General features: G+C 75.1%; 95 protein-coding genes and 1 pseudogene (2 of these 96 cut by a window edge). 42 read left to right on the forward strand and 54 right to left on the reverse strand.

Features of this window, described 5'->3' with window-relative positions; translation table 11 throughout:
- From BJP59_RS12390 to BJP59_RS12425, 8 genes are all read right to left on the reverse strand, one after another.
- Positions 1 to 1528 carry the 5' portion of a glycosyltransferase gene (locus BJP59_RS12390; RefSeq protein ID WP_021480444.1) on the reverse strand. It extends 491 nt beyond the left edge of the window, so 1528 of the gene's 2019 nt are visible here — the first part of the coding sequence; it begins with the start codon at positions 1526 to 1528; its stop codon lies beyond the left edge, outside the window.
- Entirely contained in the window at positions 1525 to 2712 is a 1188-nt protein-coding gene (glf, locus tag BJP59_RS12395; RefSeq protein WP_021480443.1) for a UDP-galactopyranose mutase, read from the reverse strand. The genes BJP59_RS12390 and glf overlap by 4 nt, the downstream gene beginning before the upstream one ends.
- A 119-nt stretch (positions 2713 to 2831) precedes the next feature.
- Entirely contained in the window at positions 2832 to 4856 is a 2025-nt protein-coding gene (locus BJP59_RS12400) for a DUF6541 family protein (RefSeq protein WP_194521070.1), read from the reverse strand.
- The gene (locus BJP59_RS12405; protein WP_021482790.1) at positions 4849 to 5694 is read right to left on the reverse strand and encodes a glycosyltransferase; all 846 of its coding nucleotides are present in this window, start codon (positions 5692 to 5694) and stop codon (positions 4849 to 4851) included. Before BJP59_RS12405 ends, BJP59_RS12400 begins: the two co-directional genes overlap by 8 nt.
- Positions 5691 to 6650, reverse strand: coding sequence for a glycosyltransferase family 2 protein (locus BJP59_RS12410; protein ID WP_074807704.1), 960 nt, complete (start codon positions 6648 to 6650; stop codon positions 5691 to 5693). Before BJP59_RS12410 ends, BJP59_RS12405 begins: the two co-directional genes overlap by 4 nt.
- A 142-nt stretch (positions 6651 to 6792) precedes the next feature.
- Positions 6793 to 8103: a nucleotide sugar dehydrogenase gene (locus tag BJP59_RS12415; RefSeq protein ID WP_194521071.1), complete on the reverse strand. Its 1311-nt coding sequence runs from the start codon at positions 8101 to 8103 to the stop codon at positions 6793 to 6795.
- A 115-nt stretch (positions 8104 to 8218) separates the two neighbouring features.
- Positions 8219 to 10309 carry an acyltransferase family protein gene (locus BJP59_RS12420; protein ID WP_194521072.1) on the reverse strand — a complete coding sequence of 697 codons (2091 nt, stop codon included), beginning with the start codon at positions 10307 to 10309 and terminating at the stop codon, positions 8219 to 8221.
- Between the two features lie 61 nt (positions 10310 to 10370).
- Complete coding sequence (locus BJP59_RS12425; RefSeq protein ID WP_194521073.1) at positions 10371 to 12488, reverse strand: cell wall-binding repeat-containing protein; 2118 nt, start codon at positions 12486 to 12488, stop codon at positions 10371 to 10373.
- Between the two features lie 161 nt (positions 12489 to 12649).
- Between BJP59_RS12425 and wecB the strand changes: the two genes are divergently transcribed.
- Together wecB and BJP59_RS12435 are read left to right on the forward strand one after the other, a co-directional pair.
- Positions 12650 to 13723 (forward strand): non-hydrolyzing UDP-N-acetylglucosamine 2-epimerase, encoded by a 1074-nt coding sequence (gene wecB, locus BJP59_RS12430; protein WP_194521074.1) that lies wholly within the window; start codon positions 12650 to 12652, stop codon positions 13721 to 13723.
- Between the two features lie 83 nt (positions 13724 to 13806).
- Positions 13807 to 15003: a glycosyltransferase gene (locus BJP59_RS12435; protein ID WP_021482662.1), complete on the forward strand. Its 1197-nt coding sequence runs from the start codon at positions 13807 to 13809 to the stop codon at positions 15001 to 15003.
- A 27-nt stretch (positions 15004 to 15030) separates the two neighbouring features.
- Here the strand turns inward: BJP59_RS12435 and BJP59_RS12440 are convergent, their stop codons facing one another.
- The 11 genes from BJP59_RS12440 to BJP59_RS12485 form a co-directional block, all read right to left on the reverse strand.
- Positions 15031 to 16191: a glycosyltransferase gene (locus tag BJP59_RS12440; protein WP_194521075.1), complete on the reverse strand. Its 1161-nt coding sequence runs from the start codon at positions 16189 to 16191 to the stop codon at positions 15031 to 15033.
- A gap of 15 nt (positions 16192 to 16206) precedes the next feature.
- Entirely contained in the window at positions 16207 to 17400 is a 1194-nt protein-coding gene (locus BJP59_RS12445; protein WP_228485031.1) for an ABC transporter ATP-binding protein, read from the reverse strand.
- On the reverse strand, positions 17340 to 17990 hold the full coding sequence (locus BJP59_RS19815) for a hypothetical protein (protein ID WP_228485032.1): 651 nt from the start codon (positions 17988 to 17990) through the stop codon (positions 17340 to 17342). Before BJP59_RS19815 ends, BJP59_RS12445 begins: the two co-directional genes overlap by 61 nt.
- Positions 17987 to 19174 (reverse strand): glycosyltransferase, encoded by a 1188-nt coding sequence (locus BJP59_RS12450; protein WP_194521076.1) that lies wholly within the window; start codon positions 19172 to 19174, stop codon positions 17987 to 17989. Before BJP59_RS12450 ends, BJP59_RS19815 begins: the two co-directional genes overlap by 4 nt.
- A 99-nt stretch (positions 19175 to 19273) precedes the next feature.
- Complete coding sequence (locus BJP59_RS12455) at positions 19274 to 20323, reverse strand: glycosyltransferase family 2 protein (RefSeq protein ID WP_194521077.1); 1050 nt, start codon at positions 20321 to 20323, stop codon at positions 19274 to 19276.
- Between the two features lie 96 nt (positions 20324 to 20419).
- The gene (locus BJP59_RS12460) at positions 20420 to 21646 is read right to left on the reverse strand and encodes a hypothetical protein (protein ID WP_194521078.1); all 1227 of its coding nucleotides are present in this window, start codon (positions 21644 to 21646) and stop codon (positions 20420 to 20422) included.
- Between the two features lie 69 nt (positions 21647 to 21715).
- Positions 21716 to 22978, reverse strand: coding sequence for a hypothetical protein (locus tag BJP59_RS12465; RefSeq protein WP_194521079.1), 1263 nt, complete (start codon positions 22976 to 22978; stop codon positions 21716 to 21718).
- Positions 22979 to 23032: 54 nt separating this feature from the next.
- Positions 23033 to 24247: a glycosyltransferase gene (locus BJP59_RS12470; protein WP_228485034.1), complete on the reverse strand. Its 1215-nt coding sequence runs from the start codon at positions 24245 to 24247 to the stop codon at positions 23033 to 23035.
- A 98-nt stretch (positions 24248 to 24345) separates the two neighbouring features.
- Complete coding sequence (locus BJP59_RS12475) at positions 24346 to 25332, reverse strand: Gfo/Idh/MocA family protein (protein ID WP_194521081.1); 987 nt, start codon at positions 25330 to 25332, stop codon at positions 24346 to 24348.
- Positions 25332 to 26432, reverse strand: a complete 1101-nt coding sequence (locus BJP59_RS12480) for a DegT/DnrJ/EryC1/StrS family aminotransferase (protein ID WP_194521082.1) — start codon at positions 26430 to 26432, stop codon at positions 25332 to 25334. The genes BJP59_RS12475 and BJP59_RS12480 overlap by 1 nt, the downstream gene beginning before the upstream one ends.
- Positions 26429 to 27025, reverse strand: a complete 597-nt coding sequence (locus BJP59_RS12485; protein WP_021479751.1) for an acyltransferase — start codon at positions 27023 to 27025, stop codon at positions 26429 to 26431. The genes BJP59_RS12480 and BJP59_RS12485 overlap by 4 nt, the downstream gene beginning before the upstream one ends.
- Positions 27026 to 27161: 136 nt before the next feature.
- Here BJP59_RS12485 and BJP59_RS12490 point away from each other — a divergent pair, with 136 nt between their 5' ends.
- From BJP59_RS12490 to BJP59_RS12505, 4 genes are all read left to right on the forward strand, one after another.
- On the forward strand, positions 27162 to 27884 hold the full coding sequence (locus BJP59_RS12490; protein ID WP_031315077.1) for a glycosyltransferase family 2 protein: 723 nt from the start codon (positions 27162 to 27164) through the stop codon (positions 27882 to 27884).
- A 13-nt stretch (positions 27885 to 27897) separates the two neighbouring features.
- On the forward strand, positions 27898 to 28302 hold the full coding sequence (locus BJP59_RS12495) for a DUF2304 domain-containing protein (RefSeq protein ID WP_021479749.1): 405 nt from the start codon (positions 27898 to 27900) through the stop codon (positions 28300 to 28302).
- Between the two features lie 115 nt (positions 28303 to 28417).
- Positions 28418 to 29704, forward strand: coding sequence for an LCP family protein (locus tag BJP59_RS12500; RefSeq protein WP_228485035.1), 1287 nt, complete (start codon positions 28418 to 28420; stop codon positions 29702 to 29704).
- A gap of 4 nt (positions 29705 to 29708) precedes the next feature.
- Positions 29709 to 31133, forward strand: coding sequence for an LCP family protein (locus BJP59_RS12505; RefSeq protein WP_194521083.1), 1425 nt, complete (start codon positions 29709 to 29711; stop codon positions 31131 to 31133).
- Between the two features lie 7 nt (positions 31134 to 31140).
- On the opposite strand, the gene BJP59_RS12510 is transcribed toward BJP59_RS12505, so the two are convergent.
- The 4 genes from BJP59_RS12510 to BJP59_RS12525 all read right to left on the reverse strand — a co-directional run bounded on the left by BJP59_RS12510 (position 31141) and on the right by BJP59_RS12525 (position 37441).
- On the reverse strand, positions 31141 to 33351 hold the full coding sequence (locus tag BJP59_RS12510; protein WP_228485036.1) for an acyltransferase family protein: 2211 nt from the start codon (positions 33349 to 33351) through the stop codon (positions 31141 to 31143).
- 52 nt (positions 33352 to 33403) lie between these two features.
- Complete coding sequence (locus BJP59_RS12515; protein WP_228485037.1) at positions 33404 to 35536, reverse strand: acyltransferase family protein; 2133 nt, start codon at positions 35534 to 35536, stop codon at positions 33404 to 33406.
- Between the two features lie 127 nt (positions 35537 to 35663).
- Positions 35664 to 36203, reverse strand: a complete 540-nt coding sequence (gene purE, locus BJP59_RS12520; protein WP_074807746.1) for a 5-(carboxyamino)imidazole ribonucleotide mutase — start codon at positions 36201 to 36203, stop codon at positions 35664 to 35666.
- The gene (locus BJP59_RS12525) at positions 36200 to 37441 is read right to left on the reverse strand and encodes a 5-(carboxyamino)imidazole ribonucleotide synthase (RefSeq protein ID WP_194521085.1); all 1242 of its coding nucleotides are present in this window, start codon (positions 37439 to 37441) and stop codon (positions 36200 to 36202) included. The genes purE and BJP59_RS12525 overlap by 4 nt, the downstream gene beginning before the upstream one ends.
- A gap of 113 nt (positions 37442 to 37554) precedes the next feature.
- Here BJP59_RS12525 and BJP59_RS12530 point away from each other — a divergent pair, with 113 nt between their 5' ends.
- Positions 37555 to 38103: a GtrA family protein gene (locus BJP59_RS12530; protein WP_194521086.1), complete on the forward strand. Its 549-nt coding sequence runs from the start codon at positions 37555 to 37557 to the stop codon at positions 38101 to 38103.
- A gap of 21 nt (positions 38104 to 38124) precedes the next feature.
- Here BJP59_RS12530 and BJP59_RS12535 read toward each other — a convergent pair whose 3' ends face one another.
- Together BJP59_RS12535 and BJP59_RS12540 are read right to left on the reverse strand one after the other, a co-directional pair.
- Positions 38125 to 39456 (reverse strand): ATP-binding protein, encoded by a 1332-nt coding sequence (locus BJP59_RS12535; RefSeq protein ID WP_086150836.1) that lies wholly within the window; start codon positions 39454 to 39456, stop codon positions 38125 to 38127.
- 43 nt (positions 39457 to 39499) lie between these two features.
- Positions 39500 to 40183: a response regulator transcription factor gene (locus BJP59_RS12540; RefSeq protein ID WP_031316534.1), complete on the reverse strand. Its 684-nt coding sequence runs from the start codon at positions 40181 to 40183 to the stop codon at positions 39500 to 39502.
- A 104-nt stretch (positions 40184 to 40287) separates the two neighbouring features.
- Between BJP59_RS12540 and BJP59_RS12545 the strand changes: the two genes are divergently transcribed.
- The 5 genes from BJP59_RS12545 to BJP59_RS12565 all read left to right on the forward strand — a co-directional run bounded on the left by BJP59_RS12545 (position 40288) and on the right by BJP59_RS12565 (position 50888).
- A complete protein-coding gene (locus tag BJP59_RS12545) occupies positions 40288 to 41844 on the forward strand; it encodes a sensor histidine kinase (protein ID WP_194521087.1) in 1557 nt (518 codons plus the stop codon).
- A 42-nt stretch (positions 41845 to 41886) separates the two neighbouring features.
- A complete protein-coding gene (locus BJP59_RS12550; protein ID WP_051876517.1) occupies positions 41887 to 42621 on the forward strand; it encodes a response regulator in 735 nt (244 codons plus the stop codon).
- 218 nt (positions 42622 to 42839) lie between these two features.
- Complete coding sequence (locus BJP59_RS12555) at positions 42840 to 43661, forward strand: ABC transporter ATP-binding protein (RefSeq protein ID WP_021482458.1); 822 nt, start codon at positions 42840 to 42842, stop codon at positions 43659 to 43661.
- Positions 43661 to 46219, forward strand: a complete 2559-nt coding sequence (locus tag BJP59_RS12560; RefSeq protein ID WP_194521088.1) for an ABC transporter permease — start codon at positions 43661 to 43663, stop codon at positions 46217 to 46219. The genes BJP59_RS12555 and BJP59_RS12560 overlap by 1 nt, the downstream gene beginning before the upstream one ends.
- Before the next feature lie 112 nt (positions 46220 to 46331).
- On the forward strand, positions 46332 to 50888 hold the full coding sequence (locus BJP59_RS12565; protein ID WP_194521089.1) for an FtsK/SpoIIIE domain-containing protein: 4557 nt from the start codon (positions 46332 to 46334) through the stop codon (positions 50886 to 50888).
- Between the two features lie 124 nt (positions 50889 to 51012).
- Here BJP59_RS12565 and BJP59_RS12570 read toward each other — a convergent pair whose 3' ends face one another.
- Positions 51013 to 51474 carry a hypothetical protein gene (locus BJP59_RS12570; RefSeq protein ID WP_228485038.1) on the reverse strand — a complete coding sequence of 154 codons (462 nt, stop codon included), beginning with the start codon at positions 51472 to 51474 and terminating at the stop codon, positions 51013 to 51015.
- Positions 51475 to 51714: 240 nt separating this feature from the next.
- Between BJP59_RS12570 and BJP59_RS12575 the strand changes: the two genes are divergently transcribed.
- Positions 51715 to 51963, forward strand: a complete 249-nt coding sequence (locus tag BJP59_RS12575; protein WP_021481972.1) for a WhiB family transcriptional regulator — start codon at positions 51715 to 51717, stop codon at positions 51961 to 51963.
- Between the two features lie 87 nt (positions 51964 to 52050).
- On the opposite strand, the gene BJP59_RS12580 is transcribed toward BJP59_RS12575, so the two are convergent.
- Positions 52051 to 53532, reverse strand: a complete 1482-nt coding sequence (locus BJP59_RS12580) for a sensor histidine kinase (protein WP_021481971.1) — start codon at positions 53530 to 53532, stop codon at positions 52051 to 52053.
- Positions 53533 to 53666: 134 nt separating this feature from the next.
- Here BJP59_RS12580 and BJP59_RS12585 point away from each other — a divergent pair, with 134 nt between their 5' ends.
- The 7 genes from BJP59_RS12585 (at position 53667) to BJP59_RS12615 (ending at position 62016) form a co-directional block, all read left to right on the forward strand.
- Positions 53667 to 54167 carry a DUF2505 domain-containing protein gene (locus BJP59_RS12585; protein WP_021481970.1) on the forward strand — a complete coding sequence of 167 codons (501 nt, stop codon included), beginning with the start codon at positions 53667 to 53669 and terminating at the stop codon, positions 54165 to 54167.
- 291 nt (positions 54168 to 54458) lie between these two features.
- Positions 54459 to 55793: an ABC transporter substrate-binding protein gene (locus BJP59_RS12590; RefSeq protein ID WP_034651856.1), complete on the forward strand. Its 1335-nt coding sequence runs from the start codon at positions 54459 to 54461 to the stop codon at positions 55791 to 55793.
- A 116-nt stretch (positions 55794 to 55909) separates the two neighbouring features.
- The gene (locus BJP59_RS12595) at positions 55910 to 57034 is read left to right on the forward strand and encodes a carbohydrate ABC transporter permease (protein ID WP_051027891.1); all 1125 of its coding nucleotides are present in this window, start codon (positions 55910 to 55912) and stop codon (positions 57032 to 57034) included.
- Positions 57031 to 57951, forward strand: coding sequence for a carbohydrate ABC transporter permease (locus BJP59_RS12600; protein WP_194521090.1), 921 nt, complete (start codon positions 57031 to 57033; stop codon positions 57949 to 57951). The genes BJP59_RS12595 and BJP59_RS12600 overlap by 4 nt, the downstream gene beginning before the upstream one ends.
- A 200-nt stretch (positions 57952 to 58151) precedes the next feature.
- Positions 58152 to 59636 (forward strand): glycoside hydrolase family 1 protein, encoded by a 1485-nt coding sequence (locus BJP59_RS12605; protein WP_194521091.1) that lies wholly within the window; start codon positions 58152 to 58154, stop codon positions 59634 to 59636.
- A gap of 67 nt (positions 59637 to 59703) precedes the next feature.
- Positions 59704 to 60720: a LacI family DNA-binding transcriptional regulator gene (locus BJP59_RS12610; RefSeq protein ID WP_061267473.1), complete on the forward strand. Its 1017-nt coding sequence runs from the start codon at positions 59704 to 59706 to the stop codon at positions 60718 to 60720.
- An 81-nt stretch (positions 60721 to 60801) separates the two neighbouring features.
- Positions 60802 to 62016 (forward strand): DNA glycosylase AlkZ-like family protein, encoded by a 1215-nt coding sequence (locus BJP59_RS12615; RefSeq protein ID WP_228485039.1) that lies wholly within the window; start codon positions 60802 to 60804, stop codon positions 62014 to 62016.
- Positions 62017 to 62089: 73 nt separating this feature from the next.
- On the opposite strand, the gene BJP59_RS12620 is transcribed toward BJP59_RS12615, so the two are convergent.
- Positions 62090 to 65680 carry a bifunctional proline dehydrogenase/L-glutamate gamma-semialdehyde dehydrogenase gene (locus tag BJP59_RS12620; RefSeq protein WP_194521092.1) on the reverse strand — a complete coding sequence of 1197 codons (3591 nt, stop codon included), beginning with the start codon at positions 65678 to 65680 and terminating at the stop codon, positions 62090 to 62092.
- Between BJP59_RS12620 and BJP59_RS12625 the strand changes: the two genes are divergently transcribed.
- The 3 genes from BJP59_RS12625 to BJP59_RS12635 all read left to right on the forward strand — a co-directional run bounded on the left by BJP59_RS12625 (position 65679) and on the right by BJP59_RS12635 (position 68761).
- Positions 65679 to 66437 carry a helix-turn-helix transcriptional regulator gene (locus tag BJP59_RS12625; protein ID WP_163188322.1) on the forward strand — a complete coding sequence of 253 codons (759 nt, stop codon included), beginning with the start codon at positions 65679 to 65681 and terminating at the stop codon, positions 66435 to 66437. The two genes, BJP59_RS12620 and BJP59_RS12625, sit on opposite strands and share 2 nt — an antisense overlap.
- A gap of 90 nt (positions 66438 to 66527) precedes the next feature.
- Positions 66528 to 67328, forward strand: a complete 801-nt coding sequence (locus BJP59_RS12630; protein WP_144722735.1) for an aldo/keto reductase — start codon at positions 66528 to 66530, stop codon at positions 67326 to 67328.
- An 86-nt stretch (positions 67329 to 67414) separates the two neighbouring features.
- Positions 67415 to 68761: a Glu/Leu/Phe/Val family dehydrogenase gene (locus BJP59_RS12635; RefSeq protein ID WP_228485040.1), complete on the forward strand. Its 1347-nt coding sequence runs from the start codon at positions 67415 to 67417 to the stop codon at positions 68759 to 68761.
- Positions 68762 to 68845: 84 nt separating this feature from the next.
- Here BJP59_RS12635 and BJP59_RS12640 read toward each other — a convergent pair whose 3' ends face one another.
- The 3 genes from BJP59_RS12640 to BJP59_RS12650 all read right to left on the reverse strand — a co-directional run bounded on the left by BJP59_RS12640 (position 68846) and on the right by BJP59_RS12650 (position 71881).
- Positions 68846 to 69679, reverse strand: coding sequence for a tryptophan-rich sensory protein (locus BJP59_RS12640; protein WP_194521093.1), 834 nt, complete (start codon positions 69677 to 69679; stop codon positions 68846 to 68848).
- A gap of 196 nt (positions 69680 to 69875) precedes the next feature.
- Positions 69876 to 70610 carry a hydrogen peroxide-dependent heme synthase gene (hemQ, locus tag BJP59_RS12645; protein WP_061267467.1) on the reverse strand — a complete coding sequence of 245 codons (735 nt, stop codon included), beginning with the start codon at positions 70608 to 70610 and terminating at the stop codon, positions 69876 to 69878.
- A gap of 41 nt (positions 70611 to 70651) precedes the next feature.
- Complete coding sequence (locus tag BJP59_RS12650) at positions 70652 to 71881, reverse strand: ferrochelatase (protein ID WP_194521094.1); 1230 nt, start codon at positions 71879 to 71881, stop codon at positions 70652 to 70654.
- A 201-nt stretch (positions 71882 to 72082) separates the two neighbouring features.
- Between BJP59_RS12650 and BJP59_RS12655 the strand changes: the two genes are divergently transcribed.
- On the forward strand, positions 72083 to 73123 hold the full coding sequence (locus BJP59_RS12655; RefSeq protein WP_194521095.1) for a DUF2804 domain-containing protein: 1041 nt from the start codon (positions 72083 to 72085) through the stop codon (positions 73121 to 73123).
- Positions 73124 to 73285: 162 nt separating this feature from the next.
- The gene (locus BJP59_RS12660; protein ID WP_228485041.1) at positions 73286 to 74593 is read left to right on the forward strand and encodes an alkaline phosphatase; all 1308 of its coding nucleotides are present in this window, start codon (positions 73286 to 73288) and stop codon (positions 74591 to 74593) included.
- 175 nt (positions 74594 to 74768) lie between these two features.
- Here BJP59_RS12660 and BJP59_RS12665 read toward each other — a convergent pair whose 3' ends face one another.
- The 5 genes from BJP59_RS12665 to BJP59_RS12685 form a co-directional block, all read right to left on the reverse strand.
- Positions 74769 to 75842: a carbohydrate ABC transporter permease gene (locus BJP59_RS12665; RefSeq protein ID WP_086150852.1), complete on the reverse strand. Its 1074-nt coding sequence runs from the start codon at positions 75840 to 75842 to the stop codon at positions 74769 to 74771.
- Positions 75839 to 76804 carry a carbohydrate ABC transporter permease gene (locus BJP59_RS12670; RefSeq protein ID WP_082774394.1) on the reverse strand — a complete coding sequence of 322 codons (966 nt, stop codon included), beginning with the start codon at positions 76802 to 76804 and terminating at the stop codon, positions 75839 to 75841. The genes BJP59_RS12665 and BJP59_RS12670 overlap by 4 nt, the downstream gene beginning before the upstream one ends.
- A gap of 163 nt (positions 76805 to 76967) precedes the next feature.
- Positions 76968 to 78368 (reverse strand): ABC transporter substrate-binding protein, encoded by a 1401-nt coding sequence (locus tag BJP59_RS12675; protein ID WP_021483402.1) that lies wholly within the window; start codon positions 78366 to 78368, stop codon positions 76968 to 76970.
- 110 nt (positions 78369 to 78478) lie between these two features.
- The gene (locus BJP59_RS12680; RefSeq protein WP_194521096.1) at positions 78479 to 80245 is read right to left on the reverse strand and encodes a glycoside hydrolase family 13 protein; all 1767 of its coding nucleotides are present in this window, start codon (positions 80243 to 80245) and stop codon (positions 78479 to 78481) included.
- A 337-nt stretch (positions 80246 to 80582) separates the two neighbouring features.
- Positions 80583 to 81614 carry a LacI family DNA-binding transcriptional regulator gene (locus tag BJP59_RS12685; protein WP_194521097.1) on the reverse strand — a complete coding sequence of 344 codons (1032 nt, stop codon included), beginning with the start codon at positions 81612 to 81614 and terminating at the stop codon, positions 80583 to 80585.
- Between the two features lie 132 nt (positions 81615 to 81746).
- On the opposite strand from BJP59_RS12685, the gene BJP59_RS12690 reads away from it, so the two are divergent.
- The 5 genes from BJP59_RS12690 to BJP59_RS12710 all read left to right on the forward strand — a co-directional run bounded on the left by BJP59_RS12690 (position 81747) and on the right by BJP59_RS12710 (position 88378).
- Complete coding sequence (locus BJP59_RS12690; RefSeq protein ID WP_228485042.1) at positions 81747 to 83522, forward strand: beta-N-acetylhexosaminidase; 1776 nt, start codon at positions 81747 to 81749, stop codon at positions 83520 to 83522.
- Positions 83519 to 85171: an N-acyl-D-amino-acid deacylase family protein gene (locus BJP59_RS12695; RefSeq protein ID WP_194521098.1), complete on the forward strand. Its 1653-nt coding sequence runs from the start codon at positions 83519 to 83521 to the stop codon at positions 85169 to 85171. Before BJP59_RS12690 ends, BJP59_RS12695 begins: the two co-directional genes overlap by 4 nt.
- Before the next feature lie 49 nt (positions 85172 to 85220).
- Positions 85221 to 86597, forward strand: coding sequence for an alanine racemase (locus tag BJP59_RS12700; protein WP_194521099.1), 1377 nt, complete (start codon positions 85221 to 85223; stop codon positions 86595 to 86597).
- 72 nt (positions 86598 to 86669) lie between these two features.
- Positions 86670 to 87077 (forward strand): RidA family protein, encoded by a 408-nt coding sequence (locus BJP59_RS12705; protein WP_021483739.1) that lies wholly within the window; start codon positions 86670 to 86672, stop codon positions 87075 to 87077.
- Between the two features lie 92 nt (positions 87078 to 87169).
- Complete coding sequence (locus BJP59_RS12710) at positions 87170 to 88378, forward strand: AAA family ATPase (RefSeq protein ID WP_194521100.1); 1209 nt, start codon at positions 87170 to 87172, stop codon at positions 88376 to 88378.
- Between the two features lie 42 nt (positions 88379 to 88420).
- Here BJP59_RS12710 and BJP59_RS12715 read toward each other — a convergent pair whose 3' ends face one another.
- The 3 genes from BJP59_RS12715 to BJP59_RS12725 form a co-directional block, all read right to left on the reverse strand.
- Positions 88421 to 89623 (reverse strand): glycerate kinase, encoded by a 1203-nt coding sequence (locus tag BJP59_RS12715; protein WP_194521101.1) that lies wholly within the window; start codon positions 89621 to 89623, stop codon positions 88421 to 88423.
- A 137-nt stretch (positions 89624 to 89760) separates the two neighbouring features.
- Positions 89761 to 90288 (reverse strand): MarR family winged helix-turn-helix transcriptional regulator, encoded by a 528-nt coding sequence (locus BJP59_RS12720; RefSeq protein WP_194521102.1) that lies wholly within the window; start codon positions 90286 to 90288, stop codon positions 89761 to 89763.
- Positions 90289 to 90347: 59 nt separating this feature from the next.
- On the reverse strand, positions 90348 to 91109 hold the full coding sequence (locus tag BJP59_RS12725; protein ID WP_043655243.1) for an isoprenyl transferase: 762 nt from the start codon (positions 91107 to 91109) through the stop codon (positions 90348 to 90350).
- 372 nt (positions 91110 to 91481) lie between these two features.
- Here BJP59_RS12725 and trhA point away from each other — a divergent pair, with 372 nt between their 5' ends.
- The gene (gene trhA / locus BJP59_RS12730; protein ID WP_228485433.1) at positions 91482 to 92150 is read left to right on the forward strand and encodes a PAQR family membrane homeostasis protein TrhA; all 669 of its coding nucleotides are present in this window, start codon (positions 91482 to 91484) and stop codon (positions 92148 to 92150) included.
- 43 nt (positions 92151 to 92193) lie between these two features.
- On the opposite strand, the gene BJP59_RS12735 is transcribed toward trhA, so the two are convergent.
- From BJP59_RS12735 to mca, 3 genes and pseudogenes are all read right to left on the reverse strand, one after another.
- Positions 92194 to 93000, reverse strand: a complete 807-nt coding sequence (locus BJP59_RS12735; RefSeq protein ID WP_228485043.1) for a carbon-nitrogen hydrolase family protein — start codon at positions 92998 to 93000, stop codon at positions 92194 to 92196.
- Between the two features lie 2 nt (positions 93001 to 93002).
- A complete protein-coding gene (locus BJP59_RS12740) occupies positions 93003 to 93506 on the reverse strand; it encodes a hypothetical protein (protein WP_194523152.1) in 504 nt (167 codons plus the stop codon).
- A pseudogene (gene mca, locus BJP59_RS12745) lies at positions 93503 to 94383 on the reverse strand (mycothiol conjugate amidase Mca). Before mca ends, BJP59_RS12740 begins: the two are co-directional and overlap by 4 nt.
- 266 nt (positions 94384 to 94649) lie before the next feature.
- Between mca and BJP59_RS12750 the strand changes: the two are divergent.
- Positions 94650 to 95084: a DUF4307 domain-containing protein gene (locus tag BJP59_RS12750; protein ID WP_194521104.1), complete on the forward strand. Its 435-nt coding sequence runs from the start codon at positions 94650 to 94652 to the stop codon at positions 95082 to 95084.
- Positions 95085 to 95412: 328 nt separating this feature from the next.
- Entirely contained in the window at positions 95413 to 95895 is a 483-nt protein-coding gene (greA, locus tag BJP59_RS12755; protein WP_021483866.1) for a transcription elongation factor GreA, read from the forward strand.
- 94 nt (positions 95896 to 95989) lie between these two features.
- Here greA and ilvA read toward each other — a convergent pair whose 3' ends face one another.
- The 3 genes from ilvA to BJP59_RS12770 all read right to left on the reverse strand — a co-directional run bounded on the left by ilvA (position 95990) and on the right by BJP59_RS12770 (position 99883).
- Complete coding sequence (gene ilvA / locus BJP59_RS12760; protein WP_085387484.1) at positions 95990 to 97255, reverse strand: threonine ammonia-lyase; 1266 nt, start codon at positions 97253 to 97255, stop codon at positions 95990 to 95992.
- Positions 97252 to 98562, reverse strand: a complete 1311-nt coding sequence (locus BJP59_RS12765; protein ID WP_194521105.1) for an AI-2E family transporter — start codon at positions 98560 to 98562, stop codon at positions 97252 to 97254. Before BJP59_RS12765 ends, ilvA begins: the two co-directional genes overlap by 4 nt.
- 79 nt (positions 98563 to 98641) lie before the next feature.
- Positions 98642 to 99883 carry a cystathionine gamma-synthase gene (locus tag BJP59_RS12770; RefSeq protein ID WP_034653371.1) on the reverse strand — a complete coding sequence of 414 codons (1242 nt, stop codon included), beginning with the start codon at positions 99881 to 99883 and terminating at the stop codon, positions 98642 to 98644.
- 218 nt (positions 99884 to 100101) lie between these two features.
- Here BJP59_RS12770 and BJP59_RS12775 point away from each other — a divergent pair, with 218 nt between their 5' ends.
- The 5 genes from BJP59_RS12775 to BJP59_RS12795 all read left to right on the forward strand — a co-directional run bounded on the left by BJP59_RS12775 (position 100102) and on the right by BJP59_RS12795 (position 105068).
- On the forward strand, positions 100102 to 100896 hold the full coding sequence (locus BJP59_RS12775; protein ID WP_194521106.1) for an SDR family NAD(P)-dependent oxidoreductase: 795 nt from the start codon (positions 100102 to 100104) through the stop codon (positions 100894 to 100896).
- A gap of 145 nt (positions 100897 to 101041) precedes the next feature.
- Positions 101042 to 101716 (forward strand): peptide-methionine (S)-S-oxide reductase MsrA, encoded by a 675-nt coding sequence (msrA, locus tag BJP59_RS12780; protein WP_194521107.1) that lies wholly within the window; start codon positions 101042 to 101044, stop codon positions 101714 to 101716.
- A 366-nt stretch (positions 101717 to 102082) separates the two neighbouring features.
- Positions 102083 to 103129, forward strand: a complete 1047-nt coding sequence (locus tag BJP59_RS12785) for a hypothetical protein (RefSeq protein WP_228485044.1) — start codon at positions 102083 to 102085, stop codon at positions 103127 to 103129.
- Between the two features lie 162 nt (positions 103130 to 103291).
- On the forward strand, positions 103292 to 104131 hold the full coding sequence (locus tag BJP59_RS12790) for an aldo/keto reductase (protein WP_194521108.1): 840 nt from the start codon (positions 103292 to 103294) through the stop codon (positions 104129 to 104131).
- A gap of 109 nt (positions 104132 to 104240) precedes the next feature.
- Positions 104241 to 105068, forward strand: a complete 828-nt coding sequence (locus BJP59_RS12795; RefSeq protein WP_034653394.1) for a CPBP family intramembrane glutamic endopeptidase — start codon at positions 104241 to 104243, stop codon at positions 105066 to 105068.
- Between the two features lie 21 nt (positions 105069 to 105089).
- Here BJP59_RS12795 and BJP59_RS12800 read toward each other — a convergent pair whose 3' ends face one another.
- The 5 genes from BJP59_RS12800 to BJP59_RS12820 form a co-directional block, all read right to left on the reverse strand.
- Positions 105090 to 105917: a phosphatase PAP2 family protein gene (locus tag BJP59_RS12800; RefSeq protein WP_228485045.1), complete on the reverse strand. Its 828-nt coding sequence runs from the start codon at positions 105915 to 105917 to the stop codon at positions 105090 to 105092.
- 134 nt (positions 105918 to 106051) lie between these two features.
- Positions 106052 to 106711 carry an SRPBCC family protein gene (locus tag BJP59_RS12805; RefSeq protein WP_194521109.1) on the reverse strand — a complete coding sequence of 220 codons (660 nt, stop codon included), beginning with the start codon at positions 106709 to 106711 and terminating at the stop codon, positions 106052 to 106054.
- A complete protein-coding gene (locus BJP59_RS12810; protein WP_194521110.1) occupies positions 106708 to 107100 on the reverse strand; it encodes an ArsR/SmtB family transcription factor in 393 nt (130 codons plus the stop codon). Before BJP59_RS12810 ends, BJP59_RS12805 begins: the two co-directional genes overlap by 4 nt.
- A 38-nt stretch (positions 107101 to 107138) precedes the next feature.
- Complete coding sequence (locus BJP59_RS12815) at positions 107139 to 107714, reverse strand: GNAT family N-acetyltransferase (protein WP_194521111.1); 576 nt, start codon at positions 107712 to 107714, stop codon at positions 107139 to 107141.
- Positions 107711 to 108619 carry a substrate-binding domain-containing protein gene (locus BJP59_RS12820; RefSeq protein ID WP_194521112.1) on the reverse strand — a complete coding sequence of 303 codons (909 nt, stop codon included), beginning with the start codon at positions 108617 to 108619 and terminating at the stop codon, positions 107711 to 107713. Before BJP59_RS12820 ends, BJP59_RS12815 begins: the two co-directional genes overlap by 4 nt.
- Before the next feature lie 133 nt (positions 108620 to 108752).
- Between BJP59_RS12820 and BJP59_RS12825 the strand changes: the two genes are divergently transcribed.
- Positions 108753 to 109133 carry a DUF5997 family protein gene (locus BJP59_RS12825; RefSeq protein WP_034650386.1) on the forward strand — a complete coding sequence of 127 codons (381 nt, stop codon included), beginning with the start codon at positions 108753 to 108755 and terminating at the stop codon, positions 109131 to 109133.
- A gap of 43 nt (positions 109134 to 109176) precedes the next feature.
- Here BJP59_RS12825 and BJP59_RS12830 read toward each other — a convergent pair whose 3' ends face one another.
- Together BJP59_RS12830 and BJP59_RS12835 are read right to left on the reverse strand one after the other, a co-directional pair.
- Positions 109177 to 109599: a SelT/SelW/SelH family protein gene (locus tag BJP59_RS12830; protein ID WP_194521113.1), complete on the reverse strand. Its 423-nt coding sequence runs from the start codon at positions 109597 to 109599 to the stop codon at positions 109177 to 109179.
- A gap of 62 nt (positions 109600 to 109661) precedes the next feature.
- Positions 109662 to 111056 (reverse strand): DUF2252 domain-containing protein, encoded by a 1395-nt coding sequence (locus BJP59_RS12835; protein ID WP_228485046.1) that lies wholly within the window; start codon positions 111054 to 111056, stop codon positions 109662 to 109664.
- Positions 111057 to 111144: 88 nt separating this feature from the next.
- On the opposite strand from BJP59_RS12835, the gene BJP59_RS12840 reads away from it, so the two are divergent.
- Complete coding sequence (locus BJP59_RS12840; RefSeq protein ID WP_228485047.1) at positions 111145 to 112326, forward strand: class I SAM-dependent methyltransferase; 1182 nt, start codon at positions 111145 to 111147, stop codon at positions 112324 to 112326.
- Between the two features lie 58 nt (positions 112327 to 112384).
- Here the strand turns inward: BJP59_RS12840 and BJP59_RS12845 are convergent, their stop codons facing one another.
- Positions 112385 to 112795, reverse strand: coding sequence for an FKBP-type peptidyl-prolyl cis-trans isomerase (locus BJP59_RS12845; RefSeq protein WP_009864026.1), 411 nt, complete (start codon positions 112793 to 112795; stop codon positions 112385 to 112387).
- A 136-nt stretch (positions 112796 to 112931) separates the two neighbouring features.
- Here BJP59_RS12845 and BJP59_RS12850 point away from each other — a divergent pair, with 136 nt between their 5' ends.
- Both BJP59_RS12850 and BJP59_RS12855 read left to right on the forward strand, forming a co-directional pair.
- A complete protein-coding gene (locus BJP59_RS12850; protein WP_194521115.1) occupies positions 112932 to 113810 on the forward strand; it encodes an alpha/beta fold hydrolase in 879 nt (292 codons plus the stop codon).
- Entirely contained in the window at positions 113803 to 114402 is a 600-nt protein-coding gene (locus BJP59_RS12855) for a TetR/AcrR family transcriptional regulator (RefSeq protein WP_194521116.1), read from the forward strand. The genes BJP59_RS12850 and BJP59_RS12855 overlap by 8 nt, the downstream gene beginning before the upstream one ends.
- Before the next feature lie 20 nt (positions 114403 to 114422).
- Here the strand turns inward: BJP59_RS12855 and BJP59_RS12860 are convergent, their stop codons facing one another.
- Positions 114423 to 115343, reverse strand: the 3' portion of a protein-coding gene (locus tag BJP59_RS12860) for a cystathionine beta-synthase (protein WP_021483369.1). 489 nt of this gene lie beyond the right edge of the window; 921 of the gene's 1410 nt are visible here — the last part of the coding sequence; the start codon falls outside the window, past its right edge — the gene reads right to left on this strand; its stop codon occupies positions 114423 to 114425.

Here is a 115343-nt window from a genome sequence, read left to right on the forward strand (position 1 = left end):
CGATGATCCCGTGCAGCGCGTCCGGCCCCTCGAGGACGTCGCGCATCGCCATGAGCCGGCCCTGCTCGGAGTAGTACTGCATCGAGATGAGGTGCTTGACGTCCATGTACGTGGACTCGCGCAGCACCCGGCCGCCTCGCTCGTAGAGCGAGTACAGCAGCGTCGTGATGAGACGGTTGCGCTCGTGGAAGTACGCCTGCCACCCGACGAGGTCGTCCTTGTCAGCCCAGGAGACGTGCCACACGGCGGCACCGGGGAGCGAGACCGTCGGGAAGCCGTGGGCGCGTGCGCGCAGACCGTACTCCGCGTCGTCCCACTTGATGAAGACGGGCAGCGAGAGCCCGACCTCCCGGATGACGGCCGTCGGGATGAGGCACATCCACCAGCCGTTGTAGTCGACGTCGACGCGGCGGTGCAGCCACGGGGTCGCGCGCAGGCCACCTCCGCGGAAGTCGTGCCCGTTCTCCATGTCCGCGTGCGGGAGCCCCGGCTGGATGCGCCACGGCTCCACGATCTCGCCGAACGTGTGCAGGGTGGACCGGTTGTACATGTCGAACATGTGCCCGCCGACGAGCGTCGGTACGCGGGTGTAGTCGGCGAACGTCACGAGCCGCACGACGCTCTCGGGCTCGAGGACGATGTCGTCGTCCAGGAGGATGACGTAGTCGCTCTTGCCCGCCTGGACCGTCTCGTACATGCTGCGCGAGAAGCCGCCCGAACCGCCGATGTTGCCCTGCTCGACGATCCGGAGCTGCCCGCCGAGCTCGGCCGCGACGGCGTCGAAGCCCTCCTCGTCGCGGACCCGCTTGGTGCCCTGGTCGACGACGATCAGCTCGTCGAGGATCTCGCGGACCTCGGGGCTCTCGGCCACCGTGCGGATGGTCTCGAGGCAGTAGTCCGCGCGGTTGAACGTCGTGATCCCGACGCTGGTCCGCCCGTGCCGACGACCTGCCTCGGGGACCGACCAGGCGGCCTCGACGAGCACCAGCGGGTCGGTGCCGCCGATGAGGTCGAACCAGTACCAGCCGCCGTCGCCGAACTGCGCGAGCGAGAGGTCGACCACCGTGCTGGCGTCGCCCGAGACGGTGTGCGACTCGACGCGCTGCTGCACGCCGCGCGCGTTCGAGCGGTAGACGGTGACGGTGCCGGTCCCGCGTGTCCGGACGGTCAGGCGGACCGAGTCCACCACGGTCCAGCGACGCCAGTAGCTCGCGGGGAACGCGTTGAAGTACGTCGCGAAGGAGATGCGGCGGCCCGGGCGAACGGACATGGAGAAGCGTCCGCCGATGTCCTGGGAGCGGACGGACTCGGACCCTCGGGAGCCCAGGTCGGAACGGCTCTTCGACCCCCACATCGACTCGAGGTCGGTCTTCACGGGCTGCGCGCGGAGCTCACCCGCCTCGACGTAGAGCGGGAGGGAGTCGGAGTCCGCGTCGAGAGGGAGGATGATCCGCTGCACGACCCGGAAGCCGTCGCCGGCCGCCTGGTCGTCGGTCACGACCGCCGTCTCGGTCTTGGCGCTGCTCATGCGTCCACTCCCCCGCTCTCGATGCCCGCTCCCTTGCCGAAGTGCGGGGCGAGCTTGTTGTCCACCATCGACAGCGCGGCGCCGATGGCCATGTGCATGTCGAGGTACTTGTAGGTACCGAGCCGACCGCCGAAGAGGACGTCCTTCTCCCCCGCGGCCAGGTCACGGTACGCCAGCAGCCGCGCCCGGTCGGCGGCGGTGTTCACGGGGTAGTACGGCTCGTCGGCCTTCTCCGCGAAGCGGGAGAACTCCCGCATGATCACGGTCTTGTCCGTCGGGTAGTCCCGCTCGGGGTGGAAGTGCCGGAACTCGTGGATGCGCGTGTACGGGACGTCGGCGTCCGCGTAGTTCATCACGGGGGTGCCCTGGAAGTCGCCGACCGGGAGCACCTCCTCCTCGAAGTCGAGCGTGCGCCACGAGAGGTCGCCCTCGGCGTAGTCGAAGTAGCGGTCGACGGGACCCGTGTAGACCACCGGCACGTTGCCGACCACGTTGCCCTTGCTCACGGGCTGCGACTCGTCGAAGAAGTCGACGCCGAGCCGGACCTCGATGTTCTTGTGGTCGGCCATGCGCTCGATCCACGCCGTGTAGCCGTCGACCGGGAGCCCCTCGTGCGTGTCGTTGAAGTAGCGGTTGTCGTACGTGTAGCGCACCGGGAGCCGCGAGATGATCGACGCCGGGAGGTCGCGCGGGTCCGTCTGCCACTGCTTCGCGGTGTACTCGCGGATGAACGCCTCGTAGAGGGGGCGGCCGATGAGGGAGACCCCCTGCTCGTCGAGGTTCTCGGGCTTCTTGTCCCCGAGCTCGGCCGAGAGCTCCTTGACCAGCGCGCGGGCGGCGTCCGGACCGTGCGCCGAGCGGAAGAACTGGTTGATCGTGCCGAGGTTGATCGGCATCGGGAAGACCTCGCCCTTGTGCGTGGTGTACACGCGGTGGACGTAGCTCGTGAACGCCGTGAAGCGGTTCACGTACTCCCAGACCCGCTCGTTGGAGGTGTGGAAGAGGTGGGCCCCGTAACGGTGCACCTCGATGCCGGTCGTCTTCTCGGCCTCGCTGTAGGCGTTGCCACCGATGTGGGTGCGCCGGTCGATCACGAGGACCTTCCGGCCGTACTCCTCGGCGATGCGCTCAGCGACGGTCAGGCCGAAGAAGCCCGATCCCACGACGACAAGATCCGCGTCCACTCAATCTCCTAGCCTCGACGAACAGCCGCCCAAGCCTACAAGGTCGACGGTCGCCGCTCCGACGGGCCGCGGGGGCGGGTCACATCGCCACAAGACCTTCACCAGAGCGGAGCGGTGCCTCAGCAGGCGGTCACCTCGTAGAGCTTCGCGTCGCCTTCCTGGGCGACGAGGCGTGCCACACCGGCCTCCTCGAGCCCTTCGAGCCCGGCGAACCTGCCCTGACCGCCGTCCGACAGGTGTCGCCCCATGTCGAGCACGTAGCCGATGTCGAGAGCGTCGACGGCGTCGCAGACCGCCGGGTCGACGAGGGCCTCGTTGAGGGCCGACGCGACGAGCGCCCGGTCCTCGTCCATGACCATCCCCATGTGCGGGTAGATCGCCTCGCGGTCCGCGAGCGCCCACACGAGGGCGCTGCCGTCCCAGGGGTCGCCCGCCACCGCGGTCCCCTCCGGGACGATCTCGTCGAGCCGGCCGAGGAGCCGGAGCTCGCGCGCGTCGATCAGCCCCGTCGAGCTCGCGGACTCGGGGTCGACCCGGTACGCGTGGCCCAGGTAGGCGAAGGACTCCCGGAACGTCGCCGTGCGGGGCAGGACGACGGAGACCAGCAGGCCGGCCACCACGGCGACGGCGGCCCCCGCCCAGGGCGAGACCCGCCTCGGGTCGCCGGCGCGCACGCGCGCGACGGCGAGGAGCCCGAGCCGGACCAGCGCCGCGACACCGACGACGGCGAGGGGGACGCCCACGACGGGCAGGAGCGCCGCGAGCCGCTGAGGGTCGGCGTACCAGTACCCGGTGAGCGTGCCCCGCAGGGGGACGTCGACGGCGCGGACCAGCACGTAGAGCCCTGCGAGGATCGCGTACGCGAAGGGCAGCCAGCGCCAGCGCGCGACGACCAGCGACGCGAGGGCACCGATCACGACCAGGACGGCGACGACGAGGTTGGGCGTCCCGGGCCCGATGGACTCCGGCTCGGGGAAGTTCGGCGTGATCGAGGGGTGCATCGCGGTCAGCCGCAGCACCTCTCCCACCGCCTGCTCCCGGCCCGCGGTGACGGCCCACACGACCTTGCCCCGGAAGGCGCTGACGAGCGGGAGGCGCCCCAGCAACCAGTACCCGGCGACGACGACCGCGACCGTGAGCGGCCACGGGAGCAGCGCGACCGGCCAGGACCGGCCGCGGTGCCGCAGTCGCACGGTCACCTGCACGAGCGCGTGGACGACGAGCGGGACGACGACGAACCCGAGCGCGAAGACGCCGTTGGGCTGTGCGAGCACGAGGGCGACGAGGCCCACCAGGACACCGGCGGTCGCCGGCAGCCTGCCCCGGCCGTGCGTGCGGACCAGGGCGACCACGCTCAGGGCGAGCACCGCGGGGAGCAGGGCGTACGAGAGGACGTTCGGGTAGAGGAGGCCGAACGACACGAGCCGGTTCGGGAACTGCGTCATGGCGAACGACAGGGGGACGACGACCCCCAGCAGCACCGGCCGCGGCCCGAACAGCACCCGGCCGAGCGCGAGCATGCCGAGCGGCCAGGCGACGCACGTCGCGGCGAGGGTCACCCAGTTCGCCGCGACCGGGATGCTCGACCCGGTCAGCTGGACGACGAGACTGACGAACCCGTGCCACAGCCCGGGGTAGAAGACGGTCGTCGCCTCGGGCTGCGTGAGCGTCATGTGGAACGACGACGCGTCGGCGTTCTCGAGGATCATGCGCACGGAGTTGAGGTGGTACGGGGTGTCGAAGGTCTGCGCGATCCGGTCCGGGCCGCCGATCCCGGCGGCGGTACGGCGCAGCTGGAGCGCGACGGCGACGACCGCCGTGACGGCGACCGCGACGACGACGGCGTTGCGCACCCTGCCCGGGCGCAAGGAACCCGTGCTGCGCCGGCCGGAGAGTCGCCACACGCCGTACGCCGGCGCCGAGAGGACGAGGGATGCGGCCAGGACCCACAGCACGTTCCACCGCGCGCCGAGCTCGCCCACCAGCACGGCCGTCGTACCGACCACGGCGCCGGCCAGGACGGGCGCGGCCCCCCACGCCACGAGGCCGCGCAGCCCCAGGGCGTAGGCCGGGACGATGCCGGGGACGACGAGCACGAGGACCGCCACCAGCGCGACGTCCCACGTCCCGAGCCAGTCACCCACGCCGACGACCTCCTCGGTCCGCGAGGAAGGTGCGGTAGAGCAGGGTGCGGACCTTCTCCGGGACGAGGCGGTACCCGCCGCGCACCGCGACGTTGCGCACCGCTTGCGGCGCGGTCGTGAACCCGAGGCGGCGCATCCTGCGCTGGAGCTCGAGCTCGGAGCGCAGGAGCCGTAGGCCGCCCCGTCGCGCGTAGGCACCCGCACCGACCCGGTACAGCAGCAACGGCTCGGCGACGTTGCGACCGCGCGCACCGCCCGCGAGCATGCGTGCGAAGAGCCAGTAGTCCTCGAGCAGCGGGAGGTCCTGGTAGCCGCCAGCGGCCTCGACCGCCGACCGCCGGAACACGACCGTGGGGTGGTTGAACGGAGAGTGGAACCGCGCGCCCGCGGCGATGTCGCGGCTCGACAGCGGTGGGACGCGCACGAGCCCGGGCTCGTCCTCGGCGACGAACTCCTGGATCGCGGAGCCGACGATGTCGTACCCCTGCGCGAGGAGGGGGACCTGGCGCGCGAACCGCTCGGGCCGGCACACGTCGTCCGCGTCCGTCCGTGCGACGACCTCGTGGGCGCAGCGCGCGAGCCCCGCCTCGAGGGCGAGCGCGAGGCCGACGTTCCGCTCGAGCCGCACGACCGTCACCGTGGGGTCGCTGCCCTCGATCTCGGCGACCACCTCGGCGAGCGCCGGGCCGACGGGACCGTCCTGGACGAGCACGACCTCGTCGGGGGCGAGGTCCTGCTCGACCGTCGCGGAGCGGAACGCGCGACGCAGATGGGCGGCGTCGTCCCCGTGGTAGACCGGCAGGAGGAGCGAGAACGGCGGGAGCGTCCCGGTGGTCATGCGGGCTGCTCCGACCGGCCGCGGCGCGCGTCCAGCGCCCCGACCTCGGCGGTGACGGGCCCCATGGCGGCGAGCGCGGTCGCGTTGCTGCGCGGGCGACGGAAGACGCCGTCCCGCGCACCGCGGAGCCCGGCGGCGCGCAGCACCGGGCGGTTCTGCGACCGGCGGAACGTCCGCGCCCAGCGCCGGAGCGAGGCGCCGAGGTAGAGGACGCGCTCCTCGGGCGACAGCGAGGGCGAGCGCAGGAGCATCCACAGCTTGTTGCGCACCTCGTAGTAGAAGCGCTCGCCCGGGTCCGCGTCCGTCGCGCCGAACGTCCGCGTCCGGTGCTCCACGACCGACGCCGGCACGTGCAGCCCCGTCCCGCGCCGCAGGAGGCGGGCCGAGTACTCGAAGTCGTCGTTCCAGATGAAGTAGTCCGCCACGGGGAGGCCGTGGTGCCGCACCGCGCGCGCGTCGACGAGCATCGAGACGAACGAGGAGGACCGCACCGGCAGCGCGCCGGCCTCCCGGGCGCGCGCGATCTGCTCCGCGGACGCGCCGGGCCGTCGGCGGGGCGTGTTCATCGGGTGGTCCCGGCCGTCGTGCCACACGACGCGGCTGCCCAGGAGGGCGACCGGGCCCGGGTAGGCGTCGCGGGCGGCGAGCAGCTCGGCGAGCGCGGTCGGCGTCGGGATCGTGTCGTCGTCCATGAGCCAGACGAGGTCCGCGCCGAGCGCCTCGACCGCGTGCGCGATGCCGACGGCAAAGCCCCCGGCTCCCCCGGTGTTCCGCGGGAGCTCCAGCACCTCGGCCCCCACGGGGTGCTCGGCGGCGACGACGGCGGAGTCGTCGTGGGACGCGTTGTCGACGACGACGACGTCGTCGAGGGGGCGGCTCTGCGCGGCGAGGGCGTCGAGCGCCTCCACGAGCAGGTCACGCCGGTCGTAGGCGACGACGACCGCGGCGATTCGCATGGGGGGACCTCACGGATGAACCGGACAGAGACGCGCAGAGGCGCACGTGCAGGATAGTGCACCTGTCGGGCGCGACCGCGCGGGTCGCCGGCCCCGGAGGGCGGGCGACCCGCGCACGACGTGGCGCGTCCGACCGGCCGTGTCAGAGCCGCTCTGGCGCGTCGCCGCGGCCGAGGACGAGGCGCGGGACGCCGGCCCAGCGCTCGGCGGTGGTCACACCCCGACCGTCGACGACGAGGCGGACCCCCGGGACGTCGTCGCTGCCGGTCTCGCGGTACTCGGCGTGGTCGGTCTGGACGACCACGACGTCGGCCTCGTCCCCGAGCCGGAAGGGCCTGAGCCCCAGCGCCGCCAGCTCGTCGTCGGAGTAGAGCGGGTCGTGCACGCGCACGGACGCACCGGCCTTCTCGAGCGCGGCGACGGTGGCGAAGACGCCCGAGAAAGCGGTCTCCTTCACACCACCGCGGTACGCGGCGCCGAGGACGACGGCCCGGAGGCCGTCGAGCGACCCCAGCAGGTCCACCGCTCGGCCGACGACGCGCTCCGGCATGGCCGCGTTGACGGCGCGCGCCTCGCGCACGATGGAGGCCTCGGGGTCGACGGACAGGTACAACCGCGGGTACACCGGGATGCAGTGCCCGCCGACGGCGATGCCCGGCCGGTGGATGTGGCTGTACGGCTGCGAGTTGCTCGCGTCGATGACGGCGTGGACGTCGATCCCCTGCTTGTCCGCGAAGAGGGCGAACTGGTTCGCCAGCCCGATGTTCACGTCGCGGTACGTCGTCTCGGCGAGCTTCGCGAGCTCCGAGGCCTCCGCGGAGCCGAGGTCCCAGACGCCGTTGGGACGGTCGAGGTCGGGCCGCTCGTCGAAGTCGAGCACGGCCTCGTAGAACGCACGCGCACGCTCCGCACCCTCGGGCGACAGGCCGCCGACCAGCTTGGGGTACTTGCGCAGGTCGGCGAACACGCGGCCCGTCAGCACGCGCTCCGGCGAGAAGACCAGGTGGAAGTCCTCGCCCTCCACGAGTCCCGAGATCTCCTCGAGCATGGGCTTCCAGCGGTGGCGCGTCGTGCCCACGGGGAGCGTCGTCTCGTACGAGACGAGCGTCCCCGGGGTGAGGTTCTCGGCCAGGGACCGCGTGGCGGCGTCCATCCACCCGAAGTCGGGCTCCGCCGTCTCCTCGTCGACGAACAGCGGGACGACCAGCACGACGGCGTCTGCGCCCGGGACCGCCTCGGCGTAGTCGGTGGTCGCACGCAGCCTCCCGGCGGGGACGAGCTCAGCCAGCTTCTCGGCGAGGTGGGCCTCGCCCGGGAAGGGCTCCTTGCCCTCGTTGACCGTGGCGACCGTGGCCGCGTTGACGTCGACCCCGATCACCTCGTGCCCCTTGGACGCGAACTGGACGGCCAGGGGCAGGCCGATCTTTCCCAGGGCGACGACGGCGATGCGCATCGGGTGTTCCTTCCGGCGAGGGGTGGTCGGTCCGGGAGCTTCCCGCTCGGGGCCCGCACCGAGGGCGTTCGGCGCGCGGCGCTCGAACCACGGTGCAGGATACGCGAGGTGGCGATCACCCTGGCAGGGTCGTCAGCACCGCGGGGCCCAGGACCTCTGCCAGTCGCTCCGCCATCGTGGCCGTCAGGTGGGTGCCGTCCCGGTACACCAGCGTGGTGTCGATGACGGCCGGGCACGACGCCTCGTCGCACAGGTACTCGTCGAGCGTGAGGAACCGCGCGCCGGCCCGCGCCGCGGCCTGCCGCTCCGCGTCGTGGACCACGGTGTTGCGCGCGTCGTCCGGCAGCGCGCACGCCGCCGCGTCGTCGAGATGTACGGACAGGCAGGCGATGGGCGACGTCCCGGGGGTGGGCGTGTCACCCACGACCAGCACGGGAGTGCCCCCGGGGAGCGCACCCAGCGTCCGGCCGAGCGCGTCGGTCCACTCCCGCGCGTCGAACCGCGCGCCGTCGGGCACACCGGACTGCCCCGCGTAGTCGGCGACGACGACCGCGGACGGGGGATCGCTCGCGAGCCGGCCCAGGACGCGCTCCCGCCACGGCGTGCACGTGGGGTACGGCTGCCCTCGACCCGTGACCACGTCGAGGTCGGCGGCGGGGCAGCCGCTCTTCGTCATGACCTCCAGCACGACGGCCCCGGCATCGGCCAGGGGTACCAGCGCGGGCACCAGCTGGCTCGCGTGGGAGTCGCCGAACAGGACGACGCGCGGCGCGCGCGGGTCCGACCCGTACCGGCACGACCCCGCCGGCTCCTGCTCGGCCGCGTCGAGCTGGCAGCCGTCCGCATAGACGACGGGCAGGTCGTCGGCCGCCTCGGCGAGCGACGGCTCGAGGTTCGCCGGCACGACGGCCGTCCCGTCAGGGGACCGCCGCAGGTCCCCGCTCGCGACCACGGTGCCCGAGGACTGCGGAGCGCGGTCCGCGACCCAGACCATGAGACCGGCCCCCAGCGCGACCGCGCAGGTGGCCGAGAGCGCGACCGCACCGACCCGTCGGGGCGACGCGGAGCGGAGCCGCGGAGCCGTGCGGAACGGGGTCTCCAGGTAGCGGTACGACGACCAGGCCACCGGGACGCAGACCGCGGCCACGAGCAGCTGCCACGTCACGGGCAGCGGCTCCGTCCGACCGAGGATCGCCCGCGGCAGCGTCATGGCCGGCCAGTGCACGAGGTAGAGCGAGTAGGAGATGCCTCCTACCCACACCATGGGCGGTCGGGCGAGCACGGCGACCGGGCCGCGCGACCCCGCGCTCGCGCCGGCGAGGATCACCGCCGCCGTCCCCGCCACGGGCAGCGCCGCCCACGGCGCCGGGAACGGGGTGGCCGCGTCGAGCAGGAGCACCGCCGTGACCACGGCCGCCAGGCCGCCCCAGCCGACCGGCACCGCCAGCGCACGCGGCAGCACCGCGCCGCGGCGCAGCAGCGCCGCGACGAGACCGCCGGCCGCGAGCTCCCACGCCCGCGCGGGCAGACCGAAGAACGCCCAGGGCTGGGAGCTCACCGTCAGCACCGCGCACGCCACGAACGACACCACGACGACCGCGCCGACGAGCGCGGTCAGGACGCGGTGGGAGCGACGCACCGCGAAGAACCCGACGAGCAGCAGCGGCCACAGGAGGTAGAACTGCTCCTCGACGCCGAGCGACCAGTAGTGCTGGAAGAAGGACGGGGGCTCCGTCTCCTCGAGGTACTGCGTCCCCTGGTAGGCGAAGAGGAGGTTCGGCACGTACGCCGCGGTCGCGAGCGCGTCCACGGCGGCGTCGCGCACGCGGACCGGTCCGAGCGTGAGCGCGGCGACGACCATCGTGGCGACCAGCACGGCGAACGAGGCCGGGAGGATCCTGCGGGCGCGACGCGCGTAGAACTCCGCGAACCCGACCCGGCCCTCCGCCTCGAGCGACCGCAGGAGATGGCCCGTGATGAGGAAGCCCGAGATCACGAAGAAGACGTCCACGCCGACGTAGCCGCCCGGCAGCCACGGCACGCCCGCGTGGTAGAGCACCACGGCCACCACCGCGACAGCGCGCAGGCCTTGCACGTCGAGACGGAAACGGTCCGGCGCAGCACCCGTCGCCGAGCGCGACGGGGCGAGCGTCGTGCGGGCTCGGGCGGCCCGGCGACGCCGGACGACGGGCGGCTGCGCAGGCACGGCAGGCTCTCCACGGACTGACGGGTCGGGCGAGAAGACTACCCGGGGTCGCGGCGGCGGGTCATGAACCGTTCGGGCGCACGTACGCCGAGAGCGCCTCGCGGACGGGTTCGGACACCGCGCCCGAGCCGCCCAGCACGACCACCCGCGCGGGCCGGAGCCGCTCGAGCTCCGCGGCGACGGAGGCCGGGACACGGGTGCTCGCCGTGAGCAGCACGGGGCCGCCGCCGATGCCGGCGGCCGACGCGCCCGAGAGGCTGTCCGGGAAGTCCAGGCCGTTCGCCACGAAGACGACGGGGACCCCCGGCGAGAAGGCCCCTGCCGAGACGGCCGCCGACGTGGCGTACCGGTCGGTGCCGGCGGTGCGGGTCACCCCGCCGGGGGCGAGGTTCGCGAGCCGGTCCGCGACCGCGGCGGACACCGAGCCGACCCCGCCCAGGACGACGATCCGGCTCGGGCGCAGGCGCAGGAGCTCGCCCTCCACGGAGGCGGGGAGCGAGGTCGGGCCGACGAGCAACACCGGTGCGCTCTGGGCGCCCGCGACCGGTGCGGCGGACAGCGCGTCGGGGAACTCCAGGCCGTTGGCCACGTACGCGACGTCCGCGCCGGGTGCGAAGGTGGCCGCGGAGATCGCGGCCGACGTCGCGAACCGGTCGGCGCCGGAGAGGCGGGTCACCCCGCCCTGCGTCAGGCCCTCCAGCTGGGCGACGACCGCCGCGGAGACCACACCGGTGCCGCCCAGCACGACGATCCGGCCCGGGCGGAGCCGCTCGAGCTCCTGCCGGACCGGCGTCGGGACGGCCGTCGGGGCGACGAGCAGCACCGGTGCACCACCGACGACGGCCGCCGCGCCGCCGGAGAGCGCGTCCGGGAAGGCCTGGCCGTTCGCGACGTACGCGACGGGCACACCGGGAGAGAACGTGGCCGCCGAGATCGCGGCCGACGTCGCATAGCGGTTCGCGCCCGAGATCCGCTCGGCCCGGACGACGTACTGCTGGAAGTAGCGGGCCGCGAGGTCCTGGACGTGCGCCAGCCGACCGTAGGCGAGCCCGCCGGGGCACTCCGTCTGGTGGGTGTCCCGGTGGCCGAAGATCTTCGGGAGGACGACCGACTGGCCCGCAGCGAACCTGCCGCCCGCCGTCCGGCTCGCCGCCGTGAACGTCGCGGTGCCTGCCGGGTCCACGCCGTAGCGCGCCAGACGGTAGGCGATGATCTTCGCGACGCCGTCGAGCTGGGCCTCCGGCGGCGCCGTGCTCGTGTAGGTCCCCACCATCGCGACCCCGACGGTGCCCGTGTTGAAGCCACCCGTGTGGGCGCCGATCAGCGCCTTCTCCAGGCTGCCGGCGGCGCCCTCGTAGACGTTGCCCCACTTGTCGACCAGGAAGTTGTAGCCGAGGTCGCACCACCCGTTCCCGTCCGGGGCGCTGGCCTGGTGGAACGCCTGGTCGTTCCGGATGAGCTGCATGACCTGCGCGGTGGACGTGTAGTCGTTCGTGTTCACCGTGTGGTGGACGACGCCGCCCTTGAGGGCGGGGGCCGCGTCCCACGCGCACCGTGCGGGGGCCGCGCCCCACTGCGCCCGCGTGACGATCACCGGGCCGCCCGCGGCCGCCTGTGCCCGATCCTCCGCGGGGACCGCCCCCGCTCCCCCGGCGCCGGACGCCCCGGCCAGCTCGGAGGACACCGTCGTGACGCTGAGGCCGTCAGGGAGCTCGGCGCCCGGGTCGACGGTGGCCACCTCGACCGCCTCCGACTGGCCCACGTAGACGGTGCTCGTCGCGACGACGTCCACCGTCCCGGTGTCCGCGCCGTCCGTCGACCTCTCGGCGTGCGTCCACGGCCCCCAGGCACCGTCCGCCTGCAAGGCCCGCAGCCGCAGCTCGGGCACCGCGCCCTCGAGGCGCGACGGCCACGTCAGCGCGGCGGTCTGGAACCCGCCCTCGACCGTGGTCACGCCGTCCGACGCCACGTCCTGCGTCACGACCGACGCCGCGGCGGTGCCGAGCTCGGGCAGGTCCGCGGTCACGGCGGGCGCCTGCGTCACGACGTCCGGAGGTTCCGGGACGGCAGGGCTCGGCGTCGCGCTCGCGGCCGGGGCGACCGTCAGCGAGAGCACGAGCAACGGCGCCGCGCCGTACCGCAGACGGCGGGCGGCGCGGTCGTGAGGACGCGTCCTCACGGGACGGTCGGTCGTCGACATGCTGCTTCGTGCTGCGTGGCGCGCCACGATTCGCCTCCTGGTGCTGGGCCCCCTGCGTCGGCGCAGATGGCGACGGAGGCCGAACCTAGCCGAGATCGTCGACCGGGGAAAGCACCTCGGGCCCGCTAGCATCGACGCTCGTGAAGATCCTCAGCGTCGTCGGTGCGCGTCCGCAGTTCGTCAAGCTCGCCCCGATCGCGCAGGCGGCCGCGGCAGCAGGAGCCGAGCACGTCATCGTCCACACGGGTCAGCACTACGACCCGATGCTGTCCGACGTGTTCTTCCGCGACCTCGGGATCCCCGACCCGGACGTGCACCTGGGCGTCGGGTCCGGCAGCCACGGCGTGCAGACGGGCGCGATCCTCGGCGCCCTCGACGCCGTGCTCGACGAGCACCGGCCCGACTGGGTCCTCGCGTACGGCGACACCAACTCGACGCTCGCCGCCGCGGTGTCGGCGGTCAAGCTGCACGTCCCCCTCGCGCACCTCGAGGCGGGCCTGCGGTCCTTCAACCGGCGCATGCCCGAGGAGCACAACCGCGTCCTCACGGACCACGCCGCCGACCTGTGCCTCGCACCGACGCAGGTCGCGATGGACCACCTCGCGTCCGAAGGGCTGGGGGCGCGATCCGTCCTCGTCGGCGACGTGATGACCGACGTCCTGCTCCAGGTCAGGGACGCGGTCGCCGACCGCGGCGTCCCGCTGCTCGCCGAGCTCGGGCTCGAGCCCGGCGGCTTCCACCTCGCCACGATCCACCGCGCCGAGAACACGGACGACCCGGCGCGGATGGCGGCGATCGTCGACGCGCTCGCCGGTCTCGACCGCCCGGTCGTGCTGCTCGCGCACCCGCGCGTGGTCGCCAAGGCGGCCGAGCACGGCCTGTCCCTGGACCGCGGAGCGCTGCGGTCCCACGCCCCGCTCGCCTACCCCGACCTCGTCGCGGCGGCGTTGCGCAGCGCGGGGGTGGTCACGGACTCCGGCGGGCTCCAGAAGGAGGCGTTCCTGCTGCGCGTGCCCTGCACGACGATCCGTACGGAGACCGAGTGGGTCGAGACGATCGAGCTCGGCTGGAACGTCCTCGCCGACGGCGCGGAGGCGATCCGCGCGGCCGTGTCACGCCCCCGTCCCTCCGCGACCGACGCCGCGCCGTACGGCGACGGCCACGCCGCCCGGCGGGTCGTGGAGACGCTCGCGGCGGCGGTCGGCACGGCCTGACGGCCGCCGGACCTGCCGCGATCCCCCTCGGATAGGATCGCGGTCGCGCCGGCAGGCGCCCGTCGACGAAAGGTGTGGCCGCAGTGACCAGCCCGAACGGACCTCGATCAGCGCTGGTGCTCTCGTACTCGGTCATCGAGTCCGACCCGCGCGTCCGGCGGCAGGTGGACTGGCTCACCGGCGCCGGGTGGGAGGTCGACACGCTCGGCCTGGGCGGTCGCCCGACGCCGGACGTCCGGGACCACTTCGCGCTGGCCGCGCCGTCCCGCTGGGTCACGTCGCGCGCGGGCGTCCTCGCCGCTCAGCTCCTCCTGCCGCCGCGGGCGCGGTTCCGGCGCCAGCTCGTGTCCCGGATCCCCGCGGAGGCGACGGCTCGGCTCCGCGCCGGAGACTACGACCTCGTCGTCTTCAACGAGACGGAGTTCGGCCCGCTCGTGGCCGACCCGAGAGTCTTCACCCCGGCCGCCCGACGCGCACGGCTCCACGTCGATCTGCACGAGTACCACAACCCCGTGCAGCGCCGCCGGACGCTCGGCGCGCGGATCACCGGCTCGCACTACCGCTGGGTGCGTCGCTTCATCGGCCACCCCGCCTTCACGTCACGCTCGGTCGTCAACGCCCCGATCGGCCGCCTCTACGTCGACGAGTTCGGCATCGCGGAGCCAGTCCCCGTACGGAACATCCCGCCCTTCGTCGGGCAGGAGCCCAGCGCCGTCGACCCGGCCGAGGTCCGGCTCCTCTTCCACGGGCTCGCGTCGGCCCGGCGCGGGTTCGACGAGATCCTCGAGGCGATGCGCGTCCTGCCCGCACGCTTCTCGATGACCTTCATGCTCATGCCCAACCCGGCGGTCCGTGCGCGGCTGCAGGAGCAGATCGACGCGCACCCCGCTCGCGACCGGATCCGGATCGTGCCCCCGGCGCCGATGCGCGAGCTCGCCGAGCGGATCAACGGGTACGACCTCGAGATCATCTTCTACCGCCCGCTCGAGCGGAACCTGGAGTTCGCCCTGCCGAACAAGTTCTTCGAGGCGGTCCAGGGACGCCTCGGCGTCGTGGTCGGCGAGAGCCCGGCGATGGCCGAGCTCGTGCGGGAGCACGGGATCGGGGTCGTCGTCCCGGGTTTCGAGGGGACGGACCTGGCCGCCGCCCTGGACGCCCTCACTCCGGACGACGTCGAGCGCATCAAGGCAGCGTCGCACCGCGCCGCCGACGTGCTCAACGCCGAGGTGGAGCGGGAGGCGTTCCTCGCCGCCGTCGGCGCCGCCCCGGCCGGCCGCTGACACGCTCGACCGTCCGCGCCCGCCCGGTCAGCCTCGCGTGCGAGCAGGGCGGAGCGCCGCCACCGCGCGCACCCACACCGGCAGCTGCGCCTCCGCCGAGAGCGGCTCCGCCGCCTCGTCCGCAGCCCGCTTCCAGGCCGCGACGGACTCCGGGGTCAGGGCGTCGACGACGTCCCGGATCGCGTCGACGTCGAACCCCTCGGTCACGACGCCGAGGCCGTGCTCGCGCACGAGGCGCGCCATCGCCGGGGTCGGGCCGACGACGACCCCGACCCGCGCCTGGACGTAGTCGAAGAACTTGTTCGGCAGGGCGAGCGCGTTGTTGGTCACCGTCGGTGGGAGCACGTGGATCCCGACGTCGTGCGCGTTGATCACGTCGAGCAGCTCGTCGTGCGGGACGGCGTCCTCGACCTGCACCCGCTCGCCGAGCCGCCGTGCGAGCGCCCGGAGCTCCTCGACGTACGCCGGGTCGTTGCCCGTCAGGTACAGGGTGAGCCGCACGTCCGCCGTCGAGGTCGCCACCGCGGTGATCATGTTCTCCAGGCGCCGGCCCCGGAGCGACGCCCCGGGGTGGACGATCCGGACGGGCGAGCCCACCGGCGTCGGCGCCGTCCGGACGTAGGCGGGCGAGTTCGTCACCACGTCGGGGCGCAGCCCCAGCGGCCCGTACGCCTCGGCGACGCTCTCGCCGACCGTCGTCAACGAGTGCACGCGCGACGCGTACCGCTGGACCAACCACTCGAGGTAGGGCTTGCGGAGCCGGACCCACCGAGGGTTGTCGTCGTGCATCCCGGGGTAGAACTCGTGCAGGTCGCCGTGGACGCTGCTGCCCGGCGCGATGCCGAGCGCGAGCGGCAGCGCGTCGATGTCGTTCGCCAGGACCCGGTCGGGCCGCTCCCGGCGCAGCGCGCGCCGGGCCGACCGCACGGCCGGCTGGCTCCAGTAGAGGAGGCGGTACGCGTGGAGCCTCAGCAGCACGGCCTCCGCGTAGAACCGCGCCTTCCGGCGCCAGCCCGCCGACGCCGGGACACGGAGCTCGACGTGGCGCGCCGCGCCGGGCACGGCCGGTCCCCAGCCGGCGGTGACCACGTGGTACCGGTCGGCGAAGAGCGCGATCTGCCGACGCAGTCGTGCGTCCTGCTCCAGGCGGGAGAAGGAGAGGATCAGCAGCGTGTCGGTCGTCGTCATGGCTGTCCGCCCGCGCTAGACGAGGCCGGCGAGGCTGGCCTGCAGGTGGAACGCGGGGTTGGCGGCCACGACGTCGTCGAACGTCCCGGAGGCCACGATCTCCCCCTCCTCCATGTAGAGGATCTGGTCGGCGTCCCGGATCGTCGAGAGACGGTGGGCGACGGAGATCACCGTGACGTCCCCCGCGAGCTCGTTGATGGCAGCAGCCACGTCCGCCTCCGTCTTCGTGTCGAGAGCGCTCGTCGCCTCGTCGAGCACGACCACGAGCGGGTCGGAGTAGAGCGCCCGCGCGATGCCCAGGCGCTGCCGCTGACCCCCCGAGAGCGCGAGCCCTCCCTCGCCGATCCGCTCGTCCATCCCGCGCGAGCGGGCCGTGACGGCGTCCCACAGCTGCGCGCGCCGCAGGGCCTTCTCGACCCGGTCGCGGTCGAAGTCCCCACCCCACGTCAGGGCGACGTTCTGGGCGATCGAGCCGTCGAACAGGGCGACCGCCTGGGGGACGTAGCCCACGTGCCGGCGCCAGTCCGAGGGCCGCTGGGCGTGGACGCCACCACCGAACGAGACGGTCCCTCCGCTCGGCTCGAGCAGGCCGAGCAGGATGTCGACCAGCGTCGACTTCCCGGCTCCCGACGCCCCCACGATCCCGACGGTCGAGCCGAACGGGATCGTCAGGTCCACCTCGCGGAGGGCGGGCTCGGAGGCCGTCGGGTAGGTGTAGGAGACGCGGCGCATCTCGATCGCCAGGGACCCGGGCAGGTCCGGGCCTGCGTCGTCGTCCCGGGGCTCCGCCGCCGTGACCCTCTCCCGCGACCGCTCGATGTCGCCGATGATCGTCCGGATGTACGGGTCCGCCGAGACCGAGCTCGTGATGATCGACTGGAACGACGTGATCGAGGGCACGAGCCGGAAGCCCGCGATCCCGAAGAGCGCGAGCGCGGAGACGGCCTCCGTCATGCCCCCCATGAGGTACCCCACACCACCGGTGAGCACGAAGCCCCCGATGACCGCCGCGTCGAGCACGAACCTCGGCACCGCACGGAGGAAGTAGAGGTTGGACCGCGCGCGCGAGGTCCGCATCCGCGTCCGGGCGACCGCCTGCGCCACCTCGTCCTCCTTCTCGCGGAGGGTGATCTCCTTGAGCGCCGCCATCATGCCCGTGAGGAGGCCGGCGACCTTGAGCGACGAGTCCCGCGCGACGCGCGCGGCCACCCGGGTGCGCTTCCCCAGCACGTAGTACTGGAGGACGCCGATCCCCCGAGGTAGGCCAGCGTGATCACGGCCGTGAGGGGCTGCTGGATGAAGATGATCACGACGACGCCCACCGCGGTGACGAGCAGGCCCGGGACCGTCGTCAGGGGCAGCAGCAGGCCACCCACCACGCTCGACACACCGCCGTCGGTGAGCTGGATCACGCGCGGGGTGCTGATGTTGATGCGCTCGGTCCAGGGCGAGTGGATGTAGGACCGGAAGAGATGGTCGCCCACCGAGAGCTCGAAGCCGGCGAAGTGCCGTGTCGCCTTCCACTGCAGGGCGACGCCCAACGCGGACTTCAGCAGGACCACGCCCGAGAGGACGAGGATGAGCGCCGGCACGGAGTCCGCGGGGATCGTGCCGAGGAAGGGGATGGAGAACTCCCCTCCCCCCACCGCAGCCGCGAGGACGCTCGAGAGCAGCATCAGCGCGATGACGTCGAGCACCGACAGGAAGGCCGAACCGATCGAGAAGACCACGAGGAACCGTTGCGCGCTGCGCGGCAGGTAAGGAGCGAGCGAGCGGTACTGGTCGAGAAGCCGCTTCATCGTGCCACCACCGCTTCGTAGAGCTCTGCCGCGCGAGCGAACTCGTGCTCCCAGGTCATGTCCGGCGCAGCACGCCGTGCCGCCTCGCGGTAGACGTCGCCGGACTCCAGCACGTCCTCGATCGCCCGGGCCAGGGCCTCGACGTCCCGTGCCGGTGCGACGACGCCGACCCCGAGCGAGGTGACCACCTCGGCGACGTCCTCCGCGTCGGACGCGACGACGGGCAGCCCTGCCTGGATCGACTGGAACAGCTTGTTGGGCAGGCTGTAGACCGAGTTGAGGCTCACGGGCTGGGGATAGACGACGGAGACGTCGGCGTCGACGATCGCGGTCGGCACCGCGTCGGACTCGACGGGCGGGACGAAGCGGACGCGGTCGGCGACCCCGTGCTCCCGCGCCACGGACGCGATGTGGTCGCGCGAGCGCTGGGGCGCGGGACCGATGAGGGCGAGGTAGACGTCGTCGGGCAACGACGCCAGCGCCCGGACCGTCTCGGCCACGCCGCGCGCGGGCCCGATCAGGCCGACGTGGACCAGGAGACGGGCTCCCTCCGGGATGTCCGCCGAGGCTCGCAGGAGCCCCTGGGCCCCGGGTGCGGGGAGCGACGCCGCCACGGGGACGTTCCGCACGAGCGTCGGCTCGACGTCGAGCGAGAAGCGGTCCACCATCCATCGCTGGATGCCCGGGGAGACGGTGATCGTCCCCGCCCACCGGGACGAGGCACGGTCGAGGATCCACCGGTAGTACGCGGCGATCCGGGGCGGCAGCGTCTGCGCCTCCCAGATCTCGTGCGCGTCGTAGACGAACGGGACCCGGGACACCAGTCGCACGAGCAGGGCGGCGAACAGCGTGTCGGCGTCGTGCGCGTGGACGACGTCGGGCTTCCACCGGCGGACGGCCACCGCGGCGCGCAGGGCGAAGGTCCACTGGCGCAGACCGAGCTGGAGCCAGCGACGTCGCGACTTCGGACCGGGCTTGACCCGGTCCGTCGTCCGTGCCCGCGGGCCGAGGCGGACGATCACGCCGCCGCTCGGCCGGCGCTCCTCGCCCGGGGGGAACCGGGTGACCCCTCCGCCCACGGCGAAGAGGCGCGCCTCGTGACCGTTCTCCGCGGCGGAGTCGAGGTACTTGAGGACCCGCGCGTCGCCATGGGTGTCGTTGTGGACGATGTATGCGATGCGCATGGGTCTCCAGGTCAGGGTTCGAGAACCGGGCGATTCTACCGAGCCCGCGTCAGGTCGATGACGGGGTCCGGCCTCCGACCGCGCCGTCCGGGCCCGGGCTCACCGCCGGCACAGCACCGACGCGGTCATGAAGCGCAGGGGCGCCTCGCGCGCCAGGAGCCGCGACGGGTCCCGGGTCAGGAGGGCGGCGGGGCTGCGGAACCGGCGGCGGGCGACGCTCCTCTCGAAGAGCACCGGCACGGGTGTCCGCGGGTCGAGGACGGCGTCGAGGACCCGGCGGTCGGCGATCGAGAGGACCCGCTCCGCGCCCGGCGCCAGGTCCAGGACCCGCCGTGTCACCGCACGGAGGTCGTCGCGTTCCTGCCGTGTCCAGAAGTCGGGGTCCGGCCGGTTGTGCACGGCGCCGAACACCTGGACGCGCAGGAACTTCACCGCGTACGACGCCTTCTCGCGCGGACCGAGCGCGGCGAACCGCGCGTCCTCGAGCAGGCTCGAGAGGTAGGTGAACTCCTCCGCCACGGGCTTGGGCCGGAAGGTCACCCGGTCGGTGGCGTCGGCCCCGATCACGTACGCCGGGCCCGTGCGGTCGTAGCTGATCCGCCGCCCCGAGAACCACAGCGAGAGCACGAACGCGATGTCGCCGCCGACGGGCGCGCCCTCGGTGAGCCGGAGCGTCGGGAAGGCGTCCCGGCGGAGGATGCCCAGTGGTGCGCTGCGGTAGGAGAGGCGGTCGCGCGTGCCCTCGAGACGCCGGGTCCGCCAGGGCCGCACCGGCGGCGTGGGGACGTAGGCGCCCGCCGCGTGCCGCAGGTGCGTCACCACGACGTCGGCGTCGTCGGTCCGCTGCCGGCGCACCCACGAGTCCACGGCGCCCGGTTCGAGCAGGTCGTCCGAACCCATGATCCCCACGAAGGGCGCGGTCGCCTCGTCCATGCCGCGGTTGAAGGGGCCCGACGGCGAGCGGACGCCGTCCCGGTGCTCGACGAGCCGCAGCCGCGGGTCGCCCGCGTGCGCCCCGAGCTTCTCGGCGATCGCGCCGGCGTCGACCTCGTGGCAGACGACCGTGACCCGCAGCGGCGTGCGCGTGTGGTCGAGCACCGACGCCACCGCGCGCTCGACGGGTCGCGCCGTGCTGTGGACGGCGATCACGAGATCGACGACAGGACCGGACGACGGTTCCACCACTGCTCCTCCTGCTCCATGGTCGGTGCGCGGTGCACCGGGCGACGGCTCACGGCTCACGGCTCATGCCCCGAGGAGGAACGGTCGCAACGCCGCCGCCGCGAGAGCGCCGTCGTGCACCGCGGCGACGAACTCCGGGCCGTCGGCAGCGAGGTCCCGGTAGCGCTCACGGTGCGCCACGACGTCGAGGAGGACGTCCCGCAGGGTGTCCGGGGTGGCCTCGACCACCGGGAGCTCCTTCCCCGTCGCCCGGCGCACGCGCTCCCGCACCTCCGGGGTGACGTGACCCACCACGACCCTCCCCGCCGCCATCGCCTCGCACGCGGCGACGCCGTAGCTCCCGATGCGGAACTGGTCGAGGACGACGTCCGCGCCCGCGTAGAGGTCGGGCATCCGCGCCGCGGGCACGCCCTCGACGACCTCGTAGTCCACGACGCCCTCGGCGGCGAGCCGCTCGACGACGGGCGCGACGAGGGCCGTCCCCTTCACGGCGGAGCTGCTCGGCACGTGCACGACGCGAGGACGTGCCCGCTCGAGCGCGGCGGCGTCGGTACGCCAACGAGCCGGGTCGACCACGACGGGGCACCACGTCGCCGTGGGGACGTCGTCGAGCAGGTCCGGGGTGGAGACGAAGACCGGCGCACCGAGCGCCTCCAGGCCGGCCAGGTTGCGGCGCGCGGTGTCCTCGAGGACCTCGAACCGGGGGTCGTCGTGGAACGGCGACCACCGACCGGCGGCCCGGTGCCGGCTCGGCAACCGGACGTCCGTGCCGTGGCACATCATCGCGACGTGCAGGCCCGCGTCGCGCAGCGACCGCGCCTCGGCGAACGCGTCCCCGGCGTGGAGCCGTCCGAGCAGCGGGCGCTCGGCCTCGAACAGGGCGTGCGTGAACCGTCGGAGGTACGCCTCGCGCTCCTGCTGCCAGCGGTGGCTCATGAGATAGGTGGCGATGGGCACGGCGTCGTCGGCCGGGAAGCGGAACCCGTGGTCCGCCTCGGCGGCCATGTTGACCGCGCCGACGCCGTCCAGGTGGCGCTCGACCGCTCGGCTCCAGAGATACCCCTGGCCGGCGTAGTTGGTGGGCCCGACGTACAGGCGCACGGGCGCGTCGGGGACGGGCGGCGGCGGCGGGACCGTCCGGCCGGCCGCCGCACCACCGATCCGCTGGACCGCACGACCGAGCGGGCCGCTGCCGGGAGCCACGATCCTGTCGATCATCACGTTGACCGGGCGCGGCAGCCGGGAGCGTCGCGCCACCAGCGCGCTGACCAGGCGGTTGACGACGCTCACGGACGGCTCCGTCCGTCGCGACCCGGGAGCGGACGCGCGACCGCGCGTGGGCCGTCAGGGGTGTCGTGGTCATCCATGGGGGCGGTACGCATGACGCTCCTGGTCGGGGGACGGACCGGCCGAGTCTACCGAGGCGAGCGGGCGGGACGGGCCGGACAGGAAGGGGTCGAGCGCCCGCACCGACGCCCGGCCGTCGTGCAGCGCGCGGACGAACCCGGGCCCGCGCGCCGCGACGGCACGAGCCCGCTCCCGGTCCCCGACGACGTCCAGCAGGACCTCCCGCAGGGTGTCGCCCGTGGCCTGGACCACCGGGAGGTCCTGACCGGCCGCGCGGCGCGCCGCCTCGCGCGAGTGCTCCGCCACGGAGGAGACCACGACCCTCCCCGCGGCCATCGCCTCGCACGCCGCGACGCCGTAGATCCCCAGCCGGAGCTGGTCGACGACGACGTCCGCGTCACGGTAGAGCGCGAGCATGCCCGCGCGGTCCAGCCCGGTCGCCTGCCGGTACTCGAGGAGCCCGTCCCGCTCGAGGTCGCGCAGGACCGGTTCCACGAGGTCGGTCCCCTTGAGCGCCGCACGGCTCGGCGCGTGCACGACGACGGGGACCTCACGCGTGAGGGGGACCGAGCTCACGGCCCACCGGTCGACGTCGACCACGACGGGGAGCCACGTCGCCCACGGGACGTCGAGGAGCAGGTCCGGGGTGGACACGAACGCGGGCACCCCCTCACCGCGGAGCTCCTCGAGCAGGGCGCGGTTGCGCTCGGCCCGGGCCTGCAGCAGGGGGACGTCGGCATACGACTCGAGGAGGAAGGGAGACCACGGCTCGCGCCGGGCGTGGGCGCTCGGGAGCCGGACGTCGCTCCCGTGGCAGAGCGTCGCGACGGCAAGGCCCGCGGCCCGGAGGCGGCGCACCTCCGCCGCGACGTCCGACCCGAGCGCGGGGAACAGGGGAAGCTGCGCCTCGACCACGACGTGGCTGAACCGCAGCGCCGCCCGGCGCTGGGCGCTCTGCCATGCGCGGGACCCCCGCAGCGCCGCCGGGGCGTCGACGTCCGCGGGGAACCGCAGCGCCCGGCGGTAGACGAGGTTCTGCGCGCCGACGCCGTCCCGGAGCCGCTCGGCGGCGCGCGCCCAGGCCCAGCCCTGGCCCGCGGAGTTGGCCGGCCCCACGAGGAGGCGCACCGGCGTCTCCGGTACCCGCAGGCGCGGGACCCGGACGTCACCCGGCGTCCCCGTCCAGGTCCGCAGCCGGAGGAAGAGCGCGGGCGGGAGCCACGAGGCGACCCACCACGCTCCTCGCCGCCACCACGACGCACGGCGCGCGGTCACGGGGCCACCCCTCGTGGCCGGGCGCCGAAGGCCCGCGGCGCGCCGGCCCGCGCGTCAGCTCGCGGCACGTGCGCTCCGGGACCCTCGTGCCCGGCGCCCGGCGCGGGCTGCGGCGAGGACCCGTCGTGCCGCGACCGCCGAGGTCGAGCGGCCCGAGAGGTTCTTCTCGCTCCACGTCGCGACGCGGACCCGCTCCGCGGCAGGCACAGGGGCGGTGAACATCTCCGTGAGGGCGCGCCCGACCTCCTCGGCGGTGTACCCGACCACGCGCCCTCCGCGCGCCTCGTCGATGATGCGCCCGACCGGGCCGGGACCGGCCTGCAGGACCGGTGTCCCGACGGCCATGGCCGCGAGGGCCTTGGTGGGGATCGCGAACTCGTACCCCGAGCCGGGCTTGATGCTCGAGAGCGCGACTTCGGCGCTCCGGAGCCAGCGCGCGGCGAGGTCCGCGGGCTGCTGGGGCAGGAACGTCACGCTCGCGCCGCCGTCGGGCAGCGCGGCGGCGAGCTCGGCGAGGCGCGCGTGCATGCTGCCCCGGCCGAGGAACACGAGGCGCGCGCCGGGGACGTCCCGCAGGACGCGCGACCAGGCCTCGAGGAACACCTCCGCGCCGTGCCACTCGGACGCGTTGCCCGCGTACACGGCGCACGGCCCCGTCGTCTCCGCCCCGAGCGGCGCGACGTCCGCGTGGAAGACCCGCGTGTCGACCCCGTGCCGCACCACGGCCGTCCTCGCCGCGCCGAGCTCCGTCGCCCTCTTCTCCACCGAGTCGGTGACGGTGAGGACCGTCGACGCGCCTCGGAGCGCGAACTTCTCGAGCGCACGCACGGCCGCCACCACGACCTGCGGCGCACCCGTGGATCCCGCCGCGTCGGACACGATGTCCGCGGCGTAGTAGACGTACGGCACCCGCCGCAGGGCGCACACGACGCGGACCACCGCTCCCGTCGTCGGTGGCGGCTCTGCCACGACGACGTCGGGGCGCCGCCGGCCGAGCAGCCGGAGGAACAGCGGCACGTCGAAGCTCAGGTAGGGCAGGTAGCCACGCACGTACCCGCTCGCGTCCCGCAGCACGGGGCGCCGCCGCACCCGCACCCCCGGGCGGTCGGGTTCGGTGCCCATCGTGTCGGGCACCGACGCCGTGACGACCGTGACCTCGGCGCCCTCGTCGGCGAGCGCGGCCGCCAGGGCGGCGAGGCGGAAGGACGCCGCGGCGGGCTCGGGCAGGTAGATCCGCGTCGCGATCGTGACTCGGGTCGGTCGTTCCACGGGGCGACCGTACCCTCCCGCGCCACGATCCACGGCCTCCGCAGGACGCGACGCCCGGCGGAGGCCCGGCGCGCCTCCGCGGCGGCCGGGCGCCGAGGTCACAGGGTGACGGCCCGCCCGGACGCCGCGGACTCCAGGACGGCTTCCGCCACCTCGAGGGTGCGCAGCCCTTCCCGCATCGTCACCACGTCCTGCCGCTCGCCCAGGACGGCGTCGCGGAAGGCCTCGTGCTCGACGCGGAGCGGCTCCCGCTTGGCGAACGCGTAGCGCGTGACGTCGCCCTCGGAGACGCCCCGGAACGCCGAGACGGCCTCCCACTCCGTGGGGATGACGCCGTTCGCGTAGAACGTGAGGTCGGCGGTGCCGGTGTCCGCGACGAACGCTCCGCGCTCCCCCGTCACGATCGTCACCCGCTCCTTCATGGGCGACAGCCAGTTGACGACGTGGTTGGTCACGACGCCGTTCTCCAGCCGGCCCGTGGCGGTGACCATGTCCTCGTGCGGGCGTCCGCTGCGGTGGGTCGTCTGCGCCGCGACCGAGCGGTACGGGCTCTGCGCGACCCAGGCGGTCAGGTCGATGTCGTGGGTGCCGAGGTCCTTGACGACGCCGACGTCGGCGATGCGCGCGGGGAAGGGTCCCTGGCGCCGCGTCGCGATCTGGAAGACCTCGCCGAGCTCGCCGGCCTCCGTACGACGTCGCAGCTCCTGGAGCGCGGGGTTGAAGCGCTCGATGTGCCCGACGGCGCCGACCAGCCCGGCGTCCTCGAACGCCGCGGCGACCTTGCGCCCGGCGTCGCTCGTCGCGGCGATGGGCTTCTCGACGAGGGTGTGGACACCGGCGGCGGCGAGGGCGAGCGCCACGTCCTCGTGGAAGACGGTCGGGACCGCGACCACGGCCATCTGGATCCCGGCGGCGATCAGCGCCTCGACGTCGGGCAGGACGTCGAGGTCACCCGACACGCCGTAGGGGTCGCCGCCCGGGTCGGCGACGGCCACGAGGTCGACGCCGTCGATCTCGCGGAGCACCCGGGCGTGGTGCCGTCCCATGGCGCCGAGCCCGATGAGGCCTGCACGGAGGTCGGCCATCACGCACCTGCCTTCACGACGGTGTTGACCGCGGTGACGATACGGTCGAGGTCGGCCTGGGTGAGCGACGGGTGCACGGGCAGGGAGATGACCTGCTGCGCCGCGATCTCGGTCTCCGGCAGGTCGAGGCCCGGCGCGAAGTGCCGCAGGCTCTCGAGCCGGTGGTTGGGGATCGGGTAGTAGACGCCCGAGCCCACGCCGTGCTCCTCCCGGAGCGCGGTCACCACGCCGTCGCGGTCGTCGGCGACCCGGATCGTGTACTGGTGGTAGACGTGCACCGCGCCGTCGGCGACGGGCGGCGTGACGACACCCTCGAGGTTCGCGCTGAGGAACGCGGCGTTGCGCCGGCGGTCCGCGGTCCAGCCCTGGACCTTGGTGAGCTGGACCCGGCCGATCGCGGCGTGGACGTCGGTCATGCGGGCGTTGAAGCCGACGACCTCGTTCGCGTACTGACGCTCCATGCCCTGGTTGCGCAGCAGCCGGACGTTGCGGGCGACGTCGTCGGTCGCGCAGGACACCATGCCGCCCTCGCCCGACGTCATGTTCTTCGTCGGGTAGAGGCTGAACATCGCGAACGTGCCGAACGAGCCGACCGGACGACCGTCGAGCGTCGCGCCGTGCGCCTGGGCGGCGTCCTCGAAGAGGAGGAGACCGTGCTCCTCGGCGACCGCTCCCAGCGCCGTCATGTCCGCCGGGTGCCCGTAGAGGTGCACCGGCATGATCGCCCGGGTGCGCTCCGTGACCGCCGCGCGCACCGCGTCGGGAGACAGGCAGAAGTGGTCGGGCTCGATGTCCGCGAACACGGGCGTCGCGCCCGTGAGCGCGACCGAGTTCGCGGTCGCGGCGAACGTGAACGACGGGACGATCACCTCGTCGCCGGGCCCGATGCCGGCCGCCAGGAGGCCCAGGTGCAGCCCAGACGTCCCGGAGCTCACCGCGACGCACGTGCGCCCGCCGACGAGGACGTCGGCGAACTCCTGCTCGAACGCAGCGACCTCGGGGCCCTGAGCGATCATCCCGCTGCGCAGGACGCGGTCCACTGCCGCGCGCTCGTCGTCCCCGACGATCGGCTTCGCCGCGGGGATCAGTGTCTGGCTCATTCGGCCGCAACCTCTCTGATGGACTCGTCGTGCTCTTCGTAGCGGGCGCCCGTCACCGGGCACACCCAGTGGTCGCCCTCCGGCCGCAGGGGCTGTCCGGCACGACCCACCCAGCCGACCCGCCGCGCGGGCACCCCGACGACGATCGCGTGGTCGGGGACGTCCTTGGTGACCACCGCCCCGGCGGCGACGGTGGCCCACGCCCCGACCGTCACGGGAGCGACGCAGACCGCCCGCGCGCCGATCGCGGCGCCCTCGCCGATCGTCACGCCGACCGCGTGCCAGTCGTCGGCGCTCTTCAGCGAGCCGTCGGGGTTGACCGCGCGCGGGTAGGTGTCGTTGGTGAGCACCGCCGCGGGACCGATGAAGACGCCGTCCGCGAGGGACGCCGGCTCGTACACGAGCGCGTAGTTCTGGACCTTGCAGTGGCGCCCCATGCGGACCCCGGTCCCGATGTAGGCGCCGCGACCCACCACGCACGCCTCCCCCATCGTGACGCCCTCGCGCACCTGCGCGAGATGCCAGATCTGGCTGCCGTCCCCGATCGACGCGTCGTCGGCGACGTCGGCGCTGGGGGCGATGCGGACTCCCATCCGGGCTCCTTCGGTCTCGGGGCGACGGCCGGCTGCCGGGTCGGTGGACGCCGCGTCGGCAAGGTTACCCGGCGACCGGACCCCCAACGAGCGCCGAAGGTCCCGACTCCTCCCGGCGGCTGCAACAATGGGCGCCATGCACGAATCGGACGCGGCGACGCGTGGTCGCCCGCGCGCCGGAGCGGTCCGATCCTTCGAGGACGCCTGCCTCGTGGTCCCGCTCTACAACGAGGGCGCGGTGGTGGCGGACGTCGTGAAGGACGTGATCGACGTCTTCCCGCACGTCGTCTGCGTCGACGACGGGAGCTCGGACGACTCGGCCCGGCGGGCCGCGGACGCGGGTGCGACCGTGCTGCGGCACGCCGTCAACCTCGGCCAGGGCGCCGCCCTCCAGACCGGCATCGAGTTCGCCCGGTCGCTGCCCGGGGTGCGGTACCTCGTGACGTTCGACGCCGACGGCCAGCACCAGGTCGAGGACGCCGCGGCGATGGTGGAGCTCGCGCGGAGCGAGGACGTCGCCATCGTCTTCGGCTCCCGGTTCCTCGACTCCCGCACCCGCCCGGGGCTGCTCAAGCGCGCCGTGCTCCGGACCGCGGTCTGGTTCACCAACCGGAGCACCGGCCTGCGCCTGACGGACGCCCACAACGGGCTGCGCGTGATCCGCGTCGACGCGGCACGGGCCCTGGAGCTCCGCCAGGACCGCATGGCGCACGCGAGCGAGATCGTCCTCCAGCTCGGCCGGACCGGGCTGCCCTGGCGCGAGCACCCGGTGCACGTCCTCTACACGGACTACTCCCGCGCGAAGGGCCAGTCGTTGTGGAACTCCGTGAACATCCTGGTCGACCTCGTGTTCAAGTAGTCGGGAGCGGCACATGCTCATCCAGATCGTCCTCGTCGTGGCCATCGCCGTGGTCACGGTCCTGCTCACGCGCTCCACGGTCGACTCCCGGCACCAGGCCATCCGGCGCCTGCTCCTGGTGGGCTTCGTGGTCGTCGCCGGGCTCTCCGTCCTGTTCCCGGAGTGGCTCACCTACCTGGCCAACCTGCTCGACGTCGGCCGCGGGACCGACCTGCTCCTGTACGCGCTCGTCATCGCGTTCGTCAGCTACATCGCGACGAGCCACCGCCGCGCGAACGAGCTCGCCCGCAAGATCACGCTCCTCACGCGCGAGCTGAGCCTGGCGGAGGCGAGGCTCAGTCGGGTCGACGCGTCGGTCGACGAGCTGGAGCAGCGTGAGGAGCACGAGGACCGTCCGGACGGTCCCGCCCGGCCCTGACGCGCCGGACCGCCCGCCCTCCGGTCCGGCGCCGGGCGTCCCTGCACAACTCCTCCACCGCCCGGGCCCCGCAACCCCGCGGCGGCGTTGCAGGTGCGGCCTATGCTCGACTCCCGTGACGTCCCGTACCCGTGCCCAGGACCGCGCCGAGGCGGCAGCCTCGTCGGCGCGCGGGCCCGCGCACGCCCGGACGCAGCGCTCGCACCGTGTGGCGCGCACGGTCGGTCTCGTCGCCACCGCGGCGCTCGCGTTCGGAGCGGTCGGCGGGGCGTCGGCGCTGTCGAACATCCAGGGCAACATCACGTCGTCGGGCGCGCTCGACCTGCTCGACGACCGCCCCGCGCAGACCACCCCGGACCCGAGCGACCCGAACGCCGGGAAGCCGCTCAACATCCTCGTGATGGGGTCGGACGCGCGCGGCGGGGAGAACGGCCACGAGGTCGAGGGCGTCGAGGGCATGCGCTCGGACACGACGATCCTCGTGCACGTGTCCGCCGACCGCTCGCGCGTGGAGATGATCTCGATCCCGCGCGACTCGCGCGTCGACGTGCCGGCGTGCACCACGACGAACGGGAAGACGACCGCACCGGCGAACACGCGCTTCAACGCCGCATTCGCCAACGGGGCGACGGTCGGCGGGGACGTCGACTCCGCGGCGGCGTGCACGGTGCGGACCGTCGAGAGCCTCACCGACGTCTTCGTCGACGGCTTCGTCGTCGTCGACTTCGCGGGCTTCCAGAACATGGTGACGGCCATCGGAGGCGTGCCGCTGTGCATCCCCGAGGCGATCGACTCCCCCAAGGCGGACCTGCAGCTCGCCGCGGGGTGGCAGACGCTCGACGGCGCTCAGGCACTCGGCTTCGCGCGCGCCCGGTACGGGGTGGGCGACGGGTCGGACCTCAGCCGCATCGGCCGGCAGCAGCAGCTCCTCGCCGCGACGGTGAACCAGGTGCTGTCGAAGAACGTGCTCTCGGACCTCGGCCAGATCTACGGCTTCGTCGACGCGGGCACCAGGTCGCTGACGATGAGCGACAACCTCTCGTCGATCCCGAGCCTCGCCGGGCTCGCCTTCAGCCTCCGGGGCACGTCGAGTGGCAACATCACCTTCATGACCGTTCCCCACGCGCCGGACCCGCGGGCTCCCGACGCGAAGGTCGTCTGGACGCCGGAGGCCGACGAGCTGTGGACGAAGGTGCGCGCGGACGAGCCGGTCGTCGCACCCGCACCCGCACCCGCGGCCGACCTGCCGGCCGACGACGCCGCGACCGACGCGCCACCGGCCGGCGAGGGCGACGACGCCCCGGCGCCGGGCACCGCCGCGGACGAGCCCGCGCCGGTGCAGACGAAGGAAGCCGGCAAGGAGGCGTTCTCCGCCGCCGACGAGACCGCGCAGTGCGGGTGATCCCATGACCGACTCCCGCGACCCACGCTCGCTGCCCCCGAGCTTCACGCCCCAGGGAGGCCGCTCGCCCCGGCCCACCTCGGCCGACGACGCGATCGCCGTCGGGAACAGCGGTCGCCCCCGCCCGCCGGCCCGACCCGTGCCCGACGACGCCGTCCGGGCCGAGCCGCGCATCCGGCGTCAGTCCTCGCGGGAGATCCCCGTGACCCCGGCGCGCAAGGGCACCCCGCCCCCGGCGCCGCCCGCAGGGCGCACGCGCCCCCGGAACGAGCCCGCGGCCCCGGCGCTGCCCCCGTCCGTCGCCCCGACGCGGTCGCCCGAGCGCTCGGCTCCCGCCCGCGTCTCGTCGTCCCCGCACGCGAGCGCGCGCGCCGCGACCGCGAGCCCGGGACGGCCCACGGCGGCCCCCCGCCCGCGCACGGGCGGTCCGGGCGGCGGACGCCCGCCGTCGACCCCGGGGGCCTCCCGTCCGGGCGGCGGCTTCCGCGTCCGCAAGGGCCGCATCGTCGGGCTCGTCGCCGGTGTGGTCATCGTCGCGCTCCTCGCCTGGCCCGTCGGCCTCCTCATCTGGGCCAACGGCAAGATCCAGCACGTGGATGCGCTCTCCGGCGCTCCCGGCACCGCGGGCAACACCTACCTGCTCGCCGGGTCCGACGCGCGGGGGGACGGCATCAGCGAGGACGGCACCGAGGGCGCCCGCACCGACACGATCATGGTCCTCCACGCGCCGCCGAGCGGGCCGGTCGCGCTCATCAGCCTGCCGCGCGACACGTACGCGGAGATCCCGGGCAACGGGTCGAGCAAGCTCAACTCGGCGTACTCCTGGGGCGGTCCGGCGCTGCTCGTGCAGACCGTCGAGCAGCTCACCGGCCTCACGGTCGACCACTACGTCGAGGTCGGGTTCGGCGGTGTCGAGGGGATCGTGGACGCCGTCGGCGGCGTCGAGCTGTGCCTCGACTACGACGTGGACGACCCGAAGAGCGAGCTCGTCTGGACGGCGGGCTGCCACGTGGCCGACGGGCACACCGCGCTCGCCTTCTCGCGCATGCGGTACTCGGACCCGCAGGGCGACATCGGACGGGCCGAGCGTCAGCGCCAGGTCATCGGCGCGATCAGCTCGCAGGCCGCGGACCCCGGCATCCTCTTCCGCCCGGGCGACCAGGTCTCGCTGCTCGACTCCGGGCTCGGGGCCCTCACCGTCGACGAGAAGACCGGCATCGTGGACCTCGGCAAGCTCGCGCTCGCCTTCCGCAAGGCCAACGGGCCCGACGGCATCACCGGCACCCCGCCGATCTCGAACCCGGACTTCCGCCCCGGCGGCAACCTGGGGTCGACCGTGCAGCTCGACCCCGAGACGGTCGGCCAGTTCTGGGTCGACATCCGGGACGGCAACCTCGCGCCCGGTCAGGTGGGCGGTCTGCCGCAGTGAGGCCCCCTCACCACCAGCCGAGGACCGGTTCCAGGCGGTCGCGCAGCACCGGGGCCAACGACTCGACGTAGGTCGCCGTGAGGTGGTGCCCGTCCCGGTAGACGAGCCGCCCTCCCTGGACGAACGCGCAGACGTCGTCCGCGCAGATGACGTCGTTGACGTCCACGAAGCGGACGAGCTCGGGCGTCTCGGCGTCGAGCGCGACCAGAGGGTTCTCGTCGTCCAGCACGGTGGCGCGCTCGACCGCGCACTCGGGGGCGGCCCCGTGGACCGCGACGCAGTCCACCGGCGACCCGGGCAGCCACGGGTTGTCGCGGATCGCCACCGTGACGACCCCGGAGTCCGCGAGCCGGAGCCACGCCGCGAGGTACGCCGCCGGGACGGTCTCGCGCCGGGGGTCGTCCTCGGGCGCCGGACGCGTCGCCGTGGTGAAGACGACGTCCGGCGTATCGCGCTCGAGGCGGTCCAGCGCCCGCTCCGACCATGCCGGGCACGTCGCGTCCTCGCCCACGACGTGCTCCACCTCGTCGGTGCCCTCGATCAGGGAGCACCCCCAGCGGATCATCGTGTCGACGCGGAAGCCCTCCTCCTCGCCGATCGCCGCGAGCGCGTCGATCCACTGCTCGGCGTGCGACCCGCCGACGACCGCGATGACCCGCGCGGCGTCCAGGTCTCCGTACGAGCAGACCCGCAGGGTGTCGTCCCCGGGACCCGTGCCGCACCCGTCGTCGACGGCGCGGACCTTGTCGTCAGGGGCGGAGACCACGTCGGGGATCGGATCGAGAGCGGCATCCACGGCGAAGACCAGGGGGTCCACGACGGAGAGCGCCCCGGGATACGTCTCCAGGTCGACCCCGGCGACGCGCGACTCGCTCCGCACGCCGTCGACGTGGCGCAGCCAGGCAGTGGGCACCGCGGCGACGGCGAGCACGAGCGCCGCCGTCGCCACGGCGGGTACCGCGCGCGGGACCCCGCGCGTCCGCGCCGGTGCTGCGGCCCGCCGCCCCGACCGGACGGGGTCCTCCACCAGGTGCTTGGTCGCGACGGCGAGCGCTGCCGACGTCAGCAGCACCGCCGTCCCGGCCAGCCACCCCACGGGACGGTCGCGCACCACGACGGCGAACACGAGCACCGGCCAGTGCCAGAGGTAGAACGCGTACGCGTAGCCACCGGCACGGGCGACGGCGGGTCTCCCGAGGAGACGTGACACCGACCCCGCAGGCGCCGCGTGGCCGCCGGAGGTGCCTGCGACGACGACGAGCGCGGCGCCGGCGAGCGGGACGAGCGTGGCGGGGCCCGGGAAGAGCGCCCCGCCGTCGACGAGGACCCCGCTCGCGACGACGAGGACCAGGCCGGCCCAGCCCGCGACGACGGCCCACCGGCCGGGCAGGCGGACCCGCGCCACGACGACCGCGAGCACCATGCCCGCGAGGTACTCCCACGCACGGGCGAACGTGTCGTAGTACGTGAACGCCTGGTCGGTGCGCACACCGAGCGCCGCGTGGACGAACGACGCGACGGCGAGGACGACCACGGTCGCGTGCACGACGACGAGCCGCCGCTCGACGCCGGCACGGCCCGCCAGCCACCAGACGATCAGGAGCAGGACGGGCAGCCCGACGAAGAGCTGGCCCTGGACCGAGAGCGACCACACGTGCTGGAGCGGGCTCTGGGTGGCGTCCGCGGCGCCGTAGGCCTGCTCGGCAGCGGCGAGCCGCCAGTTCTCCACGTACAGCAGGGACGCGAGCGTCTCGCCGGAGACGCCCGTCCAGCGGGTCCGCGGCAGCAGGGTCGCGCTCGCGACGAGGACCGCGGCCAGCACGACGGCGAGCGCGGGCAGGAGCCGGCGCGCGAGCCGCGGGACGTACGTGCGCAGCCGCACCGGCGTGCCGCGGGCGAACGAGCGGAGCAGTCCCCCGCCGACGAAGAACCCGGAGAGCATGAGGAAGACGTCGACCCCGCCCGAGACCCGGTGGACCCAGACGTGGTAGATCGCGACGAGCACCACGGCGAGCGCACGCAACCCGTCGAGGTCGTGCCGGTACGCGGCTGGTGCGCCCCTCGACGCGCTCGTGGGGCCAGGCCGCACGTGCCGGGCAGGCAGGGCCGGACGTCTGGCGGGCGGCCTCGCACCGGACGGGCGTGCCGAGAACCGCGGTGCCGTGCCGTGGGCCGTCGGGAGGGGCTCGCTGTGCTGGTTCACCGTCGTCCTCGGCATCGTCGTGGTCGTCGTCCCTGCTGCAGCCCCACCCCGCGCCGGCGCCCGGCGCTCACGACGCGCCCCCTCGCAAGGGCGCGGCGTCCGCTCCGAACGACGGCAGCTGGTCCTCGAGGAAGGGCGCGAGCGAGCGTGCGTAGTCGGCCGTGAGGTGGTTGTCGTCCAGGAAGACGTGCACGTTGCCCACCACGGGGACGCACCACCCGTCCGGGCAGACGGCGTCGGTCAGGTCCATGAGCACCGAGCCGTCCCCCAGGCGCAGGTCCTGCGCGGGGTTGCGGGGCGCCGCGACGGCCGCGAGCTCGCGGCGGCACGCGTCCGCGTCGGGGCCGAGCTGCTCCGCGCAGGCGAACATGTCGGTCGAGAACCGCGGGGTGTCCCGCACCGCGACCGTCGCGATCCCGGCGCGGGCGAGCTCGTCGACCGCCTCCTGGAGCCCGGTCACCACCGACTCCCCCGGACCGTCGACCTCTGCCACCGTGGCGACGGTGAACACCGCGGCGGGCGCCACGTCGAGGACGTGGGCGAGCACCTTCTCGTTCCAGCCGGCGCACGGGTGGTCGCCCAGACCGAAGGAGCACCCGCCGCGCAGGACGGAGACGAGCGACCACCCCTCGCGCTCCGCGACGGGGATCAACGCTCCCATGAGCTGCTCGCTGTGCGAGTCGCCGACGACGACGATCGTCACCGCGTCCGGGCCGTCGTGGACCGTCTGGCCGCAGCTCTTCGCCAGCTCCCGGTCCGCGGGCGCGAGGCTGCCCGAGCACGGTTCGGCGAGCGACACCCACTGCGCGTCCAACGCCGTCGCCGCGGGGACCGCGGCCGCGGCCGGGTCGCCCTCCGGCCGGTAGCCCGGCAGCAGGACGTGCGCCCCCGGGTTGTCCGCCGCCGCGCCCACGAGCGCGTCGCGAGCCCTGCTGCGCTCGGCCTGCTGCCACGTCGCGAGCGGCACGACGACGACCGCCGCGGCGGCGAGCACGGTGACCGCCCCCCGCCACGGGACGGCGCGGGACCAGGCGAGGTCGCGGACGGGGCGCTCGACGAGGGCCGTGAGGACGCGGGCCAGGACGAGCGAGACCACGACGATCGCAGCGCCCTCGTACCAGGTGGGGGCGTGCCGCCCGGTGACGACGCGCCACGTGATGAGCACGGGCCAGTGGACCAGGTACAGCGCGTAGGCGTCCCGGCCGAGGGAGCGCAGCACGGGGTGCGCGAGGACGCGCCCGACCGCTCCGGGGTGGTCGGGCGCGGTGCCGGCCACGACCACGCCGGCCGCGGCGAGCGTGGGCCAGAGCGCGAAGTAGCCCGGGAACCCGCCCTGGACGTCCAGCACGAGCCCGCACGTGACGACCAGGGCGAGCCCTGCCCAGCCGACCAGCACCGCGAGCCGGGCAGGCAGGCGCACGAAGGGCAGCAGGACCGCGAGCAGCGAGCCGAGCGCGAACTCCCACAACCGGGCTCGCGTGTCGAAGTAGGCGAGCTCCTGGTTCGCCGCCGTCTCGACCACCGAGAAGGCGAGCGACGCCACGAGCACCGTGCCGAAGACGATCAGCAGGACCGCCGTCACCGGAACCCGCAGGCGCCGGACGACCACACCGGAGAGGAGCAGCAGGAGCGGCCACAGGACGAAGACCTGGCCCTGGACGGAGAGCGACCAGTAGTGCTGCAGCGGGCTCGCCACCGCGCCGTCCCGCGCGTAGTAGTCGACCGCCTCGCGCGCCAGCTCCCAGTTCTGGACGTAGCCGAGCGACGCCCAGGTCTGGGTCCAGACCGTCGGCCAGGCCGACGGCGGGTAGACCAGGTACGTCACGCCGAGCACGCCGAGGAGGACGACCGCCGAGACCGGCACCAGCCGCTTGAACGTCCGCGCCCAGTAGGCCCCGACCGCGACCGGTCGGCCGGCGCTCAGGCGCCGCGCGAACGAGCCGGTGAGGAAGAAGGCCGAGAGCATGAGGAAGACGTCGACGCCGCCCGACACCCGGCCGAGCCACACGTGGTAGACGACGACGAGAAGGATCGCGACGGCACGCAGCCCGTCGAGGTCGTGCCGGTAGCCGTCCCGGGCCGGGGCGCTTCGCGGGCGGGCGTGCCGCGGGACCAGGCCCGTCGGCGGGGCGACGGTCTCCGGGGTCGCGTGGGACGACGCCGTCGGCGTCGTCCCGTAGGACAGGTGCGGTACTGCCACGTGCGCGTTCTCCGGAGGGGTGTCGGACCGACCCGTTCCGGCCGTCTCAGGCCTCGCCCCCGCGTCGCGGGAGGCTCCCGCAGGCTAACCCGGCACCCGCCCGGCGCAGAAACCCGTGGCGTGTCGGTCAGGCTCCGAAGCCGGTGCGCTGCCCGCCGGCGCGCGACGCGCGCAGCCGGGCGCCCTTCGCGCGCGCCTGGTCTCCCAGGTCCGCCTGGAAGGCGACCATGCGCTCGCGCAGCCGCGCGGCGTCGTCGTCGGTGCCCGCGGCGAGGATGCGCGCGGCGAGCAGGCCCGCGTTGCGCGCGCCGCCGACTGAGACCGTCGCGACGGGGACGCCCGCGGGCATCTGGACGATCGACAGCAGCGAGTCCATGCCGTCGAGGTGGCGCAGCGGCACGGGGACGCCGATGACGGGCAGGGGCGTGACGGCGGCGAGCATGCCCGGCAGGTGGGCCGCTCCCCCGGCGCCCGCGACGATCACGCGCAAGCCGCGCTCCGCGGCGGTGCGGCCGTAGTCGATCATCTCGACGGGCATGCGGTGGGCGGAGACGACGTCGACCTCGACGGGCACGTCGAACTCGGCCAGCGCGTCGGCGGCGGCCTCCATGACGGGCCAGTCGGAGTCCGACCCCATGACGATGCCGACGACAGGGTTCTGGCTCATGCGCGCTCCTCGTTCGGGTCAGTCGCGGGGCGCTCGCCCCGCAGGGTCGCGGCGGCGGCCAGCGCCCGACGTCGGACCTCGTCCAGGTCGTCGCCGCTCACGTTGACGTGGCCGAGCTTGCGCCCGGGGCGGACGCCCTTGCCGTAGAGGTTCACCCGGGCGTCGGGGAACGCGGCGAGGACGTCGGGCAGCGCGTCGGTGAGCTCGTCGAGGGTCGAGCCGAGGACGTTCGCCATCACGGTCCAGCGCGCGGTCGACGCGGTGTCGCCGAGCGGAAGGTCGAGCACGGCGCGCAGGTGCTGCTCGAACTGGCTCGTCACGGCGCCGTCGATCGTCCAGTGGCCGGAGTTGTGGGGGCGCATCGCGAGCTCGTTGACCAGCACGCGCGGGCCCTCCTCCCCCGCGACCTCGAACATCTCGACCGCGAGCACCCCCGTGACGCCGAGCCCCTCCGCGATCCGCACGGCGGCGTCGCGTGCGCGCTCCGCCTCGGCGTCGGTGAGGCCGGGCGCGGGCGCGATCACCTCGGCGCACACGCCGTCGCGCTGGATCGACTCCACGACGGGCCAGGTACGCACCTCGCCCCGCCCGTCCGCGCCGCCGCCCGGGCGCCGGGCGACGAGCACGGCGAGCTCGCGCGTGAACGGCACCTTCTCCTCGACGAGGAGCTCGGGGCCGTCCGTCGCGGCGGCCTCGATCCACTCCGCCACCTGCTCGGGGCCGCCTTCCGCGGCCGAGACCACGCGGACGCCCTTGCCGTCGTACCCGCCGCGCGCCGTCTTCACCACGGCCTCGCCCCCGACCTCGGCGAGGAAGTCGGTGAGCGCGGCCCGGGCCGCGGCCGGGTCCGTGGGGAGCGCGGCCCAGCGCGGGCACGGCACGCCGAGCTCGGTGAGCCGGCGGCGCATGACGATCTTGTCCTGGGCGTGGACGAGCGCGTCCGGGCCCGGACGCACGGGCGTGCCGTGCTCGAGCAGGTCGGTGAGCAGCGCGTTCGGGACGTGCTCGTGCTCGAACGTCAGGACGTCCGCCGGGGCGGCGCCCGCGGGGGCGATGAGGGAGCGGACCGCCGCCTCGTCGGACGCGACGCCGACGGGCGCGTCCACGACGACCTGGGCCGCGGACGAGTCCGCGGCCTCCACGAGCACGCGCAGGTGCACGCCGAGCTCTCCGGCCGCGGGGGCCATCATGCGTGCGAGCTGTCCTCCGCCGACCACGGCGATCACTGGGGCTGCCACGTGCACCCACCCTAGTGCCTGGCCGCGGGGCGGCCCTCCCCCGACCGCCCGTCGGACGGACGGCGGACGGCACCCGGGCGGGGCCCAGGACCGGCCGGTAGCCTCGAGGGGTGGTGAGCGACCTGGACCGGCGAGCGGAGACGTCCGCGACGTCCGGGTCGCGCCGCGAGCGCGTGCTGGCGCGGGTCCGCGAGCTCGCGAAGTTCGGGTCGGTCGGCGCGCTCGCGTACGTCGTCGACCTCGGCCTGTTCAACCTGCTCAGCTTCGGCCCGGGCGAGCTGCTCGGGCACAAGCCGCTCACCGCGAAGATCGTCTCCGTCGCCGTCGCGACGCTCGTGGCGTGGGTCGGCAACCGGTACTGGACGTTCTCGGACCGGCGCACGCAGTCGCGCGGGCGGGAGCTCGCCGCGTTCGTCGTCGTCAACGTGGGCGGCATGCTCATCGCGGTGGGGTGCCTCGCGATCTCGACGTACGCGCTCGGGCTGACGTCGCCGCTCGCCAAGAACATCTCGGCGAACGTCGTGGGGCTCGCCCTGGGCACGGCGTTCCGCTACGTGGCGTACCGCCACCTCGTCTTCACGGGAGACCGCCCGGACGCCGCGACCCCGGCGAAGACCGCGGACGGCGCGACGCGCCCCCCTGCGGACGTGCGGGCCGACTGAGCCGCGCGCGTCCCGGACGTGTCAGCCGCGTCGGCGCCGACGCCGGCCGCCGGCCGCGACCGCCGTCCCGGTCGGCAGCACGACGCGCGGGTCGAGGCGTCGCGGCACCCCCGCGAGGAAGAGCGCGAAGACCGCGGGCCGACGCTGCGCGAGCTCCAGGCGACCGCCGTCGGACGCGGCGAGGTCCCGGGCGAGCGCGAGGCCGAGACCGGTCCCCGCGCCCGAGGTGACCTCGCGCTCGAAGATGCGCGGCGCGAGGTCGTCGGGGACGCCCGCGCCCTCGTCGGACACCTCGGTGACGATGGCGCCGCTCGTGCCGGACGGGCGCGCGCGGACGGTCGTCGTGCCGCCGCCGTGCTTGAGGGAGTTCTCGATGAGCGTGGCCAGGACCTGCGCGAGCGCACCGGGCGTCGCGAGCACCTGGTACTCGGGGGGCACGTCGACGACGAGGCGGCGCCCCGCCTTCGCGAACGTCGGCACCCACTCCTCCTCCTGCTGGTGCACGACGTCGAGCAGGCTGACCGCCTCCGTCGTCCCGCCCTGCGCGCGCCGGGACGACGCGAGGAGGTCGTCGACGACGCCGACGAGGCGCTCGACCTGCTCGAGGGAGATGCGCGCCTCCTCCTGGACCGCCGGATCGTCGGAGGCGAGCGAGATCTCCTCGAGCCGCATGCTCAGGGCCGTGAGGGGCGTGCGGAGCTGGTGCGACGCGTCGGCCGCGAACTGGCGCTCCGCGGCGAGCCGGCCCGCGAGCCGGTCGGAGCTGCGCGCGAGCTCGGCGGCGACGAGATCGATCTCCTCGACGCCCGAGGGTTCGAGCCGTGGGCGCACCTGCCCCGAGCCGAGCTGCTCCGCCGACGCCGCGAGGTACACGAGCGGCGCGGCGATGCGGTTCGCCTGCCACACCGCCATCCCGATGCCCGCGGCGAACGCGACGATCGCCGCGGCCACGACGAGCAGCACGACCTGCGCGGCCTGGAGATAGGCGTCCCAGTAGGAGACGGTGAGGGTCACCAGCGCGCCGGAGTCGGAGTGCAGGGGCTGCTCGATCTCGCGGCCGGTGACCTCGTCGCCCGCCGTGAGCACCGTGCCGTCGGGCAGCGCGACGTAGACGTGCGCCGGCGGGTCGCTCGCGCGCGGCTGGACCGCGTCCTCGATGACGTAGTCGGGGATCTCGTCGCCCGCCGCGAGGCGCGCGTCGATGGACCGGGAGAGGCGCTCCACGCGGGAGGAGACGTCGTCGACCTCGCCCTGGAGCACGAACCGGGCGCCGTAGAAGGCGAGGGGGAACCCGAGGAGGATCACGGCGACGGCCACGGCCGCCACCGTCGCCTGCAGCATCCGACGCCGCACGCTGCTCCTCGCTCCCCGTGTCCCTCGTCCCGTCAGGGGACGGTCAGCTCTCGCCGGTCTCGAAGCGGAAGCCGAGGCCCCGGACGGTCGAGATGTAGCGCGGCGCGTTGGCGTCGTCACCGAGCTTGCGGCGCAGCCACGACACGTGCATGTCGAGCGTCTTGGTCGAGCCGACGGGCTCCGAGCCCCACACGTCGCGCATCAGGGCGTCGCGGACGACGACCGAGCCCGCGCTCGCGACGAGCACGCGCAGCAGCTCGAACTCCTTGGTGGTCAGGTGGAGCTCGCGCTCGCCCTGGAACGCCCGGTGCGCGGAGACGTCGATGCGGACGTCCTGCGCCGCGAGCTCCTCCTCGTCGACCTGCTCGCCGTGCGAGCGCCGCAGGAGCGCCCGGACCCGGGCGAGGAGCTCCGCGAGGCGGAACGGCTTGGTGACGTAGTCGTCGGCGCCCGCGTCGAGCCCCACGACGAGGTCGACCTCGTCGGCGCGCGCGGTGAGCACGAGCACGGGCGTGGTCAGGCCCTTGTGACGGATCTCGCGTGCGACGTCGAGGCCGTCCATGTCCGGAAGGCCCAGATCGAGCACCACGATGTCCGCACCGCTGGCCGAGTCGATCGCCCCTTGACCAGTTCCTTGGACGACGACGTTGTAACCCTCACGTGTCAGTGCGCGCGCCAAAGGTTCGGCAATCGCCGGGTCGTCCTCCGCTAGCAGTACGTGGGTCATTCGCTCATGCTAGGGCATCAGTACGACTTCGGTCCCATCGTGCCCGGTGAACTCTGCGACCCTGGTCGGACGCCGCGCGACCGCCCGCTGCCTAGGCTGGACGCATGGGTTGGTACGAGCGCCTCGGGCAGTGGTCCGACGAGCACCGCTTCGGTGTGGACCTCACCGTCACGCTCGTCCTCGCGGTGGTGTTCGTGCCCGCGTCGGCGGCGTTCTCCGCGTCCGGCGCGAGCGGCGTCAGCACGAGCGGCGGCTGGGCTGCGTTCTGGGCCGTGCTGCTCCTCGCGCCGCTCCCCTGGCGACGCTCGCACCCGCTCGCGTCGGCGGTCACGGTGTACTCGGTCGCGCTCGTGCACCTGCTCGCGGGCTACCTCCTCATCTTCCCCGCCGACTTCGCCGTGCTCGTCGCGCTCTACTCGGTCACGGTCTACGGGCCGCGCTGGGCGCACCGCACCGCGATCGTCGCCTCGCTCGTCGGCGCGGTGGTCCTGGGCGTCGCGCTCGGGCTGCTGTCGGGCCGGCTCACCGACCTCGCGCTCATGGTGTTCCTCACGTCCGCGTTCGGCGGGATGACGTTCCTCGCCGTCTGGGCGTTCGGCCTCGTGCGGCGGTCCCGGCGCGAGACGATCGCCGCGCTCGTCGACCGCGCCGAGCGCCTCGAGGTCGAGCGCGACCAGCAGGCCCAGATCGCGACCGCCGCCGAGCGGGCGCGCATCGCCCGCGAGATGCACGACATCGTGGCCCACTCGCTGTCCGTCATCATCGCCCAGGCCGACGGCGGCCGGTACGCCGCCGCCAACGACCCCGACGCCGCGGCCCGCGCGCTCGCGACCGTCTCGGAGACGGGCCGCACCGCCCTGGCCGACATGCGCCGTCTGCTCGGCGTGCTGCGGTCCGAGCCGCCGCGCCCGCCCGCGCCGGGGGCCGCCGTCGGGCCCGCGGGCACCCTGGCGCTGCCCGCGGGGCGCGGCGGCGTCCCCGGCCCGGGCTCGCCGTCCGGACCCGGTGCGGCCACGCAGCAGCTCCCGGGGAACCCCCCGCCGGCCGCCCTCGAGCGCGCGCCGCAGCCTGACGCCGCCGACCTCGAGAGCCTCGTCGCCCAGGTGCGCGACAGCGGGATGCGCGTGTCGTTCGTGCGCGTGGGCGAGGCGCGCACCCTGCCGCCCGGGGCCGGGCTCACGGTCTACCGCGTCTGCCAGGAGGCGCTCACCAACGTCCTCAAGCACGCGGGACCGGACCCGGAGGTCACGGTCGTCGTGCGGTGGGGCGCCACGACCCTCGACCTCGAGATCGAGGACGACGGCCGGGGCGCCTCCAGCGCGGCGGAGGCCCGGCAGGACGCCCGCTCCGGCGGCTACGGGGTGCTCGGCATGCGCGAGCGGGCCGCGCTCTTCGGCGGGTCCGTCCAGGTGGGGCCGCGCGCGGGCGGCGGGTTCCGCGTGCACCTGCGCCTGCCCGTGCCGCCGGTCCCCGGTCGCTCGCCCGCGCCGCCCGGCCCCGCGCCGTCGGGACCTGTGCCGCCGGGCCCCGCGCCGTCTGGCCCCGTGCCGTCGGGGCCCGCGCTGCCGGGCAGGTCGGGACCGTCGGGCAGGATGGGACCGGGCAGGACGGCCACGGGACCGGCGCCGGGCCTGTTCGCCCCGCCCCCGCCGCCCCCCTGACCCGCGCGCGAGCCCTCCGACCGGACCGACCGACAGGACACCATGACCGACGCCCTCCCCGTGCCCGGTGACGCGTACGCCACCGAGCCGCACGCCCCCGTGCGCATCGCGCTCGTCGACGACCAGCAGCTCGTGCGCGCGGGCTTCCGCATGGTGATCGACTCCCAGCCCGACCTCACGGTCGCCGTCGAGGCGGGCGACGGGCTCCAGGCGCTGCGCCTGCTCGCGGACCACCCGGTCGACGTCGTGCTCATGGACGTGCGCATGCCGCACCTCGACGGGCTCCAGACGACGGCCCGCCTCACCGCGGCGGCGGCCGACGGCGCGCACGCCCCCAAGGTCATCGTCCTCACGACGTTCGACCTCGACGAGTACGTGCTCGAGGCCATCCGCTCGGGCGCGAGCGGCTTCCTGCTCAAGGACGCGCCGCCCGAGGAGATGCTGGCCGCGATCCGCACGGTGCACCGTGGCGACGCGGTCATCGCGCCGTCGTCCACGCGGCGCCTGCTCGAGCACCTCGTGACGGCGCTGCCCGCCGAGCAGGTCCAGGACTCGCCCGCGCACGCCGCCGTCGAGGGCCTCACCGAGCGCGAGCGCGAGGTGCTCGTGCTCATGGCGCGCGGCCGCTCCAACACCGAGATCGCGAGCGACCTGTTCGTCGCCGAGGCGACGGTCAAGACGCACGTCGGGCGCATCCTCGCCAAGCTCGGTGCGCGCGACCGCGTGCAGGCCGTCGTGACGGCCTACGAGACGGGGCTCGTGCGCCCCGGCGCCTGACCTGCTCCGCCCGCGCCCCACCGGTCCCCGACCGGTGGGGCGTCGTCGTGTCCACCCTGGGCGGGGCACTCCTACGACCAGAGGATGACCCGGCCCGCGGCCATGACCCGACCGTCGCCGGACGCGGCGGGCCGGGCCTGCTCCGTAGCGTCGTCCACGATCCCGACGCACGCCCGCGACCACCGGTCCGCGTGCGGCACGACGAACCAGGAGACGACGTGGACACGACCGTGTACCGACCCACCGACCCGGCCCCCGCCGGCCCGCCCGCGGTGCGGGCCCGCACGCTGCGCAAGACCTACGGCACGGGCGAGGCGGCGGTGCACGCGCTCGACGGCGTCGACGTGGACTTCGAGCGCGGACACTTCACGGCCATCATGGGGCCGTCGGGCTCGGGCAAGTCGACGCTCATGCACCTGCTCGCGGGCCTCGACACCGCGACGAGCGGGCACGCCTTCATCGGGGACACCGAGGTCACGGGCCTCAACGACAACGCGCTCACGCAGCTGCGGCGCGACCGCGTGGGCTTCGTGTTCCAGTCGTTCAACCTTCTGCCGATGTTCACGGCGGAGCAGAACATCACGCTCCCCGTGGAGCTCGCGGGCGGGAAGGTCGACCGTGCGTGGTTCGAGACGCTCGTGCGCACGCTCGGCCTCGAGGCGCGCCTGAGCCACCGCCCGAGCGAGCTGTCCGGCGGGCAGCAGCAGCGCGTCGCCATCGCGCGCGCCCTCATCGCCGGCCCGGAGGTCGTGTTCGCCGACGAGCCGACGGGCAACCTCGACTCGCGCTCGGGCGCGGAGGTGCTGAGCTTCCTGCGCCGCTCGGTGCGCGAGCTCGGCCGCACCATCATCATGGTCACGCACGACCCGACGGCCGCGGCGTACGCGGACCGCGTCGTGCTCATCGCCGACGGGCGCATCGCGGGCGACATCACCGACCCGACGCCCGAGTCGGTGCTCGCGGGGCTCGACGCGCTCCGCACGCTCGACGCCGGCACCGACGGTCCCGCCCCGACGGCGTCGCAGGCGGTGCGCGCCTGATGTTCCGGCTCACCCTGGCGCAGATGCGCCGCAGCATCGGCCGCCTCGTCGCGGCCGGCGTCGCGATCGTCATCGGGACGGCCTTCGTCACGGCGACGCTCATCGCGGGCAACGTCATCACCCAGACCACGAACGACTCGATCGCCGCGCAGTACGCGGACGCCGACCTCGTCGTGTCCGCCCCGGACGACCTCACCGCGCCCGACGTCGAGGCCCTGCGCTCCGTGCCCGGCGTCGAGGCCGTCGACGCCACGTCGTTCACCTACCTCGACCTCTCGCACGGCGCGAAGCGCGTGTTCCAGCTCGGCGTCCCGGCGCCGTCCGACCCGCGCTTCGAGGCGCTCGAGGTCGTCGAGGGCTCGATGCCCACCGCGTCGGGCCAGGTCTCGCTGCCCACCGCCGTGGCCGAGCGCCTCGGCGTCGGGATCGGCGACACCGTCACGAGCTCGCGCAACGTGTGGGACGAGACCGCGCCCGACGGCGGCGACTACACGGAGGTCCACGACAAGCTGACCGTCGTCGGGACGACCGACGACCCGTACGGCGCGTACGCCCAGATGGGCGGCGCCGTCGTCGTCCCGGCCGAGGACGTCGCCGCCTGGGAGGCCGCGCAGGCTACGCCCGACGACCCGGCCCGCACCTACTCGTCGGCGATGGTGGCCCTCGCGCCCGGCACGGACCTCGAGACGGCGCGCGCCGAGCTCGTGGCTGCCTCGCCGGACGGGGCGAAGGCCGTCACGCCGGACGAGCACGCGCAGGAGCAGGCGCGGAAGATGACCGGCGACCAGGACGTCTTCACGTACGTCATCCTCTCGTTCGCCGCCGTCGCGCTGCTCGTCGCCGCGCTCGTCATCGCGAACACGTTCCAGGTCCTCGTCGCGCAGCGCACGCGCACCCTCGCGCTCCTGCGGGCGGTCGGCGCGAACAAGGCGCAGCTCGCCCGGTCCGTGCTCACCGAGGCGACGATCCTCGGCATCGTGTCGTCGCTCGCCGGCATCGTCCTGGGCGGCCTGCTCACGCAGATCGCGCTGCTCGTCGCGCGCGGCGCCGACCTGGGCGTCCCGGTCCCCGCGACCATCACGGTCACGCCCGTGGTGGTGCTCGTGCCGCTCGTGGTCGGCACGCTCGTGACGGTCGTCGCGTCGCTCGCGCCCGCCCGCGCCGCGACCCGCGTCGCCCCGCTCGAGGCGCTGCGCCCGGCCGACGCGCCGAGCATCCTGCGCGGGGGCGGCCGCGCGCGGCTCGTCGTCGCGTCCCTGCTCACGCTGGGCGGCGTCGCCGTCCTCGCGGGCGGGATCTGGCTCGGGCTCACCGACAAGCCCGAGATCGGGCTCCTCGCCGGGGTCGTCGGCGGCGCGCTGTCGTTCGTGGGCGTCCTCGTCGGAGCGGTCTACTGGCTGCCCGCCGTCGTGTCGTTCGTCGGCCGCCTGCTCGCGGGCACCGGGTCGACGGCGCGCCTCGCCACCGCGAACACGCTGCGCAACCCGCGCCGCACCACCGCGACGAGCACCGCGCTGCTCATCGGCGTCACGCTCGTCGCGATGATGTCGACCGGCGCCGCGAGCGCCCGCACCTCGCTCGACGCGGCGCTCGACGACCAGTACCCCGTCGACGTCATGGTCGCGACGGACGCGTACGGGTCGACCGGTGAGCCCGTGCCGTCCGACGTCGTGCGCGCCGTGTCCGGCACCGAGGGCGTGTCCCGCGTCGTCGAGCTGTACGCCGCGACGGTGACCATGCCGGACGGCACCGAGACGTCGTTCCACGGGGCCGACCCCGACGCCGCGCGCTCCGTGGTGCGGACGCCGGACGACCTCGCGGCCTTCGGTCCCGGGACGCTCCTCCTCTCGGAGGGCGAGGCGGAGAACTACGGCCTCGCGGACGGCGAGACCGCCGAGCTCACGGGCCCGACGGGCGAGACGCTCGACGTGACGGTTCGCACCGGGGGGATCGGCTCCGGCGGGCTGCTCACCGTCGACGACGCGCGCGCCGTCGACCCGACGAGCCTCATGTCCCGGCTGTGGGTCGGCCTCGACGACACCGGCGCCGCCGCACAGGTGGTCCCCGCGATCCAGGACGCCGTCGTGGAGTCGGACACGCCCGTGGAGGTCGCCGGGATCGCCGTCGAGCGGGCGGCGATGCAGAGCGTCATCGACACGATCCTCGGGGTCATCGTCGGGCTGCTCGCGGTCGCGGTCGTCATCGCGCTCATCGGCGTGGCGAACACGCTGTCGCTCTCGGTCATCGAGCGGCGACGCGAGTCCGCGACGCTCCGGGCGATCGGCCTCAGCCGCTCCCAGCTGCGCTGGATGCTCGCGATCGAGGGCATGCTCATCGCGGGCGTCGGGGCGGTCCTCGGGATCGTGCTGGGCGTCCTCTACGGGTGGGCCGGAGCGGCCACGGCGCTGAGCGTCATGGGCGACGTGTCGCTCGCCGTGCCGTGGCGCGACATCGCGCTCGTGCTCGTGGTCGCGCTCGTCGCGGGGCTCGTCGCCTCCGTCGTCCCCGGCCGCACCGCGGCCCGGACGTCGCCCGTCGCGGCGCTCGCCGTGGACTGAGCGAGACGCCCCACCGGCCGTCGGCCGACGCGCGCCCCTGTGGACGGACCCCCGTCCACAGGGGCGCGGTCGTGCGCGGCCGGTGCGGACCGCCGTCGGGCACGATCGCCGGGTGCTCTCCCCCGCCCCGCCCCTCGCTCCCGGTGCACCGCCGGGCAGCACGCCCGCGCCCGGGACCGACGGCGGGGCGTGGGTGCGCGTGACGATCCACCCGGGCACGGACGTCCTGCTCGCCGCGGGCACGCGCCTCGGCGACGCGCGACCCGCACTCGCCGACCTCGGGTGCCGTCCCGAGCTGCGCACGGCGCCGCTGGCCGTGGACGGCGTCCCCGTCGACGACGACCAGCGCTGCGGCTCGCGCCCGCTGCTCCCCGGGGCGACGGTCACGGTCGTGCGGGCGGGGTCGGCCCCCCGGTGCCGCGACGCCGGGCCCGTGCCGGAGGACGTGCTCGCGGCGCCCCGGCACGTCGCGGTCCTGGGCGGCCCGGACGCCGGGCGGCTCGTCGCCGTCGGGCACGGCGACCGGGGACGCACCCGCGTCGACCGGCTCGACGTCCGCTGGCGCACCACGCGGCGCGGGTCCCGGGTGCGGGTGCGCGTGCCCCGCGGCACGCGCAGGGTGCCCGACGACGCGGCCCTCCTCCGTGCGCGCCCGGCCCGGGCAGGTCGGCGGGTGGGCTCGTGGCGCGCGGTGCGCTGGCGCGACGGCCGCGCGCTGGTGACGCCCGACGGCGCCTACGCCCTGCGCGCGCGGCCCGCGCTCGTGCACGGTCCGCGGTCCGGTCCGGCCGTGGGTCCGGACCGTCCCGTCGAGGCCGGCCGCCTCGGGACGGCGCAGCTCGCGACCGCGCTCGTGCCGGCCGTCGCGTCGATCGGGCTCGCGGTGGCGCTGCGCCAGCCGCTCCTCGCGCTGCTCGCGCTCGTCGGGCCGCTCGCGGTCCTCGGCCCCGCGATCGCCGAGGCGCGCCGCCGCCGCGTCGCGCAGCGCGCGGCACCGCCCGGGGCCCCGCCGGACGTCGGGGCCGCCCCCGGCACCGTGCCGGTGGACCCGCTGCACCCCCGGCCCGCCGACGTCCTGATCTGGGCGACGATCGCCCGGCTCGCCCCAGGTGTCGACCTGGCGGGGGCGGGGGCAGCGGGGGCGGGGGCGGCGAGCGCTCTCCCGGCGCACGCCGGGTCGTCAGGGGCGGCGCCGGGAACGACCGTCGGCACGACGTCCGGCGGGTCCGTGGGCGCGACCGGTGGCGGGGCGCCGCTCGCGGCGTCGGGTGGGACGAGCCCGTCGCGGGTCCGGCTGCCGGACGGGTGCGTGGCCGTCGTCGGGCCCCGGGACGTCGCGCTCGCCGCGGCCCGGGCCCTGCTCGTGGAGGTGCTCGCGTCGGGGGCGCCACTGACGGTGCGGCCCGCGGCGCAGGACGCGCCCGCGTGGTCGTGGTGCCGCTGGCTGCCGCACGCCCGCGCCGTCCGGACGCTCGACGCCGTGGCCGCCGCCGACCCGGCCGGCCTCGTCGTCGTCGACGGCCCGGTGCCTGCGGGCGAGCTCGCCCGGGCGTGGGAGCGGTGCGCACCCGCGGGCACGGACGTGCTGCTGGTGCTCGGGGACCGGGCGCAGGTCCCGGCGTGGTGCCGGACGCTCGTCGACGTCACCGGAGCCGTCGCCGTCGTCACGGGTCCCGACGGAGCCCGGGCGCCGCGCGAGCACGTCGGCGTGAGCGCCGGGTGGGCGCTCGGCCTCGCGCGGCGGCTCGCCGCGGCCGAGCACCTCGGCCGGCTGGGCACCGGGGACGGGGACCGTGCGGGCGAGCCGGACCCGGGCGACCCCACGGCGCGGTCGCTGCCGTCGGCGGTCGCGCTCGGTCCTCTGCTGGGCGCGCCGCGAGCGCCGGACCGGCTCGCGACGTGGGTCGCCGAGCGCTGGCAGGACGCGGCCCGCCGGGACGGGCTCGGCCTGCGGACCGTGCTCGGCGCCGGGACCGGGGGTGCGCCGGTCGCCGTCGACCTCGTCCGCGAGGGGCCGCACGTGCTCGTCGCCGGCACGACGGGGGCCGGGAAGTCCGAGCTCCTGCAGTCCCTGGTCGCCGGGCTCGCGCTCGGACGCTCGCCCGACGAGCTGTCGTTCGCGCTCGTCGACTTCAAGGGTGGCGCGAGCTTCGGGGCGTGCGGCCGGCTGCCGCACGTCGTGGGCCAGGTGACCGACCTCGACCCGGGGCTCGCGGGACGGGCGCTGGCCGGGCTCCGGGCCGAGCTGCACCGGCGCGAGCGGATCCTCGCCGCGGCGGACGTCGCGAGCATCGACGCTCTCCCCCGGGGACGGCTCGCGCGGCTCGTGGTCGTGGTGGACGAGTTCCGCGCGCTCGCCGACGACCTGCCCGACCTCGTGCCCGGGCTGCTGCGCGTCGCCGCGCAGGGCCGGTCGCTCGGCGTGCACCTGGTCCTCGCGACGCAGCGGCCCGCAGGCGCCGTCAGCGCCGACGTGCGGGCGAACGTCACGCTGCGGATCGCGCTCCGGGTCGTGGACGTCGCCGACTCGCGCGACGTCGTCGACTCGCCGCACGCGGCCCGCGTCCCGGCATCGACGCCCGGGCGCCTGATCTTGCGCCGCGGCGCCGAGCCACCGGTGGCCGTGCAGTGCGCACGAGCCGGCGGGCCGCTCGCCCTGCCGGAGGTCAGCGTGCGGCTCGCCGACCCGTGGGGCCGGCACCGCAGCCCGGACGGGCCCGCGCCCGGGTCCGCGGACGACCACCTGCCGCTCCTCGTCGCGGCAGCACGCGAGGTCGCGGCGCGCTCGGGACTGCGCCCCCACCCCGCGCCATGGCTACCCGCCCTCCCCACCCGCGTCGGACCCGACGAGCTCGCCAGGGTCGACGGGATCGACGGGATCGCCAGGGTCGACGGCGAGGCGGTGCGCTCCGACGACCGCGCGCTGCCCGTCGCACTCGGTGACCTGCCGGCCCTGCAGCGCCGCACGGTGGTCCGCTGGGACCCGCGCGACGGTCATCTCGCGGTCCAGGGCCGGCCCCGGTCGGGCCGCACCACGGCCCTGCGCACCGTCGGGCTGGCCGCGCTCGACCGCGGCTGGGCGGTCCACGCGATCGGGCCGGGGCTCGCGGACCTCGCGGCGTACCCCGGCACCGGCACGGTCGTGGACCGGAGCGACCCGCGCCGCGTCGTCCGCCTCCTCCGGCTCCTGGCCGGTCACGACGACGGTCAGTCCCGACCCGCGGGGCTCGACCGCACGACCGGACGCACCCTCCTCCTCGTGGACGACGTCGAGGCCGTGCGCGGCGTGCTCGCCGGCGTCGCGGGCGGGGCCGGTGCCGACGCCCTCGCGGACGTGCTCGCCGACTCCCCCACGGCGGTCGCCATGAGCGCGAGCGGGCCGACGGTCGGCGGCCTGGCGTCGCTCGTCGGCGTCAGAGCGGTGCTGGCCTCGCGCGACCGCCACGACGACGTGTCGCTGGGCGTGCCAGCAGCGCTCGCCGGGCAGGGCGGACCGCCCGGCCGGGCGGTGTGGCTCGGGCCGGGCGACCCGCTCATGTGCCAGGTCGTGCTGCCACCGACCGTCGCGCGAGGACGATCAGGGCGCCCGGCGCCACCCCGCCGGGGCGCCTTCCGGCTGCACCCCCTGCCCGACGACGTCGACTCCGCCGATCTCGACGTGGCCGGGCACGCGCCGGGCGGTGTCGACCCGGGCCCCGCCGTCGTCGTGACGGACCCCGGCCCTGCGGTCGCCTCGGATGACGGTGACGACACGGACGTCGCGCCCAGCCCGGGACCCACCTGCGGCCCGGTCGGTCCATGCGCCGCGGACGGCGCGGTCGACCGTGCCGTCGCAGACACCGCGGACGTCGCGGCCAGCCGTGCCGTCGCGGCCGTCGCGGTCGGCCGGGGCGGCGACGACGGCCGGACGCTGTGGATGGACGTTGCGCGGGGCGCGCTCGTCGTCGGGCCGCCCGGGAGCGGCCGCACGAGCACGCTCGCGCTGCTCGCCCGGCACGCGGCCGCCACCGGTTCGCTCCGCGCGGTCGTGAGCCGCGACCACGTGCTGGCGAGCGCGGCGATGCCTGCCCCCGGGCGCACCGCGCGCACCACCGGCCGGACCAGGAGCGGGAACGGGAACGGCACGAAAGATGGGAGGGCGAGCAGCAACAGCCATGGCAACCGGGACGGGAGCGGCACGACCGACTGGCGAGCGAGCGGCAGCAGCAACGGCAACCAGAGCGGGAACGGGAACCGGGACGGCGCGATCGTCGTGCGGCGGTACACGCCCGCGGACGTCGCGCGCCTCCTCGACACGCTGGAGGCAGGTCAGAGCGCTGCGACGTTCCCGAGCAGGGCGGCGGCGCCGGGGGTCGTGGTGGTCGACGACCTGGACGTGCTGACCCAGCTCTGCGTGCTGGAGGCCGACCGGCTCGCGGCGCTGTGCCGCGACGGGCTCGTGCTGCTCGCGTCGGCGTCGACGGGCGCCGCGGCCTCGGCGTTGCGCGGTCCGCTCGCGGACCTGCGCGGGGCGCGCAGCGGGATCGTCCTCGCGCCGCGGGAACGCGGGAGCGCCGAGGTGTTCGGGCACGGGCTGGAGTGGCTCGCCGAACCCGGCCGACCCCGACCGGGCCGAGGGGTGCTGGTCCAGGGCGCGCGGCTGGCGCCGCTCCAGGCCGCCCGCGCGTGACGGGCAAGAGCCACGCCCGGCGCAGCGTCGGCCACGGCGGGGGCAGGGCCGGTCCCGCGGGACCGTCAGGCGACCCGGTCGGGGCCGCAGGCGTGCGCGCCGGAATCGAGCAGCGCGCCGGGAGTCAGGCGGCCGGGCGGACGTCGCGCGTGGTCGCCTCGACGACGGGACGCAGCATGAGGAGGACGAGCACCACGACGGCGAGCACGAGCGCCACGACGACCCACGGGGTCACGCCCACCTGGAGCGAGCTGACCGCGACGACCCCCTGGAGGATCTGCCAGGTCGCGACGGGCGACCGCGCCCAGCGCTGCCCGCGCAGCAGCCCGCGCACGCTCGCGGCGAGCACGGCCCCCACGCCGAGGGCGAAGACGACGAGGAAGACGCTCACCCCGAACGACTGCGAACCACCGCGGAGGAGCTCGACGAGGATCAGCACGGCGCCCACCGCGAGCGCGGCGATCTCGATGCCGACCCCGGCGACGAGCGCCGTCAGCGCGGGCGGCCGCGACCCCCCGTCGGAGGACGGTCCCGGGGGCGTCGGGCGGGGCTCGGGCGGGGTTCCGGAGGGCTCGCGGGAGGGCACGATCACCCAGCGTACGCGCCGACCTGCGGCTTCACACCCGTGTGACGAAGGCCTCACGATTCATGCGACGGAAACTTTCTCGTAACCCCTTGTGCTGTGCTTCACGAGGTGTGAACCTGGTTCAAGCATCAATCACCCCCCGCCTCGAGCCCTTGGCCCGGGCAGCCCCCTGCCGGGTCGCCCAGCGACGAGTCATCACCTCGCGACCAGGCTCCCCTCTGCCCGAAGGAGACGACGAACATGGACTGGCGCCACCGCGCAGCCTGCCTCGACGAAGACCCCGAGCTGTTCTTCCCCATCGGGAACACCGGCCCTGCGCTCCTCCAGATCGAGGAGGCGAAGGCCGTCTGCCGCCGCTGCGACGTCGTCGACACGTGCCTCAAGTGGGCCATCGAGTCCGGCCAGGACGCCGGCGTCTGGGGCGGTCTCTCCGAGGACGAGCGTCGCGCCCTCAAGCGCCGCACCGCGCGCGCACGCCGCGCCGGCTGACACGACACGCCGCTCCGCCTCCGGGCGTCGAGCAGCACGACGGGCCGTCACCCTCCGGGGTGGCGGCCCGTCGTCGTGCGGCGGTGGTCAGCCCTGGCGGTTGCCGTCGCGCAGCACGAGCGCGAGCACGACCTGGGTGCCCCCGCCGGGCCGCGGCGACCACTCGATGGTGCCGCCGAGCTCGTTCGTCACGAGGGTCTGCACGATCTGCGAGCCCAGTCCGCTCTTGGCCGCCTTGCCCGCTCGCGCGACGTCGCCGTCGGGCATGCCGACCCCGTCGTCCGCCACGACGATCCGCAGGGCCGAGCCGTCGCGCTCGACCGCGACCTCGACCGTGCCGGTCTCCTGCTTCGCGAGGCCGTGCTCGACGGCGTTCGTGACGAGCTCGGTGAGGATGAGCGCGAGGGGGGTCGCGTCCTCCGCGGGCACGAGCCCGAAGCTCCCCGTGCGGACGGTGCGCACGCTCGTGTCGGCGGAGGCGACGTCGGCCGCGAGGCGCAGCGCGCGACCGACCATGTCGTCGAACTCCACCTCCTCGTCGAGCGTCTGCGACAGGCTCTCGTGCACGAGCGCGATCGTCGCGACGCGGCGCATCGCCTCCTCCAGCGCGGCGCGCGCCTCGGGGACGTCCATGCGCCGGGCCTGGAGCCGCAGGAGCGCCGCGACGGTCTGGAGGTTGTTCTTCACACGGTGGTGGATCTCGCGGATCGTCGCGTCCTTGGTGATGAGCTCGCGCTCCCGGCGGCGCAGCTCCGAGACGTCGCGGCACAGCAGGACGGCGCCGATGCGCTGGCCGGACTCGGTGAGCGGGAGCGCGCGCAGCGACAGCGCGACGCGCTGCGCCTCGATCTCGGTGCGCCAGGGCGCGCGGCCCATGACGACGAGCGGGAGCGACTCGTCCACGGGGGTCTGGTGCTCGATGAGGTCGGCCGTCACCTCGGCGAGCGACCGCCCGACGAGCGGCCCGATGACCCCCAGACGGTGGAAGCAGCTCAGCGCGTTGGGGCTCGCGTAGAGGACCTCGCCCTCGGAGTTCAGCCGGATGAGGCCGTCGCCGACGCGCGGCGCGCCGCGACGCGGCCCGGTGGCGGCGTTCGGGAAGGGGAACTCCCCGCGCGAGATCATCGCGATGAGGTCGTCCGCGGCCTCGACGTAGTTGAGCTCGAGGCGGCTGGGCGTGCGCCCGCTCCCGAGGTTGGTCTGCCGCGCGACGACGGCGATCGCCTTCCCGGAGTGCAGCACCGGGATGGCCTCCTCGCGCACGGCGTACGCGCCGAACCAGCGCGGCTCGCGCGAGCGCTGCGACCGCACCTCGGTGAGCGCGCGCTCGAGCTGCGGGCGCTGGCCCTCCGGGGCGAACGACCCGACGATGTCGTCGTAGTGGACGGTCGCGCCCGTCGACGGCCGGCACTGGGAGACGGCGACGAAGTTGCCGTCGCTCGTGGGCAGCCACAGCACGAGGTCGGCGAACGCGAGGTCGGAGATCACCTGCCAGTCGCCCACGAGCAGGTGCAACCACTCGTTGTCCGCCGGGCTGAGGTCGGCGTGGCGGGAGATGAGGTCACTCATGGCAGACACGGACCCCAGCGTAGAGGGGCGCGACCGGTAGAGTCCCCTCAGCGCCCGCGTGCGCGGTCGCCCGAACCGTCAGCCGTCCCGTCGGCCGGCCCGTCACGGGCCGGCGCAGGGCCCGAGGAGGTCCCGTGCACCTGAGCGTCGAGCTCCGCTACCCCGCCCCCGTCCACGCCGTCGGGGCGATGCTCGCGGACGAGGAGTTCGTCCGCTGGCGCGCCGCCCGCTCGGGCGGCGAGGGCGCCCACGTCGAGCAGGTGGACGTCACCGGCGGGCCGGACGAGGGGTTCACCGTCACGGTGCGGCGGACGCTGCCCACGGACCAGATCCCGGCGCACGTCCGCTCGTTCGTCGGGGGTCGTCTCGAGATCCGGCAGGCGGAGGCCTGGGAGCCGGAGCGGGACGGCGAGCGGTCGGGCACGGTGTCGCTCGAGATCACGGGCGCACCGGTGCGCCTCACGGGCACCGTGACGCTCTCCCCGGAGGGGGACGGCACGGTCGAGCGCTACGACGGCGAGGTCAAGGCCAACGTGCCGCTCTTCGGCGGGGCGATCGAGCAGGCCGCGGCCGAGGCCGTGCGGACGGCGCTCGCCGCGGAGGAGTCCGCCGGTCTCGCGTGGCTGTCGCGCTGACCACCGACCGAGCGGCGCCCGGCCCGACCTGATCGGCGACCCGGCGACGCCGGCCCGGCGACCGGTCTCGAACCGGTAACGATTTCCACAGAACCCGACCAACTGGTAGGTCGCCGTAACGCCCTGACCTGCGGCGATACCTGGGTGGGAGCGCGACCACACCCGTGCGGACCCGACCCAGGCTTGACACGGGTTCGGGCGGGAACGCACGATCAGGCCGTTGTGTGGAAGCGCTACCACATTGGAGGTGGGAGCGCTGCCACGACCCGCCCCACCGACAAGGGAGTCACCGTGCTGAGCAGCACCCGTACGACCCGCCGGCCCCGCAAGGCGATCGCCGCCGTCGCAGGCCTCGCGGCCATCACCCTCACCCTGACCGCGTGCTCGAGCGGCTCCGGCTCGGACGACGACGCGACGGGCTCCGGCGACGGAGACAAGATCACGCTCACCGTCGCGACGTTCAACGACTTCGGCTACACGGACGAGCTCCTCGCCGCGTACACCGCGGAGCACCCGAACGTCACCGTCAAGCAGACGAAGGCCGCCAAGTCCGAGGACGCGCGGACCAACCTCACCACGAAGCTCGCCGCCGGCGGCGAGGGCCTCGCGGACATCGAGGCCATCGAGGTCGACTGGCTCCCGGAGCTCATGCAGTACCCCGACCTCTTCACCGACCTCACCGACTCGTCGCTCGACGGCCGCTGGGTGGACTGGAAGGTCCAGCAGGCGACGACGACCGACGGCAAGCTCATCGGCTACGGCACCGACATCGGCCCGAGCGCGATCTGCTACCGCCAGGACCTCTTCGAGGCCGCGGGCCTCCCGAGCGACCCGGCCGGTGTGGCGGAGCTCCTCGGTGGCGAGGACGCCACGTGGGACGACTACTTCGCCGCGGGCAAGACCTTCGTCGCCGCGAGCGACGCGGCCTGGTACGACTCCGCGATGTCCATCTCGCAGGCGATGGTCAACCAGATCGACAACGCCTACGAGGAGTCCGACGGCACGCCCAAGGACCTCGCGTCCAACCAGCCGATCATCGACATCTACGACACGGTGCTCGAGCAGTCGACGACGAACGAGCTCTCCGCCGGCCTCGAGCAGTGGTCGGGCGACTGGGACGCCGCGTTCCAGAACGACGGCTTCGCGACGATGATCTGCCCCGCGTGGATGACCGGCCCGGTCGAGGAGCGCTCGGGCGGCGTCACCGGCTGGAACGTCGCGGACGTCTTCCCCGGCGGCGGCCTCAACTGGGGCGGCTCGTTCCTCACGGTGCCGGCCTCCGGCCCGAACGCCGAGGCGGCCAAGGAGCTCGCCGCGTGGCTGACCGACCCGGCGCAGCAGACGACGGCCTTCGAGAACGCGGGCACGTTCCCGTCGCAGCTCGAGGCGCAGGAGTCCGACGCCGTGCAGTCCTTCACGAACGACTTCTTCAACGACGCCCCGGTCGGCACGATCTTCGTCAACCGTGCGCTCGCGATCGACAGCGCGCCGTTCAAGGGCGCGAACTACTTCTCGATCCACACGACCGTCCAGGACGGCATCAAGCGCGTGGACGTCGAGAAGACGGACGACGCCGCCTCCTCGTGGCAGAAGACGCTCCAGTCCTTCCAGGACCTGGGACTGTGACCTGACGGGGCCGGGGGCGGCACGACCTGCCGCCCCCGGCCCCGCGCGCGTCCGCCCGCGGACGACGCCCCGCACCCGCAGCCACCCAGCGCCACCGAGCAGCCCAGGAATCCCACATGGCCGTCCTCACGCCCACCCAGCCCTCGCCGGGGCTCAGCGGGCCGCCGCCGCGCACGCCGCGCCGCGTCGGCTTCTCCCAGCGCCTCAGCCGCTGGGACGTCAAGGTCTCGCCCTACCTCTACATCTCGCCCTTCTTCATCCTGTTCGCGATCACGGGACTCTTCCCGCTCGTGTATACCGCCGTGGTGTCGGTCTACGACTGGAACCTGCTCGGCGGCCAGGGCGACTTCGTCGGTCTCCAGAACTACACGGACGTCCTCGCGCAGCCGACGTTCTGGAAGTCCCTGCGCAACACCGTCTCGATCTTCGTGCTCTCGTCCGTGCCGCAGGTCATCGCCGCGATCGCGATCGCGGCCCTGCTCGACCAGAACCTGCGCGCCGCGACGTTCTGGCGCATGGGCGTCCTGCTGCCGTACGTCGTCGCGCCCGTCGCGGTCTCGATGATCTTCGGCCGCCTGTTCGCCGACCAGTACGGGCTCATCAACGAGCTGCTCGGCCTCGTCGGCGTCGACCCGATCCGCTGGCACGCCGACGCCCTCGCGAGCCACGTCGCCATCGCGTCGATGGTGAACTTCCGCTGGACCGGCTACAACGCGCTGATCTTCCTCGCCGCGATGCAGGCCGTGCCGCGCGAGCTCTACGAGGCCGCGATCATCGACGGCGCCGGGCGCGTGCGCCAGTTCTTCTCCGTGACCGTCCCCCAGATCCGCGCCACGATCATCTTCGTCGTCATCACGTCGACGATCGGCGGCCTGCAGATCTTCGACGAGCCGCGCATGTTCGACGCGCAGGGTCTCGGCGGCGCCGACCGGCAGTGGATGACGACCGTGCTCTACCTCTACGACGTCGCGTGGGGCAACCAGAAGAACTTCGGCCGTGCGGCCGCCGTCGCGTGGCTGCTGTTCCTGCTCATCATCCTCGTGGGCATCGTCAACTTCCTCGTCACCCGGCGGATCGCCACGTCGAACGCGCAGCCGCGCCCGCCACGCTGGGTGCGTCGCCGCCAGGAGGCGCGCAAGCGCCTGCGCGCCGAGGACGCCATGTCCGCGCAGCGTTCCGCCGCGGGGACCGAGGCGTCCGTCCCGACCGCAGCCAGCCCGACCGACCGGAGGAAGCGATGAGCTCCGTCCCCGTCATCGCCCAGACCGCCGGCCCGGGCGCGGCCCGCGCCGTGTCCCGCCGCCGGAGCGCCGGGAAGAACGTCGGCGGCACGCAGCGCCGCCCGCGCTGGGTCACGTACACCATCCTCGGGATCGTCCTGCTGATCTCGGTGTTCCCGCTGTACTTCACGCTGATCCTCGGCTCCTCGACGCCCGAGGAGATCTCGCGCAGCGCGCTGCCCCAGCTCCTGCCCGACGCGAGCCTGTTCGACCGGTTCGCCGACGTCATGAGCTCGGACGCGATCAACTTCTGGAAGGCCGCCTGGAACTCCGTGGTCGTCGCGGTGCTCACGTCCCTCTCGGTCGTGCTGTTCTCGACGCTCGCCGGCTTCTCGTTCGCGAAGCTCCGGTTCCGCGGCCGCGGCCCGCTGCTCGTGTTCGTCATCGCGACGATGGCGGTGCCCACGCAGCTCGGCGTCATCCCGATGTACATCCTCATGTCGGACCTCGGGTGGATCGGCAAGCTCCAGGCCGTCATCGTCCCCGCGCTCGTCACGGCGTTCGGCGTCTTCTGGATGACGCAGTACCTCGGCGAGGCGCTCCCGTACGAGCTCATCGAGGCGGCCCGGGTCGACGGCGCGTCCATGATCCGCACGTTCTGGTCCATCGCGCTGCCGGCGGCCCGCCCGGCCGCCGCGATGCTGGGCCTGTTCACGTTCGTGCAGCAGTGGACGAACTTCTTCTGGCCGTCCATCGTGCTGAACCAGAACAACCCGACGCTGCCGCTCGTGGTGCGGTCCCTGCAGTCGAACTTCTTCGTCGACTACTCGCTCGTCATGGCCGGGATCTTCCTCGTCACGCTGCCGCTCATCGTCATCTTCATCTTCACCGGCCGCCAGCTCGTGGCGGGCATCATGCAGGGCGCCGTCAAGGGCTGACGCCCGGCGCCCCGCGCCGCACGACCCGCCCACCACCCGGTGGGCGCGGTCCGTGCTGCGCGCCGACCGTCGCGCGGGCGGGCCCGACCGGCCCGCCCGCGTGCCATCCCGCGACTTCTCGAAGGACAATCGACCATGACCAGCTTCGTCCCGTCCGCGCCCCTCCCCCGAACCCGGCGACCGCGACCGGACGCGTCGAGATGCCCCCGGGCTTCCTCTGGGGCGCCGCGACGGCCGCGTTCCAGATCGAGGGCGCGGGGCACACCGACGGGCGCACGGACTCCGTGTGGGACGCGTTCGCCCGCGTGCCGGGCGCCGTCGTGAACGGTGACGACGGCATGGTCGCGTGCGACCACTACCACCGGTACCGCGAGGACGTCGCGCTCCTGCGCGACCTCAACCTGGGGACGTACCGGTTCTCGACGTCGTGGGCCCGCGTGCGCCCCGACGGCGGCGCGGTCAACCCCGCCGGGCTCGCGTTCTACGACCGCCTCGTGGACGAGCTGCTCGCCGCGGACGTCCTGCCGTGGCTCACGCTCTACCACTGGGACCTCCCCCAGGCGCTCGAGGAGAAGGGCGGCTGGACGTCGCGCGACACGGCGTACCTCTTCGCCGAGTACGCGGTGACGATGCACGAGGCGCTGGGCGACCGCGTCGGCGTGTGGACGACGCTCAACGAGCCGTGGTGCTCCGCGTTCCTCGGCTACACCGCGGGCGTGCACGCGCCCGGCCGGCAGTCGCGCGAGGACGGCCTCGCGGCCGCGCACCACCTGCTGCTCGGGCACGGCCTCGCGGTCCAGGCGCTGCGCGAGCGCGCGCCGGAGGCGAACCTCGGGCTCACGCTGAACTTCACGGTGTCCGACCCGGTCGACCCGCAGGACCCGGCCGACGTCGACGCCGCGCGCCGGATCGACGGCCAGTTCAACCGGATCTTCCTCGACCCCGTCTTCCACGGCGAGTACCCGGCCGACGTCCTCGAGGACGTCGCGCCCTACGGTCTGCTCGACCACGTCAAGGACGGGGACCTCGAGATCATCTCCACCCCGATCGACACGCTCGGGGTCAACTACTACAACGGCGGGGCGGTCTCGGCCCGCCCGCAGACGACGGCGCCCGGCACCGGGAGCGACGGCGGCGGGGGCACGCGCCCCGAGGGCGTCCGCGACGAGGAGGCCGACGCCGCGCCGGTGCGCCCGACGTCGTCCCCCTACCCCGCCGCGGACGGCGTGCACGCCCACTCGCGCGGCCTGCCGCGCACGGACATGGGCTGGGAGGTCCAGCCCGAGGGGCTGACGCGCCTCCTCACGCGCCTGCAGCGCGACTTCACCGGCCCGCGCGGCGTCGCGATGTACATCACCGAGAACGGCGCCGCCTACCCGGACCAGGTGGGCCCGGACGGCTCGGTCGACGACCAGGACCGGCTCGAGTTCCTCGACGCGCACCTGCGCGCGACGCGCGACGCGATCGACGCGGGGGCGGACGTGCGCGGCTACTTCGCGTGGTCGCTCATGGACAACTTCGAGTGGGCGCTCGGCTACACGAAGCGCTTCGGCATCGTCCGCGTCGACTACGAGACGCAGGAGCGCACCGTCAAGGCGAGCGGCGCCTGGTACGCCCAGGTCGCGCGCGACAACGCGATCCCGGCGCGCGAGACGCCGGCCGCGGACGCCGCCCCGGCCGAGTGACGGCGACGGTGAGGGCACGGTGAGCGGGGCGGTGCGGACCGGGGAGCGCGCGCGCCATACTGTCCCGATGAACAGCCTGCGCTCCGCGCCGACCCTGGACGAGGTGGCCCAGACGGCGGGTGTCTCGCGCTCGACGGCGTCGCGCGCCATCAACGGCGGCCTGCGGGTGTCGCCCGAGGCGCAGGCGGCGGTCGACGCCGCCGTCGCGCAGCTCGGCTACACGCCCAACCGCGCCGCCCGCTCGCTCGTGACGCGCCGCACGGACTCGATCGCCCTCGTGGTCCCCGAGCCCGACGAGCGCATCCTCACCGACCCGTTCCTCGCGGGCACGATGCGCGGCGTGAGCGCCGCGCTCGGCGGCACGGACCTGCAGCTCGTGCTGCTGTTCGCGCGCCCCGACGAGCAGCCGGGCCGCATCGTGCGGTATCTCAGCAGCGGCCACGTCGACGGCGCGATCGTCGCGTCGCACCACCGCGACGACGACCTCGAGGAAGCGCTCCTCGCGGCGCGCCTGCCCGCCGTGTTCGTGGGGCGGCCGTTCCACCCGACGCCGGACCTCCTGTACGTCGACGTGGACAACGTCGAGGGCGGCCGCCTCGCGGCGCGGCGTCTCGTCGAGGCGGGCCGGCGCCGTATCGCGACGATCGCCGGCCCGCAGGACATGACGGCGGGCGTGGACCGGCTCACGGGGTTCCGCGAGGTGCTGCGCGACGCCGGCCTGCCGGACGACGCGGTCGAGATCGGCGACTTCGCCGTCGCGGGCGGCGCGGCGGCCATGGAACGCCTCCTCGCCGCGCACCCGGACCTCGACGGCCTGTTCGTCGCGTCCGACCTCATGGCCGAGGGCGCGCTGCGCGTGCTCGCGGCGCACGGCCGCGACGTGCCGCGCGACGTGTCCGTCGTCGGCTTCGACAACCTCGCCACCGCCGCCACGACGTCGCCCCCGCTCACCACGGTCCAGAACCCCATGGTCGAGATGGTGCGCGGCGCGACCGACCTTCTGCTCGACCTCGTGGGGGGCCGCGGCGACGAGATCGCTTCGCAGGTCCTCGCGCCGGAGCTCGTCGAGCGCGACTCCGTCTGACCCCGCGCCGTCCGCGGCGCCGCGCGGCACCCGAGGCGTGGGGGCCGAGACGCTGTGGGCGGTCGCTCGTAACCTGGCGTCGTGCACCCGTCCACGGAACCGGTGGCCACGCTCTCGCGGGCCGACGTCCTCGCCGCGCGCTGGCACGCCCACGAGCTCGACCGGGCGCCGGGCGCGGCGGCCGCGGTGACGGACGTCGCCGTCCTCGACTTGGGCGTCCAGGACACGGGGTCCGACGGCGCCGCGTGGGCGCTCGCCGTCCGGGGCGCCCCGCCCGTCGCGCCCGGCACCCTGCCGCCCGACCTCGCGCTCGCGTGGACGCTGCGCGGCGCCCCGCACGTCTACCGCCGCGCGGACCTCGCCGACGTCGCGACCGCGACGGCGCCGTTCTCCGAGGCCGACGCCGCCAAGCGGGTCTACGACGCGAGCCGACCGCTCCGCGCGGCGGGTGTCGCCGTGCTCGACGCCCTGCGCACCGAGGCGCGGCTCGAGCGCGACCTCGTCGAGTCGCCGACCGTCAAGGGCGACCTCTCGACGCGCCTCACCGCGCGGCTCCCGGAGCCGCACCTGCGCTGGTGCGGGCCGTGCGGCGCCACCCACAGCTACGAGCAGACGTTCCGCCTCGCGGCCCTGCAGGCCGGGCTCGAGCTGGAGCCGGGCTCGTCCCCGCCCGTGCTCCGGCGCGTCCCCGGCCTCGAGCCGCCGCTCTACGGGCGCCTCGGCGGGGACGCCCCGCCGCGCCTGGACGTCGTGCGCGGCTACCTGCGCTTCTTCCCCGCCGCCAGCGTCCAGGACGTCGCCGCGTTCCTCGACGCCCCGGTCAAGGACGTCCGGAACCGGTGGCCCGACGACGCGGTCCGCGTCGAGGTCGCCGAGGTCGAGCCCGGCCCGCGGTCGACCGAGCGCTGGGTGCTCGCCGAGGACCTCGGTCGCGTCACGGGCGCCGCCGCACGCGAGCGCGACGCGCGACCCGCGCCCGGCGCCCCGGCCGTGCGCCTCGTGGGCCCCTACGACCTGTTCCTGCAGCTGCGCGACCGCGCGACGCTCGTCCCGGACGGCGCGCGCGCCAAGGACCTGTGGCGGGTCCTCGGCCGGCCCGGGGCCGTGCTCGCGGGCGGCGAGGTCGTGGGCACGTGGCGGCCCCGCGCGTCGGGCCGTCGCCTCACGGTCCTGACCGACCCCTGGGTCCCGTGGGACGCCGGGCTCGCCGACGCCGTCGCCGAGCAGGCGGAGCGCCTGCGCGCGCACCGCGACGCGGCGTCCGTGACCGTCTCGCCGGTGCCGGACGCGCGGTAGCGACCGGGGTGCGGCGCGGTCGTCGTGGGAGGTGCCCGGCGGTGGCCGAGCCCCTCCCGCGCGCCGGGAGCGGTCAGCGCTTCACGTGGCCGTACCGGTGCGTCGTGCGGCTGACGGCCTGCTCGTGGAGCACGGCGAGCAGCTCGCGGCGCCCGCTCGCGACGACGGGGTGGTCGAGCACCGTGACCTCGCCGACGCGCTCGGCCGCGGCCTCGTGCAGCCCCGGCGCGGAGCCGACGACGCGGACCCGACCCCGGACGGCGCCCGACGCGACGCGGCGCGCGAGCTCCTCGTCGCTCACCGCGGCGTCGCCCGCGCTCGGCACGACGACGGCCGGCACGCCCGCGGTGCGCGCGGCGTGCAGGACCCGCTCGACCTCGACGGGGAGCGCGTCCGCGCCGACGCGCACGGTGAGCACGTCGACCGGGCGGTAGCGGAAGACGTTCGCCTCGACGTGCAGGCCCGAGGGGTCGTGGCCCACCGAGAACTCCCGCTCCCACCAGCGCATGTCGTCGGCCTTCGCCCACGCGAGCCACGCCTCGGGCGCGGTCTCGCGCGCGGGCGGCGCCGCGTCGTGCGTGCTGTCGGTGCCCGACGCCGACGCGCTCGTCGAGGTGCCGGGCGCGTCGCTCCAGCGCCCGAGCTGCGCGACGTAGTTCGGCCCGCCCGCCTTGGCGCCCGGCCCGACGGCCGACTGCTTCCAGCCGCCGAACGACTGCCGCTGCACGATCGCGCCGGTGATGTGCCGGTTGACGTAGGCGTTGCCCACCTGGACGGCGTCGAGCCAGCGCTCGACCTCGGCGTCGTCGAGGCTGTGGATGCCGCCGGTGAGGCCGAACGGGACCGCGTTCTGCAGCGCGATCGCCTCGTCGAGGGTCGCGGCCGTCATGATCCCGAGGACCGGCCCGAAGTACTCGGTGAGGTGGAACGGCGACTCGGGCGCGACGCCCTCCTTGAGACCCGGCGTCCAGAGGCGGCCCTCCAGGTCGGGGCCGCCGTCCAGCAGCCGCGGCCGCACGAGCCAGGACTCCCCCGGCTCGAGCGTCGTCAGGGCGCGCAGCAGCTTGCCCGCCGCGGGCTCGGTGAGCGGGCCCATGGTCGTCGCGACGTCGGTCGCCGGACCGACGGCGAGCGAGCGCACCGCGTCCACGAGCTGGCGCCGCACCCGGCGGCCCGTCTCCGTCCGCGGGTCGCCCGCCGAGCCCACGAGGATCGCGAGCGACGCGGCCGAGCACTTCTGCCCCGCGTGCCCGAACGCCGACCGCACGAGGTCCGCGACCGCGAGGTCGAGGTCCGCCGACGGCGTGACGACGAGCGCGTTCTTGCCCGACGTCTCGGCGAGCACCGGGCGCGACGGCTTCCACCGCGCGAAGAGCTGCGCGGTCTCGATCGAGCCCGTGAGCACGACGCGCGCGACGTCGTCGTGCGTGACGAGGCGGGTGCCGAGCTCGTCGTCGGGCACGCGGACGTACTGCACGACGTCGGTCACCGAGCCCGCGTCCAGCCCCGGGAAGTCACCGGGCGCCGCAGCCACCGCGTCGCGCAGGCCCGCGTGGACCGCCTCGACGGCGACCTCGAGGCAGCGCGGCGTCGGCGGCGCGGGCTTGGCGAGCACGGCCGACCCGGCCGCGAGCGCCGCGAGGACCCCGCCCACGGGGATCGCGACGGGGAAGTTCCACGGCGGCGTGACGAGCGTGACGCCGTCGGGCGCGAACCGGGCGCCGGGCACGTGGTCCAGCTCCTCGGCGGAGCGCGCGTAGTAGCGCGCGAAGTCGACGGCCTCGCTCACCTCGGGGTCGGCCTCGGCGACGGTCTTGCCCGGCTCGTGCAGCATCGCGGCGACGAGGTCGGTGCGTGCCTCCTCCAGGCGCCGGGCGACGGCGCGCAGCGCGGCGGCGCGGGCCGCCGGGGCGACCTGCGACCACGCGGCGGTCGCGCGCACGGCGGTCGCGACGGCGTCGTCCACCTGGGCGGTCGTCGTGAGCTCGGGCGCGCGGACGGGGACGTACCCGGAGCCGGTCCCGGTGACGTGGCGGGCCCAGTCGCGCGAGGCGGCGACGGCCGGGTCGGTGTCGGGGGCGTTCGCGAACCCGGCGCCGGTCCCGGCGCCGACGGCGGGCCGGGGCGTGCGGCGCGGCGCGACGTCGGTCTCCGCGTAGTGCACGCCGCGGCGCACGGACGCGCGGAACGCGGCCTCCTGGCGCTCCATGGGGCTGCCCGCGGGCGACCCGTCGGGCGCGAACATGGCGTGCAGGAAGTTCTGCTCGGCGGCGTTCTCCTCGAGGCGGCGCACGAGGTAGGAGATCGCGACGTCGAAGTCCTCGTCGCGCACGACGGGCGTGTACAGCACGACGCGCCCGCCGCGCCCGGCGTGCGGGCCGCTCTCGACGCGGTCGGCCGCGACCTCGTCGCGCACGGCGCGCGCCTCGCCGGGGGCCATGCCCTGGAGCATCTCGACGTCGAGCGCATGGCTCACGCCGCGGGCCCGGCCGAGGAGCACGGCGAGCGCGACGTGGAAGAGGTTGTGGCTCGCGACGCCGATGCGCACGGCGTCGGTCCGCGGCGCGCGCAGGGCGTGGTCGAGGAGGCGGACGTAGTTGGCGTCGACGTCGGGCTTCGTGGGGTAGGGCGCCTGCGGCCAGCCGTGCAGCTCGGCCTCGACGGCCTCCATCGCGAGGTTCGCGCCCTTGACGAGGCGCACCTTGATCGGCGCTCCCCCGGCGGCGACGCGCTCGGTCGCGAAGCGGGTGAGCCCGTCGAGAGCGCCGAGCGCGTCGGGCAGGTACGCCTGGAGCACGATCCCGGCCTCGAGGTCGTGCAGGTCGTCGTGCGCGAGGATCTCGCGGAAGACCGCGGTCGTGAGCGCGAGGTCCTTGTACTCCTCCATGTCGAGGTTGAGGAAGACGCCGTGGTCGCGCGCCGCCTGGTACAGCGGCAGCAGCCGCTCGACGACGCGGGCGCACGACCCGTCGAGGTCCCACGTGACGAGCTGCGACGCGACGGACGACACCTTGACCGACACGTAGTCGACGTCGGGGCGCCGCACGAGCGCGAGCGTGCGCTCGAGGCGCGCGTCCGCCTCGGCCTCGCCGAGCACGGCCTCGCCGAGGAGGTTGACGTTGAGCGCGTAGCCCTCCGCGCGGGTCCGGGCGAGGTGCGGGCCGAGGCCGCGGCCGGCGTCGGCCACGAGGTGGCCCACGAGCTGGCGCAGGCGCACGCGCGCGGCCGGCACGACGACGCGCGGCAGCACCGGCGCGACGCCCGCCCCGACGCGCAGGAGGGACCGGTCGACCGGCCCGAGGAACGACCCCGCGCTGCCCGCGAGCTCGCCGAGGCGGCCGAGCGCCCGCGCGGCGACGTGCACGTCCTGGGGGCGCGCGACGTCGTCGACGAACCGGACCGCGAGCTCGAGGCCCGCGGGGTCGGAGACGAGCGCGCCGAGCCGCTCGGCGGTCCTGCGGGTGCGCGCGTCGCCCGCCCCCTCGCTCGCGGCGAGCCAGCGGCGGGCCAGCGTGACGGCCTCCTCGACGAGGTCGTCCGGGGAGGTGAGGCTCGTGTCGCCGACGGCTCCGGGGTGGGGAGCGGCCGGGCGGGCGCGTCGTTGCTCATCCCTCCAGGGTGCCTCGGGTCGCGGTGGCTCGTCTTGTACGATCCGGGGCGACATGACACCCGTCCGCGACAACGCCGAGACCTCGCCGCCCGCGGCGGACCAGCTCCTCGCCGCCCTCAGCCCCGCCATGGTCGCGCTCATGGACGAGCTGCCGGACACGATGTTCTGCGCGAAGGACGTCACGGGCCGGTACGTCGCGGTCAACCCGGTGTTCGTCGCGCGGACGAACGAGCGCTCGCGCCGCGCCGTGCTGGGCCGACGCGCGCGCGACCTGTTCGTCGCACAGCTCGCCGAGCGCTACGAGCAGCAGGACGCCGAGGTGCTGCGCGGGCGCGCGCTGCGCGGCGAGCTCGAGCGCATCCGGCGGCTCGGCGGCACGTCGGGCTGGTTCCTCACCTCCAAGCTCCCCGTGCACGACGACGCCGGTCACCTCGTGGGGATCGTCTCCGTCTCGCACGACCTGCGCGCGGGCGCGGCGGACGACGCGACGATGGACTCCCTCGCCGCGCTCGTCGCCGCGGTCGAGGCGGACCTCGGGGCGCGCTGGACGACGGCGCGGCTCGCCGAGGCGGCGGGGTGCACGCCCGCGGTCCTCGACCGGCGCGTGCGGCGCGTGTACGGCGTGACGCCGCGCCAGCTCGTGCTGCGCACCCGGGTCGACCACGCGACACGCCTGCTCGCGGGGAGCGCCGTGTCGATCGGCGACGTCGCGGCGGCGAGCGGGTTCTACGACCAGCCGTCGTTCACGCGCACGTTCGCGCGCCTCGCGGGCGAGACCCCGGCCCAGTACCGGCGCCGCACGCGGCGCTGACCGTTCCCGCCCGCGCGACGGCGGGCGGGCCCGCGGTGCCGAGCGCGCCCGCGGTGGCGAGGGACGGCGTCGGGCACGGAGACTGACGGCATGACCTCCACAGACCCCGCCCCCGTTCCCACGGTCGAGCTGCCCGGCGGCCCGATGCCCCTGCTCGGTCTCGGCACCTGGCAGTCCGAGGGCGACGACGCCTACCGCGCCGTGCGCCACGCGCTCGACGTGGGCTACCGGCACGTCGACACCGCGACGGGCTACGGCAACGAGGCGCAGGTGGGGCGCGCGCTCGCCGACTCCTCCGTCGACCGCGCCGACGTGTTCGTCACGACCAAGCTCCCGCCGGACGCCGCGGGCCGCGAGCGCGAGACTCTCGAGGCGTCGCTGCGCGACCTCGGCACGGACCACGTCGACCTGTGGCTCATCCACTGGCCGCCGGCGGGCGAGGCGTCGCCGTGGGTGTGGGAGCGGTTCGTCGAGCTGCGCGACGAGGGCAAGGTGCGTTCGATCGGGGTGAGCAACTACTCCGTCGAGCAGGTCGACGTGCTGTCCGAGCAGGTCGGCGAGACGCCCGCCGTCGACCAGATCCCGTGGAGCCCGGCCGACTACGACCACCGGGTCGTGCACGAGCTCGCGCAGCGCGGCGTCGTGCTCGAGGGGTACAGCCCGTTCAAGCGCACCGACCTCGACGCGCCGGTCCTGGCGGAGGTCGCGGCGGCGCACGGCGTCACCCCCGCGCAGGTCGTGCTGCGCTGGCACCTCGACCACGGGTTCGTGGTCATCCCGAAGTCCGTGACGCCGGAGCGGATCGAGGCGAACTTCCGGGTGACCGGGTTCTCCCTCACCGCCGACGAGCTCGCGGCGGTCGACGCCCTCGGGCACCGCCGGGGCGCGTGAGGGGCGAGCGACCGCGCCGGGGGTAGCGTGACCCTCGGTGCCGCACACCCCCGCGGCACCGAGGAGAACCTCGAACCGGAGGAACCGTGACGACGACGTCCGTGCCGCCCGCCACCACGAGCGACGGCCCCACCCCGACCGACAGCACCGATCTCCCCCGCGGCACACGCCGCTCCCCCGACGTCGGGACCCCGGCGTCCGCGCTCGACACCGCGCACGCGCAGCTCGCCGGCGCGGTCCGCTTCCTCGGCTACGACGACGGCCTGCACGAGATGCTCGCGACCCCGCGCCGCGAGGTGAACGTGGCCGTGCCGCTGCGGCGCGACGACGGCCGCACCGTCCTGTTCCACGGCTACCGCGTGCAGCACAACGTCTCGCGCGGTCCGGGCAAGGGCGGCCTGCGGTACGCGCCGAGCGTCGACATCGACGAGGTCCGCGCGCTCGCCATGTGGATGACGTGGAAGTGCGCCCTCGTGGACCTGCCGTACGGCGGCGCGAAGGGCGGCGTCGCGATCGACCCGCGCTCCTACTCCGACGCGGAGCTCGAGCGCGTCACGCGCCGCTACACGTCGGAGATCATGCCGGTCATCGGGCCCGAGCGGGACATCATGGCGCCCGACATGGGCACGAGCGAGCGGACCATGGCCTGGGTCATGGACACCTACTCCGTCAACCAGGGCTACACGATCCCGGCGGTCGTGACGGGCAAGCCCATCACCGTGGGCGGGTCGCTCGGTCGCACGACGGCGACGAGCGCCGGGGTCGTGCACGTCACCGCCGCGGCGCTCGAGGAGGCGGGCGTGCCGCTGTCCGACGTGCGCGTCGCCGTCCAGGGCTTCGGCAAGGTCGGGTCGCACGCGGCCGCGATCTTCGCCGCCCGCGGCGCGCGCGTCGTGGCGGTCTCCGACCAGTACGGCGGGGTGCACGCCCCGGACGGGCTCGACGTGCGGGCGCTGGTCGAGCACGTCGCCGCGACGGGGAGCGTCGTGGGCTTCGACCGGGCCGACCCGGTGGACAACGACGCGCTGCTCGCGCTCGACGTCGACGTGCTCGTCCCGGCCGCGGTCGAGGGCGTGCTCGACGGCGACACCGCCCGCACCGTGCGCGCGCGCTGGGTCGTCGAGGGCGCCAACGGCCCGACGACCGCCGAGGGCGACCGCGTGCTCGCGAAGAACGGCGTGACCGTGGTGCCGGACGTGCTCGCGAACGCGGGCGGCGTCGTCGTCTCCTACTTCGAGTGGGTCCAGGCGAACCAGGCGTACTGGTGGACCGCGGACGAGATCGGCGACAAGCTCGAGCACCGCATGCTCCACGCCTACGAGGAGGTCGCGGGTCTCGCGCGCCGCGAGGACCTCAGCCTGCGCGACGCGGCGCTCGTCATCGGCGTACAGCGCGTAGCAGAGGCCCACCAGATCCGAGGCCTCTACCCCTGAGGCACCAGACTCGGCCCCGCCGAGCACGGGGTCCGCGACCGTCCTGGGCTCGATCCGGTCGCGGAGCCCGTGCTCGGCGGGTGATCAGGGGCGTGGCCGGCGGGTTCCCGCCACGAGCGCCGCTACCAGGGCGATCGCGGATGCTGCGACGGCGGCCCAGGCGACGGTGTGGTTGACCAGCTCGCCCTGGAACCGGCCGCCGGCGATCCACGCGAGGCCCCACGACATCGCGAGGCCGATGCCGAGCACGACCGCGCGACGCCCGGCGGCGAACGCCGCCCACGCGACGGACAGCGCGGCGGCCGCCGCTATGAGCACGACCGACCAGCCCGTCGCGCCGAGGCCGAGCTCGCCGACGCCCGCGTCGGTGAGGGCCGCGGCGACGTTCGCGAGCGTCGCGACGCTCACCCAGCCGGTGTACAGGCCCATCGTCCCGTCGAGCACGACGGCCTGCGCCGTCGACTCGGGCCGACGGCGCACGAGCCGCACGACGACCACCGCGTTGACGGCGAGCAGCGCCGCGATGACGACGACGCTCAGCGGCACCCACCCGGCCTGCACGACACCGATCCACGCGGCGTTGAGGACCATGGACACCAGGACCCACCACGCGGTCGCGCGCAGGCGCGGGCTCGTCGCGTGCCGCGGCAGCACCTGGTAGACGGCGAACGCAAAGAGGCCGAGGTAGATCACCGACCAGATGCGGAACGCCGGGTTATCGGGCGCGACGGGCGTCGCGGTCGAGGACAGCGCTCCCCCGGCGGTTTGCTCGACGGACGTGCCGCCGAAGGCGCCCGCGCCGTACGCGGCGGCCCCGGCCGCGACGAGCGACCCGACGAGGACGACGACCTGGCGGACCCGGTCGGAGGGAGCGGGGGCACGGACGCTTCCCGCGGGGACGGCGGCTGCGGTGGTCATGCCTCCAGCCTGACATCACTCAGCATGCTGAGCATGTCGGGGCGCCACCGCTCCCCCGCCGAGAACGACCTTGCTCCCCGCCGAGCACGACTCTGGTGTCGGCATCGCGGGGATACCGACACCAGAGTCGTTCTCGGCCGCGGGCCCAGGGCGGGGGCCGGTTGGGCGAGCCGGGCGGGTGGGAGCGAGGTGGGGCTCAGGCCAGAGGCTGACGGTCCGCCCAGTCGGCGAGGGTCGTGCGCGGGCCCGTGAAGAACGGGACCTCCTCGCGCACGTGGCGGCGCGCCTCGGTCGCGCGCAGCTCGCGCATGAGGTCGACGATGCGGTGCAGCTCGTCGGCCTCGAACGCGAGGATCCACTCGTAGTCGCCGAGCGCGAACGACGCGACCGTGTTGGCCCGCACGTCCGGGTAGTCCTTCGCCGCGAGGCCGTGGTCGCGCAGCATGGTGCGGCGCTCGGCGTCGGGCAGGAGGTACCAGTCGTACGAGCGCACGAACGGGTACACCGAGAGATAGTCGCGCGGCTCCTCGCCCGCGAGGAACGCGGGCACGTGCCCCCGGTTGAACTCCGCCGGGCGGTGCAGCGCCACGTTCGACCACACGGGCTCGAGGTGCGCGCCCAGGCCGCTCGCGCGCAGGTGCTGGTAGGCGCGCTGCACCGACTCGACCGTCGGGCCGTGCCACCACACCATGAGGTCGGCGTCCGAGCGCAGGCCCGCGACGTCGTACCAGCCGCGCACGACGAGGTCGCCGTCCGTCGCGGACGGGTCGTCGCCGCCGCCGACGGCGGCGAGCGCGTCGGCCACGAGGCCCGCGCGCTCGTCGGCGTCGGCGGGCAGGGGCGCCGCCGTCGCGAAGACGGACCACATCGCGTAGCGGATGGTGGTGTTGATCTGCTCGTGGTCCGCGGGTACGCGCGCGGCGTCGTTCATCGGGGTTCCTCTCGGGTCCGTGCGGTGGTGTCCGCCGGGGTTCAGCTGTGGATGTCCGTGCTGCACAGCGCCGGGACGCCGCTCGGCTCGCCGTCGCGGCGCAGGCAGCAGCCGGGCGCGCACACCGAGCGGAACGCGGGCAGGCTGCCGACGGTGGCCTCGGCGACGGCCTCGCCCCGCGCGAGCGCCGCGCGCTCGACGAGCAGGTCCACGAGACCGCGCACGAACGGCTCGCGCGTGCTCACGGTGCCCGCGCGGACCGCGGTCATCCCGAGCCCCGTCGCGGTCTCCATCGCCTCGGTGTCGAGGTCGTACGCGACCTCCATGTGGTCGGAGACGAAGCCGATCGGCGAGAGCACGACGTCGCGGACGCCGTCCTGCGCGAGGGCCTCCAGGTGGTCGTTCACGTCGGGCTCGAGCCACGGCTGGCTCGGCGGCCCGGACCGCGAGCAGTACGCGAGGTCCCACGCGACGTCGTGGCCCAGGCGCGCCGAGACCTCCGCGGCGATGACGCGCGCGAGGTCGAGGTGCTGCTCGGAGTACGTCGCGAACGAGACGCGCGACGCCGCCTCCATCGTGTCCGGGATGGAGTGCGTGACGAACACGAGCCGCGCGGCCGCGCCGTCGCCGCCCTTGTCCGCGAGCGCCGCGTAGCCGTCGAGCACCGCGTCGACGTTCGCCTGCGCGAAGCCCGGGTGGTTGAAGTAGGAACGCACCTTGTCGAACTGCACGCCCGTGGAGCCGTCGGGGCCGAGCTGGCCGCGCCCGTCGAGCACGACCGCGAGGTCCTCGCGGTACTGGCGGCAGCCCGAGTACGACGAGTACGCGGACGTCACGAGCGCGACGGCGTTCTTCGCGCCCAGCGCCTCGAGCTCGTCGATCGCGTCGGTCGTGTACGGCTCCCAGTTGCGGTTGCCCCACACGACGGGCAGCTCGGCGCCGCGGCGCGCGAGCTCGGCCTCGATCGCCGCCTTGAGCGCGAGGTTCTGCTCGTTGATGGGGCTCTTGCCGCCGAAGCCGTAGTAGTGCTCGCCGACCTCCTCGAGGCGCGAGTCCGGGATGCCCTTGCCCGCGGTGACGTTGCGCAGGAACGGCACGACGTCCTCGGGCTTGTTGGGCCCGCCGAACGAGTACAGCAGCAGCGCGTCGTACGGGCGCAGGTCGGGCGCAGGACCGCGGTCGACGGCGCTCGCGGGGGTGGCGGCGGGCTCGACGGGCTCAGCGGCCCGGCCCGTGTCGGCAGTGACGTCCTGGGGGGAGAACGGGGGCATGCTCCCGATCATGGCACCCGCTCCTGAGCCCGCTCGTCCGGAAGCGGGCACCTCGGACGTGACATTGACGGGACAGAGTGTCACCTCGTCCCTCGCGACGACGGTCGCGCCCTAGACTCGGGCCGCTCGTCCCTCGGGCCGCGCCGCGGGCACCGACGCCCGCGCACGAGCCGCCCGAGCCGACCACGTGGAGGTGGAGCCGTGCTGCTCCCGGAGATCACCGAGCGCGTGCCGCTCACGCGCCCCGACGGCCGCCTCGACCGCCGGGCCGTCGGCTGGGCCCGCCGGCCCCTCGTCGGCACCGACGCGATCGGGCGGCGCGGCGCGGGCGGCCCGCGCCGGTTCGGCCGGAACAAGCGCTGGGAGTACTGGGGCGTCACCACCCCGACGCACGTCCTCGCCCTCACCGTCTCCTCGATCGACTACGCCGCGGTGCACGAGGTGTGGGTCCTGGACCGGGAGTCGGGCCGGACGTGGGGTGCCGGCGCGACCGTGGTGCCGGCGCGCGGCGTCGAGCTCCCCGGCACGCTGGGCGACGGCCCGGCGCGCGCCCGGGCGAGGAACCTCGCGATCGACCTCGACGAGGTCGACGGCGGCACGCGCCTGCGGGCACGCACGCGCGACGTCTCGTTCGACGTCGTCGCCACGCTGCCGCCGGGTCACGAGCGGCTCGCGGTGGTGGTCCCGTGGAGCGACACGCGGTTCCAGTACACGGTCAAGGACGTGGCCCGCCCGGCGCACGGGACGCTGTGGGTCGACGGCCGGACGGTCGACGTGCCCGCCGGCTCGTCGTGGGCCGTGCTCGACCACGGGCGCGGGCGCTGGCCCTACGACGTCCGGTGGAACTGGGGCGCGGGCTCGGGCGAGAGCCACGGCCGGGTCGTCGGGATCCAGGTGGGCGGCCGCTGGACGGTCGGCACGGGATCGACCGAGAACGCGGTCCTCGTCGACGGGCGTCTCCACCATCTCCCCGACGAGCTCGTCTGGGACTACGACCTCGCCGACCCGGACCGGCCGTGGCGCGTCAGCGGCGGCGGCCTCGACACGACGTTCGTGCCCTTCCACACGAAGGTCACGCGCACGCACCTCGGGGTCGTCTCGTCGTCGACCGACCAGTGCTTCGGGCACTGGTCGGGCACGTTCACGCCGCCGGCCGCGCCGGGTGCGGGCGGCACCCCGCCCGCGCCGGTGCGATTCGACGGGCTCGTCGGCTGGGCCGAGGAGGTCCACAACCGCTGGTGACCGCCCCGCACCCCGGCCCGGCTTGCCAGTCCCCCGCCCCTGCCTAGCGTGGGGAGCGTCCCGGCGGCACCGACGCCGTCGGGCGTGCCCCGCGACGACGGCGACCCGTCCGCGGCGGCCGTGCCGGCACCGGAGCCGGCGCCGGTGGGAAAGGGGAATCTCATGCAGGCACGACGAGGACGGTTCAGCGCGGGGACGACGGGGGTCGCGGCCGCCGCGGCGCTCGTGATGCTCCTGCCGCTCGGCGGCGGCGGCGAGCGCGGCGACGACCGGGGCGGTGACCGCGGCGGCGGCCAGGGCCACGGGAACGACCGTGCCCGCAACGTCATCTTCATCCAGGGCGACGGGCTCGGGCTCTCGCACCGCGAGCTGGTCCGGCTCGCGACGGTGGGCAAGGACGGGCAGCTCGCGATGGACTCGCTCGAGCACGCCGGGTGGACCACGACGGACTCGGCCGACCCCGAGGAGGCCGTCACGGACTCCGCGGCGGGCGCCACGGCGTTCGCGTCCGGGGTCCGGACGTACAACGGGGCGGTGGGCGTCGACGTCGACGGCAACCCGGTCCCGACGCTCCTCGAGGCGGCCCGGGGCGCGGGCAAGGCCACCGGACTGGTCACGACGGCGCAGGTCACCGACGCGACGCCCGCGGCGTTCGGCGCGCACGTGCCCGACCGGGGCGACCAGAGCGAGATCGCGCGCCAGCTCCTGGAGAGCTCGCGGCCCGACGTCGTCCTCGGCGGCGGCGAGGACTGGTGGTACCCGGCGGGCGACCCCGGCGCGTGGGAGGACAACCCCGCCAAGGACCCGACCGAGCAGAGCAAGGGGACGAAGGGGAACCTGGTCGAGCGCGCCCAGGACCTCGGCTACACGTACGTGAGCGACGCCGAGGGCCTCGCGGACGCGCGCGGGCGCAAGCTGCTCGGCCTGTTCGCGAACGAGGAGATGTTCGAGCAGCGCAACGAGGGCGAGGGCGACCTCTACGAGCCGGAGGTGCCGCTCGTCGACATGACGGCCAAGGCGCTCGACGTGCTGTCGCGCGACCGCGACGGGTTCTTCCTGCTCGTCGAGGAGGAGGGCGTGGACGAGTTCGCGCACCGCTCCAACGCGACGCGCACGATCCAGGCCGGGCAGGCGCTCGACGAGACCGTCGCGCTGGCGCTCGACTTCCAGAAGCGGAACCGGGACACGCTCGTGCTCGTCGTGGGCGACCACGCGACGGGCGGGCTCGCGATCGAGAACGTCGACCCCGCGGACGAGGGCGGCGAGGGCGCGACGGCCGAGGACGGCCCGTTCGACCTCGCGGGCTCCGACCTGCAGTTCACGGTCGACTGGACGACGGGCGGCCACACGGGCGAGGCGACGCCGATCACCGCGCAGGGCCCGGGCGCCGCACGGCTCGCGGGCGCGCAGCGCAACACCGACGTCCACGACGCCATCCTGCGCGCGATGCAGCCCCGCGGTCGCGGCTGAGCCACGGGGAGCCGCCCGGCCCCGCGCCGCCGACCACGGGCCTGGCGCCGCCGAGCACGGGGTCGGCGACCGGATCGAGACGATTCCGGTCGCCGACCCCGTGTTCGACGGAGAGGTGGGGGCGGAGAAGGGGGGTGCGGAGAGGGGGTGGGGACCGGGGGGCCGAGCGCTGGGGTCAGCCCTTGACCGCTCCTCCGAGGCCGGCGCCCTGGAGGAACATGCGCTGGAAGACGAGGAACAGGCCGACGGGGATGAGGGTCGAGATCGCGAGCGCGGCGAGGAAGACGCCAAGGTCGGTCGACGCCTCGATGGACGGCAGGCGCACGGACAGCGGCTGGATCGCCGGGTCCTTGAGGACGAGCAGCGGCCAGAGGAAGTCCTTCCAGGCCGCGATGACCGCGAACACCGAGACGACGCCGACGATCGGGCGCGACATCGGCAGCACGACCGACCAGAACAGCCGGTACGGCCCGGCGCCGTCCATGCGCGCGGCCTCGAACACCTCGCGCGGGAGGCTGTCGAAGAACCGCTGGACGAGCAGCACGTTGAACGCGCTCGCGCCTGCGGGCAGCCACACGGCCCAGAAGCTGTTGATGAGCGAGCGCCCCAGCAGCGGCGGGTCGAGGATCGTCAGGTACAGCGGGACGAGCAGGACGATCGCGGGCACGAACATCGTCGACAGCACGAGCGCCTGCACGACCTTCCCGTACCGCGGGCGCAGCACGGACAGCGCGTAGCCGCCCGTCGTCGCGACGAGGATCTGCGACGCCCACGACCCGACCGCGAGCCAGATCGTGTTGAGGAAGTACCGGCTGACCTGGACGTCGTTCCACGCCTTGTCGAGGTTGTCCCACGCGATGCCGTTCGGGAAGACGGCCATCGGCGTGCGCAGGATGTCCTGCGTCGGCGTGACGGCGTACTTCGCGAGCAGCAGCATCGGTCCGAGGCCCGCGACGACGAGGACCACGAGCAGCAGGACGTGGGTCGTGCCCATCCCCCACCGCACGGACGGGCGGCGCCAGTCCGCCTCGGAGAGCGCGCCGCGGTCCTCGACGCCGTCGAGCGCCTTGCGGCGGCGCGCGCGCAGCCGTCGGCGGTCCGCCTCACGACGGGTGCGGCTCGCCTCGGCGGCGCGGCGGGCGGCGTCCGTCCCGTCCGTCGGGCCCGCGGGCGTGCCGTCGGCCGCCGCCGCGGAGTCCTGCGAGACGACGCCGATCTCGCTCGGGTTGTCGGTGGGCGAGAGGGTCATGACGTGCTCCAGGACCGGGTGAGCCGGAAGTAGAGGACCGAGAAGACGGCGAGGACGGCGGCGAGCATGATCGACAGCGCGGTCGCGGCCCCGTAGTCGCCGCCCAGGCTGTTCTGGAAGGCGTAGCGGTAGATGAGCAGCAGGATCGTCAGGGTCGCGTTGTTCGGCCCGCCGCCGGTGAAGAGGTAGGGCTCGAGGAAGACCTGCGCCGTGCCGATCACCTGGAGGATCAGGGTGATGAACAGGACGCCGCGCAGCGCGGGCAGCGTGACGTGCCAGATCTTGCGCCACAGCCCGGCGCCGTCGACCTCGGACGCGTCGTAGAGCTCGGGCGGCACGCTCGTGAGCGCCGCGAGGTAGATGATGATCGTCCCGCCCGCGCCGGCCCACGTGGCGGCGAGCACGAGCGAGGGCATCGCCGTCGAGGCGTCCTGGAGCCACGGGTACGGGCCGAGCCCGACCCAGCCGAGGATCGTGTTGAACACGCCTGTCGGGCTGCCGTTGTAGAAGAACTTCCACAGCAGCACCGCGACGACCGGCGGCACGACGACCGGCAGGTACGCGAGCGCGGAGTACAGCCCGCGCGCCCGGCGGACCTCGCGCATGAGCACGGCGGCGACGAGCGGGATCGGGTACCCGAACAGCAGCGCGAGGAACGCGAAGTAGAGCGTGTTCTTCACGGCCTTGCCCAGGAGCGGGTCGCTGAGCACCTGGCGGAAGTTGTCGAGCCCGACGAACGTCGGGTCGCTCACGAGGTTCGTCTCCTGGAAGCTCATGATCACCGCGCGCACGATCGGGAACCACGAGAAGACGCCGAAGATGAGGATCAGCGGGAGCAGGAACACGAGGTTGCTCAGGCCGCCGCCGCGGAACCACGTCACGGGGCTGCGGCGTCGGCCGCCGCGGTCGGCCCGCGCGTGCGAGGCGGGTCCCCGTCGCGGCGGGGCGGTGGTGGCGGTCACGGGCGGACGTCCTTCGGTGCGGTGGGAGGTGCCCGACGACGCGAGGTGCGTCGCGCCGTCGGGCACCGGCGGGGTACGGGTCGGCCGGCAGGGGGCGCCGCCGGCCGACCCGGGTCTGCGGGCCCGGGCGCGCGGATGGTGTGCCCGCGCGCCCCGACGGGCGTCAGCCCTGGTCGAGCAGGGCCTGCGCCTCGGTGTTCGCCTGCTCCAGCAGCGCGTCCACGTCGGCGTTCTCGTCGGTGAGGACGGCCTGGACGACGGGGTCGAGCAGGGCGTAGATCTCCTGCGTCTTCTGCGACGGCTCACCCACGAGCGGCAGGTCGAACATCGTGTCCGTGTAGCTCGTCATCTGGTCGAGCGGGACGTTGATGTAGTCCTTGATCCACTCCTGGTTCTGCTGGTACTGCTCCGGGGAGAACATCGGCAGGACCGGGGTGCCGACGGGCTGGTCGTTCGCGACGAGCGTCTCGGCGTCGGCGACGGCGCGCTTCTCGTCGACGAGCTTGCCGAGGTAGAAGAAGTCGATCCACTTGATCGCGGCTTCCTTCTTCGCCTCGTCCACGTCCGCCGGCATCGCGGCGAGCGTGCCGCCGGTGAGGACGCCCGCGTCGTCGCCCTCGAGCGGCAGGGCCGCGAGGCCGTAGGTGGCGGGGTCGATCGCGTTCGTCTGGACGAGCGACGTGAAGACGTCCGAGCCCGACGTGTACATGGCGACCTGGCCCGCGGCGAACGCCTGGTTCATGGTCCCCCAGTCGAGGAGGAAGTTGCTCCCGAGGGAGTTGTCCTCCCAGCGCATGGCCTGGAGCCACTCGAGCGCTTCCTTGGTGCCGTCGTTCGTGAGCGTCGACGTGGCGGTGCCGTCGTCGGCGACCTCCTGCGTCCGACCGCCGCGCGCGAACGTGTTGACCGTGAGCTGCCAGCCGCCCGTGTTGTTCTGCGACATCTGCATGTAGCCCGCGACGCCCGGGTTGGCGTCCGCGATCTTCTTCGCGTCCTCGCGGACCTCGTCCCACGTGGTCGGCGGCTGGTCGGGGTCGAGGCCGGCGGACTCGAACAGCTCCCGGTTGTAGTGCAGGCCCACGCCGTACACGTTCTTCGCGGGGATCGCGTAGACGTGGCCGTCGGAGCCCGTCCCGGCCTCGAGGATCGCCGGGTTGAACTTGTCGGCGTACGGCAGGGTCCGGAACTGCTCGTCGAGGTCGGCGAGCTGACCGTTCTCGACGAGCGTCTTGGCGTCGGTGAAGGGGATCTCGAAGACGTCGGGCAGCGTGCCGCCGGCGAGCTGCGGGGCGAACGTCGTCGCCTTCCACTCGTACTCCTCCGGCTGCACGTCGATGTCCGGGTTCGCGGCCTCGAACTCCTCGACCTGCGCGTTGAAGGCGTCGATCGCCTCCTGCTCGGAGCCCGGCAGGAGGGACACCACCTTGAGGGTGACCTTCCCGTCGCCGCCCGAGCCGCTGCTCTCGTCGTCGCTGCCCGAGCCGCCGCTCGAGCACGCGGCGAGCGTGCTGAACGCGAGCGCCCCCGCGAGGGTGAGGGCGGTCGCCTGACGTGTGGACTTCATCGTCGCTCCTGGGTTCCGGTGGTGCTGGGTGGGTTACGGGGTGCTGGGTAGCGGGTGCGGGTCGGGGGGCCGGGGCCCCGCGGCCCGGGTTCTCGTGGCGGTCGCCGCGGTCAGGCCCGGAGCCAGACGGCGGTGTCGGTGGGCAGGCGCGCCGCGCCCGGCGCGTCGCTCGCGCGGGGCGGGCTCCCGGGCGCGTCGCTGCGCAGGAGGACCTCGGCGTCCGCGGGGAGCGGGACGTCGTCGGGTCCGAGGTTGACGACGCACGCGACCGCGCGTCCGTCGCCGTCGCGGGGGGCCTCGCGGACGAAGGCGAGGACGTCGTCGCCGAGCACGACCCCGCCGAGCGAGTCGAGCCAGCGGAACCCGCCGGCCCGGAGCGCGGGCTCGGCCCGGCGGGTCGCGAGGACGCGCCGGTAGAGCGTGAGCACCGAGGTCTCGTCGCCGGTCTGCGCCTCGACGGAGAGCTCGCCCCAGCCGTGCGGCTGGGGCAGCCAGGGCTGCGCCCCGCCGTCGGGCCCGAAGCCGTGGCTCGTGCCGCCGCGCGTCCACGGGAGCGGGACGCGGCAGCCGTCGCGGCCCGGGTCGACGCCGCCGGACCGCGCGTGCATCGGGTCCTGGATCGCGTCGAGCGGGAGGTCCTCCACCTCCGGCAGGCCGAGCTCGTCGCCCTGGTAGAGGTACAGCGAGCCGGGCAGCGCGGCGGAGAGCAGCGCGGCCGCGCGGGCCCGACGTCGCCCGGTCGCCAGGTCCGTCGGCGTGCCGAACCGCTTGGTGGCGAACGCGAACGAGCTGTCCTCGCGCCCGTAGCGCGTCACGGGGCGGGTCACGTCGTGGTTCGACAGGACCCAGGTCGCGGGGGCGGCGACCGGCGCGTGCGCGTCGAGCGTGGTCTGGACGGACTCCCGCAGCGCCTTCGCGTCCCACGGGCGGGCCATGAAGTCGAAGTTGAACGCCGTGTGCATCTCGTCCGGGCGCAGGTACCGGGCGAACCGCTCCCGGTCCGCGAGCCAGACCTCGCCCACGAGCACGCGCGGCTCGTCGTACGCGTCGGCGACGGCGCGCCAGCCGCGGTAGATGTCGTGGAGCTCGTCGCGGTCGACGTGCGGGTGCTCGCCCGGGCCGGGGTGGTCCGGGACCTCGGGCAGCGCCGGGTCCTTGACGAGCTGCGCCGCCGAGTCGATGCGGATGCCCGCGGCGCCGCGGTCGAACCAGAACCGCAGGATGTCCTCGTGCTCGCGGCGCACGTCGGGGTGGTCCCAGTTGAGGTCGGGCTGCTCGGGCGCGAACACGTGGAGGTACCACTCGCCGGGCGTGCCGTCGGGGTTCGTCGTGCGCGTCCACGTGCCGCCCTGGAACTCCGAGACCCAGTGCGTCGGGACCTGCGAGCCGTCCTCGCCCCGGCCCGGGTGGAACCAGAAGCGCTCGCGCTCGGGCGACCCGGGGCCGGCCGCGAGGGCCGCGCGGAACCACTCGTGCTCGGACGAGACGTGGTTCGGGACGACGTCGACGATCGTGCGGATGCCGAGCGCGCGGGCCTCCGCGATGAGCTGCTCGGCCTCGGCGAGCGTGCCGAACTGCGGGTCGATCGCGCGGTAGTCGGCGACGTCGTAGCCGCCGTCCGCGAGCGGGGACACGTACCAGGGGGTGAACCAGATCGCGTCGACACCGAGGTCGCGCAGGTAGCCGAGGCGCTGGCGCACGCCCGCGAGGTCGCCCGTCCCGTCGCCGTTGCCGTCCGCGAAGCTGCGCACGTACACCTGGTAGATCACGGCGCTGCGCCACCAGTCGGGCGACGAGGCCGCCGGCCGTGCCGCCGCCGTGGGGGCCGCGTCGGGGGTGGGCGCGCCGTCGGCGGCTCGGGGGTGGTCGTTGCTCACCGCGTCCTCTTCCGTGAGTGCGTGGCCGGGTGGTCGGGGTGATCGCCCCGTCGGTCGGCGCACGGCGTTCGATGCCGTCCGGGATGGTCCCGGGATGGTCCCGGGACGGCCGTCGTGCACCGGGTGCCGACCGCGCCGTCGGGCATGACAGTAACTAGTCGACATCATCCGCGCAAGAACCCGACAGCAGCGTTATCGAAACGCTATCTCGGCGTGTCCAGACCGCGACGCCTTCGGCCGGAGGTGGGAGCGGCTCCCGCCGCAGGGCAGACGACGAGGGCCCCGGCCCGGCGCGCACGAGGCGGCCGGGCCGGGGCCCAGGAGGAAGAGGGTGCGGTCAGGCGACCGTCGCGTCACGACCCGTCGGGCGCGCGGCGGCCGTCGAGCCGCGCACGACGAGCTCCGGCTCGAAGAGCAGCTCGTCGCGGGAGACGTCGGCGCCCGCGATCATGCCGGCGAGCAGGTCGACGGCCGCGCGACCCATCGGCTCGATGGGCTGGCGCACGGTCGTCAGCGCGGGGTCCGTCGAGTTCATGAGGTTCGAGTCGTCGTAGCCGACGACGGAGACGTCGGCGGGCACGTCGCGCCCCGCGCGGCGGACGGCGCGGACCGCGCCGAGCGCGAGGGGGTCGCTCGCGCACACGATCGCCGTCGCGCCGGCCTCGAGGAGCCGGTTCGCGGCGGCCTGACCGCTCTCGAGCGAGTACTGGCTGTGCACGACGAGCGCCGGGTCCAGCGCGTGGCCGTGCCGCTCGGCGAAGGCCTGCGCGGCGGCGAGCTTGCGCTCGGACGGCACATGGTCGGCCGGGCCGAGGAGCAGGCCGACCCGCTCGTGGCCGAGGGACAGCACGTGGCCGAGCGCCTGGTTCATCGCGACGAGGTCGTCGCACGAGACGCGCGGGAAGTCGAGGTCCTCGACGGACGCGTTCATCAGCACGACGGGTAGGCCGAGCTTCTCGAGCCGGCGGAAGTGCGCGTGGTCGGCCTGGCGCTCGGCGTAGAAGCCGCCCGCGAAGATCACCCCCGACACGTGCTGGCCCAGGAGCAGGTCGATGTACTCGGCCTCCGTCACGCCGCCCGCCGTGCGCGTGCACAGCACCGGGGTGAACCCCTGCTGCGCGAGCGCGCCCCCGATCACCTCGGCGAACGCCGGGAAGATGGGGTTGACGAGCTCGGGGAGCACGAGCCCCACGAGCCGGCCGCGCTCCCCGCGCAGCTTGGTGGGCCGCTCGTAGCCGAGCACGTCGAGCGCCGTGAGCACCGCGTCACGCGTGGCCTGCGAGACGCCGGGCTTCCCGTTGAGCACGCGGCTCACGGTGGCCTCGCTGACACCGACCTTGGTGGCGACCTCCGCCAGACGTCTCGACATGCCGTCGACTATACGTCCGGCTGCAAGCCGCTTGCGTGATCCTTCCCACGGTGAACGCACGTTTGCGGCAGCGCTGTCCGCCCGTCCACAGCCGGGTAGGAGCGCACCGCGCAGGCCCGCTAGGCTCGTTCGGTGTCCTTCCAAAAGGTGCCCACCTCGTCCACGGCGGACCCCGCCGGGATCCTCCCCGCCCCGGTGACGCTCGAGCCCGGCGCCGGGACGACCGCCGTCGCGGACGGGACGTCCGTCGTCGCGGACCCCGCCCTGCGCCGCGCGGCGCGCTGGTGGCGGCGCGTCACCGAGGACGCGTTCGGCCTCGACCTCGTGCCCGCCTCGGCGGGCGCCGCGCCCGCCGACGGCACCCCGTCCGTGGTCTTCGCGGTCGACGACGACCTCCCGCCGTCGGGCTACCGCCTCGTCGTCGGCGACGACGGCGTCCGGGTCGGTGCGTCCGACCTCGACGGCGCGCACGCCGCGGCCCAGACCCTGCGCCAGCTCGCCGGCCCCGCCGCATTCCGTCGTGCCCCCGGCGTGACGGGCGCGGGCGGTCGCGCGACGCTCGCGCTCCCCCACGTCGCGGTCACCGACCACCCGCGGTTCGCGTGGCGCGGCGTGCTGCTCGACGTCGCGCGCCACTTCCTGCCGAAGGCCGACGTCCTGCGGTTCGTGGACCTCGCCGCGGCGCACCGGCTCAACGTGCTCCAGCTCCACCTCACGGACGACCAGGGGTGGCGCGTCGAGATCGCGCGCTACCCCCGGCTCACCGAGGTGGGTGCGTGGCGGCGCGAGTCCGGGCTCGGCACCTGGCGCGCCGGCGTCGCCGACGGCCGTCCGCACGGCGGCTTCTACACGCAGGACGACCTGCGCGAGATCGTCGCGTACGCGCGCGAGCGCGGCGTCACCGTGGTCCCGGAGATCGACGCGCCGGGGCACGTGGAGGCCGCCGTCGCCGCGTACCCGGAGCTCGGCACGCGCAAGCGACCGCACGAGGTCCGCACCACGTGGGGCGTGAGCACCGAGGTGCTCGACCCGTCGGAGGAGTCGCTGACCTTCTTCCGGCACGTGCTCGACGAGGTGCTGGAGATCTTCGACGCGCCGTTCGTCGCGATCGGCGGCGACGAGGTGCCCACGACGCTGTGGCGCGAGAACCCCGCGATCGTCGCGCGCGCGCAGGCGCTCGGGCTCGACGACGTCGGCGGACTGCACGGCTGGTTCCTCGCGCGGCTCGCCGAGCACGTCGCGTCCCTCGGGCGGCGGGCGGTCGTGTGGGACGAGGCGTTCGGCCCCGCGCTCCCGCGCGACGTCGTCGTGACGTCGTGGCGCGGCTGGGCCGTGGGCGCGGACGCGCTCGCGGCGGGCCACGACGTCGTCATGGCGCCCGAGCAGGTCGTGTACCTCGACCACCGCGGCGGCGACACCCCGGACGAGCCCGTGCCGGTCGGGTTCCTCACCACGCTCGACGACGTGTACGCGTTCGAGCCCCTGCCGGCCGAGCTCGCGGGTGCCGCGGACGGCACGGCGGCCGGTCCGGCTCCCGCGCCGGGCGCGCTGCTCGGCGGGCAGGCGGAGCTCTGGTCCGAGCACCTCGACTCCGCGCGCCGCGTCGACTACGCCGCGTTCCCGCGCCTCGCGGCGTTCGCCGAGGTCATGTGGTCCCCCGAGGCCGACCGCTCCCCCGGGTCCCCCGCGGCGCGCGCGTTCCACGAGCGCCTCGTCGCGCACCACCTGCCGCGCCTCGACGCGGCCGGCGTGGAGTACCGGCCGCTCGACGGGCCGCACCCGTGGCAGACCCGGCCCGGGGTCGCGGGCTGGCCGCGCGATCGTGCCGAGGAGCTCGCCGCGGGCGGCCTGCGCGGCGTCGGCGGCTGGGTCGAAGGTCGCGACGAGGACGCGGGCGGCCCGGCATGAGCGCCCTCGTGGTGCGCGGGGCGCGCCTCGTCGAGCCCGACGGCGGCCCCTCCGCCCCCGTCGACGTCACCGTGCGCGCGGGCCGGGTCGAGGGCGTCGCGCCCGCGGCCGGGACCGCTCCGGCGGGCGCCGACGTGCTGGACGCGGACGGCCGGCTCCTGCTGCCCGGGTTCGTCGACGCGCACGTGCACGGGGAGGCCGCCGTGCTCGACGCCGACGTGCAGCTCGCGATGCTGCGCCAGGGCGTGACGAGCGTCGTCGTCGGGCAGGACGGGGTGTCCTACGCGCCCTCGCCGCGCCCGGACGCCGACGGCGGGCCCGCGGTGTCGGGCCTGCACGACGCCGCCGCCTGGGCGAGCGGGTACTTCACGGCGATCAACGGCGAGCACCCGACGTTCCGCGGCGGGTCCGTCGCCGACCTCCTCGCCACGTACGACGGCACGACCCGCGTCAACGTGGGCTACCTCGCCCCGCACGGCACGATCCGCTACGCGGTGCTCGGCGCCGCCGCGCGCCCCGCGACGCCCGCCGAGACGGACCGGATGCTCGCGCTGCTCGCCTCCGCGCTCGACGACGGCGCGCTCGGCCTGTCGACCGGCCTGGAGTACGTCCCCGCGACGTACGCCGACGAGGCCGAGCTCGTCGCGCTCGCGCGCGTGCTCGCGGCCCGCGGCGTGCCGCACGTGTCCCACATGCGCGGCTACGAGGACCGCGCCGGCCCGGCGTTCGCGGAGCTCGTGCGCGTGGCGCGCGCGTCCGGGGTCGCGACGCACGTCTCGCACTACCACGGCCCGGCCGCGGAGCTGCTGGGGTACGTCGACGACGCGCACGCCGCGGGCCTGGACGTCACGTTCGACTCGTACCCGTACCTGCGCGGCTGCTCGATCCTGTCCATGGTGTCGCTGCCGACGTGGCTCCCCATCGCGGACGTCGACGCGACGGTCGCGGCGCTCGCCGACCCCGCGGTGCTCGAGCGCCTGCACCGCGAGCACTTCCCGCACCTGGCCGACCTGTGGCCGCGCGTGACGATGGCGGCGGTGCCGACCGGTCCCGCCGCCGGGGCCGCGGCGGGCCCGGTCGAGGACCTGTCGTGGACCGAGGGCATGACGTTGCCCGACGTCGCCGCGCGCCTGGGGCTGTCCCCCGCCGAGACCGCGGTGCGGCTGCTCGTCGCGACGCGCCTGCGCGCGTCGTGCGTGTTCGCCCAGCCGCCCACGAACTCCCCCGAGTCCGTCCGCGCCCTGCTGCGCCACCGGGCGCACGTGGGCGGGTCCGACGCGATCTACGCGCCGGTCGGGGGTGGCGGCCGCCCCCACCCGCGCGGCTGGGGCGCGTTCGCGCGCTTCCTCGCCGAGCACGTGCGTACGCTCGGGGACTGGACGTGGCACGACGCCGTCACGCACCTGTCCGCGCGGCCTGCCGCGCGCTTCGGGCTCGCCGGGCGCGGCGCGGTCGTCCCGGGGGCGGTCGCGGACCTCGCGCTCGTCGACCCCGACCGCGTACGCGACGAGGCGACGTACGAGGACCCGCGCCGCCCGGCGTCGGGCGTGGACGACGTGCTGGTCGCGGGCGTGCGCGTCCTGCGCGACGGCGCGCTCACCGACGCGCTCCCGGGCCGCCCGCTGCGTCCGGGCGCACCGGCGGCGTGACCCGCGCCCTGCCCCCGTCCACGAGAGCCCCGTCCCCGAGGAGGACCCCATGACCGGCACGACGCACGACGCCGCGCGGCCCGCACCCGACCGCCCCTGGGCGGGCGACGTCGTCGGGCCCCGGACCAAGGGGCTGCGGCTCCCGGCCGGGACCACCGTCGCGGACGTGCTCGCGGGCTCGCCGCGCGTCACCGACACCGCGTTCTCCTGGCCGCTGCTCACGCTCGACGACGCGGCGCTCGACCACAACGTCGGCACCGTCGCGCGCGTGTGCGCCGAGCGCGGGGTCGAGCACGCGCCGCACGTGAAGACGACGATGTCCCGCGCGCTCTACGCGCGCCAGGCTACGGCCGGGGCGTGGGGCGCGACGGTCGCGACGCCGTCCCAGCTGCGCACGGTGCGCGACTGGGGCGTGCCACGCGTGCTGCTCGCCAACGAGCTGCTCGACCCGCGCGAGATCGCGTGGCTGCGCGACGACCTGGCGCGCGCCGAAGCCGCGGGAGGCGACGACGAGGTGTGGCTGTGCGTCGACTCGCCGCACGGGGTCGACCTGCTCGCCCGCGGGTTCGCCGACGCCCCGGCCGCCGTCCGCGCGCGCCTCGGCGTGCTCGTCGAGCTCGGTGTCCCCGGCGGGCGCACCGGCGTCCGCAGCACCGCCGCGGCGCTCGACCTCGCGCGCGCTCTCCGCGCGTCGGGCCTGCGCCTGCTCGGCGCGACGGGGTACGAGGGCTCGGTCGTGGGCGGCACGACCGCCGACGAGCTCGGCGCCGTCGCCGCCTGGTGCGAGGACCTGCGCACGCTCGGCACCGCGTTCGTGCGCGAGGGTCTCGCGGGCGTGGACGAGCCGCTCGTGCTGTCGGCGGGCGGCAGCTCGTTCCTCGACGTCGTGCTCGCCGGGCTGCCCGGCCCGGTCCCCGGCGCGGACGGGCGCGAGGTCGAGGTCCGCGTCGTCGTGCGCTCGGGCGCGTACGTGACGCACGACCACGGCTTCTACTCGCGCACCGACCCGTGGAGCCGCATCCCCGGCGCCGAGCCGCTGCGCGCCGCCGCGACCGTCTGGGGCCAGGTGCTCTCCGTCCCGGAGCCCGGGCTCGCGGTCTGCGGCATCGGCCGGCGCGACGTCTCGTTCGACATCGACCTGCCCGTCGCGCTCTGGCTGCGCTCGCAGTCCGACGACGGCTGGCTCGCCCCGCGCGAGCTCGCCGGCACCCGTGTCACCGCGCTCAACGACCAGCACCTCTACCTCGCGCTGGACGCGGACGGGGCCGGGGCCGGGCAGGTCGGCGGCCCCGCCACCGCCCAGGTCCGCCCGGGCGACGTCGTCGGCTTCGGCATCTCCCACCCCTGCACGACCTTCGACCGGTGGCGCGTCGCCGCCGTCGTGCGGGGCGACGAGGTCGTGGACCTCGCGACGATCGACCTCTGACCGACCCACACCGCTGACCCACTCCGACCCCGCACGACACCCGGACACCCGGACACCCCGAGAGGACCCCGCATGACCACCGAGAAGACCGCGATCTCCACCCCCGACGCCCCGGCCCCCGCGCACACGTTCCACCAGGGCGTGCGCAAGGGACCGTTCGTCCAGGTCTCGGGCCAGGGGCCCGTCGACCCGGCGACGAACGAGTACCTCTACCCCGGCGACGTCGCCGCGCAGACCACGCGCACGCTCGAGAACGTGCGCGCCATCGTCGAGGCGTCCGGCGCCACGTTCGACGACGTCGTCATGCTCCGCGTGTACCTCACGAAGCGCGAGGACTTCCCGATCATGAACGACGCCTACGGCGCGTTCGTCGCGCAGCACACCACGAAGGGCGTGCTCCCCAGCCGCACCACGGTCTTCACGGGTCTGCCGCGCGAGGAGATGCTCGTCGAGATCGACGCGTTCGCGATCACCGACTGACGCGCCACACAGCCCGCCTCGCCACGCTCCGCGCCGGGTCCCGCGCCGCCGCGTGGGACCCGGCGCGTAGCGTGCCGGGCGGGAGGTGACCGATGCTCGCGACGATCGCGGTGGAGGGCTACCGCTCGCTGCGGAGCCTCGTGCTGCCGCTCGGGCGGCTCACGGTCGTGACCGGGGCGAACGGGACGGGCAAGTCGAGCCTGTACCGCGCGCTGCGCCTGCTGTCCGGGTGCGCGCTCGGGGGCGCCGTCGGCGCGGTGGCCCGCGAGGGCGGGCTGCGGTCGACGCTCTGGGCCGGGCCCGAGCAGGGCGGTCGGGCGGCGCGCGCGGGGGGCCCGGTCCAGGGCACGCGCCGAACGGCACCCGTCGCGCTGCGCCTCGGGTTCGCGGGGGCCACGCCGGACGACCTGGGCTACGCGGTGGACCTCGGCCTGCCGCAGCACCCGGGGTCGGCGTTCGCCCTCGACCCGGAGATCAAGGTCGAGACCGTCTGGTCGGGGCCCGTCCCGCGGCCCGCGACGCTCCAGGTCGAGCGGCGCGGACCGGCCGTCCGCGTGCGCGACGACGCGGGCCGCTGGCAGTCCTCACCCGCGCGCCTGCGGCCCTTCGACAGCGTGCTCACCGAGCTCGTCGACCCGGTGGGCGCGCCGGAGGTCGTCGCGGTGCGCGAGCGCCTGCGGTCGTGGCGCTTCTACGACCAGCTGCGCACCGACGCCGACGCCCCGGCGCGCTCGCCGCAGCTCGGCACCCGCACGCCCGTCCTCGCGCACGACGGCGCGGACCTCGCCGCAGCGCTGGAGACCGTGCGCGACCTGGGGCGCGGCGACGAGCTGGACGACGCCGTCGCCCGCGCCTTCCCCGGCAGCCGGCTCGCGGTGCACGCCGACGACGGCCGGTTCGAGGTCGCCTTCCACCAGGACGGCCTGCTCCGGCCGCTCACCGGCGCCGAGCTCAGCGACGGGACGCTGCGCTATCTCTTCCTCGTCGCCGCGCTGCTCTCGCCGCGACCGCCCGAGCTCCTCGTGCTCAACGAGCCGGAGACGAGTCTGCACCCCGACCTCCTGCCCGCGCTCGGCGCGCTCGTGCACGCGGCGGGCCGCGAGACGCAGGTCGTGGTCGTCACGCACGCGCCGCCGCTCGTCGAGGCGCTGCGCGACGCCGCCGCGTCGGGCCCGGCGGACCTGCCCGGCGCGGACGAGCTCGTGGAGGTCGAGCTCGTGCGGTCACCGTTCGGCGAGACGACGGTCGCCGGGCGCGAGGGGCTCCTCGACCAGCCCGCGTGGAGCTGGCCGAAGCGCTGACGGCGGCGCCGTCCCCCGGGAGCCGGCCGGGGGACGCGCCGGTCAGCGCCGCGACGCGACGTGCAGGCTCGTGACGGTCGCCGCGAGGTCGACGAGGCGGGACGCCGTGCGGTCGAGCAGCTCGTCGAGCGCGATGGGCCCGGGCGCGATGCTGAACGCCGCGGCGATCCCGGCCTCGCGCGCCTGGTGCGCGGGCAGCAGCACCCGGCCCGCGAGCACGACGACCGGAGGCCGGTGGGGTGCCTCCGCCGCGAGGGCGCCCATCGCGTCCGCGACCTTCCCGTTCACGGACTGCGAGTCGAACGACCCCTCGCCCGTGACGACGAGGTCGGCGGCGCGGATGGCAGCGGGCAGCCCGACCGCCTCGGCGACGAGGCGCGCGCCCGGCTCGAGCTCGGCGCCGAGGACGCCGACCATGCCCGCGGGAACGCCGCCCGCGGCGCCCGCACCCGCGAGCTCCGCCACGTCGACGCCGGTCTCCTGCACGAGGACTCCCGCCCAGCGCCGCAGCGCGTCGTCGAGGAACGCCACGTCCGCCGGCTGGGCGCCCTTCTGCGGTCCGAACACGTGCGCCGCGCCCCGCTCGCCGTGCAGGGGGTTGGTGACGTCGACCGCGAGGCGCCAGCGGACCTCGCGCGCCCGCGGGTGCAGGCCGGACAGGTCGAGCCGCGCGACCCGCGCGAGGCCCTCACCGCCGTCGGGCACAGTCGTCCCGTCGGCGTCGAGGAGCCGCGCGCCGAGGCCCGTGAGGATGCCCGCGCCGCCGTCGGTGGACGCCGACCCGCCGAGGCACACGATCACCTCCTCGACGCCCGCGTCGAGCACGGCGGCCGCCGCGGCGCCCGTGCCGCGGGTGTGCGCGTGCAGGGGCTGGAGCGCGACGTCGCTCACCTGGGGCAGCCCGCTCGCCTCGGCGAGCTCGACCACGCCGAGGTGGCCGTCGGCCGAGACCCCGTAGCGCGCGGTGCGGGGACGGCCGATCGCGTCGACCGTGGAGACCTCCCGGGCCGGGACGCCCCACACGGCGAGCAGGGCCTCGAGCGTGCCCTCGCCGCCGTCGGCCATGGGGAGCTCGACGACCTCCGCGTCAGGGACGACGCTGCGCACGCCCGTCGCGACGGCGTGCGCGACGTCGGCGGCGCTCAGGCTGCCCTTGAACGAGTCGGGGGCGACGACGACGCGCAGCGGGCCGTCGGCGCGGGGCCCGGGGACGGGGTTCGGGGTGGTGCTCGGCGTTGAGGACACGCTCGCATCCTAGGCAGGCCGACGCGCGACGGCCCGCAGCGGAAGGGACGGACCGGACGTGTTCCGCGCCACAGCGCCGAGACCGCGAGGCCGGTACCGAGGCGGCCGGAGTGACCGCGTCGTCCGTGGGCGCGCGCTCAGGCGCCCGGGGCGCCCGCCGCGCGTCCCGGCGCGGCGTCCGGGATGTCCGACTGCGCGGCACGCAGCCGCTCGAGCAGCTCGCCGAGCGTCGCGAGGTCGGCGTCGTCGAGGGCGCCGCCCACGTACGTCGCGATGGCCCGGGCGTGCGCGCGGCCGGTCGTGCGCTGGAGCTCGCGGCCCGCCGGGGTGAGCCGGACGAGCGTGCCCCGCGCGTCGTCCGGCGGGGTCGCCCGGTCGACGAGGCCGCGCGCCGCGAGCCGGTCCACCATGCGGCTCAGCGAGGGCTGGCTGAGCAGGATGTACGCGTTGAGGTCGCGCAGCCGCATCCCGTCCTCGGGGCCCTTCGTCAGCGAGAACAGCACGTCGTACTCGCGCAGGGTCAGGCCGTCCCAGACCGGGTCGGACTGCAGCCGCCGCATGATCGCGACCTGGGCCCGGAAGAGGGACTCCCACGTCTCGACGGCGAGGCGCGCGCTCCCGGGGCCCGGCTCGGGACCCGCGTCGTCGGCGTGCTGCTGCGTCATGTCGCCCCCGGACGGCTCGGTCGATGCGTTCGCATCGACCCTACCCGCCGGGTGGCCGGTCAGCGGCCCAGGCGGCGTTCGCGCTGCGAGTACGCGCGCAGCGCGCGCAGGTAGTCGACGCGACGGAAGTCGGGCCAGTACGCCTCGCAGAAGTAGAACTCCGAGTGCGCGCTCTGCCAGAGCAGGAAGCCGCCGAGGCGCTGCTCGCCCGACGTGCGGATGACGAGCTCCGGGTCCGGCTGGCCCTTGGTGTAGAGGTGCTCCTCGATGTGCTCGACGTCGAGGTTCTCCGCGAGGTCCTGCAGGCGCGCCCCCGCGGCGGCCTGCTCGCGCAGGTACGACCGCACGGCGTCGGCGATCTCGTGGCGCCCGCCGTAGCCGATCGCGACGTTGACCTGGAGCCCGTCGACGGCGGCCGTGCGCTGCTGGGCGTCGCGCAGCGCCGCCGTGAGCCGCTCGGGCAGCAGGTCGAGCCGGCCCATGACCCGCAGGCGCCAGCGGCCCGTCTCGGCGAGGTCGCGCACGGCGTCCTCGATGATGTCGAGCAGCGCCGACAGCTCCTCCTGCGAGCGCGACAGGTTGTCGGTCGAGAGCATCCACAGCGTGACGACCTCGACGCCGAGGTCCTCGCTCCAGCCCAGGAACTCCGTGATCTTGTCGGCGCCCCGGCGGTGCCCGGTCGCCGTGGACTCCCCGAACGAGCGCGCCCACCGCCGGTTGCCGTCGAGGATGACCCCCACGTGGCGCGGGACGCTCTCGCGCGAGAGGGTCGCCGCGAGGCGACGCTCGTAGAGTCCGTAGACGGGGCGGGGCAGGCGCACGCTGGTTCCTCGGCGATGGGCGGACGGGGACGCCCGGCGGGCGCGCCCCGGTGGGGGCGCTCGGGCCGAACCCGCACACGCTACCGCTCGCCCGCGCCCGGTCCGGCGGGCCGGGACCGCTCCGCACGCCCCTGCCCAGGATCTTCACACCGCGGGGCGGGGACGGGTCGCAAACCTACGTTGGCGTAACTTACGATGGCGTAGGTTGGTGTGGGAGCCCCGCGCCGGCCTCTTCCGTGCCCGGACACACACCACCGAGGAGACGTCGTGGACCGACCGACCGACCGCGACCGCACCCCGAGCGCCCCGCCCGCCGACCCGGACCCCGCACATGCACCCGGCACCGACGCGCTCGAGTCCGTCCGCGAGAACGTGGGCGACGCCGTCGCGAAGGTCGCCGAGGTCGTCAAGCCGCGCCTGCGGGGCTGGATCCACGCGGGGACGTTCCCCGTCGCCCTCGTCGCGAGCATCGTGCTCGTGCTCGTCGCGCCGCCCGTGGCGGGCAAGGTCGCGTGCGCCGTCTTCGGCCTCAGCGCGTGCCTGCTGTTCGGCACGAGCGCGGTCTACCACCGCGGCACGTGGTCGCCGCGCGTCGCGGGCGTGCTCCGCCGCGCCGACCACTCGAACATCTTCCTCATCATCGCGGGCACCTACACGCCCCTCGCCGTGCTCCTGCTCCCCCAGCGGACCGCGACGATCCTGCTCGCGATCGTGTGGAGCGGGGCCCTGCTCGGCCTCCTCGCCCGGATCCTGTGGCTCGACGCCCCGCGGTGGGTGTACGTGCCCATCTACGTCGCGCTCGGGTGGGTCGCGGTGGGCTACATGCCCCAGTTCTGGACGACGACGAACGGCCCGGCGATCGTCTGGCTCGTCGCCGTCGGCGGCCTCGCCTACACGCTGGGCGCCGTCGTCTACGGCGTCAAGAAGCCCAACCCCAGCCCGCGCTGGTTCGGCTTCCACGAGATCTTCCACGTGCTCACGGTCGTCGGCTACGGGTGCCACTACGCCGCGATCCTCGTCGCGGCGCTCGCCGCGCGCTGAGCGCCCGTCGCGCGGAGCGCCCACCCGGGCGCCCCGCGTCGGCTCAGTCCTTCGGGACGACGACGTAGCGCCGGTTCGCGAGCGACGGGTTGCGCTCGCGCACCGCGGCCAGCGCGGCCGGGTCGAGGTCCGCGCTGCGCAGCTCCGCGCGCTCGCCGAGCTCCAGCCCCACCTGGCCGTCGGGGCCGACGAGCAGGGAGCGCCCGGTCACGCCCCGGCCCGCCTGGCCCACGGCGAGCACGACGGCGGTGTTCTCGATCGCGCGGGCCCGCGCGAGGGTGCGCCACTGGTCCGCCTTGAGCTCGCCCGCCGCCCAGGCGGCCGGCACCACAAGCACGTCGGCGCCCGCGTCCACGAGGCGCCGCGCGCTCTCCGGGAAGCGCAGGTCGTAGCAGGTCATGACGCCGAACGTCAGGTCGCCGACGCGCAGCACGAGCGGCGGCGCGGCCGGGTCCCCCGCGTCGAGCCGGTCCGACTCGCGGTGACCGAAGGCGTCGTAGAGGTGCACCTTGCGGTACGTCCCCACGAGGTCGCCCGCGGCGGCCACCGCCACGACGACGTTGACCGCCCGGCCGGGCGCGCTGCCCGGCACGAGGGTCCCCGCCACGACCGCGACACCGTGCTCGCGCGCGAGCCGGCGCAGCGTGCCGACGAACGGCCCGTCCAGCGGCTCCGCGTGCTCCGCGCCGGTGCCGCGCGGGTCGAACGCCGCGGCGTACTCCGGCAGCACCAGCAGGTCGGCGCGCACGCGCGCTGCCTCCCGGAACGCCGCACCGACGGTCACGAGGTTCGCGGCGTGGTCGGCCGAGACCTCGAGCTGCCCGATCGTGACGCGAGCGCCGGTCGCCACGGTCAGCCCTGCCGCTCCGGGCCGCTCTCGGCCGGGCCGCGCCCGTCGCGGGTGCCGCCGGACGTGGAGCTGTCCGGCGCGGCGCCGTCGGACGCGGCGCTGTCGGACGCGGAGCCGTCCGGTCCGGAGCCGGCGGTCGCGGAGCCGTCCGGTCCGGAGCCGGCGGTCGCGGAGCCGTCCGGTGCGGAGCCGGCGGTCGCGGAGCCGGCGGGGGTCTCCGGAGCGGTGGCGTCGACCGGGCCGTCCGGGCCGATCCCCTGGGTCTCGGCGTTGTGCCGCATGCGTCGGAGCTGGCGCGAGAGCCCGAAGAACAGGGCCACGGTCGCGAGCGCCACGGCGAAGATCGCGAGGAACCCGGCGAGGCCGGGCGACACGTCGTTCGGGTCCAGGTCCTCGCGCAGCGGGTCGTCCGACGGGCTCGGCGTCGCGGTCTCCGCGACGACGTCCGCCGCCCAGCCCGGGCCGCCCGCGAGCGTCGGCACGTCGAGGAAGGGTGCCGCGCTCACGAGGCCACCTCCTCGCCCGCGACGAGCTCCCGCACGCCGGCGAACAGGTCGTCCTCCGGCAGGTCCGTCGGGACGCGCGACTCCGCGAGCTCGAACTCCTCGAACGGCCACACGTCGACCTCGAGGTCGCGCGGGATCGCGAAGAAGAAGCCCTCCGGGTCGATCTGCGACGCGTGCGCGATGAGCGCCGCGTCACGCTGGGCGTAGTAGCGCGCCACGTGGACGCGCGTCGTGACCTCGCGCTCGGGATCTCCCGCGCGGACCGCGACTCGACCCAGTCGCCGAACGGCGACTCCAGGCCCGCGCCCTGCATCGCCTCGTGGAGCGTGCGGATGCGGTTCATCGAGAAGTCGTGGTTGTAGTACAGCTTGAGCGGCGACCAGGGCGCCGCGCCGCCCTCCCGGCGGTAGCGCTCCGGGTCGCCCGCGGCGTGGAACGCCTCGAACGCGACGCGGTGGCACATGACGTGGTCCGGGTGCGGGTAGCCGCCCGACGGGTCGTACGTCGTGACGACGTGCGGACGGAACTCGCGCACGAGCTCGACCAGCGGCGCGGCCGCCTCCTCGAGAGGCACGAGACCGAACGAGCCCTCGGGCAGCGGCGGCAGCGGGTCCCCCTCGGGCAGCCCCGAGTCGACGAACCCGAGCCACTGCTGCCGGACGCCGAGCGCGCGCGCCGCGGCGGCCATCTCGACGCGGCGCAGGGCGCGCATGCCCTCGATGTCCGCCGGGCCCTCGCCGAAGCTCGGGTTGAGGATGTCGCCACGCTCGCCCCCGGTGCACGTGGCGACGAGCACGTCCACGCCCTCGGCCGCGTAGCGCGCCGTCGTCGCGGCGCCCTTGCTCGACTCGTCGTCGGGGTGGGCGTGCACGGCCAGGAGACGGAGCGTCTCCGGCTGCTCGCGGTGGGTGGTCGATCCGGCCGCGGGTTCGGCCACTGGTCCTCCCGGGTGCGTCGTACGTCTCCTCGCGCGGCCTGGGACGCGGCAGGACGCCGTGGGTGCACGACGAGGGCCGGGGCTCTGCGAAGATGGGTCGAGGACATGATCCACCACCGCGCCCACACCTGACGAACCGCCGGCCACCGCCGGCACCCGCCGGGCCAGCGACCGGGGCGCGGCGGCACCGACCACGGGACCGCACCATGACGAACGAGACCACCGCCCCGCAGCCGAGCCCGAGCACGCCCCTGCGCCCTCCGGCGGGGCGGTACGGGCCCGAGCCCACCGAGCGGCGTCGGCGCCTGGCGGTCGTCGGGATCGTGCTCGTCGCGGTCGTCGGGCTCGCCATCACGTTCGTCATCGGGCTGCGCTACGCGAACGAGCCGGTGCGCTACAAGGACTTCGGGTACACCGTCGTCAGCCCGGAGCGCGTGGACGTCACGTTCGAGGTGTACATGGACCCCGGCACGACGGCGACGTGCACCCTCGACGCGCTCGCCGAGAGCTACGCGCAGGTCGGCACGGTCGACGTCACGGTCGGTCCCGTCGAGGTCACGGAGTCGCGCTACACCGTGAGCGTCGCGACGTCGGAGCTCGCCACGACGGGGATCGTCCAGTCCTGCCGCCCGGCTCCCTGAGCCGCCCGGCCGTCGTGCGGCCCGGCCGCCGCACTCCCGTCCGTCGTGCCGCCTGACCGCCCCGCCCCGCGCCGTCCGCACCTCGTGCTTTGCTATCCTGAGGGATTCCCGCACCCGACCGCGTGCGGCCCGCGGCCGGTGCTCGTGACAGGCGACCGACCACCGGGCGACCCGGCGGTCCGGCGGGAACCAGTCCTCCGCGCTGCCACCCGGGCAGCGTCACCGACCCGGGCAGGCAGGCGCTCGCGTGAGCACGCGCCCCGGCTGCCCGTCTCTGCACGGCCGTGCCCGGCGCGACCGTCGAACCATGGAAAGGAAGGAGCGAACCGTGACCGACACCACCGTCACCTGGCTGACCCAGGAGGCGCACGACAGGCTGCAGGCCGAGCTCGCCCACCTGTCCGGCGAGGGCCGCACCGAGATCGCGGAGCGCATCGCCGCCGCCCGTGACGAGGGCGACCTCAAGGAGAACGGCGGCTACCACGCCGCCCGCGAGGAGCAGGCCAAGAACGAGGCCCGCATCCGCGAGCTCACCGAGAAGCTGCGCAACGTGCGCATCGGCACGCCGCCGGACGACGGCAAGGTCGAGGCCGGCATGGTCGTCACGGCCGTCGTCGCGGGCGACGAGATGACGTTCCTCCTCGGCTCGCGCGAGATCGCCGGCACGACGGACCTCGACGTGTACTCGCCGACGTCTCCGCTCGGTGCCGCGATCGACGGCAAGACCGTCGGCGACGAGACCAGCTACACCGCTCCGAACGGCAACGAGATCGCCGTGAAGATCACCGCCGCGAAGCCCTTCGAGGGCTGACGCGCCCCCGGCGGCCGCACGCCGCCGGGCGAGACGTGAGAAGTGGCCCCTCCGACACGTGTCGGAGGGGCCACTTCTCGCTTCTCGGGTCTCGTCAGACCCGCGGCGACCCGCCGTCGCTGCGCTCGACGCGGTAGCCCGCGGAGCGCAGGTGCGCGACGAGCTCGTCGCAGTGCTCGGGGCCCTTGGTCTCGACCTGCATGCGCACCCACGCCTCGCCGATCGCGAGGCCCACGTCCGTGCGGTCGTGGTCGATGTGCATGATGTTGCCGCGCCTCGCCGCGATCGCCTCGAGCATGCGCGCGAGGGCGCCGGGGCGGTCGTCGAGCAGCACCTGGAGCTGGATGTACCGGCCCGCGGCGGCGAGGCCGTGCCGCACGACCCGCAGCAGCACGAGCGGGTCGACGTTGCCCCCGGACAGCACGACGACGACCGGTCCCTCGACCGGGTCCGCCGCGCCCGCGTCGACCGCGGCCGTCCCGGACAAGAGCGCCGCGACGCCGGTCGCGGCGGCGGGCTCCACGAGCAGCTTCGCGCGCTCGGCGACCATGAGGAGCGACCGGGAGATCTCCTCCTCGGTCACGGTGCGCACCTCGACGCCGTGGTGCGCGACGATCCCGAACGGCACCGCGCCCGGGGTCCCGACCGCGATGCCGTCGGCCATCGTCCCGGCGAGCCGGGCCGTCGTCGGCTCTCCTGCGGCGAGCGAGCCCGGGTAGGCCGCGGCACGCTCCGCCTGCACCCCGATGACGCGCACGTGCGGCGCGGCCTGCGCGAACGCCGCGGCGAGCCCGGCGACGAGCCCGCCGCCGCCGAGCGGGGCGACGACGGTCCGGACGTCGGGCACCTGCTCGAGGATCTCGAGCGCGATGGTCGCCTGGCCCGCGACGACGTCGGGGTGGTCGAACGGGTGGATGAAGACGGCGCCCGTGCGGTCGGCCTCGGCGCGCGCGGCGGCGAGCGTCTCGTCCACGTCGGCGCCGACGAGCCGGACCTCGGCGCCGTACTGGCGCGTCGCCGCGACCTTGGGGAGCGCGGCGTCGACCGGCATGTACACGACGGCCCGGATGCCGAGCAGTCCCGCGGCGAACGCGACGCCCTGCGCGTGGTTGCCCGCGCTCGCCGCGACGACGCCGCGCGCCTTCTCGTCGGCGCTCAGGCGCGCCATGCGCACGTAGGCGCCGCGGACCTTGAACGACCCCGCGCGCTGGAGGTTCTCGCACTTGAGCAGGACCCGGACGCCCGCCGCCTCGCTGATCGCCCGGGTGGTGTGGACCGGCGTGCGGTACGCGACGCCGTCGAGCAGGCGGGCGGCGTCGCGGACGTCGTCGAGCGGGACGGGCACGGGACCCGAGGTCACCGCGCCTCTCCCGGCGTGCCCTCGCCCGGTGCGTGGGCGACGCCGGCATCCTGCGTCTCGACGACCGCCGAGCCGCCGGCGTCGTGCGCCCGGCGACCGGGGCGGCGGGCGCCCGTGTCGTCGAGGTCGGACTCGGCGCGCGCGATGACGGGCGGCTGCGGGCTGCCGCGCACGACGACGCGGTCGTCGGTGCCGAGCTCGGGGAACTTGTCGTGGCCGTGCAGGTAGAGCACCACCGTGTTGAGCACCGCGGCGATCGGGACCGCGAACAGCGCGCCGACGATGCCCGCGGCGAAGCTGCCCGCCGCGACGACGAGCAGCACGGCGACGGGGTGCAGCGAGACCGCGTGCCCCATGAGGAAGGGCTGGAGGATGTGGCCCTCGATCTGCTGCACGAGCAGCACGATGCCGAGCATGACGAGCGCCTGCACCCAGCCCTGCGCGACGAGCACGACGAGCACCGCGATGGACCCGGTGACGATGGCACCGACGATCGGGATGAACGACCCGACGAAGACGAGGATGCCGAGCGGCAGCGCGAGCGACGGCACGAAGAACGCGGCGCCGACGCCGATGCCGACCGCGTCGACGGCGGCGACGAGGATCTGGGTGCGCGTGTACGCGGCGAGCGTCACGATGCCGCGACGGCCGGCCTGGTGCACGCGGTCGCGGGCGCGCAGCGGGAGCAGCCCCACGACCCACGACCAGATCGAGCGGCCGTCGAGCAGGAAGAAGAACGTGCAGAACAGGGCGATGAGGGCCCCGGCGAGCACGTGGCCGATGGTCGTCGCCGCGCCCAGCGCGCCCGAGACGATCGAGTCCTGGTTCTCGGACACCGCGGTCCCGGCCTGGTCGAGCCAGTGCGAGAGCGTGGTGGAGTCGAGGCCGAGCGGGCCGTCGGCGAGCCAGTTCGTGAACTGCTCGAAGCCCTCGACGGCCTGGTCGCGCAGGTCCTGGAAGCCGCTGACGATCTGCTGCCCCGCGATGGCGATGAGCCCCGCGACCACGACGATGAGCGCGATGAGCGCGGCGCCCGACGCGAGGCCGCGCGACATGCGCAGGTGCCGCCGGAAGAACCGCTGGACCGGCGTGAGGAGCACGGTGAGCAGCAGCGCCACCGCGATCGGCACGACGATCACCTTGAGCTGCGTCACGACCCACAGCCCGGCCGCGATCGCCGCACCGATGAGCAGCAAGCGCCACGACCACGCGGCGGCCGAGCGCACGGCGTCGGGCACGGCCGCTGCGCCGGGACGCGCGGGAGGAAGCGGGTCGGGGGTGCGGTGCTGGTCCGTCTGCGCGCTCACAGCGCAACCCTAGGGGAGCGGCCCCCGCCGCGCGCCCCTGCGCACGGCGAGCCCGCGCGGTGTGCGCAGGATCTCCCCGTCAGGCGAGCGCCTGCCCGAGGTCGGCGAGGAGGTCCTCGACGTCCTCGATGCCGACGGACAGCCGGACGAGGTCGTCGGGGACCTCGAGCGCCGTGCCCGCGACGGAGCCGTGCGTCATGCGGCCGGGGTGCTCGACGAGCGACTCGACCCCGCCGAGCGACTCCGCGAGCGTGAACACCCGCGTGCGCGCGCACACGTCGAGCGCCTTCGCCTCGCTGCCCACGCGGAACGAGACCATGCCGCCGAACCCGGACATCTGACGCGCGGCGAGCTCGTGGCCCGGGTGCGACGCGAGGCCCGGGTAGATCACCTCGGTCACGGCGGGGTGCGCGTCGAGGAACTCCGCGACGGCGGCCGCGTTCGTCTGGTGGCGGTCCATGCGCACCGCGAGCGTCTTGAGCCCGCGCAGCGTGAGCCACGCGTCGAACGGCCCGGCGACGGCGCCCGACGCGTTCTGGTGGAAGCCCACCGCCCCCGCGACGTCCGTGCCGCCCGCGGGCGACGCGAGCCCGCCGGGGAGCTGCGCGCCCGTCGCCACGACGAGCGCTCCCCCGACGACGTCGCTGTGGCCCCCGACGTACTTCGTGGTCGAGTGCACGACGACGTCCGCCCCCAGCGCGAGCGGCTGCTGGAGGTAGGGGGTCGCGAAGGTGTTGTCGACGACGAGCAGCGCCCCGGCGTCGTGCGCGACGCCCGCGAGCGCCGCGACGTCGCTCACGCCGAGCAGCGGGTTCGTGGGGGTCTCGACCCAGACGACGCGCGTCTCGGGGCGCACGGCCGCGCGCACGGCCTCGACGTCCGTGAGGTCGACGGGCGTGTGCTCGACGCCCCACGGCCCGAACACGCGGGCGATGAGGCGGTAGGTGCCGCCGTACGCGTCGTCGGGCACGATCACGTGGTCCCCGGGGCGCACGACGGCCCGCAGCAGCGTGTCCTCGGCGGCGAGGCCGGACGCGAAGGCGAACCCGCGCGCGGCGGGCGACCCGTCCGCCGTCGGGCGCAGGCCGCCGGACTCCGCGGCCGCGAGCGCCTCCTCCAGGGCGGTGCGCGTCGGGTTCGCGGAGCGCGAGTACTCGTAGCCGCCGCGCAGCCCGCCGACGCCGTCCTGCTTGTACGTCGAGACCTGGTGGATCGGCGGCACGACGGCGCCGGTCGTCGCGTCCGGGTCCTGGCCCGCGTGGATCGCACGCGTGGAGAAGCCGGTGGTGGTCCAGTCGGGGTGCTCGCTCGAGGTGGTCACCCGACCAGCCTAGGCGCACCCCCTGCGCCGAGCAGGCGGTCCTGGTCCGTCCCGCTACCCGGACGAGCCAGGACCACCTGCTCGACGGCGGCCATGGCGGCGGCCATGGCGACGGCGGCGGGGCGGTGGCGGCGGGGCGGTGGCGGCCGCGACCGCCGCGGGGCACGGTAGGGAGGCGGGCGGCGACCGTCGTCCGACGACCCGGAAGGAGCCCGCGCATGAGGATCGACCTGGACGGCAGGAGGGCGCTCGTCACCGGCTCGGCGCAGGGCATCGGGCTCGCGATCGCGCGCACGCTCGCGGCGTGCGGCGCGGCGGTCGTCGTCAACGGGCGCTCCGAGGAGACGGCGCAGCGGGCCGCCGCGGACGTGCGCGAGCACGTGCCCGGGGCGGACGTGCTGGGCGTGGCCGCGGACCTCGCGACCGACGAGGGGACGGCGACCGTGCTCGACGCCGTGCCGCACGTCGACGTGCTGGTGAACAACCTCGGCATCTTCTCGAGCGCGGACCCGCTCGCGATCGACGACGCCACGTGGCGCCGCTACTTCGAGGTGAACGTCCTCGCGGGCGTGCGGCTCACGCGCGCGTACCTGCCGGGGATGACGGAGCGCGGCTGGGGCCGGGTGCAGTTCGTCGGGAGCGACTCGGCGGTCGTGATCCCGGCCGAGATGATCCACTACGGCGTGACGAAGACGGCGCTGCTCGGCGTCTCGCGCGGGTTCGCCAAGGCGGCGGCGGGCACGGGCGTCACGGTGAACAGCGTGCTCGCCGGGCCCACGCACACGGGCGGGGTGGAGGCGTTCGCGCGCGAGCTCGTCGGCGACGAGCTGCCGTGGGACGAGGCGCAGCGCGTGTTCATGCGCGAGCACCGCCCGCAGTCGCTGCTCCAGCGCCTCATCGAGCCGGAGGAGATCGCGCACATGGTCGCCTACCTCGCGTCACCGCTCGCGTCGGCGACGACCGGCGCCGCGGTGCGCGTCGACGGCGGGTACATCGACTCGATCGTCCCGTGAGAGGCTCGGGCCGGACGCACTCCCGGCCCCCCGGGTCGCGGTGCGTCCGCGGAACACCGACCGCCCCCGCCGCGTTCTACCCCGTGCCAGGACGATGCGTCGTGGGCCAGCGCCCCGGTCGTCCGGGCACCTCAGGAGGTAAGCGATGAACTCGATCTTCGACGCGATCTTCGGCTCGTCCGGCAAGACGACGATGATCGCACCCGAGGACGCGCTGCCCGGGCGTCAGTCGCCCGTACTGCAGGCGCCGCGTCCCCATACCGTGCTCGGCACCTCGATCACCGGCCCGTGGCCCGAGGGCACGCGCGTGCTCTACCTGGCGATGGGCTGCTTCTGGGGCGCCGAGGAGATCTTCTGGCAGGTCCCCGGGGTGGTGAGCACCGCCGTCGGCTACATGGGCGGCACGACCCCGAACCCCACCTACGAGGAGGCGTGCACCGCGCGCACCGGCCACACCGAGACGGCGCTCGTCGCGTACGACCCGACGAAGGTCTCCGAGGAGGAGCTGCTCAAGATCTTCTGGGAGCGCCACGACCCGACGCAGGGCTACCGCCAGGGCAACGACGTCGGCACCCAGTACCGGTCCGCCGTGTACTGGACGACGCTCGAGCAGGAGCGAGCCGTCCGTGAGACGGCGGCGCGCTACTCCGCGGTGCTCGAGGCCAAGGGGTACGACCCGGTGACGACCGAGATGCGCCCCGCGGCCGAGGCCGGGCCGTTCTACTACGCCGAGGACTACCACCAGCAGTACCTCGACAAGAACCCGAACGGCTACCGCTGCCACGCGACCACGGGGGTCCCGTTCCCGAGCGCCGCGTAGCCGTCCGGCCGCGTGCCGCGGTCCGGCCCTCGGGGTCCGGGCTGCGGCACGCGTCCTCAGGTACCGAGGCGACGACCTCTGCCCCAGGCAGATCGGCAAATGCTCCACGCCCTGGTGGTGTCGGTACCCGAGGGTGGTCCGTGTCGACGTCGACAGGCGGCCGCGACCGTCCCTGGAGAGACGGTCGTCCAGGCAGGGGTAAGCCCCAGGCGCTTGCGTCAGAGGCGGCACTGGGGCGTTCGTCGTCGACGCTATCATCCCGGCATGACTCAGGGCGAGGGGGCGCACGAGAGCGATGGGGGCACAGGTACGAGCCAGGGAGCGCCTACGTCATTGGTGGTCTGGGAGCTCCTGTCCGAACCGCGCATGGCGCCCTACCTGCGGGTCGCGGACGACGACCGGGCTCGAGCGCTCGATCTCTACGAGTGGAGCTGTCGCACGGCCTCCGCGGCGTTCGAGATCGTCGGCCATCTCGAGGTCCTGATGCGCAACGCCCTCGACCGTGCGCTCGCAGAGCACTTCCGCGAACGCGCCGTGGGCATCCCGTGGTTCCTGCTGCCGGCGCCCGGCGGGGAGTCCGTCGCGGAGCAGGTCGAGACGGTGCGATCTCGCTTGCGCCCACGGGGCCAGGAGAGTCGGCACCAGATCGTCGCGGGACTGAGCTTCGGGTTCTGGTCCGGTCTGCTGGGGTCACGCTACGAAGAGCTGTGGCGAGATGCCGTCCGCCACGCGTTCCCCTACAGCGACGGGCGGAGGAAGCAGGTCTCGTCGGCCGTGGAACGAGTCCGGAAGTTCCGGAACCGGCTCGCCCATCACGACTCCATGGTGAACGTCGACGTCCCGTTCGAGATCAGGCAGGTCGTCGAGCTCGCGGGATTCATCGATCCCGCCGCTGCGCGGTGGCTGGAGCAGTGCTCACGCGCGATGGACGTCTACCGTGAACGACCGGTCACCATCGAGGACACCGTCGTCGTGCCTGCTCCCGACGCGTGGCCCCTGTACGAAGGACATCGCGCGTACGTCTGTCAGGCTGCGCGCGCCTTCCGCCCCGTCGAGAGGATGGCTTTCTACGCGGACCGGCAGATCATGTCGGACGTGCCCAGGATCCAGCACCGCCGGGACGACGTGGCGTGGACGGACGAGGAGGCGGCACGCCTCGAACGGTCGTCGGACCGCTTCGACCGCCGGATAGCCCGCCTGATCCCTGCTGCCCGCCAGGCAGGCTGGACCGGCGGTCGGTACCAGGTGTTCCTCCTCTCCGCGCCAGGCGACCCTCGACACCGGTCGCTACGACAGCCGATCCCGCACCTCGCGACCGGACGCGGATCTGCGTTCGTCCAGCGCCAGCGGTACGTCTCTCTGCACGCGCTCGAGACGGCCGACACCACCGCAGACCTCGATCGACGTGGATGAGGGTCGGGAGCGCCGGAGGGAGCCCCGTTCTCGGGTACCGCTCAGGCGTCGGGCGCGGCAGTCCTCGTGGGGCACGCTGAAGTGCCGAGCCGCGGGCCCTCGGAGGGACGCGTGAGCCGAGCGAGCGAGCGACCGGGCGCGCACCGTGCGTAGATGGAGGGCATGACCTTGATCCCCACCCTCGCGGCGCAGGACGGCACGACGATCCCCGCGATCGGACTCGGCACCTACCGGCTCCAGGGCGAGGAGGGTGCGGACGCCGTCGCGCGCGCGATCGACGCGGGGTACCGGTTGATCGACTCCGCGTTCAGCTACGAGAACGAGGGCGCCGTGGGTGCGGCGGTGCGCCGCGCGGGCGTCGCACGCGAGGACGTGCTCGTGACGTCGAAGCTCCCCGGGCGCCACCACGCGCACGACGACGCCGTCCGGACGGTCGAGGAGTCGGTGCTGCGCACGGGCCTGGACCAGATCGACCTGTACCTCGTGCACTGGCCCAACCCGCGCGTGGGCCGGTACGTCGAGGCGTACGAGGCGCTCGTGGAGTGCCGCGACCGGGGCCTGGTCCGGCACGTCGGGGTCTCGAACTTCCTGCCGGAGCACCTGGACGCGGTGATCGCGGCGACGGGCGTGACGCCCGTCGTGAACCAGGTCGAGCTGCACCCGTACTTCCCGCAGCCGCTCCAGCGCGCGGCCGACGCGGAGCGGGGCGTCGTCACGGAGGCGTGGAGCCCGATCGGTCGCGCGAACGACCTGCTCCGGGACCCGGTCGTCACGCAGGTCGCGGCCGCGCACGGCGTCTCCCCGGTGCAGGCGATCCTGCGCTGGCACGTGCAGCTCGGCGTCGTGCCGCTGCCGAAGGCGTCGTCGCCGGAGCGTCAGCGCGAGAACCTCGACGTCTTCTCGTTCGAGCTGACCACGCACGAGATGAACGCCCTGACGGGGCTCGCCCGGGCGGACGGGCGCACGAACGACCAGGACCCGGCGGTGTACGAGGAGCTGTAGCGCCGGGGACCGCGCGGCCCGGTCGCGGCCCGGTCCCGGCGCGGCGGCGCGCGCCCGGGCCCGCGGGTCGTGGCACCGTGTGCGCGTGACCTCCGCCGCGCTCAGCCCGCTGCCCGACGCCGCCCGCCCGCCCTGGGCGGTCGGGTCGCCCCTGCGGCTGCTCGCCGCGGTCCTCGTGTCTGGCTCCGCGGTGCTGCTCTTCGCGGTCCACGCGCGCCCGCTCGGGTACGTCCCGCTCGTCCTCGGGGTCGCGCTCGGGCTGCTCGTGGACCGGCGCCTCGGCCGCGACCTCGCGCTGGTCGGCGTCGGGATGGGGATCATCTCGACGATCTCGCTGAAGGCCGACCTGTCCGACGCCGGCATGGTGCGCTTCGCCGTCGTGCTCTCCCTCGCGGTGCTCGTCCCGTGGGCGCTGTCCCGCTTCGTCTTCCGCGAGGACGCCGTCACGTTCCCCGTCGCGACGGGGCGCCGCTGGACGCGGGGGCAGGTCGTGTACCTGGTCGTGGTCGTCGTGGCGGGCTACCTGATCCTGCCGTTCTACTTCATCGGGTCGGGCGCGTACCTCAACTGGCCGCCGATCACGGGCGGCGCGGAGATCGCGCGCCTGTTCGTCGGCGTCAACGCGGTGGGCATCTGGGACGAGCTGTTCTTCGTGTGCGTGGTCTTCGCGCTGTACCGCGAGCACTTCGGGGTGTGGACGGCGAACCTGCTCCAGGCGACGGTCTTCGTGTCGTTCCTCTGGGAGCTCGGCTACCGCGAGTGGGGCCCGCTGCTCACCGTGCCGTTCGCGCTCGTCCAGGGCTGGATCTTCTCCTGGAGCAAGTCGCTCACCTACGTCGTGGCCGTCCACCTGCTGTTCGACGTCGTGGTGTTCGCCGTGCTCGTGCACGCCCACCACCCGGAGCTGTTCGACGTCTTCGTCACCGCGCCGCGCTGACGGCGCGGCCCGCGGGCGGGGTCAGGACGGTCGGGCCAGCAGCACGCGGCGCACACCGTCGACGCGGCACGCCGCCGCGACGGCGGTCGTGGCGGGACCGGCGAGCACCGTCACCGCCGCCACGACCACGGCGACGCCCACGGCCGCGCCGGCCACGACGTCGTGCGGGAAGTGCACGCCCTGGGCGACGCGGGCCGCCGCGACCGCCACGGCCAGCAGGGCCGGCACGACGACCCACACCGCGAGGTCGCGCGTGCGGGAGCGGGTCGCGTGCCGCGCCGGCACGGCGCCGGGGACCCGCACGGCCGGCGCGCCGGCGAGGACGACGGCGGTCGCGAGGGCGAACGCGATCGCGGTGTGGTTGCTCGGGAACGACCAGTCGCCCGCCGCGGGGCAGTGCGCGACCTCGACCAGCTCCCAGCAGCCGCGCGGCTGCCGCACGAGCGACTTCACGGCCTCGCTCGCGGCGTAGGCGGCGACGGCGCCCACGCCGGCGACGAGCGTCGTCGCGACCGCGGGCGGGCCGCCCCGGCGCGAGCGCCAGGCCACGAGCGCGCACCAGGCCACGAGCACGAGCACGCCGCCCTCGGCGACGAGCTCCGTCCCGGGGAGGTCGGCCGTGCGCGCCGTGACGGCGAGGTAGAGGGACTCGCTCGGACCGCGCAGCATCCGGGCGACGAGGACGACGAGCGCCGCCCCGACGAGCCACGACAGCGCCACGAGCGCCTGCCCCGCCAGACCGGACGACGGCTCGGGGGCCGTGGGTCCGGCCGGCGCGCCGTCGCTCTCGTCACGCGTCGGGACGGGGTCGGGCAGGGTCGTGGTGCGGGACGAATCGGGCGAAGTCATCGGACGAGGGTATGCCGGGTGAACCACGGGTGAACATCCGCCCCGCGGCGGACGTCCGCCGCGGGGCGTCCCCCCAGGGCGGTACCTCGCAGCGCCCCCGGTGCGACCGCCGACCGGCGACCGCGGGGGCGGCCCTACGGGGTGCCGGAGGAGTCCTCGTCCGCGGGGACGTAGAACGCCGTCGTGGCGGCGACGCGGGCGGCGACGTCGTCCGCGTCGAGCCCGTCGGCCGCGGCGAGCGCCGCTCCCCACGCCTCGCTGCTCGCGACGTTGAACGCGCGCAGCTCGGGGCTCGCGAGGACGGCCTCGGGGTCGAGCGTCGCCCCGCCGTCGAGGTGCAGCCCGAGGCCCAGCAGGGCGCCGTCCCACCCGACGCCGACCGCCCCCGGGCCGAACTGGTCCCACATCTCCGGCGGCACGACGGCGGTGTGCTCGAGCGTGAGCGTGGTGCCGCCGTCGGGCGCGGGCGCGAGCCGGACCTCGACGACGGACGTGTCCTCCGGCGTCGGCGGGCCCATGACCCACGTGAGCCGCAGGAGCCGCGGGGCCTCGCACGCGCGGATCTCGCCGCCGGCGTTGCCCTCGACCTGGTAGGTGCCGCCCACCCGGAGGTCGCCCGTCACGGGCAGGAACCAGCGCGGGATGCGCTCGGGGTCGGTGACGGCCTCCCACACGTCCTCGACGTCGGCCGGGTAGGTGCGCTCGATGGTGACGACCCGTGCCGCACCGGCGGGCAGGTCTCCCGTCCCGACGGTGCGCCGCGCGGCCTCGAGCTCGGCGATGAAGTCCTTCATGCTGGCCTCCTGGTGGTGTCGGTGGGGCGCTCGTCGTCCTCGTCGGCGCCGGCTGCCGTCGCCCGACGGCGCTCGCGGGCACCCCGGGCGAGCTCGGTCCCGAGCGCGTCCAGCCGCTGCTCCCAGAACCGGCGCAGGCCCGCGGTCCAGTCCTCGACCTCGTCGAGGGCGGCCGGGTCGAGCGCGTAGAGGCGCCGGGTCCCGTCCGGACGCACCGACGCGAACCCGCTGGTCCGCAGCACGCGCAGGTGCTGCGACACCGCGGGCTGGCTGATGCCGAACTCCTCCCCCACGCGCGCCGCGATCTCGCCGGCGGGCTGCTCGCCGTGCGCGAGGTGCTCGAGGATCCGGCGACGCACCGGGTCGCCGAGGACGTCGAACGCTTCCATGACCCCATCTTTCAGACTGTGCTTATATAAGTCAAGGCCTATGTTGCGAGCGCGCGTGCCATGACCCGCTGCGGCCCGGCGCTGCCCCCGAGGTACGCGCCGCGGTCGTGCATCCCCGCACGGGCGTACGCGCGCCGCCCCGCCGCGTTGCGGTCGTTGACCGTGAGGACGAGCGCCCCGTACGGCGCCGTCCGCCCGCGCAGCGCCGCGAGCGCCGCGACCGCGCCGGGAAGGTCCCGCACGACGCGCGACCCGACGCCGCCGCCCTGCGCCGCGACGTCGACGAGGAAGCCGCGGAACAGCACGACGTCGTCCGGGGCGACGCCGTCGAGCAGCGCCGCGACCTCGGCCGGGGCGCCGCCCGGGTGCAGCACGCCGAGCGCGACGGGGTCGCCGCCCGGCGGGCGGGCGACCAGCAGGTGCCGACCCGGGTCGGCGTGGGCCGCGGCGACGACGTCGGCCGCGGGCGGCACGAACTCCTCCTGCCCGGGTCCCAGCCGGAGCCGGAGCGCGGCGGCGAGCAGCCGGCCCCGCTCGTCCGGGGGCACCGCGTCGAGCAGCACGAGCTCGACCGAGCCACCCGGAGCCTGCGGCGCGGGCGGCGGAGCCGTCACCGCCGCTTCCCGCCCCGACCACGGGCGCCCCGGCCCTTCGGCGTTCCGCGGCCCTGCGCGCCGCCCCCGCCGCGCCCGCCACCCCCTCCCGCACGACCGGTGCCCGCTCCGCCGCGACCCGTGCCCGCTCCCCCGCGGCCCGCGCCACCGCGCGCGTCGCGGTCGCGGCGCTCGCGGGCGGGCGCGGCGTCCTCCGCGGGCGCCGTCGCGCGACGCCCGCGCGAGCTGTTGGCCGTGCGGCCCCGGACGATCCCGACCATCTCCTCGACGAGGTCGTCGTCGCGGTCCGCGACCCACGCGAGCGCGACGGGGGCCGACGGCGCCCCCTCCAGGCGGCGGTAGGTGACGTCCTTGCGGTGGTGCAGGCGCGCGAGCGACTGCGGCACGACCGCCACCCCGACGTTCGCGGCGACCAGCACGACCGCGTCGCCGGTCGTCGCGGGCCGCTCGTCGGCCGGCCGCCCCGGTGGCTGCGGCGCGTCGTCCGGGGCCCCGGCCTCGCCCGCCCACGGCACGACGTCGTCGAGCGGCCGCAGCAGCACGTCGTCGGCGAGGTCGTCGAGCGCGACCGGCTCCTCGGGCTCCATGGCGGCGAGCAGGTGGTCGCGCGACACGAGCACGACGGGCGCCTCCTCGTAGAGGCGGATCGCGCTCAGCGCGTCGCGGTCGACGGGCAGGCGCAGGATCGCGGCGTCGGCCTCGTCGTCGCGCAGCGCCCGCTCCGCGTCGCCGGGCTCGACGGCGACGAGCTCGAGCGGCACGTCGGGGAGGCGCTCGCGCCACGTGCGCACCCACTTGGCCGGGGTCGCGCCGGGGACGTACGCGAGCCGGAACCGGCGGCCGGCCCCGTCGTCCCCGCCGCCGTCGGTCGTTGCCTCGGGAGCCGTGCCCGCGTCGTCGTCCACCCGGACAGCCTAGGCGCGCGGTCCCGCGCGCTCCCGCCCGGCGTGCACCGGGTCCGTCGCAGGCCCGCCGGACGCCCGCCGCGCGCCCCGCCGCGGGCCGCCGGCACCCGACCGGCCGACTACCCTGGAGCCCATGACCCCCAAGCAGTCCGCGCAGACCATGAAGCCCGCCACCGCGGCGAAGAAGCTCGGGGTGTACCTGCCCGCCACGCCGCAGGAGTTCCAGGAGGGCACCATCACCCGGGCCCAGCTCGAGGAGATGGAGAAGAACCCGCCCCAGTGGCTCGCGGACCTGCGCCGCAACGGCCCGCACCCGCGGCCCGTCGTCGCGGGCCGGCTCGGCGTCTCGATCTCCGGCCTCACGCGCGGCGGCCTCACCGAGCCGCTGACCACCGACGAGATCGACGCGCTGCGCCAGGACCCGCCGGAGTGGCTGACGGCCGAGCGCGAGGTGCAGAAGAAGGTCCGTGCCGAGGAGGAGCGGCTCGCTGCCGCGCGCGCGAAGAAGGGCTGAGCCGCGTCCTGCGGGACAGCATCTGCCGGGCGGCCGACCGGCCTCAGTCCGTGCGCGGCGCGTCCGTCGCGGTGGCCGCGCGGTCCGTGTGGCCGAGCGACAGGTCGGGCGCGACGGCGTCGCGCACCCGGCGCTTGAGGTCCGGGATCTCGGGGAACCCGCCGTCGACGCGGCGGTCCCACAGCAGCACCGGCCCGTCCCCGGCGTCGAGCGTGACGCGGAAGACGCCGTCCGTGCCGGGCACGAGGGCCACCTCGCCCAGGCGCGTGCGGAACGTCTGCAGGAGCTCCTGCGCGACCCACGCCGCGCGCAGCAGCCAGCGGCACTGCGTGCAGTACTCGACCGCCACGCGCGCGGTCCCGCGCGCCTCGGGCGCAATCGGAGCCTCTGCCCGCGCGGAGGACTCCGCGGGCGCCTCGGCGGGCGCGGGGGCGTGCGGGCCGGGCTGACCGGCGTCGTCCGTCATGGCGCCCAGCGTACGGGCGACGGCCGGGCGCGCGGGTGGCCGTCCACCGCCGTCGGACCGGCTCAGACGCCCCGCTCGGCCGGGAGGCGGCCGCTCGTCACGGCGGCCTCGAGCGCGGCGTAGTCCCCCTCGACGACGTCCGCGTACGCGCGCGACCACCGCGCGAGGGACTCGTCGAACACGTCCGAGCGGCCGAGGTAGCCGTGCGCCACGCGCGCGCCCGGCGACTGGCTGTGCGCGCGGGCGAGCACGCGCCCGCACAGCTCCCCGTACCGCACGAACTGCGAGGCCGAGAGCCGGCCGAGCTCGACGGACCCCTTCATGTCGCGGAACTGGCGCCAGTAGAAGTCGACGCGCGGGCGGCCCGTGCGGTCGGGCGCCTCGACGGTCGTCCACCCCAGGAACGGGTCGGACTGCGCCTGCAGGATGCGCTGGGCGGCGACCACCCGGCGGCCCTGGGCGGGCACGGCGCCGGCGGGCACGAGCCCGGACGGCAGGGCGTCGACCATCCCGCCGTACGTCGCGAGGACCGACGACGTCGCCTCCTTCACCTGCAGCACGAGCGGCTCCCCCGCGGGCCCCTCGAGGAGCACGATGTAGCAGCGCGTCCCGACGCTCCCGACGCCCACGACGCGCAGCACGAAGTCCACGACCGTGAACTGGCTCAGCAGGAGCCGGGCGTCGGCGCGCAGCGGCTCGCGGTACGCCTCGAACAGCGTCGTGAGCTCGTCGACGTTCGCCGTGTCCACGTGCTGCGTGACGGGCGGCTGGTCGACGATCCGCGTGCGGCCGTCGGCGGTCCGGCTCGTGATCTTCCGCACCACCTGCTCCGACGTGCGCCGCCGCGCCTTGCGCACGGTCCGCTCGAGCTCCTCGCGTCCGCCGTCGAGCAGCAGGGGCTCGATGACCGCGGTGTCGACGAGGAACGCGTAGCGCTCCAGGGCGTCGCGCGCGAACGCCTCGGCGAGCGTCTCGCGGTACCCGCGCACCGCGCCGCGCGCGGCGTCCGCGCAGTCGTGCTCGGCCAGGCCCTTGTCCCGCCCGCCCACGTACATGCTCGCCGCGAGGCGCTTGACGTCCCACTCCCACGGGGCGTCCGACGCCTCGTCGAAGTCGTTGAGGTCGAACAGGACCCGCCGCTCGGGCGACGCGAAGAGCCCGAAGTTGGAGACGTGCGCGTCCCCGCACGCGACGACCTGGACGCCGGTCCGGGGGCCGTCGCGCAGGTCGTGGGCCATGGTCGCGGCGGTGCCGCGGTAGAACGCGAAGGGCGACTCGAGCATCCGGCCGATCCGCAGCGGGACCAGGTCCTGGAGCCGGTCGCGGTTCTGCTCCTCGACGATCGCCACCGGGTCGCGCTCCGGCAGCAGCAGCGCGCCCTGCGTGCGGCGCGGCACCCGGTCGCGCAGCGCGCGCCCGACGGCACGGGACTCGACCAGGGTTCGCGGGACGTCCACGGGTGCCTCCTCGCTCTCCGCAGTCGCACAGTAGCGCTCCGCCGGGCGCGCGGCGCGGCGACCACCGGGCGTCGGGGAGACTGGGGCGGTGACGACCTCGCCCGACCTCGCCGCCCTCCTGGAGCGCCTGCGCACCCACGACGTCGGTCCGGACCGAGAGGACGCACCGGTCGCCGTCGACCCGGCCGACCGCCTGCTGCTCGACGAGGCGGCGCCCCTGCTCGCCGGCGTCGCGCCGGGGGCCGTGGCCGTCGTCGACGACCGGTACGGCGCCCTCACCCTGGGTGCGGCGCTGCTCACCGGGGCAGGACCCGCCGGGGGGCGCGTGCGCGTCCACCAGGACGCGTGCACCGCGGAGGCGGCGCTCGACGCGAACGCGCGCGCGGCGGGGACGACGACGGCCTACGACCACCACGGCCTCGACGCGGGGCTCCTGGCCGGGGCGCGGGTCGTGCTGCTGCGGCTCCCCCGCGGCCTCGCGGCGCTGCGCGACGTCGCGGAGCACGTCGCACGCGAGGCGGGGCCGGACGTCGTGCTTCTCGGGAGCGCGCGCGTCAAGCACATGACGCGCGCGATGAACGACGTCCTCGCCGAGTCGTTCGGCGAGGTGCGCGCGAGCCTCGCCCGGGGCAAGTCCCGCGTGCTCGTCGCGTCGGCGCCCCGGCCGGCGCGCCCGCTGACCTACCCGGTCGTCACCGACCTGGCCGACGTCGGCCTGCGGGTCGCGGCGTTCGGCGCCGCCTTCGCGGGCGCGGGCCTCGACCTCGGCACGCGGTCCCTGCTGGACCGGCTCGGGGCCGACGACGGGCCGACCCCCGGCGGGCAGGGGGCGGCGCCGCGCGACGTCGTCGACCTCGGGTGCGGGACGGGCCTGCTCGCCGCATGGGCGGCCCGGCGCTGGCCCGAGGCGCGGGTGGTCGCCGCCGACCGCTCGGACGCCGCCGTCCGCTCGGCCGCGCTCACGGCGCGCGAGAACGGCGTCGCCGACCGTGTGCGCACGGTGCGCGACGACGCGGGCGCGACCCTCGCGGACGCGAGCGCCGACGTCGTGCTGCTCAACCCGCCGTTCCACGACGGCGCGGCGGTGCGCACCGACGCGGCGCACCGCATGTTCGCGACCGCGGGGCGCGTGCTGCGACCGGGCGGGGAGCTGTGGTGCGTGTGGAACTCGCACCTGCGGTACCGCCCCGCGCTCGAGCGCACGGTCGGGCCCACGACGCAGGTCGCGCGCGACCCGCGCTTCACGGTGACGCGGTCCGTGCGGCGCTGAGCGGCGGGCGCCCGTCGTGGGTGATCACCGCGACGACGGGCACCCCGCGCTCAGGAGGTCACTGGACGTCGACGACGTCCACGACGAAGACGAGCGTGTCCGTGCCGCCGATGCCGGCCTGCGGCACGCCGCGCTGGCCGTAGCCGTGCTCCGGCGGGATCGAGAGCAGCACGCGGGAGCCGACGTTCTGGCCCACGAGGCCCTTGTCCCAGCCGCCGATGACGGCGCCGACGCCGATGGGGAAGGCGATGGTGTCGCCGCGGTCGTAGGAGTTGTCGAAGACGTGCCCGCCCCAGGTCTGGCCGAGGTAGTGCACGACGATGTTGCGCCCCGACGTGACGGCCGGGCCGTCGCCCTCGGTGAGCACGACCACCTGCAGACCGCTGGGCGCGTCCGTCTCGGGGAAGGTGAGCGTCGGCTTCTCGCCGAAGGATCCCGAGGCGGTGGGGAGGGTGGGCTGGTCGGTCACGAGGTTGCCTCTCGTCGGGTGCAGGAAGGCCCGCGCGGGCGCGGGTCTCCTTACCCTACGCGGGCCGCCCCGACCCGGCCGGGCGCGATCGCCGGAACTCTTGCCCTCGTTGGCTAATGCCATTAGCCTGACAGCTATGACCACGAGCCAGCACCCGACCGTGCGCCACCTCGCCCGCGCCGAGGGACGCCTCGCCTACACCGACCAGGGCTCCGGCCCGCTCGTCGTCGCCGCCCCCGGCATGGGCGACCTCCGCGCCACCTACGACGACGTCGTCCCCGACCTCCTCGCCGCGGGCCACCGCGTCGTCGTCATGGACCTGCGCGGCCACGGCGACAGCGACACGACCTTCGCGACGCACGGCGACGAGGCGACCGCGTCCGACTACGTCGCGCTCGTCGAGCACCTGGGCGCCGGCCCGGCCGTCCTGCTGGGCAGCTCCATGGCGGCGTCGGCCGCCGTGGTCGCCGCGGCCCAGCGCCCCGACCTCGTGCGCGGGCTCGTCCTGCTCGACGGGTTCCTGCGCGAGCCGTCGTCCCCCGCGAGGCTCCGCGCGATGCGCGTGCTCTACCGCGTCGCGCTCGCGCGGCCGTGGGGCGCGGCGTTCTGGGCCGCGTTCTACGGCTCGCTGAACAAGGGCCGCACCCCCGCGCGCCTCGCCTCGCACCAGGCCGCGATCCGCGCCAACCTCTCCGAGCCGGGGCGCCTGCGCTCCTTCCGGGACCTCACCCTCCAGCTCGACCACCGCGTCGTCGAGCCGCGCGTCGCGCAGGTCGAGGCGCCCGTGCTCGCGGTCTACGGCGCGCTCGACCCCGACTACGCCGACCCGGCCGCCGAGGCCGCATGGGCCGAGCAGGCGCTCGGCGCGACCACGCTCCTGCTGCCCGACGTCGGCCACTACCCCCAGCTCCAGGCCCCCGAGGAGGTCGTGGCCGCGACCCTCGGCTTCCTCGCCGGGCTGCCCGACGGCGACGCGCGCCCGGGCGCCGAGCGGTCGGAGGACGCGCGTGGCTAGGGCCGGGCTGTCCCACGACGCCGTCGTCCGGATCGCGCTCGACCTCGTCGACGCCGGCGGCCCGACGGGCTTCGCCGACCTCACGCTCGCCAAGGTCGCCGCGCAGGCAGGCGTCGCGACGCCGAGCCTCTACAAGCACGTCGGCTCGCTCGCCGCGCTACGCCGCGAGGTCGCCGTCGTCGCCGTCGGGGACTACACGCGCGCCCTCACCGACGCGACGGTCGGTCTCGCCGGGCCCGACGCCGTCGCCGCCCTCGCGCACGCGACCCGGCGGTACGCCCGGGCGCACCCCGGCCGGTACGCGGCCGTGCAGGTCGCCCCCGACCCGGACGACCCCGCGGACGCCGCGCTGTCGGCGGCCGCGGGGCGCAGCGTCCAGGTCGTCGCCGCCGTGCTGCGCGGGTTCGACCTCCCCGAGGACCGCACGGTCGACGCCGTCCGGTCCGTGCGTGCGAGCCTGCACGGCTTCGTCGCGCTCGAGGTCGGCGGCGGCTACCGCCTGCCCGACGACCTCGACCGCAGCTTCGACCTGCACGTCCGCGCGCTCCTCGCCGGGCTGGCGTCCCTCGCGGAGCCGCCCGTCGGCTCCTGAGGCGCGCAGGGCCCACGGGGTCAGCGCGCGGCGACGAACCCCAGGAGGTCGTGCCGCGTGAGGACCCCGACCGGGTCGCCGTCCTCGACGACCAGCAGCGCGTCGGCGTCGTGCAGCGCGGTGCGCACGGCCTCGACGCCCTCGCCCGCGCCGATGAGCGGGAAGCGGGGCTCCATGTGCTGGTCCACGCGGTCGGCGAGCGACGCGCGGCCGGAGAAGACGGCGTCGAGCAGCGCGCGCTCGCTCACCGACCCGGCCACCTCCCCGCTCTTCACCGGCGGCTCGGCACCGACGACGGGCATCTGCGACACCCCGTACTCGCGCAGGATCTCGATGGCGTCGCGGACCGTCTCGCTCGGGTGCGTGTGCACGAGGTCGGGCAGGCGGCCGTCCTTCGCGCGCAGCACGTCACCCGCGGTCACGCCCTCCTCGTCGGGCAGGAACCCGTAGGACCGCATCCACGCGTCGTTGAAGATCTTGGAGAGGTAGCCGCGCCCGCTGTCCGGCAGCAGGACGACGATGACGGCCCGCGCCGCCGCCTCCGGGTCCTCCTCCTCGAGCCGGCGCGCGAGCCGCAGCGTCGCCTCGACCGCCATGCCGCACGACCCGCCGACGAGCAGGCCCTCCTCGCGCGCGAGGCGCCGGGTCATCGCGAACGAGTCGGCGTCGCTGACCGGGATGACCTCGTCGGGGACCGCCGGGTCGTAGGCGGCCGGCCAGAAGTCCTCGCCCACGCCTTCGACGAGGTACGGGCGCCCGTCGCCGCCCGAGTAGACCGAGCCCGCCGGGTCCGCGCCCACGACGCGCACGCGACCGCCGTCGGAGTCCGCGCGGTCCGCGGAGACCTCCTTGAGGTAGCGGCCCGTGCCCGTGATGGTGCCGCCCGTGCCGACCCCGGCGACGAAGTGCGTCACGCGACCGTCGGTGTCGGCCCAGACCTC

The organism is Cellulosimicrobium sp. JZ28 (assembly GCF_015327065.1).
Lineage (GTDB): Bacteria > Actinomycetota > Actinomycetes > Actinomycetales > Cellulomonadaceae > Cellulosimicrobium > Cellulosimicrobium funkei.

Excerpts from the sequence above, each read along its gene's own strand:
- BJP59_RS12800 (WP_228485045.1), bottom strand. The coding sequence starts at position 105,917 with ATGACTTCGCCCGATTCGTCCCGCACCACGACCCTGCCCGACCCCGTC.
- BJP59_RS12810 (WP_194521110.1), bottom strand. The coding sequence starts at position 107,100 with ATGGAAGCGTTCGACGTCCTCGGCGACCCGGTGCGTCGCCGGATCCTC.
- BJP59_RS12490 (WP_031315077.1), top strand. The coding sequence starts at position 27,162 with ATGCACGAATCGGACGCGGCGACGCGTGGTCGCCCGCGCGCCGGAGCG.
- BJP59_RS12575 (WP_021481972.1), top strand. The coding sequence starts at position 51,715 with ATGGACTGGCGCCACCGCGCAGCCTGCCTCGACGAAGACCCCGAGCTG.
- BJP59_RS12665 (WP_086150852.1), bottom strand. The coding sequence starts at position 75,842 with ATGACCCTCTCGCCCACCGACAACCCGAGCGAGATCGGCGTCGTCTCG.
- BJP59_RS12685 (WP_194521097.1), bottom strand. The coding sequence starts at position 81,614 with ATGTCGAGACGTCTGGCGGAGGTCGCCACCAAGGTCGGTGTCAGCGAG.
- BJP59_RS12505 (WP_194521083.1), top strand. The coding sequence starts at position 29,709 with ATGACCGACTCCCGCGACCCACGCTCGCTGCCCCCGAGCTTCACGCCC.
- BJP59_RS12630 (WP_144722735.1), top strand. The coding sequence starts at position 66,528 with ATGACCTCCACAGACCCCGCCCCCGTTCCCACGGTCGAGCTGCCCGGC.
- BJP59_RS12580 (WP_021481971.1), bottom strand. The coding sequence starts at position 53,532 with ATGAGTGACCTCATCTCCCGCCACGCCGACCTCAGCCCGGCGGACAAC.
- BJP59_RS12750 (WP_194521104.1), top strand. The coding sequence starts at position 94,650 with ATGACGAACGAGACCACCGCCCCGCAGCCGAGCCCGAGCACGCCCCTG.
- BJP59_RS19815 (WP_228485032.1), bottom strand. The coding sequence starts at position 17,990 with ATGAAGCGGCTTCTCGACCAGTACCGCTCGCTCGCTCCTTACCTGCCG.
- BJP59_RS12805 (WP_194521109.1), bottom strand. The coding sequence starts at position 106,711 with ATGAAGGACTTCATCGCCGAGCTCGAGGCCGCGCGGCGCACCGTCGGG.
- BJP59_RS12650 (WP_194521094.1), bottom strand. The coding sequence starts at position 71,881 with ATGCCCCCGTTCTCCCCCCAGGACGTCACTGCCGACACGGGCCGGGCC.
- BJP59_RS12545 (WP_194521087.1), top strand. The coding sequence starts at position 40,288 with ATGGGTTGGTACGAGCGCCTCGGGCAGTGGTCCGACGAGCACCGCTTC.
- BJP59_RS12605 (WP_194521091.1), top strand. The coding sequence starts at position 58,152 with ATGCCCCCGGGCTTCCTCTGGGGCGCCGCGACGGCCGCGTTCCAGATC.
- BJP59_RS12830 (WP_194521113.1), bottom strand. The coding sequence starts at position 109,599 with ATGACGGACGACGCCGGTCAGCCCGGCCCGCACGCCCCCGCGCCCGCC.
- BJP59_RS12600 (WP_194521090.1), top strand. The coding sequence starts at position 57,031 with ATGAGCTCCGTCCCCGTCATCGCCCAGACCGCCGGCCCGGGCGCGGCC.
- BJP59_RS12475 (WP_194521081.1), bottom strand. The coding sequence starts at position 25,332 with ATGGCCGACCTCCGTGCAGGCCTCATCGGGCTCGGCGCCATGGGACGG.
- BJP59_RS12610 (WP_061267473.1), top strand. The coding sequence starts at position 59,704 with ATGAACAGCCTGCGCTCCGCGCCGACCCTGGACGAGGTGGCCCAGACG.
- BJP59_RS12550 (WP_051876517.1), top strand. The coding sequence starts at position 41,887 with ATGACCGACGCCCTCCCCGTGCCCGGTGACGCGTACGCCACCGAGCCG.
- BJP59_RS12415 (WP_194521071.1), bottom strand. The coding sequence starts at position 8,103 with ATGCGCATCGCCGTCGTCGCCCTGGGAAAGATCGGCCTGCCCCTGGCC.
- purE (WP_074807746.1), bottom strand. The coding sequence starts at position 36,203 with ATGAGCCAGAACCCTGTCGTCGGCATCGTCATGGGGTCGGACTCCGAC.
- msrA (WP_194521107.1), top strand. The coding sequence starts at position 101,042 with ATGAACTCGATCTTCGACGCGATCTTCGGCTCGTCCGGCAAGACGACG.
- BJP59_RS12850 (WP_194521115.1), top strand. The coding sequence starts at position 112,932 with ATGACCACGAGCCAGCACCCGACCGTGCGCCACCTCGCCCGCGCCGAG.
- BJP59_RS12790 (WP_194521108.1), top strand. The coding sequence starts at position 103,292 with ATGACCTTGATCCCCACCCTCGCGGCGCAGGACGGCACGACGATCCCC.
- BJP59_RS12405 (WP_021482790.1), bottom strand. The coding sequence starts at position 5,694 with ATGACCACCGGGACGCTCCCGCCGTTCTCGCTCCTCCTGCCGGTCTAC.
- BJP59_RS12640 (WP_194521093.1), bottom strand. The coding sequence starts at position 69,679 with ATGACCACCGCAGCCGCCGTCCCCGCGGGAAGCGTCCGTGCCCCCGCT.
- hemQ (WP_061267467.1), bottom strand. The coding sequence starts at position 70,610 with ATGAACGACGCCGCGCGCGTACCCGCGGACCACGAGCAGATCAACACC.
- BJP59_RS12620 (WP_194521092.1), bottom strand. The coding sequence starts at position 65,680 with ATGTCGCCCCGGATCGTACAAGACGAGCCACCGCGACCCGAGGCACCC.
- BJP59_RS12695 (WP_194521098.1), top strand. The coding sequence starts at position 83,519 with ATGAGCGCCCTCGTGGTGCGCGGGGCGCGCCTCGTCGAGCCCGACGGC.
- BJP59_RS12485 (WP_021479751.1), bottom strand. The coding sequence starts at position 27,025 with ATGGGAGTCCGCATCGCCCCCAGCGCCGACGTCGCCGACGACGCGTCG.
- BJP59_RS12710 (WP_194521100.1), top strand. The coding sequence starts at position 87,170 with ATGCTCGCGACGATCGCGGTGGAGGGCTACCGCTCGCTGCGGAGCCTC.
- BJP59_RS12440 (WP_194521075.1), bottom strand. The coding sequence starts at position 16,191 with ATGACGACGACCGACACGCTGCTGATCCTCTCCTTCTCCCGCCTGGAG.
- BJP59_RS12785 (WP_228485044.1), top strand. The coding sequence starts at position 102,083 with ATGGCGCCCTACCTGCGGGTCGCGGACGACGACCGGGCTCGAGCGCTC.
- BJP59_RS12540 (WP_031316534.1), bottom strand. The coding sequence starts at position 40,183 with ATGACCCACGTACTGCTAGCGGAGGACGACCCGGCGATTGCCGAACCT.
- BJP59_RS12775 (WP_194521106.1), top strand. The coding sequence starts at position 100,102 with ATGAGGATCGACCTGGACGGCAGGAGGGCGCTCGTCACCGGCTCGGCG.
- BJP59_RS12675 (WP_021483402.1), bottom strand. The coding sequence starts at position 78,368 with ATGAAGTCCACACGTCAGGCGACCGCCCTCACCCTCGCGGGGGCGCTC.
- BJP59_RS12410 (WP_074807704.1), bottom strand. The coding sequence starts at position 6,650 with ATGCGAATCGCCGCGGTCGTCGTCGCCTACGACCGGCGTGACCTGCTC.
- BJP59_RS12705 (WP_021483739.1), top strand. The coding sequence starts at position 86,670 with ATGACCACCGAGAAGACCGCGATCTCCACCCCCGACGCCCCGGCCCCC.
- BJP59_RS12495 (WP_021479749.1), top strand. The coding sequence starts at position 27,898 with ATGCTCATCCAGATCGTCCTCGTCGTGGCCATCGCCGTGGTCACGGTC.
- BJP59_RS12660 (WP_228485041.1), top strand. The coding sequence starts at position 73,286 with ATGCAGGCACGACGAGGACGGTTCAGCGCGGGGACGACGGGGGTCGCG.
- BJP59_RS12595 (WP_051027891.1), top strand. The coding sequence starts at position 55,910 with ATGGCCGTCCTCACGCCCACCCAGCCCTCGCCGGGGCTCAGCGGGCCG.
- BJP59_RS12825 (WP_034650386.1), top strand. The coding sequence starts at position 108,753 with ATGACCCCCAAGCAGTCCGCGCAGACCATGAAGCCCGCCACCGCGGCG.
- BJP59_RS12450 (WP_194521076.1), bottom strand. The coding sequence starts at position 19,174 with ATGCGCATCGCATACATCGTCCACAACGACACCCATGGCGACGCGCGG.
- BJP59_RS12560 (WP_194521088.1), top strand. The coding sequence starts at position 43,661 with ATGTTCCGGCTCACCCTGGCGCAGATGCGCCGCAGCATCGGCCGCCTC.
- BJP59_RS12700 (WP_194521099.1), top strand. The coding sequence starts at position 85,221 with ATGACCGGCACGACGCACGACGCCGCGCGGCCCGCACCCGACCGCCCC.
- BJP59_RS12625 (WP_163188322.1), top strand. The coding sequence starts at position 65,679 with ATGACACCCGTCCGCGACAACGCCGAGACCTCGCCGCCCGCGGCGGAC.
- BJP59_RS12480 (WP_194521082.1), bottom strand. The coding sequence starts at position 26,432 with ATGAGCCAGACACTGATCCCCGCGGCGAAGCCGATCGTCGGGGACGAC.
- BJP59_RS12510 (WP_228485036.1), bottom strand. The coding sequence starts at position 33,351 with ATGCCGAGGACGACGGTGAACCAGCACAGCGAGCCCCTCCCGACGGCC.
- BJP59_RS12720 (WP_194521102.1), bottom strand. The coding sequence starts at position 90,288 with ATGACGCAGCAGCACGCCGACGACGCGGGTCCCGAGCCGGGCCCCGGG.